The organism is Pseudomonas sp. RIT288, assembly GCF_000631985.1.
Classification (GTDB): Bacteria; Pseudomonadota; Gammaproteobacteria; order Pseudomonadales; family Pseudomonadaceae; genus Aquipseudomonas.
The window spans coordinates 286552-389863 of record NZ_JFYN01000041.1 but is presented as its reverse complement, the minus strand read 5'-3'; the positions used below and the strand labels follow the sequence as shown (position 1 = coordinate 389863).

Genomic DNA, 103312 nt, shown 5'->3' with positions numbered 1-103312 from the left:
CCAACTGACTGCCCCCATCCAACTGTAGGAGCGAGCCTGCTCGCGAAGACGGCCTGCCAGCCGACCAATCTCCAACTGACTGCCCCCATCCAATTGTAGGAGCGAGCCTGCCCGCGAAGGCGGCCTGACAGCCGACCAATCTCCAACTGACTGCCCCCATCCAATTGTAGGAGCGAGCCTGCCCGCGAAGGCGGCCTGACAGCCGACCAATCTCCAACTAACTGCCCCATTCCCACTGTAGGAGTGAGCCTGCTCGCGAAGACGGCCTGACAGCCGACCAATCTCCAACTAACTGCCCCCATTCCACTGTAGGAGCGAGCCTGCTCGCGAAGACGGCCTGCCAGCCGACCAATCTCCAACTGACTGCCCCCATCCAATTGTAGGAGCGAGCCTGCCCGCGAAGGCGGCCTGCCAGCCGACCAATCTCCAACTGACTGCCCCCATTCCACTGTAGGAGTGAGCCTGCTCGCGAAAGCGGTGGGGCAGGCACCATAAATATTGAATGCGCTGGCGCCTTCGCGAGCAGGCTCCCACGGGGGGATTGGTTGTGTTGGAGACTGCGAAATTTCGTGGTTATCCAGCACCCGACTCACCGCCAGCTCAGCCAGCATGATGCTCGCCGAGGCCAGTGATTCGCAGGCGTGAACCATCAGGCTTTCGTTGTCCATGTCGGGAGGACCTGGAACATGCTGCTGGGTTTGTGGAGTCTCACAGCAGCAGCGGAAGGTTTCAGGTAGTGGTCGAGAGCGCGTTCGGTGGCGTCGTGGGTTTTTTTGAATCGAGGGATTCGTAGGGGGAAGTGCTTTCCGCTTGGGGCGGATTGGGTGAAGGCTTAATCATGGCAAAGATCCTTTTGACGAAATGGAACTGCCACTTTTCGTTTTCCAGGCGAAGTGGGTGGCAGCTGTACGCAGGCTGGAAAAACCGGCAAAGGATCAAACCCGGCAGACCCGAAGGTCTCCCTCGTACAGCCGCCATAACTAAAACACCGGCGCTGAAAAAGCGCGGCATTATGTCATGTGCTTTGACCCTTCGGGTTTTCCAGACCCGGTCGCCGATGTTTCAGCAACCGAACCAGCCTATTCACCCCACTTCCGAGCGACGACCGTCAAATCACCGCTTCTGTAGGAGCTGCCGTAGGCTGCGATCTTTTGATTTTTAAACATCAAGGGCAAAAGATCGCAGCCTGCGGCAGCTCCTACAGGTTTGGCGATGTGTTGAAGATCAGTTGGCGACGCGGGCTCCGGCGAGGTTGCCGCTTAACTCGTAGGCGGCCAGTTCCGCCTGATGCGCCGCTAATATCTCCGGCAGTGACCCGCGCAAGTACTCGACCCAGGTCTTGATCTTCGCGTCCAGGTATTGCCGCGAGGGGTAGATCGCGTACAGGTTGAGTTCCTGCGAGCGGTAGTTCGGCATCATCCGCACCAGCGTGCCGTTGCGCAGGCCTTCGATGGCGGCGTAGACCGGCAGGACGCCGACGCCCATGCCGCTGATGATTGCGGCTTTCATCGCGTCGGCGGAGTTCACCAGGAACGGCGAGCTGTTGATGGTGACCATTTCCTGGCCGTCCGGGCCGTTGAAGGCCCATTTTTCCAGGGGGATCACCGGGCTGACGAGGCGCAGGCAGGCGTGGTTCAGCAGGTCGCTGGGTTTTTGCGCGCAGCCGTTGGCTTTCACATAGGCCGGGGAGGCGCAGACGATGCTGTAGGTGATGCCCAGGCGTTGCGAGACGAAGCCCGAGTCCGGCAGTTCGCTGGCCAGCACGATGGACACGTCGTAGCCCTCGTCGAGCAGGTCCGGCACGCGGTTGGCCATGGTCAGGTCGAAGGTCACGTCCGGGTGGGTCTTGCGGTAGCGGGCGATGGCGTCGATCACGAAGTGCTGGCCGATGCCGGTCATGGTGTGCACTTTCAACTGGCCGGCGGGGCGGGCGTGGGCTTGGCTGGCCTCGGCTTCGGCTTCTTCGACATAGGCCAGGATCTGCTCGCAGCGCAGCAGGTAGCGCTTGCCGGCCTCGGTCAGGGCGATGCGCCGGGTCGTGCGATTGAGCAGGCGGGTTTGCAGGTGGGCTTCCAGGTTGGAGACCGCGCGCGAGACGTTGGCCGTGGTGGTGTCGAGTTGCACGGCGGCGGCGGTGAAGCTGCCGGCTTCGGCCACACAACTGAAGGCGCGCATGTTTTGCAATGTGTCCATGGGGTGCTCTCAAGGGAGATGGCAAATTGTGACACGAAGTTTCAGGGTCTGAGACCCCCGACCAAGGGATTATCTCGTTAACGGTAACAAAGATTCACAGGAATCCCAGCTTATCGCCACCAAGGCGCCCACCTAGAATTGCGCCGTTCCCTGTAGGAGCTGCCGAAGGCTGCGATCTTTTGATTTTGTTTTAAGGGAATCAAGATCAAAAGATCGCAGCCTTCGGCAGCGCCTACAGAAGGGAACACGCCCCCGCCTTATCCTCTTTCAGGAATTCGCAGCTGTGCCGCGTCGCATCAACAGAGCGCTTTTGCCGCTCAGTGTTCTGGCTTTTACCCTGGGTCTCAGCGGCTGCATCTCAACGCAAGGAATTGCCCCGCATAGCAAGGCATTGGAAGCCGACGCACTGGCCACTGACGACGCCATCGCCCACGCCGCCCGTGACGCACACTGGCCCACCGCACAATGGTGGCAAGCCTATGGCGACCCGCAACTCAATCGCTGGATCGACCTCGCCGTGCAGGGCAGCCCGACCATAGCCATGGCCGCTGCGCGGGTGCGTCAGGCCAAGGCACTGGCCGGTGTCGCCGAGGCCGCCGAGTCGTTGCAGATCAATGGCGAGTCAACGCTAAAGCGTCACAACTGGCCGACCGACCAGTTCTACGGCCCGGGCGAGCTGGCCAACACCACCACCTGGGACAACAACGCCGCGCTGGGTTTCAGTTATGCCCTCGACCTCTGGGGCCGTGAAAGCAATGCCAGCGAACGCGCGGTGGATCTGGCGCACATGAGTGCCGCCGAAGCGCGGTTGGCACAGCTGGAATTGCAGAACAATATCGTGCGCGCCTACATCGAGCTGTCGCTGCATTACGCCCAGCGCGATATCGTCGCCGCGACCCTCAAGCAGCAACAGCAGATTCTCGATCTGGCGCAGAAACGTCTGAATGGCGGCATCGGCACGCACTTCGAAGTCAGTCAGGCCGAAACGCCGTTGCCGGAAACCCATCGGCAACTGGATGCGCTGGACGAAGAAATCGCCCTCAGCCGTAACCAGATCGCCGCGCTGGCCGGTAAAGGCCCGGGCGCCGGCGCGCAGTTGCAGCGGCCGACTTTGACGCTGGGTGCTGCGTTGAAACTGCCGTCGGCACTGCCCGCCGAGTTGCTCGGTCAGCGCCCGGACGTGGTTGCCAGTCGCTGGCAAGTGGCGGCGCAGGCACGCGGCATCGACGTGGCGCACGCCGGGTTTTATCCCAACGTCGATCTGGTCGGCAGCCTCGGCTACATGGCCACCGGCGGCGGGGCGCTGGAGTTTTTGACTGGCAAGAAGCTCAACTACAACGTTGGCCCGGCGATCTCGCTGCCGATCTTCGACGGGGGGCGTTTGCGCAGCGAACTGGGTGAAGCGTCCGCCGGGTATGACATCGCCGTGGCGCATTACAACCAGACGCTGGTCAATGCACTGAAGAACATCTCCGACCAGTTGATCCGCCGCGAGTCGATGGACAAGCAGCAAGCCTTCGCCGCCGAGTCGGTGGCCACCGCGCAGAAGACCTACGACATTGCGATGATCGCCTATCAGCGTGGCCTCACCGATTACCTCAACGTGCTCAATGCGCAGACCTTGCTGTTCAAGCAACAGCAGGTGCAGCAGCAGGTGCAGGCGGCGCGCTTGAGTGCGCATGCCGAGCTGGTGACGGCGCTGGGTGGCGGCCTCGGGGCAGGCAATGACGTGCCCACTGCCGAACAAACAGCAGCCCCGAAAACCCCGGCCCTCCTGCGGTGAACACAGTCCCGACGGTATGCGCAAACCTGTGGCGAGGGAGCTTGCTCCCGCTGGGCTGCGCAGCAGCCCCAAAAATCTTGTGAGCGCTGTGCACTCAAGCGGGAGCAAGCTCCCTCGCCACAGGAATTGCGTGATCCACAGACTTTCTCTTCATTTATTGAGCAAGACCAAATGACTCCCTTGCCCGCACCTCTACGCTGGCTCTACTCCCTGGAATGGCGTCGGGGTTTGTTTGACTGGGCGCGCAGCGATGGCGTGACCTGGGTGTATATCTTCAAGGTATTGCTCGCCGCGTTCCTCACGTTGTGGCTGGCGATGCGCCTGGAGTTGCCGCAACCGCGTACGGCGATGATCACCGTGTTCATCGTCATGCAGCCGCAGAGCGGCCATGTGTTCGCCAAGAGTTTCTATCGTTTCCTTGGCACCCTGGCCGGGTCGGCGATGATGGTCACGCTGATCTCGCTGTTCGCGCAGAACACTGAGTTGTTCCTCGGATCGCTGGCGATCTGGGTCGGCATCTGCTCGGCCGGTGCGGCGCGTTGCCGTAACTTCCGCGCCTACGGTTTTGTCCTCGCCGGCTACACCGCCGCGATGGTCGGTCTGCCGGCGCTGGCGCATCCGGACGGTGCGTTCATGGCCGCCGTCTGGCGGGTGCTGGAGATCTCGCTGGGGATTCTCTGCTCGACGGTGGTCAGCGCCGCGATCCTGCCGCAAACCGCCAGCGCAGCAATGCGCAACGCGCTGTATCAGCGCTTCGGGGTGTTCGCGTTGTTCGTCACCGACGGCCTGCGCGGACGCAGCAAAGCCGACGCCTTCGAGACCAACAACGTGCGTTTCATCGCCGAAGCCGTGGGCCTGGAAGGATTGCGCAGCGTCACCGTGTTCGAAGACCCGCACATGCGCCGGCGCAACGGTCGCCTCAGCCGTTTGAACAGCGAGTTCATGGGCATTACCACGCGCTTCAACGCTCTGCATCAGTTGCTCGAACGCTTGCGCGTGAATGACGAAGAACACGTGGTGGCTGCGATCAGGCCGGGCCTGCAGGATCTGGCAGAAGTGCTCGACGGCTTCAGTGGCCGCGCTCTGACCAGCCCGGACGCCGCTCGCCTGGCGACGGCACTGGCAAGCTACAAGGGGGGCCTGCCGACGCGGGTGCGCAGTCTGCGTGCAGCCTTTCAGGAGACTGACCCCAGCGATGCCGAGCAACTGGATTTCCACACTGCATACGAGCTGCTCTATCGCTTCGTCGACGACCTGCACAGTTATGCACAGACCCACGCTTCGCTGGCCGATCACCGCCACGAGCGTGAGCGCTGGGACGAGCCGTTCACCCCGCAAACCAACTGGTGGGCCGCTGCGGCGTCGGGGATTCGCGCCTCGTTTATCCTGATTGTGCTCGGTAGTTACTGGGTCGCCACCGCGTGGCCGAGCGGCGCAACCATGACCCTGATTGCCGCCGCGACCGTGGGCCTGTCCGCCGCCACGCCGAACCCGAAACGCATGGCGTTCCAGATGGCCTGCGGGACTTTCCTCGGGGCGCTGATCGGCTTCGTCGAGATGTTTTTCATCTTCCCGTGGATCGATGGTTTTCCGCTGCTGTGCGTGATGCTTGCGCCAGTGATCGTGCTCGGCTCGTTTCTCTCTTCGCGACCGCAATACGCAGGTGTGGGCCTGGGGTTGTTGATCTTCTTCAGCACCGGTTCGGTGCCGGACAACCTGACCATCTACAACCCCTACACCTTCATCAACGACTACATCGCCATGGTCATGGGCATGCTGGTGTGTGCCGCTGCCGGCGCGATCATTCTGCCGCCGAACAGCCGCTGGTTGTGGAAGCGCCTGGAGCAGGATCTGCGCGAGCAAGTGGTCTATGCGATCAGCGGCAAACTCAAAGGCCTGGCATCGAGTTTCGAGAGTCGTACCCGCGACCTGCTGCATCAGGCATACGGCCTCGCTGCCGGTCAGCCGACGGTGCAGAAGAACCTGTTGCGCTGGATGTTCGTGGTGCTCGAAGTCGGCCACGCGATCATCGAGTTGCGCAAGGAACAGGCGATCCTCCCGGTGCACCCGGCGTATGCCGAATCGCAGCCGTGGCGGCAGGCGATCCGCGTGATGGGCCGGGCGCTGGTGCGGCTGTTTCTGCAACCGAACCCGAGCAATCTGGAGCGCGCACTGGTGGCGGTAGATCACGCGATCAGTCGGGTCGCCGCGACTGACGAGCCCTTCGCGCCGCACTTCGATACCTCCGCGTTACGCCGGGTGAAAAGCTATCTGCACTTCATCCGCACCTCGTTGCTCGACCCGCAATCACCACTTGCTGCCTATGCCGTTGCCAAGCCCGAAGGACTTGCCCATGCCTCGTGAAATTGCCTTCCACGGCGTGTACATGCCGACCATGACCCTGATGTTTTTTATCGCTGCGGCGCTCGCCTGGGCCTTGGACCGGTTCCTCTCGGGGTTCGACCTGTACCGCTTTTTCTGGCACCCGGCGTTGCTGCGCCTGAGCCTGTTTACCTGTCTGTTCGGCGCGATGGCGCTGACTGTTTACCGTTGATTCTCTACCTCTGAAGAAGGCCCTGATGAAAAAGTTTTTCAGCCTGCTCGCGACCCTGCTGGTGCTGGCCCTGGCGCTATGGATCGGCCGCACGTTGTGGGAGCACTACATGAACACCCCGTGGACCCGCGACGGTCGGGTGCGGGCGGACATCATCAACGTCGCCGCCGACGTTACCGGGGAAGTGGTCGACGTACCGGTGCGCGACAACCAGTTGGTGAAGAAGGGCGACCTGCTGATGCAGATCGACCCTGAACACTACCGTCTCGCCGTGAAGCAGGCGCAGTCGCTGGTGGCGTCGCGCAAGGCGACCTGGGAGATGCGCAAGGTCAACGCGCACCGCCGCGCCGACCTCGACAATCTGGTGGTCTCCAAGGAAAACCGCGACGACGCCAGCAACATCGCCGACGCCGCGCAGGCCGACTATCAACACGCGCAAGCACAACTGGAAGCGGCCGAACTTAACCTCAAACGCACCGAAGTGCGCGCGGCAGTCGACGGCTACGTCACCAACCTCAACGTGCATCGCGGTGACTACGCGCGCATCGGCGAAGCGAAAATGGCCGTGGTCGACATGAACTCGTTCTGGGTCTACGGCTTCTTCGAAGAGACCAAATTGCCACACGTGCGTGTAGGCGATAAGGCCGACATGCAACTGATGAGCGGCGAAGTGTTGAAGGGCCACGTGGAGAGCATTTCTCGCGGCATCTACGACCGCGACAACCCGGAAAGCCGTGAGCTGATCGCCGACGTGAACCCGACGTTCAACTGGGTACGCCTGGCACAGCGGGTGCCGGTGCGCATTCACATCGATGAAGTGCCGGAGGGGGTGTTGTTGGCCGCGGGGATTACTTGCACGGTGGTGGTTAAGCAAGACGCTGTCGAGTAACCCTGTGGCGAGGGAGCAAGCTCCCTCGCCACAATGGGATTCCATCAGCCTTGGCAAAACGTCTCCTGCAAATGCCGCCACAGCACCCGCCCGGCCTCGCTCTTTTCAAACACCACCGTCGACTGGCGATCGGTGCGCAACCCGCTCGCATCGCTCTGTTGCTCGCGATAACTCAGCGTTGCGCCATTCGCATGCAATGCAATCCCGCGCAGCTCACTGAGCTCGATCCTGAACCCGGGCTTCTTCCCGCCTGCCGCTTGAAACAGCATGCGCAAGGCTTCGAAATCCAGTACCCGGCCCAGCGGCGTGACCATGGAAAAGTCCGCCGAGAACCGGCCCAGCAAGCGTGCAAGTTCGGCCGAATCCTGTTCGACGGCAAACCAGCGTTCGATGACCAGGTGGGCCTGGATCACTTCATCAAAATATTCGTTGTAGTCAATCATGTGGATTTTTCCTGCAGGGGAGGTGTGCTCAGCAGCGCGAGCACTTTGGAGGCGTCGAAGCGCAGCACGGCGATCATCGGCAGCAATGTGAGCAAGGCCGCCGCGAAAAAGCAGTATTGGAAACCGTGGCCGCCCAGTGCGCCCAACAGCGAGCTGAGCAGCGCCGCGCCGAAGCAGAAACCGAGCTGGCGATTGATGTTCCACAAGGCGCTGGAGTGGCCCATTTTTTCCGGTGCGATGCCGACAAACGCCAGGCTCTGCGCGGTCACGCTGCACAGGCTGCCGCCCAGTCCCATCAGGGCGTAGGCGATGATCAGCGGCGTGGCGGCGGGCTGCTCGATGCGCATCAGCAGGACAATCCCCAGGCACTGCAAAAGCATCCCGGCGATCAGTAACGGTTTGGGGCCGATGCGGTTGAAACTGCGTTTGCCAAGCATGATCGCCCCCCCCGATGCGGCCGCCCAGGACAGCATCAGCGCACCGGTCTGCGCCGCGCCGAAACCGAGGTCGTGCAGGTACAACACGGCAATCATGTTGGTGCCGGTAAACACCCCGGGCACGAACAGGTAGATCAACATCGCCAGGCGCAGCGACGGGCTCTTGATCAGTTGCAGGTCGAGCACCGCGTCGGGTTTGTGCCAGCCATCACGCAGGTACAGCCATAAGGTGATGGCGCCGAGCAGCAGAACGCCGCCCGCCAGATTTCGGGTCGCGGGCGCACTTGCCAGACTCACGGCAATCAGCAACAGACTCAGGGCTGTCACCGCCAGCAGCAACCCGCGTACATCCAGTGTCGGGCGTTCAGTGCCGGGTTGATCCGCTTGCAACCACAGCAGACCCAGGCCGAACGCGAGCAGCGCCAGTGGCATGTTCAGGTAGAAAATCCAGCGCCATGACAACGCCTCGACGATCAAGCCTCCCGCCGCCGGCGACAGGGCCGGGACCATCAGCGCGACCATCAGCACCACACCGGTCAGGTGCGCGCGTTGCGTCGCAGGATATTGCCGATAAGCCAGGGCCTGACCGATCGGCAGCAACAACCCACCGCCGAGCCCTTGCAGCAGGCGCCAGCCAATCAGGCCTTCAATCGACCCGGCCTGCGCCACCAGACCGGAAGCGATACCGAACAGCAGCAACGAGCCAAGAATCAACTGGCGCTCGCCCAGCCGCGCCGACAGCCACACGCTCAGCGGAATGACCAGCGTCAGTCCGAGCATGTAGGCATTGGTGATCCACGCCAATTGCGTCACCGAGGCCTGTAATTCCCGGGCGATGTCCGGGTAGGCAATGCTCGCGGCGAACATGTTCAGCAGGTCGAGGGCGAACCCGAACAGATACACCAGCGCAACTTTCGAGCGATAGGTCATGGCCGCTTCCCTGTGATGAGACGCGCAGGGTAGTGCGCTTCAGGCGTTAGGAAAACGCTGGTTTGCCTGCTAGTTTGTCAAAATGATTTTGACAGAGGGCGCACTGGATATGGTCAGCCTGGACCGTTTTGACACCTTCAAAGCCGTGGTCGAGGCCGGGTCGCTGACGGCCGCCGCCGATACCTTGGGCCAGACCCGCGCGGTGGTGAGCTTCAATCTCAAGCGCCTGGAAGAAGAGCTGGGCGTCACCTTGCTCACGCGCAACACCCGACAACTGGCCCTGACCGATGCCGGCGAGCGGTTCTATCGGCGCTGCCTGCGCACCCTCGACGAAGCGCGACTGGCGATCGAAGAAGCGCGCTCCGAGCATTCGCAACTCAAGGGCACGTTGCGCATCACCACCACCGTGGAATTTGCCCTGGCCCAGGTGGTGCCGGCGCTGGAGGTGTTTCGTCAGCAACAGCCGCAATTGAACATTCACTTGTCGACGTCCTCGACCCACGCCGATCTGATCTCCGAACGCTTCGACATGGCGATTCGTCTGGGCCGCATGCACGACTCCAATCTGCGCGCGGTGCAGTTGTCGACGTTCGAAGTGTTTGCGGTGGCGGCGCCGCAGCTGGTCGAGCGCTTTGCGCCGGTTGCCACGCTGGCGAGTTTGGAATCGATGCCGACGCTGGGCCATGGCCGCGTCCCGGGAATGACCGTGACCGACCCGCCCGGCCGTGAGCATGTCTACCAGCCAAAACCAGGGACCACCGCCATCGTCGCCGACAACTCGGCGACGCTCAGGGCGTTTGCGCTGACCGGGCAAGGCGTGGCGATTTTGCCGCAGTGGCTGATTCAGGAGGATCTGGAGGCGGGGCGATTGGTGCGGTTGCTGGCCGATCACCGCTTCGCTGCGCAAGGTGTTTATGCGCTGTATCCGGATACCCGGCATCTGCCGCTCAAGGTGCGGGCGTTTATTGATTTCATGAAGGGGTGGGGCTGAGGACCAGACTCGCGCCAATGTGAATCCGACATTCCACAGGGTAAGACTGGCGCAGTGAGCGCCGGTTTGGATTCACCTTCGGGGGCTTACGGCGGAAATTACTTGCCCGTTCGGGCAGACGCAGGGTGCGGTGGATAATTGAAATACCCAGTCGCTGCAATCGCGAGCAGGTTCAGTGCCGGCGCGTGCCTGCTCGCGCTACGGACGATCAATAGAACTTGTTGACCACTAGCAGACCGGACTCGATGAGTTCGTCAACCGACAATGCATCATCCTCCATGAGGCTGACGATCCGCTGGTCATTCGCGATTTTGGCGCCAGGTAATTTCAGTTCCGGTTGGCAACAGCGCTCGGGCGGTCAGTTTCGGCAGGGTGTCGTTGAGGGGCGCTTCTTGAGTGGAGCAGCCCGCCAGCCAGGTGAGCAATGCAAAAGGCAGTACGTTGAGAACTTTCAAAAGTTGTTCCTGATCTGAATTGAAGCGTACGAGCAGGGCTGGCGTCAGGCAGGCAAACAAGCAGCGACGTTTCCGGAAGGAAAGGTCGGGGGAGGGGGCGCAGTGTTCAGCAATTCCCTTGCTTTAGTGCATGCGCCAGCGATTCCATGCGCTATCCGGTTTGCTTGAAACATCGGGTGCTTCAAGTCTGGCGCATTTTACGTTGATCGGCTGATTTGGCAATTTCACCGAAGTGAATCAAAGCTGGCCGCGCAAGCCGAACCGCCTCATCAATGTCGACTCCAGCAACCCCTTGGGCAACAACGTCGCCAGCAACGGCAACGCCCTGCTGCCATTACCAATTCGGATCAATCTTGGCGGCGTGCCTTGCTGCACAGCCTTGAGCAATTCAGCCGCAAACTCACTGGCCGGCGTCGGTTTGTCCTGCGAAGCCTTGGCCCGCGCGCGAATTCCCTCACGCAACGGAAACCATGGTGACTGCTCGTTGATCAGTTGCTCGGCTTCGTGCCCGGCATTCTTGGCGAAGCTCGACTGAATTGCTCCCGGTTGCACTTCCATCACGCGAATGCCGAACGGCGCCAGCTCCATGCGCAACGCATCGCTCAGCGCATGCACCGCGGCTTTCGAAGCACAGTAGGCGCCAGCGAACGGCGTCACCAGAACTCCTGAGACACTGCCGATGTTCACCACCAGCCCCTTGGCCCGGCGCAGCATCGGGAACAGTGCACGAGTCACGCCGACAATCGAGAACACGTTGGTCTCGAACTGGCGCTGCATGGCCGGCACGCCGCCATCGAGCAGCGGGCCCATGGCGCCATATCCGGCGTTGTTGATCAGCACGTCGAGGCCGCCGTGTTGCTGGTTGATGCGCTCAGCGAGTTGTTCCAGCGCCACGCTGTCATTGACGTTCAGGGCGATTGCGGTGAACCCGGCAGCGGCGAGTGCCGCAACATCATCAGGCTTGCGCGCACTGGTCCAGACTTCGTAACCGGCGGCTTTGAACGCATCGGCGAGGGCGCGGCCAATGCCGCTGGAACAACCGGTAATCAACGCAACGGGCATGGCGCATTCCTTGTGCAAAAAAGTGGGGGAGGGGATCAGTCGGAAAAACTGCCCTGCAAGCGCTCGGCGCGAAATTCCAGGGTTTGCGGACGATAACCGGGGCGCAGCGGTGGCATGGGCAAGCAGTCTTCCCAGTTGCCGCCGGCCTGCAGTTCGCCGGGGCCACGATAACGCGGCGCGGTGTATTGGTTATCGGCCAGATTGACCGTGTCACCGGGCGCGTAGGCTGCGATGCGCCAGCGCAGCTCGGTCAGTGGCACGTCGTTGCCGTTTTTCATTTTCAGTTGCAGCGGCCGATCCGCCGGGCACTGTTCAGGCGCATAGACAATGCGCATCTCCAGACGCGCCAGTTGCTTGAGCTCGCGGTTGTCCAGCCACACCACCCAGACCGCGACCAATCCCAGACCAACGGCGGCTGCGACTGACACCGGCACAGCCTTGGCCGGATAGCGCAGCAACAGGATCAGCCAGGTGATGACCAGCAAAACACCGATGAACATGTTTGAACGCTCCTTGAACTCATGAGCACCATCCTACCGAAGGGGCGCGGGAATGGATATTCGCCAGGCAAAGCATCACACCATTGGTCGGAACTGTAATTTCTGACAGTAGGCATCCGGACTGTCGAGCAGTTTGATGTCTTCGCAGGGACGAAGTGGTGCTGTCATAAACACAGGGTAGGAGACAGATGGGAGTTCATCACAACACTCCGACGCTTTCGGCGAACGACCCTCGTGGGCTTTCAATTCGCACGGTTGACTATTGGCGCGATGATGGCGTCAGCGCCACTCAAAGCCGCATCCGCCGTACATTGCGCGACGTGGTCGGGCGTTCCGTTGTGCAGTGGGACCCGCGTTTGTGGGCACTGCAAATGTCCGACCCACTGACCCCGGCCAACCTGACCATGGTGTACTCGTTGAATAGCCAAGTGTTGCGCTCGGACAGCGTCGACGCTGGTACGCGGGTCGCGTTTTACGGTCTCGGTGCACAAGTGCTGCTTGACTGGGACAGCCTTGGAACCCGTCGTGAAGTGGAATATGACGTGTTGCTGCGACCGGTGGCGGTATTCGAAGAGGGTGTAGCGACGCCCCGAAGGTGCGTCGAGCGTTACAGATATGGCCAGCTCGGTGCCGGCGACGCGAGCAAAAATCAGCTCGGCCAATTAATACGTCATGACGATCCGGCGGGCAGCGTGTTGTTTGAAACCTTTGCGATCACCGGCCAATGCAGCGAAAACATTCGCCACTTTACCCTGGATCCCGCCTCCCCCGATTGGCCCGAGCGGATTGAAGACCGTGCACGGTTGCTTGAACCGGGCGAGGGTGCCACTAGCCGATGGCGCTTCGGCCCGCTTGCTCAAGTGCTCGAACAAGTCGACGCGCGAGATAACAGGCAGGGGGTTGAACTGACCGTCGACGGTCGCTTGCGTGCGGCACGTTTGCAGTTGAAGCTCCAGCCCGATAACCGGCCCACGGTCAGCGACATTCGTTACAACGCGGATGGCCAGGTCGAGCATGAGTTGGCGGGCAACGGCGTTCGTTCCTCGCTGACCTATCAGCCGCAGAGCGGTCGTCTCATCAGCCGCCGCACAACTGACGCCAGCGGCAATCTGCTGCAGCATCTGGTTTACACCTATGACCGGATGGGCAATGTGTTGAGCATCGAAGACGCGGCCCAGCCCATCCGTTACTTCGCCAATCAGCGTATTGACCCGATCAGCCGTTTCACCTACGACAGCCTCTATCAATTGAGTGAGGCCAGCGGTAGGGAAGCGGGGGCGAGTAACCAGGGGCCGACGTCGGTGAGTCGCGCTGATCCAGCGGCGTTCAGCAATTACCGGCAAACCTGTCGTTACGATGCCGGCGGCAATTTGCTCGAGTTGACGCATGTCGGCGCTCAAGCGCAAGGACGCCAATTCAAGACTGCCCGCTACAGCAATCGCGGCCTGCCGTGGCGCAATGGCGTGCCGCCGACTGAAGCGCAAATCGCAGCGGCTTATGACGCTCGTGGCAATTTGCTGGAGCTGGATCAAGGGCGATTTGCGCAGTGGGATCTGCGCAATCAGCTGCACCTGGTCAGCCCGGTGGAGCGCGCGAGCGAATCTGACGATCAGGAAACTTATCTGTACGCCGCCGGAGGACAACGTGTGCGCAAGATTCGGGCGTTGCAGACTAATGCGCGCACGGTGCTCAACGAGGTGCGCTACCTGCCGGGACTGGAGTTGCGTATCGACAGCGCTGGCGAGGTATTGCAGGTGGTTTCGGTACAGACCGGGCTTAACAGTGTTCATGTCATGCATTGGGAAGAACCGCCGCCGAGCGGCAATGACAGCTATCGGTACCATTTCTCCGATCACCTCGGGTCGACCAGTCTGGAACTGGGCGCAGACGCCCGGATCATCAGTCAGGAAACCTACTATCCATTCGGCGAGACGGCGTGGAGCAGTGAGTCCGAGGTCGGCTACCGTACGGTGCGTTATTCCGGCAAGGAACGTGATGCTACCGGGCTGTACTACTACGGTTATCGGTATTACATCCCGCGGTTGCAGCGCTGGATGAATCCGGACCCGGCGGGGGCAATTGATGGTTTGAATCTGTACAGGATGGTTCGTAATAATCCGATGAATTTGACCGACCCGAGCGGACTGAACGCAAAAGATAGAAGAGGCATTGTCGCGAGAATGTCTTCAGTTTTTTCACAAAACAGTCAACCTCAAACCTCCCTGCCTGCACGCCCTCCCATTCCTCCCAAACCTGTTGCCTTGAGGGCAGGATTTGCGGCGGCTCCAAAGTTACCACGTCGACCCTTTTCTCCCCCGGTTCCTGCAGCAGTGCCGGTGATTGCTCAGCCATTCCAGCCAGCCTCTACTCCGGTTGTCTGGCCCTCGAATTCAGGGGCGGCGGGTCCACTTCCGTCTTATGCCGCAGGCTCGATGACCATAGGGATGCATACGTTGCTTGTCGGTCAGAACAAGGGCGTTGTGGTTATGCGAGGTGACGATCGCGCACCCGAACAGATTCGTGCTGCGGGTGGTTTTTTCCCCAGGGACAATCGTGGCGCTCAAATCAAAGAAGAGTTCCGGCAAGCAGCGATTTCCAAGGGAATAAACACGCTCGCCAATGAGCACGTAAGAAGTCCGGTTCCCGGATTCATATCCACAGGTATGGACGAGGATTCCGGCGGATACGGTGATACGCGTAACTATCTTTATCGAATGGAAATTCCTGGGCTCCAGGAGCGTGAGGTCAATCAGCAAACATTAGGACTCGCAACGCCTCCCAAATCCATTCCCAAGGGCAGACTGGGTACAAGGATCTTGATGAGCGACGATACGCTGAACAACTCGGGTTTCGTGGCCATGATTCCGCCAATGACAGTGGAAATGACCTTCATTACACCGATCCCGAATGAGTACATTATTGCTTTCAGATCAGCGCGCAGTCACCAGTGGCAGCTGTTTCATTGAGGAAGATCAGCTAGTAAAAAAGCCCCCGCCCAACCCACTGCGGATAGGGGACGCAGCGGGCTGGACGGGGGCTTCTCATTGCCGGGTGATCACTGCGCGATGGTTTTCACCGACACGCCGCGTTCGATCGGGGTGGAGCGACCGTAGATATCTTCGAAGCGTTCGATATCGTCTTCACCCAAGTACGAACCTGACTGGACTTCGATGATTTCCAGCGGGATCTTGCCCGGGTTGCGCAGGCGGTGCACCGAGGCGATCGGAATGTAGGTCGACTGGTTCTCGCAGAGCAGGAACACGTTGTCATCGCAGGTCACCTCGGCAGTGCCGCTGACCACGATCCAGTGCTCGGCGCGGTGGTGGTGCATCTGCAGCGACAGGCACGCGCCCGGCTTCACCGAGATGTGCTTGACCTGGAAGCGGCCGCCCATGTCCACCGAGTCGTAGGAACCCCACGGACGGTAGACCTCGCAGTGGTTCTGGGTTTCGCTGCGACCCTGCTCGTTGAGGGTGTTGACCATCTGCTTGACGCCCTGAACCTTGTCCTTGTGGGCGATCATCATGGCGTCCTTGGTTTCGACCACGACGATGTTTTCCAGACCGATCACCGACACCAGTTTGCCGTTGCCGTGGATCATGCAGTTCTTGCTGTCCTGGATCACCACGTCGCCCTTGCTGACGTTGCCGTTGGCGTCCTTCTCGTTGACTTCCCACAGCGACGACCAGCAACCGACATCGCTCCAGCCGGCGCTCAGCGGCACCACGCAGGCGCGCTGGGTTTTTTCCATCACCGAGTAGTCGATGGAGTTGTCCGGGCAGCAGGCGAAAGTGGCTTCGTCCAGCGTGACGGTGTCGGCGTCCTGCTGGCTGCGCTCGAGGGTCAGCAGGCAGGTGTCGTAGATGTCCGGATCGTGCTTTTTCAGCTCTTCGAGGAAGCGGCTGGCGCGGAACAGGAACATGCCGCTGTTCCAGTAGTAACCACCGGACTCGACGTATTCGGTGGCGCGTTTGACGTCGGGTTTTTCGACGAAGTGCGAAACGCGGCTGACGCCTTCGGGCAGCAGCGAGTCGCCGGTGGATTTGATGTAGCCGTAGCCGGTTTCCGGTTTGGTCGCCGGCACGCCGAACAGCACCATCTCGCCGTTTTCGGCGGCGACGGTGGCCAGGGCGAGGGCGCGTTGCAGGGCTTTCTGGTCTTCCAGCACGTGGTCGGCCGGCAGCACCAGCATCAGTTCGTCACGCCCTTCGTTGACCAGCATCATCGCGGTCAGCGCTACGGCTGGCGCGGTGTTGCGGCCGAACGGTTCCATCAGAATGCGCTGGCATTCGAGGTTACGGTTGGCCAACTGCTCGTTGACGATGAAGCGGTGATCCTTGTTGCAGACCACGATCGGCGTGTCCATGCCTTCGAACACCAGACGTTCCAGGGTTTGCTGGAACAGTGTGTGTTCACCGGTCAGGGCCAGGAATTGTTTAGGGAATTGCTTGCGCGAAAGCGGCCAAAGACGTGAACCGCTACCACCTGACAAGATCACCGGAATCATGTTGTTTACTCCATAAAAATCGATTGGTTAGAGGCACGAACGTTGTGTCGTTTCACTCTTGTTTTTGTCTCGTATCCAGAGACCGCCGCGATTCCCTGTAGGAGCTGCCGAAGGCTGCGATCTTTTGGCGTCTTTAATGACGCCGAAGATCAAAAGATCGCAGCGTGCCGCAGCTCCTACAGAGATCAGCGTCTCTGCGGGAAATTTGTTAGCGCGTCGACACCGGGCGTTTCACCCAGACTGGCGACAGGTTGCTGCCGTTGCCGGTGACGTACAGCACGGCTGCTTCACCGCGCTCCAGGGCGACCGGTTTCACGTCGCCGACCTTCTTGTCGCCCTCGTACAGCGCGAGGCTCACTTTCACCGGGTTGATTTCACGCTCGCCACGGCCCTTGGCGGCCACGTTCGGCACCACGTCGGTCTTGCCGTCGGCGGTCTTCAGGGTCAGCGGCTTGTCGCTGAGGTTCTGCACGCGCACCAGGGATTTCTGCTTGTTCTTGAACGGCGGTTCTTCGATCAGTTGCGGCGCGCCGGATGCGTTGTTGACCAGGGTGTAGTAGTGGTCACCGGCAAGTTTGACCGGCAGGGTCTGGCTGCCGACTTTGGCGCTGTAGTCACCGCCCGGCATGAAGCTGAAGTCGCTGCTGGCCAGCGGCGCGACGTCGCTCAGATTAGTGCTGCCGACGGTGGCGCTGACTTCGGCGTTGCTGGCGTTATAGATACGCACGAAGGTCGAGCCTTTCGGTGCAGTCGGGCCGTACAGCGCGGCGTCACCACCGGCGAAAGCCTGGACCGACAGCACGCTGAGGCCAGCGACCAGTGCAAAGCTTTTAGCGAGACGACGAGGAGTAGTCGTGAAAGTCATGGTGTTACCTCTCTTTCAGTTTTGCGCCCGATCGGGCGTCTCGGATTTAGTGTTGATGGCTACGTTTTGTTGGCGAGCACCGGCTTGTTTGAGCTCTGCGACCCACTGTGGGTCGGCGTCGCCGATTTCGTTGTTCACAGGCAGATATCGTTCAGGAAACTCCCAGATCAGCACCTGTGGCGGGCTGTTCTTGAAGTCATCGCTTTTCAGGTAGCTGAGCATCGGCAGGATCGGGCCGTGGCCGTCTTCGGCGTAGTTCACGACGTCGCTGTGCAGCGCTTGTTTCAGCGCACCGACGAAGTTCCAGTTGGGGTTGGCGCTGTAGCTGGTGCCGATCAGTGCGACCGGTACTTCGCTGTTGGCGAACAGCGCGTCGTCACCGGCAGGTTGCTCGGCGGCGGCCACGGTGTTGCGCTTCTGCAGCGGCTCTTGTGCTGGCATCAGGTTTTCGAACAGCGGATCCAGCGGCAGGAACAGACGCAGGTCGCCCTTGTGCGTGACCTTCTCCGCTGGCGTGGTGACAAAGCGCTGCGGCTCGCCGCTGAGCGGGAACTTGTCGGCGATGGTTTTCGCCAGGGTGTTGGCCGCGATCTCGGCGCCTTCAGGCGTCCAGTGGGTGTCGGTGCGCAGGAACACTTGCTGACCGTTCTGCTTGGCTTTTTGCAGCGGGCCGAGCAGGTCCGGGGCGAGGATCTTGTCCGCCGCGACACGGGCGTGGAAATCCTGATAGAGGTTGGCGTGGATGCTCGCCGGTTTCACTTCACCCAAGTGTTCCGGGTACAGGCGTACCTTGGCCGGCACGATCGCCATCACCAGTTTCACGCCTTTCTCTTTCAGGGTCTGGCGCACGCCTTCGACCAGCGCGTAGTTGCCTTGCAGGTTCAGTTCTTCGTTGACGATCGGGTTGAATTCCTCGTCGCTGTACAGCCACTGATCGCGACCGAGCACTACGCCCGGACGCCCTTCGTTGAACAGTTTGAAATCCAGCGCCGCCCAGAGGTTGGTGCCCAGGCGCTTGATCGGAAACTGGTCGTCATAGTGGGTTTCCACGGCTTTGGTCCAGCGACCATTGAGCACGGTCGCATCAGCGTTGGTGCTGAAGCCGAAGAAGCTGCGCACCGACCACAGACCGAGCACCAGCAGGGTCAGCAGAAACAGCGCGATGTAGAAGATGCGTAATGAGCGGGTCATGTCAGATCCCTCAGAACTGGAAGTAAAGGAACGGCGAGAAGCTTTGCGCCGAGAGTTTGAGAATCGAGGCGATGAACAGCAGCAGGATCAGCCCGCGCATCACGTAGCGTGACCAGTCCGCCGTCCAGTAGGCCGGTTGCACCTGGGCTTCGACGCCGACGGTGTAACCAGGTTCGTGGATGCTCGCCGGGTTTTCGCCAGGGGCTGCCTTGATCATGCCCGGGGTCGCGGTGGCAGGGCCGTTGGCCTCGACGTTGACTTCAGGTTTGCTCTTCACTGGAGGCTGGTTGGTGTACAGATCACGCAGGCCGAAGAACGCCAGCGTTGCGTACGCCACCACCAGGGTTGCCACTTGCAGGCCGGTGAGGCTGGCGCGGTTGAGTTCCGACAGCGACCAGTCACTGAAGCTGAACATCGCGCCGTACATGCGCCCCGCGACGTGCAGGTTTTCGGCACGGAAGATCACCCAGCCCATGACCACCAGCAGGAAGGTCAGCGCCCAGCGGATCGGGTTGAGGCTGCGCGGCGAGGTGTTGATGCCGAGCATTTTTTCGATCGCCAGCCACATGCCGTGCCAGGCGCCCCAGACGATGTAAGTGATGTTCGCGCCGTGCCACAGGCCACCGAGGAGCATGGTCAGGAACAGGTTGCGATAGGTCATCAGCGTGCCTTTACGGTTACCGCCGAGGGTTATGTACAGGTAGTCACGCAGCCAGGTCGACAGGCTGATGTGCCAGCGGCGCCAGAACTCGGTGATCGACTGGCTGATGTACGGCTGCTTGAAGTTTTCCATGAAGCGGAAACCCATCATCAGGCCCAGGCCGATGGCCATGTCGCTGTAACCGGAGAAGTCGAAATACAGCTGCGCGGTGTACGCCAGTGCGCCGAGCCAGGCATCACCCGTAGTCGGGTTTTGCAGGGCGAAGCAGTGGTCGGCCACTACCGCGAGGGTGTCGGCGATGAACACCTTCTTGATGAAACCCTGCATGAACCGCGTGCAACCTTCGGAGAACTTGTCGAGGGTGTGCGTGCGGTTATTGAACTGGTCGGCGAGGTCGCGAAAGCGCAGGACCGGGCCGGCAATCAGGTGCGGGAAGATCGCCACGAACGCTGCGAAGTCGATCAGGTTGCGGGTGGCCGGGGTGTCGCCGCGATACACGTCGATGATGTAGCTGATCGATTCGAAGATGTAGAACGAGATGCCGATCGGCAGCAGCACGTGGGTCAGGATGAACGGTTCCAGACCGAACGAGGTCATGATCGCGTTGATGCTGTCCACGCCGAAGTTGGCGTATTTGAAGTAGCCGAGGATGCACAGGTCGACCGCGACACCGAGCAGCAGCCAGCGCTGTGCCGGTTTGGTGCGCACGCCGGCGGCACCGACTTTCAGGCCGATCCAGTAGTTCCACAGGGTGACGCCGGCGAACAGCGCCAGGAAGTCCACCCGCCACCACGCGTAGAACACGTAGCTGGCGATCAGCAGCAACAGGTTGCGATAGCGTTGCCCGCTCAAGTAGTACAAGCCGAGAAAGATCGGCAAGAACAGAAACAGGAACACGTTGGATGAAAATACCATCCCGATCTCTCCATGTTTGAACCAACAGTCAAGGGCCAAAGCCCCCCCAAACCCCCCATGAAAAACCGGAGGGCTAACTCAAATCTCGTTGCCCCCTGTAGGAGCTGCCGAAGGCTGCGATCTTTTGATCTTGTCTTTTGAAAATCAGAGTCAAAAGATCGCAGCGTGCCGCAGCTCCTACAGGGTTTTGCGTTTTGATCTTACGAACCCTTGTTGCCCTTCTCGTGCGACGGGTCGTAGACCTTGGTCAGGTCGCCGCCCAGGCGGAAGGTCTTGAACGGTTGCATGCCGTGCTTCTTCTCGATCACGTCCGGCGGGCAGGTGTAGAGGGTGCAGAACGGTTCGAGCCAGGCGAACTTCATGTCCTCTTTCAGGTCGGTCATGTCCTGCTCTTTGCCGTTCTTCTTCTCGAACTGATCCGGGTCTTTCACCCCGGCCAGCACCCGGTCACCCAGACGCTTGAGCGCGCTGTTGTTTTCCTGACGCAGATCGACACCGTTGACCTGGGCAAAACTGGCGATCATCGCCAGTGGTGGCAGGGCGTAGTTGTGATAGGCGAGTGCGCGTTGCTGGCGCTTGAGTTCGTTGGGCAGGAAGCCGTCGGCATCGACTTGATTGACGCCAACCTTGTATTCCTTCACCGCCCAATCGAACAGGTCGCGACGGTTGGTGGCGACGGCGGTGGCCATCACCGACCAGGCAGCCCAGTACGAGTGGTTGTTGGTTTTTTCCAGCGGCAGGTTGTCCCAGTCGCTGACCACCTGATCGGCCATCTTGCTGAACCACGCTTCGATCTGCTGCGCTTCTTGCTGATGCGTGGCCAGCGGATGCGAGTCGGAGAACTTCAGGCGGATGTACGAAGACGCCATGCTGCCCAGCGCCCATTTGCGCATCGACTTGCCGGTGTGGTTGAAGTCTTTCGACATCAACGCATCGGCCTTGGCCCACGCGGTCAGCCAGTTCAGCGTGCAGTCGAGCTGCTCCGGACGACCGTCGCGCATGAACTGCATGACGCGTTTGGCGGTGCCACGCTCCAGGGTGGTGATGTCCTTGGTGGTGTCGCGGAAGGCTTTTTCCGACTGCACGTTCAGGGTCGCGCGGGCTTTGTCCGAGCCTTCGTATTTGCTGCGAAATTGCAGCGGCCCGGTGTACGGCGCCGGCATCGCATCGCAGCCTTCGCTCTTGTCGCCGCTCTTGAATTTATCCACAGGCGCGAAGTAACCCTGCGGCGGGCGCAGTGGCGCGGCGGCCTGAGTGGCCCCGGCGAACATCGCCAGGGTCAGCAGGGATGGTGCAAGCAAGTGTTTGATCGTTCGATTTCGCATAGCAGACCTCATTGCCCGAGCTGAGCGGTTTGTGGCCCAGCGCCCGGGAATACGTTGCGTTTGCAGATTTTCGCTTCGACTTTTTGCGGCGCGGTACCCGCTTCCGGGCCCTGGACTTCGACTGCCAGCAGATTTTGCGAGGCCCAGTCTTCGTCCGTGCGCAGCTCAAAGGCGAAACGACCGTCGGTGTCGGAGGTTTCCGGTTTCTCGATCTTGATGTCCTCGTGGCGACCGTTCATGTACCAGAGGGTGGCTTGCAGGGTTTTCACCGAGGTGTCGGCGAAGCGGATGTCGACCTGATGGCTGCTGTTCTGCAGGTTCAGGTTTTTGCTGTTGACCAGCAGTTCCTGTTTGCCGCCAGGCTTGAGCGTGGTGCTGGCGGACATTTGTGCGTCTTTGCCTTCGCAGCCGTTGTCGAGAAGGGACATCATCTGGCGATAGATGGTTTCCTGGTCGAGGCGGTACAGCGGCGAGAATTCCCAGATCAGAATCTTCGGCGGAGTTTTCTGGAATTCGTCGCTACCGAGGTACTGCAGCATCGAACCTTCGAGGCCGCCGCCAGGGAACGCGACGTTGAGAATGTCAGCGCCGATCGCCTCTTCGAGGAAGCCGGCGAAGTTGTAGTTCTTGCCGCTGTGCGAGGTGCCCACGAGGGTGATCTGCGGGTTACCGGAATCACCGAACAGGTCGCCGTCACCGGCCTCGCCTTTCGGCTCGGTGGTGAACTGGTCCATGTACTGGATCGCGTAACTGGTGCCGCACAGCTGGCCGGCCATGTTGTGCAGGGTGCCGGTCTTGCCCATGCGCCCGGTGCGTTTGGTCTCGAATTCACGCTTGGGAATGTCGGCGAACGCCGGGATCTGCTTGACCTTCTCGGCGACGATTTTCGCCGTGCGCTGAGCGCCGTATGGGGTCCAGTGCTGGTCGCCGCGGAAGTAGAAATCGTGGGCGGGCAGGGTGTCCGGCAGCGATTCGTTGGTCAGCGGCGACAGGTCCGGCACCACGTAACCCATCTGCGCGAAACGCCCGAGCATGGTCTTGTAGTTGCCCAGCGCTTTCTCGTAATCGAACGCGGCTTTCTCCTGCGGGTTGAGCTTGTTGCGGTTCACCAGACCACGGGTCGGCTGATAGACGATCACCAGTTCGACGCCTTTGGCCTTGAACGCATCGTGCAGCTGTTGCAGGCGTTTGTAGCCGGCCGGGGTGGTGTTGAACTCGGTGCGCAAATCTTCCTGGGTACGGAACAGCCAGTCGCCCTGCGCCTGCACCAGCGTGGTGAAGTTCTGCTGATAACGCGTGGTGTAGTTCTTCGCATCGTGCGCGGCCGGGCACAGATTGCAGCACGGTTCAGCGCTGAATTTTGGCGGTGTGGCGCCCGCCGCTTCATCGGCGCGAGCAGCATTGCTGGCCGCCAGAATGCCCACGGTCAGGGCCGACAGGCTGAGTAATTTGATCAAGTGTGGGTGCATAAAATTATCCTCAGTCCTGCATTTCGGTCTGGCGTTCGACAGGGTCGATCAGCACGGCTTTCTGCTGGCGCACCAGCAAGTCGAGAATTTCATCCTGGCGCTCGCCAAGGATGCCGTTGAAGCTGATGCCGCTGGATTTGGTCGGCGCCAGCATCGATACGCGGTACAGCTCGACGCTCAACGGCGAATCGATCGACAGCGGGCCGCTGCCGTTGGCCGCCAGTTCACCGCCAACCACGATCAGCGAGACTTGCGCGTCGAACGGGTCGAGCTTGATGTCACGGTCGGTGTCGGTCAGGTCCTTGATGTGGCCGTAGACGCCGGTCAGGCCGTTGGCCATGGCGACGTTTTCGTAGAGGCGGATGTTCACGCTGTTACGAATGCGGATGCCGTGGCGCTTGTTGCTGATGACCTTGTTGCCCCACAGCAGGTTGTCGGCGGACTCGTAGAGCGTGATGCCGTCCGTGTGGTTCTTGTAGATCTCGTTGTAGGCAATGATGTTGTTGACGCTGTTACGGTCGATCACCAGGCCCGAGAGGTGGTTGTCGTAGCTCTTGTTGTTGAAGATGAAGCTGTCGTTGACCTCACGGGAAATAATGATCCCGTGCTTCTTCTTCGTGCCGTACACAGTGTTCTCGGCAATGATCAGACCGTGGGAACGGTCGTGCGGGTCGATGCCGTAAACGATGTTGTCCTTGTAGGTGTTGCCCTTGACCACGAAGTCGCGGGTCTCGTAGCAGTAGAAGCCGTACCACATGTCGGAGAACTCGGAGCCGACGATCCAGCCGGTCGGCTCGGGACGCTTGAGCACTTTGGCCATGTTCGGCGTGTACTGGGAAATACTCACCCCGTACGACTTACTGTTGGCGTAGCCGAAGCTGGCCATCTTGCTGTTGACGATGTAAGTCTCGGTGCCGCCCCAGGCCAGCAGGAACGGACGGAATTCCTTCGGCGAACGGAAGGTTGCCGGGCCGTTGTCCTTCTCGCGCCAGCCAGTGACTTTGGTGTCACGCACGAACAGCTGGCCGTCGTTGACCAGGAACGAACCGGCCTCTTGCGACAGGCGCAATTCCTGGGTCTGGCCGTCGATTTCGAGGATGCCTTTACGGCCCACAACGATCGGCAGCTTCGACAGGTACACGCCCGGCGAGGTCTCGCTGAAGTACTGCTTGGGCAGCTTCTGCGCCAGATCCTTGAGGTTCATGTAACCGTCGTCGACGAAGATCGCCTGCGGGATGCCGTGCTGACGCACCACCCATTCGGCCATCTTGTTGTCGCCGCCGATGAAGTCCTTCAGGGCGTCTTCCTGCATCATCCGGCGCACGCTGACTTTGCCTGCTTTGCTACGGACGATTTTCGCGGCAGCAGCCTCGGCGGTGAAGCCGGACAGGTCGGGCAGTTTCGGCTTGGCCAGTTCCAGCGCCTCGGTTGGCGCGCTGCTGACGGTGTAGGTCTTGGCTTGTTGCAGCTCTTTGGCGGTGGTCACCGGCTTGCCTTGTTGAGGCACAGCCGGCTCCACCGTGGCGAACGCGCCAGCGGAGGCCAGCAGCATGGCGCCGGCCAACAGGCTGAGCGAGCCTTTCCTTGCGTGGTGCATGTCGGGCACTCCCTTGGCGGTTTGCATCAGAAGCGCCAGATCACGTCGATGAACGCGCGGTGCATGTACGAATCGACCTGGCTGCCATAGGCATCACCGGGCTTGAATACACCGCCACGGAAGCGCACCAGCGCCGACGGCTCGTCGATCGACTGGCTCAGGGCTGCCGGCAACAGGCCTTGCTTGAAGTACTTGGTCACCACCAGGTCCATCTCCTGACCCAGGTCCTTGTTGCCATCCTGCAGCGGCAGCGAGGTGCTGGAGAGGATCGCGCCGGTGACGTCGTCGGTGTTGTTCTCCACGGCGTTGATGCCGTTGCTGCCCACCGGCTTGTTGCCGTCCACGCGCCAGAACTTGTGGTAGATCAGGCTGGCGTCGTACTGGTCGTTGAGCATCCACGAACCGAACAGGGTGGCGGTCTGCATGTTGTTCATTTCGCCACGGAACGCTTCGCCGAAACGGTGCACGCGCGAGCGGGTACCGGTGTAGTTGGAGCGGTTGCTCTCCAGACCGTTCTGCTGGTAATCGGCGCTGGCGCGGGCATAGGCCGCACCGACCTGCCACTGCGGATCGAGGCGCAGACGCACGCCAAGGTCGGTGGCCCAGCCGTTGATGTCATCGCTGCGTTTGGCTTGCGCAGGACGGCTGCCATCAGCGTTCAGCGGGTTGACCGAATCGAGGTCGCCGCTCATGCCGGTGATGCTGCCCCAGTAGTTGACGGTGTTGGTGTTGCGCCAGTTGTAGGCATCGCTGTCGGCAGTCAGACCGAGCCAGCTGATGTCGCCGTTCTGGGTTTTGTCGAGGGTGTCGCGGGGCACGCCCGGTTCGGCGTAATCGAGCTTGCCGTCATCGTGGGTGTGGTGGCCGCGAATGCCGACCCAGTTACCCGGTGTCCACTGGTAGGCGGCATCGGCGTAGGCGTGCAGGCGATCCTTGTCTTTGGGCGCCAGCTCTTTGAGGTCGGTGCGGTATTCGCTGAAGCGTTCGGCGACACCGACGTTGGCCCGTAACAGGGTGGTGTCGAAGGTCCAGTTCAGCGCTTCGATGTTGGTGTCGCGCCATTGCCCGTCGTCATTGCGCAGACGCTGGCGACCGAACTTGAGCATCTCGCCGGGGTACGGCGTCAGGCCGCTGTAGCCGACCCAGAATTCGCGCATCGCCAGGTAATTCTTCTTGGTTTTGCGGTCGCTGCTGTCGGTGGTTTGTTCACCGTCGGACTGCTGCAGGGTGTCGGTCTCGATGATGTCGGTCGAGGTCACGGCCTGACCCATGGCGTAGGCACTCCACGCGCCGCTTTCGCCGTAGACCCACGGACGCAGGTCCAGGCCCACACCGTTGACGTCGCCGCCGCTGGCGGTGCCGAGGTCGCGGTCGTCTTCGGACTGGCCGGTGATTTTCACTTCCAGGCCGAAGTTCTTGGTTTCAGTGATCGCGGCCAGTGTCGGGCAAGACCAGATCAGCGCGAACGTGAGGCCAATGCCGGCCTTCACAAAGGGATTCAACTTCATAGGGATTCCTCGCCGTCTTCTTCTTGCAGGGCGTGCAGTTGCAGCGTGTTCTGGTTCAGGGCGCCACGGCTGGCCTGTTCCTGTTGCAGCAGGCGCTGGGCTTCGGCCAGACGCTCGGGCGGCAACTGCGCTGCGAGGGTGGTCGCCAGTTCATCGGCTTGCGGGGTGTTCTGCGCCTTGGCCAATTGGCTGAATACGTAGGCGTTGAGCGGGTCAGGCTTGGTGCCCTTGCCTTGGGAAAACAGTTGAGCGATGGCGAAATCGGCGCTGTTCTGGCCGTTGCGCGCAGCGGTCAGCAGGTGGTCGAGAGCCTTCTGCGGATAAACCTTGCCCAGGTAACCACGGCGATAGATCTGGCCGAGGTAGTAGTCGGCGGCGACTTCGCGGCCGACGGCTTTCTGGAAGTGTTCTTCGGCGACTTTGGCGTCGGCCGGCACCAGTTTGCCTTCGTAGTAGAGCTTGCCCAGCAACAGTTCGGCGCGCGGCTGGTCGGCGGCGCGGCCGTTGTCCAGGTACTTCATCATCTGATCGACGTCGCCCAGTTCCGGGAAGTCGTAGAGCAGCTGCGCGAGGGTCACCCACGACGCCGGGTAGCCCGGTGCGATCGGTTCGAGCAGCGATTGCGCGGTTTTTTCGTCGGTCTTGCCCAGAGTCGAATCGGCCAGTACGCGGGCTACGGAATCGACGCGCTGCGCAGTGACGCTGCCACGGCTGTAACCGGCCTGCATCTGCTTGATCAGCTCGGCTTGTTGTTCAGGCTGGGCTCGTTTCTGATAGACCGTGGCCAGTTCGACGTAGCAGATGTCGGTGGTGTTGAGCGCGGCTTTGCAGATCTTTTCCACGTCATCCAGATGCTGGTCGTAAGTGCCCTGAGTGCGGTACAGCAGCACTTGGGCCAGACCGGCTTCCGGGTAGCCGGATTTGCGCCACTGATCGATCTGCTGCTGAGCGTTGATATTCGGGAAGCTGTGCGGGTATTGCAGGTACAGCATCGCCAGCGGGATCAACGTATTGCCTTCGCCATTGGCGGCGGCTTTTTTCAGCAGGCTTTCGGCTTCGTGGTGCTCGGCTTCGGTAGAGCCCGGCTTGGCCACTAGCAGGCGACCGAGACGGGCCTGAGCGCGCGGCGAAACACTGGCGGCGGCACGGTAGGTCGCCTCGGCCTGTTTGATCTGCTCAGGGTCGCGGCTGTCGACCTGGATATCGGCAAGACCGACTTGCGCCTCGCTGTAACCCAGATCCGCCAGCGCGCGGTAGTTCTGCGCGGCGGTGGCAGTATCGCCACGCTTGAGCGCTTCGTTGGCCAGGCGTTGGTCGGGCAGGCCGGCGCAACCGGCCAGACTCACCGCCAATGCAACTGCGCATACCGTTCCCATGTAGGAGTGAGCCTGCTCGCGAAGCAGTCGACTCGATACATCAGACAAACCGTGCTGACCCTTTCGCGAGCAGGCTCGCTCCCACAGGGTCGGCGGTGTGTTCAAGACAGGAGTAGTCACAGGCATGTCCTCGACTTAAAGACCGGCGGCCATGGCTTTGTCGATCAGCCAGTTCAGGTTCGGACCACGGTCGCTGTTCACTTCCACCGGGCGGCCGGCGAAGCTGCTGTCCAGTGGTTCGTCCGGCTGGATCTGCACGCGGATGTCGGAGGACAGGTCGGCGCTTTTCAGGCTGGTGCTGCTGACGATCTTGCCGGTGCGGGTCTGGTCTTCGCCGGCGATCTGGAAGCTCACTGGCGTCCCCGGACGCACGTCGCCGAACTGGCGATAGGAGAAGCGCGCATCGACGGTGGCCTGGGTGTTGCGTGGTACCAGGGTGAAGATCACGTCGCCCTTGCTCGCGTACTGACCGTCAGCCACCAGTTGCTGGGCCACGGTGCAATCGCAAGGCGAGGTCAGGGTGCCGGTCATCTGCTTGCCGAACAGTTCTTCAACCTTGGCCGGTTGCAACTGGTCTTCGTCGAGATGGCCCTTGAGCACGTCGAGCATGCTGGTGCTGAAGGTCGCCAGCGGAGCGCCTTTGGCGGCGACGCCATCGGACTTGACCAGGCTCTGCACGGTGCCGTCACGCGGCATGGTGATGTTCATCCCCGGCACGCTGACCAGACCTGCTTGCGCATGGCTGACGAAGTACATGCCGTACACCGACTTGAACACGAAACCGAACGCGACCAGACCGATGGCGAAAATGCCGGCGCTGAAAGTCACGGCTTTCAGACGCCCGAACGGGGTCATGCCGCTGCCGCCGTCCTTGACCTTGCGCGCCTTGGTGAAGTTGTCGCGCTGCAGGGTCGCCAGCACTTCACCCATGCTGACGATGTCGCCGGCCAGGTGCGAAGTGATCAGGTGACGCAGGGTCGAGATGTCCTGCGGTTCCAGGTTCTGGAACTGGCAACCGACGCGGCCGGTCTGGCGATCGTAGGAGCGCACTTGCAGTTCGACGTCCATGGCCAGGCCGAGGTTGTCGATGACGAACTGCAGGCGCGCCTTGTACACGTCGCCGGTCTTGAGCGGCAGTTGCCCGGCGTTGAACGCCAGACCACCGGCGGACAGGTCGAGGACCCGCGCTTCGACCGGCGTCCGGTCTGGGCCGAAGAAACGCAGTTTGGCCGGAATTTTCACTCGGGCGTGCTGGCGCTGGGCTTCGGATTCATGCACTACGTTGGCGTTGACGGCGGTATTCATGGGGGCGATTTCCTTGTTAATTCAATAGGGGCAGGTCAGACCATCATCAGCAGCACGGCGACGAAAATGCTGCCGGCGGAGAAGGTCATGGTCCGAGACGACCAGGTGTTGAACCAACGTTGAAAGCTGGCGAGATCACGGGTCAGGGAAGTGGGTTGGCGCGTCCAGGATTGCTGGTCGAGGCGGAAGAACACGTAGATCTTCACCAGCGCACCGACGATCTGGTTGTAATACAGAATCACGGGATAGGCCGGGCCGATCCGGTGACCGGAGCACGACAGCAACAGGGTCAGAATCAGGCGGGTGATACCGATCCACAGCAGGTAGGCGAGGATGAACGCGCCGCCGTACTTGAAGCTGGCGATGAGGGCCACGGTCAGGCCCAGCAGCGAGGTCCACATCGACACGCGCTGGTCGAACAGCACCACCGAGGTGAAGGCGCCGAGGCGTTTCACACCCAGGCCCAGCGCTCGCGAGTTCTGGCGCAGGTTGTTGCCGTACCAGCGGAACATCAGCTTGCGGCTGGCCTTGATGAAGCTCTTTTCCGGCGGATGCTCAACGGTGTTGATCGCGGCGTCCGGCACGTAAAAGGTGTCGTAACCCAGGCGCATCAGGCTGAACCAGCTCGACTTGTCGTCGCCGGTGAGGAACTTGAAACGGCCCAGGCGCCAGTGTTGCAGCGAGTCGCTTTCGACGTCGGCGATGAATTCCGGATCGGTCACCACGGTGGCACGGAACACCGACATGCGCCCGGTCATGGTCAGCACGCGCTTGGACAGGGCCATCGAGCACATGTTGATGTGACGCTGGGCGAAACGCAGCTTGTGCCATTCGCTCATGATGTAGCCGCCGCGCACTTCGCAGAACTCGTTGGTGGTCAGGCCACCGACGTTGCCGAACAGCTGGAACCACGGCACGGTCTTGCGCACGGTGCCTTCGCCGAGCACGGTGTCGCCGTCGATCACGGCCACCACGGCGCGGTCGTCCGGCAGGTGACGGGAGATCGCGCGGAAACCGTAGGCCAGGCCATCGCGTTTGCCGGTGCCGGGAATGCGCACGAAGTCGAGCTTCACCCGGTCTGGCGGATTCATCCGCGCCCATAGCGCTTTGACCAGCAGCTCATCGGACATTTCGACGATCGAGCAGACCACGGTGGTCGGCAGTTCGCAGTCGATGGCTTCGCGGATCACCGAGCTGTAGACCTGCGCGGTGGTCAGCGCGTCGATACGGAAACTGGTGACCATCAGAAACACATGCGACGGGTCCGCCGCTTTACCCAGCTTGCGCACTTTGCGGCGCAGGTGCGGGTAAACGATGTAGAGAAAAATCATGCCGCGCACAAAGTGCGTTGCACCCATCGAGTAGCGCCAGATACCCACGGCGCCAATCAGGAAAATGAAGTCCTTCGACTCGGAGTCGAATGTGGACGCGGGCAGCATCAAGGCCAGGCCCATTAACAAACTGAGGTAAAACAGCCAACCGGCGGCCTGAAATAGGCCGTGCTTTAGCCTGTGCATAATCTGCATCCGTCTCTATCTCGGGCGAGCCCGATGGGGTTAAGGCAGGCTTACAAAAACTGCGATGTCACACGCAATTCGGGCGAACCCTGTAGGTGCTGCCGAAGGCTGCGATCTGTTGATCTTTACGGGTTCACTCAGAACTCAAGCGAGCCGGGTAAAGATCGCAGCCTCGTTTCACTCGTCAGCTCCTACAGGGGGCATCGGATTCGGGCGAACCCTGTGTAGGAGCTGCCGAAGGCTGCGATCTGTTGATCTTTACGGGTTCACTCAGGACTCAAGTGGTCCCGGTAAAGATCGCAGCCTTCGGCAGCTCCTGCATTTGGGTTCACGGAGGTGTTGCGCGGCGTCGCGGATGCGGCGCCGTGCAACGTCTGCCTTACCAGCAGATACCTTCAGTGCGAGTACCTGGGTTGGTGGCTTTGGCCATGAAACCGACCAGGTCGATGACCTGTTTGCCCTGCGGTGCTTCCTGGGCCAGCGCGCGGAATTTCTCGTCGCGGTTGCCGAGGATGATCACGTCGGAGTTGTCGATCACCGAATCGAAGTCCGAGTTGAGCAGGGACGACACGTGCGGGATCTTCGACTCGATGTAATCCTTGTTCGCGCCGTGAACACGGGCGTACTCGACGTTGCTGTCGTAGATGCTCAGGTCGTAACCCTTGCCGATCAGCATCTCGGCCAGTTCCACCAGCGGACTTTCGCGCAGGTCGTCGGTACCGGCCTTGAAGCTCAGGCCGAGCAGGGCGACTTTGCGTTTGTCGTGGCTTTCAACGATGTCGAAAGCGTTCTGCACTTGCGATTCGTTGCTGCGCATCAGCGAGTTGAGCAGCGGCGCTTCGACGTCCAGCGAACCGGCGCGGTAGGTCAGGGCACGCACGTCTTTCGGCAGGCACGAACCGCCGAAGGCGAAGCCCGGGCGCATGTAGTACTGGGACAGGTTGAGGGTCTTGTCCTGGCAGACCACATCCATCACTTCACGGCCATCGACGCCGACCGCTTTGGCGATGTTGCCGATCTCGTTGGCGAAGGTCACTTTGGTCGCGTGCCAGACGTTGCAGGTGTACTTGATCATCTCGGCAACTGCGATGTCCTTGCGGATGATCGGCGCGTCGAGTTCTTCGTACAGCGATTGCAGAACGTCGCCCGAGGCTTTGTCGAACTCGCCGATGACGGTCATCGGTGGCAGGTCGTAGTCCTTGATCGCGGTGGATTCACGCAGGAATTCCGGGTTGACCGCGACGCCGAAATCGACGCCGGCCTTCTTGCCCGAGCAGTCTTCGAGAATCGGGATCACCACGTTGGCGACGGTGCCCGGCAGCACGGTGCTGCGAACCACGATGGTGTGGCGGGTGGTTTTTTCACGCAGCACGAAACCGATCTCGCGGCACACGGCCTCGATGTAGTTCAGTTCCAGGTCGCCGTTCTTCTTGCTCGGCGTACCGACGCAGATCATCGACAGGTCGGTGTCACGAATCGCCTCGGCGAAGTTGGTCGTACCGCGCAGACGACCGGTCTCGATGCCCTGAGCCAGAAGTTCGCCCAGACCCGGTTCAACAATCGGCGACTTGCCGGCGTTGATCATATCGATCTTGTCTTTGGCAACATCGACGCCAACCACGTCATGGCCCCGTGCAGACAGGCAACCGGCACATACTGCGCCAACGTAACCCAAACCAAATATGCTGATGCGCATCGCAATTACCTCTGTGTTTTATCAAGCCGTTAGATGGCCGGAGTTAATGGTGTTCAGCGGTCATAGTGCACTCGAAAGTGCGGCAAACAGGCGCCACAATGCCGTGTGCAGGCATACTAAGTTCCGAGTGTCTAAATAAGTGCACTCAAGATGTGCGCAACTAGGCCTGGTTGTTATGACTTGCCCTGTTATGCAGCGGATCTTCTTGCCGGAAGACTCTTGTGCATGTGTTCAGTCCACCTGATGTCGGGCGAAAGGCCCGTAGATCAAGCGGTTGGGTGCTCAGGCGAGCACAATTACAGGGGCGCAGCCTTGGCCTTGTAGAGGATGTTTATGGTGCGTATCACCTATCCATCGTTAGTTGATCAGATGAGTGAACCATCTAGGCAAGTTGCTATGACAACTTGGTTACATGGTTCTCCGCTCTGCGTAAGTTATCTCGTACAAACTCGGCGAGAATCGTTACCGGTGGTATGAGCTATGCATTTGGACATAGTTCCTACCCGCTCATCGCGAAAGCTGAAATTTTTTGAAATATTGCCAAAGATGGCACTGGTCTCAATTTGATAGCACTTTCGATTTGGGCCTTTATTAATCGGCGCGTAATCGAGCTAGATAGTTTTGTGCCACTACCGTAAAAAAATTTACGTGCCACTACTGAAAAAAAGTGCGGCTGTCGAGTGAAACTAAAATTAGAATTGCGAGGGACGATTCTATGGCGCCAATAAAACGGCGAAATGTCGCGAGGGATTTTTGACGTCGTGCGAGCTGCACGACTCTTAATAGACAGAGTCGTGCAATGGGCATGCTTTATTCCGGGGCGTGGTCGCGCAGAAATACCAGATTGTCCGGTTTCGACTGCTCGGCGCTGTAGCGATAACCCTGCACATCGAACTGTTTGAGCAGGGCGGGATCGTTGATTTTTTCCTGAATCACGAAACGGCTCATCAGGCCACGGGCCTTCTTCGCATAGAAGCTGATGATCTTGTACTGACCGTTCTTCAGGTCCTTGAAGTCGGTGTTGATGATCCGCGCGTCAAGGGCGTTGCGTTTGACCGCCGAGAAGTACTCATTGGACGCCAGGTTCAGCAGCACGTCGTCACCTTGCTCGGCCAGCGCTTCGTTGAGCCATTCGCTGATGCGGGTGCCCCAGAACGCGTACAGATCCTTGCCACGGGCGTTGGCCAGTTTGGTGCCCATTTCCAGACGATACGGTTGCATCAGGTCCAGTGGACGCAACAGGCCATAGAGACCGGACAGCATGCGCAGGTGCTTTTGCGCATAGTCGAACTGGGCTTCGCTGAACGATTGCGCATCGAGGCCGGTGTACACGTCACCCTTGAACGCGAGCAGCGCCTGCTTGGCGTTTTCCGGGGTGAAGGCGGGCGTCCAGCTGCCGAAACGCGCGGCGTTGAGGCCGCCGATCTTGTCGGACACGTGCATCAGTTCGCTGATCTGTGCCGGGCTCAATTCGCGCAGTTGCCGGATCAGTTCCTGGGAATGGTCCAGGTATTGCGGCTGGGTAAAGCGCTGGGTCGCCGGCGGTGTTTCGTAATCGAGGGTCTTGGCGGGGGAAATCACCATCAGCATGAAGTCGTCTCCTTTAATCGTGGGGGCGATTCTAGGGGGTTGGCCGAGTTGACTCCAGCTATGAGCGTGATAGGTGATCGATGGTGTCATGGAAAAGATCGCAGCCTTCGGCAGCTCCTACAGGTTACGGTCGACTGTTGAATGCCTTTGCAGGAGCTGCCGAAGGCTGCGATCTTTTGATCTTTCTTTTTGATTGTCCTGCGATCACCCGCGATATAGTGCCGCGCGGGTTTTGTTATGGAGACACCCCTTTGCGCATTGTTCTTTTATTCACCGCGTGGCTGTTGAGTTGCGGGGCCATGGCGGCGCCGGGCGATGTGGCGACGCTGGATCGCAGCACCTGGCCGGAGCAACTGAGCAGCCCGACGCTGTTCGACGTCGCCTCGCGCGCGGAAATCCTCATGTTCGCCCGTGGCCTGCTCGGCACCGAGGCGCTGGACGAGGCCGCGCTGGCCCAGCGCCTTGGTCTGCGCACGGTCAACGTCGACGCGATCAGCAGCCTGCGCCAGCGGCTCTGGGAACGGCTGTTGGCCAACTACAACTTCGCCCAGCAGAGCTGCGATCAGGATGCCTCGTTCTGCTTCCTCGTCGAGGATCTGCAAACCCTGCGCGAGCAGGCCGCCAAGTTCGTGGTCAGCGACGACAGCTATTACACCAAGTGGACCGAGCCGAGCCGCTTGTTTCATCTGCAGTACCTGGACGAGCTGATGCGCAAGGCTGCGCTGTCGCCGCAAACCAGCAGCGAAATCGATCGTTTTGGCGACTACGAGCGCAGCGGCGAAGAGATGCACGATCGGCTGTTTCTGCTGAGTTTCGACAGCGCCGCCAATCTGCAGCCGGACAACACCGACTGGATTGCCGATTACCTGCGCAAATCCAACCTCAGCGGTACGTTCTTTGTGTTGGGCAAGGATGTGCAGGCGCGACTGGCGGATCGCTCGGCAAGCAACCTGCAATCGGAGTTCTCGAAACAGTGTGTGGGCGTGCAGGGTTGGGAGTTCCGTTCCCACAGCTATTGGCAGGACTGGCAGGACTCGGTGCGCCGCAGCGCCGATCTGGTGAAGAACAAGTTGCCGGAAAACTACGTGCCGCTGTTTCGTCCGCCCGAGGGTCAGCGCCGCAGTGATGCCGGCAGCTTCTTGCGCAATCAGGGCCTGCAAGTGGCGCTGTGGGACATCGACGCACAGGACGGCGCCGGCAAGCTCAAGGGCGCACAGAGCGCGCAGCGAGTGCTGACCCTGATGCTGTTGTGGCGCCACGGGGTGATCAATTTCAACATGAAACAGGATGCGGTGAAGACCGCGTTGCCGTGGCTGATCACGCAAACTGCGCAAAGCGGCATCGGCTTTGAGGACTGTCAGGACGGGTTTCGCTGACAAACGGCAAAAGCCCGGAAACATTGGGCTTGGGGCGATTTTTTTAGAAGATTCGATGCAGGCGGACTTCCGACTTTAGCGGGGTCTGGACGGTCCGCCAAGGGCTTTTCGTCACTCTGCAAAATAAACTTAAAAAAACCGTCAAAGTGCTTTTTTATGTCATGGGTTTTGGAGTATTACGAAGACAGACCGCCGAAACCTGCAACACAGGTGGCGTCTTCCAAGACTCCTTTTGTGTGCAGTTCATCCAGGCCCTCGTGGATGAATTCGGCAGTCACTTCGAGGCGCAGCACCGCCCAGGTATTGCGTCGAATGGCTCCCACAAAGGTGACCGAGTATGGATGATCACGGACGTAGCCCTTCTTCCAACCAGCCAATCCTTTATGTACTCGATACCAACGTATTGATTCACGATCCAAATGCCCTGCTGAATTTCGAAGAACACCACGTCGCGATCCCGATGACCGTGCTCGAAGAGCTGGACAAGCTCAAGAGCGGCCATCACAGCGTTGCTGCCGAATGCCGCCAGGCGATCCGGCTGATCGACAAGACCCTGGGCGATGCCTCCCCCGAAGACGTCGAACTGGGTGTGCCGATTCAGCGCGGCAAGGGCGGCCCAAAGGGCTTGCTGTCAATTCTGATGAGCAAACAGGCCGAGTCGAACCTGATTCTGCCCGAGCATCTGAACGACAACAAAATCATCAACCAACTGATCGACCTGCACACCCGTGATCCGAAGAAGGCCGTGGTGCTGGTCACCAAAGACATCAACATGCGCCTCAAGGCGCGCGCCTGCGGGATCGATGCCGAGGACTACAGCACCGACCAGTTGGTCGATGACGTGTCCCTGCTGCCCAACGGCTACCACAACATGACCGGCTCCTTCTGGGACCGCGTCAGCAAGGTCGAAACCCGTCAGGATCACGGCCGCACCTGGCATCAGGTGCAGTTGATCGACAACCTGCCGGCGGTGCACATCAACGAGTTCATCATTGACGAACAAGGCTTTGTCGGCTGGATCAAGGAAATCCAGGAAGACAAACTACTGATCCTCGACCTGCATCAGGAACCGCTGCTGCATCAGGAAGCCTGGGGCCTCAAGCCACGGGACATCTACCAGAGCCTGGCGCTGTATGCGCTGCTGGATCCGGACATTCACCTGGTCAACCTGTCGGGTGCGGCGGGTTCGGGTAAAACCATTCTGGCACTGGCCGCAGCGATCGAGCAGACCATGGTCAGCAAGCGTTATCGCCGGATCATCGCAACGCGCAGCGTGCAGGGCCTGGACCAGGAAATCGGCTTCCTGCCCGGCACCGAAGCGGAAAAAATGGAGCCTTGGCTGGGCGCCATCACCGACAACCTCGAAGCCTTGCACATGGATGACGAAAACACCCATGGCAGCGTCGATTACATCCTCAGCAAAGTGCCGTTGCAGTTCAAATCGCTCAACTACATTCGCGGTCGCAGCTTCCAGCAGAGCCTGATCCTGATCGACGAATGCCAGAACCTCACGCCGCACCAGATGAAAACCATCATCACCCGGGCCGGCGCCGGTTCCAAAGTGGTGTGCCTGGGCAACCTGGCACAGATCGACACCCCTTACCTGTCCGCGACCAGTTCCGGGCTGACCTACCTGACCGAACGCTTCAAGGATTTCCCCAACGGGGTGCACATCACCCTGCAAGGGGTGCCACGCTCGATCCTGGCCGAATACGCCGAATCGCATCTGTAACCCTTCCAACAAAATCGGGCGGCCCAAAAGCCGCCCGGTTTTTTATTGATAAATGCATATCCCCTGTGGGAGCGAGCCTGCTCGCGAATGCGGTGTATCAGTCGACATCTATAGTGAATCTGAATCCGCTTTCGCGAGCAGGCTCGCTCCCACAGGGTGCAACGGTGAATTCATAATCAGTGATGCGGAAATTTGACCCACAGGTTTACAATCCACGCTCCTGATCAGGAGTAATCCCGTGCTGACTCATCTCGATTCCCAAGGTCGCGCCAACATGGTCGACGTCACCGAAAAAGCCGTGACGTTCCGTGAGGCGACGGCCCAAGCGCTGGTGCGCATGCTGCCCGAAACCCTGCAGATGATCGTCAGCGGCGGCCATCCCAAGGGCGACGTGTTTGCCGTGGCGCGCATTGCCGGCATTCAGGCGGCGAAGAAAACCAGCGATCTGATTCCGCTGTGCCATCCTCTGATGCTGACCGGGGTCAAGGTCGAACTCATCGCTGAAGGCGACGACAGCGTGCGCATCGTCGCCCGTTGCAAGCTGTCCGGGCAGACCGGCGTGGAGATGGAAGCACTGACCGCTGCCAGCGTCGCGGCGCTGACCATCTACGACATGTGCAAAGCGGTGGATCGCGGCATGGTCATCGAAAGCGTGCGCCTGCTGGAGAAGGTCGGCGGCAAGAGCGGGCATTTCCAGGCGGAGCAGCCATGAAGCTGACGGTTAAATTCTTTGCTCGTTATCGTGAAGCGCTGGGCGTGGATTCGGTCGAGGTCGAGGGTCGTTTCGATACCGTCGAAGACGTGCGCGCATTGCTCGCGCAACGCGATGGCGCCGAAGTGCTGAGCGAGCAGAACCTGATGTGCGCGCGCAATGAAGACCTGTGCCAGCTCGACGAGCCGGTGAGCGATGGCGACGAAGTGGCGTTTTTCCCCACCGTGACCGGAGGCTGAGCCATGGCGATTCGGGTGCAATCCACGGCGTTCGATCCCGGCGCTGAAGTCAACGTGATGCACGCGGCGAATGTCGGTGTCGGCGCGGTGGTGAGTTTTGTCGGTTATGTGCGCGACTTCAATGACGGGTTGGATGTGGCGGGGATGTTCCTCGAACATTATCCGGGCATGACCGAAAAAGCCCTCGGCAAGATCGCCGTCGAGGCCGAGCAACGCTGGCCGCTGCTGAAGCTCGAAGTGCTGCACCGTATCGGCGCGCTGGAGCCGGGCGAGCCGATCGTGTTTGTCGGTGCGGCCAGCGCCCATCGCCAGGCGGCGTTCGACGCCTGCGCCTTTGTCATGGACTACCTGAAAACCCGTGCGCCGTTCTGGAAGAAAGAGAACACCAGCGACGGCCCGCGCTGGGTCGAAGGGCGTGACAGTGATCACGCCGCCGCAGATCGCTGGAAGAAATAATCTCTGCGTTGTCAGCAAAAAGATCGCAGCCTTCGACAGCGCCTACATTGGGTCGGCGTTCCCCTGTAGGCGCTGCCGAAGGCTGCGATCTTTTTGCTTTTCCCACCGATTGACGGCTTGTACATAAAAGTCCAGTATGGATTTACAAGTACAAAAAACCGTTCCAGCTCTTTTTCTTCTGTCTTGCCAAACCAACAACGACCCGCGAGAGAACGAACATGAAGAAACTCCCCCTGATCACCGGTCTGGCCCTGAGCCTGTTGGCGTGCACCAGCTCGTTTGCCGCCGAGAAGACCCTGCGCATCGGCATCGAGGCCGCTTATCCACCGTTTGCGTCGAAAACCGACAAGGGCGAAATCGTCGGTTTCGACTACGACATCGGCAACGCCCTGTGCGCGCAGATGAAGGTCAAGTGCGTGTGGGTCGAGGGTGAGTTCGATGGCCTGATTCCTTCGTTGAAAGTGAAGAAAATCGACATGGCTTTGTCGTCGATGACCATCAACGAAGACCGCAAGAAGTCGGTGGATTTCACCCACAAGTACTACTTCACGTCGTCGCGACTGGTGATGAAAGAAGGCGCTACGGTCGATGACCAGTATGCCAGCCTCAAGGGCAAGACCGTCGGCGTGCAGCGCGCCACCACCACCGATCGTTATGCCACCGAGGTGTTCGAACCGAAGGGCATCAACGTCAAGCGCTACGGCAACAACGAAGAAATTTACATGGACCTGGCGGCCGGGCGGCTCGACGCGATTTTCGCCGACACCATTCCACTGAACGATTTCCTGTCGATGCCACGCGGCAAGGGCTATGCGTTTGTCGGGCCGGAGCTGAAGGATCCGAAGTACGTGGGCGAGGGCGCGGGGATTGCGGTGCGCAAGGGCAATACCGAGCTGGTCAGCGAGTTGAACACGGCCATCGACGGGATTCGTGCGAGTGGCGAGTATCAGAAGATTTCCGAGAAGTATTTCAAGTCCGACATCTACGGCGACTGATAGAAAAGATCGTCCGATCGCGGCCCGAGCCTGCGGCAGCTCCTACATGGGAATGAGTTCTCCTGTAGGAGCTGCCGCAGGCTCGGGCCGCGATCGGACGATCTTTTGATCTTCAGCCCTTCAATTCCTTCAAATGCTTGTACACCGTCGCCCGCCCCATGTTCAGCACATTGGCCACATAGTTCGAGGCGCTCTTGCCCTTGAACGCGCCTTCGGCGTGCAGCGCCAGCACCAGTTCGCGCTTGTGATCGCGGGTCAGCAGATTCAGGCTCAGCTGCCGCTCGCGCAGCCAGGCGTGGAGGAAGGTGTTGATGCGTTCCTGCCAGTCATCGCGAAACAGTGAATCCGGCTGCGGGATCAGTTTGCTCGGCGACAGGAACAGATCCAGCGCAGCCTTGGCATTCTCGAACAACGAAATATTCAGGTTGATGCACAGCACCGCCAGCGGCCGCTCTTCGCTGTCGCGCAGCACGGTGCTCAGGCTGCGTATCTTCTGGCCGTCCCAATTGAGCTTTTCGTACGGGCCGATGTTGCGCTCACTGACCTCCTCGCTGAGCATGTCTTCAAGCGATGAATCGTCGCCGATCTCGCGCTTGGACAGGTTGTTGGCGATGTAGTCGACCTTCTGTGTACGCAGGTCGTGCAGCACCACTTCGGCGTGGGGAAAGAACAGCGTGGCGATGGCGTCGGCGATGGCACGGAAGTTATCCAGTGCCGAATCGAATTCGGGGGCGGTCATGATTGTGGAGCTCCAGGCAGCGTCAGCGCCCCCGTGCACGGAGGCGCTGCGAGTGTGCCGCAATCCGTTGGGCGCGTCATCCGCAGGGGCCATCAGCGCAGCCGTGAAGGGGAGAGCATGGCGCTGCTCAGGCCGAACTGTTGCAGCGGCTCGGGCAGCGGCTGACCACGCGCCAATGCCGCGCTGGCCTGGCCCATGGCCGGTGAAGTCTGAATGCCGTAACCGCCCTGGGCCGCGACCCAGAACAGCCCCTGCACCTGCGGATCGAAACCGCTGAGCAGATCACCGTCGGCGACGAAGCTGCGCAGTCCGGCCCAGGTGCGGGTCGGGCGGCGGATGGTCAGGGTCGTGGCTTCTTCGATCTGGTAGATGCCCATGGCGATGTCCAGCTCTTCCGGCTGCACGTCGTGCGGTTCGACCGGGTCGGCGTTGGCTGGCGAGCCGAGGAACATCCCGGCGTCGGGCTTCATGTAGAACGATTCGTCGAGGCTGACCAGCATCGGCCAGTGATGAATGTCCACGCCCTCGGGCCCGGCGAAAATGAACGCCGCGCGACGTTTCGGTTGCAGGCCCAGCGCTTGGGCGCCAGCCAGCGCGCCGATCTGGTCGGCCCAGGCGCCGGCGGCGTTGATGATGATCGGGGCGCTGAAGGCCTGGCCGTTGGTTTGCACCTGCCAGAGGCCATCGGCATCGCGCGTCAGGCCCAGCACCTCGCAATCGGTGAGCACCTCGCCGTTGTTGCGGCGGATACCGCGCAGGTAGCCCTGATGCAGGGCGTCGGTGTCGATGTCGCTGGCGGTCGGGTCGTAGATCGCGCCGTGGACTTTTTCCCGGCGCAGGATCGGCAGACGGGCGCAGGCTTCGTCGGCGCTGAGCAGCTGCATCTCTGGCACCGTGGCTTTGGCGCTGAGGTACTGGTTGTTCAGTTCGGCGGCGTCACCGCTGAAGTCCACGGTCATTTCGCCGCGCGGCGTCAGCAAAGGATGCTCGCAGAAACCGCTCGGCGGATGGTCGAAAAACTCACGGCTGGCCAGCGTCAGCGCCCGCACCTGCGGCGTGCCGTAGGCCGCGGTGTAGAGCGCCGCGGAACGTCCGGTGGAGTGATAGGCCGGGTGCGATTCACGTTCGAGCACGATCACTTTGGCGTGGGGCGACAGCCAGAAACCGGTGGAAGCGCCGGCAATCCCGCCGCCGATGATGATGAAATCTGCCTGGCTCATGAAAATCTCCTGAGTCATTGAGGATCTCTGTAGGAGCTGACGAGTGAAACGAGGCTGCGATCTTTTGATTTTCAAAAGACAAGATCAAAAGATCGCAGCCTCGTTTCACTCGTCAGCTCCTACAGGGGATCGAGGTGTCAGTGCTTGAGGTGATAAACCGCATTCGCCAGGGCAATGTCTTCCAGGCCCAGACCGATTGAGCGGAAAAATACGTGACGGTCGTAATCGGGGCGCGGCAGTTTCTCGCTGAGCAGGTCGGCGAGGTCACCAACGATCAAATCCTTGCTCCAGCCATGCTGTTCGGTCGCGATCAACATCTCACCCGCCGAACCCGGCGTGGTCAGACGATAGTCACAGAACACCTGCATGTCGCCCAGAGTCTGTGGCGGTACTTCATGGGCGCGTGGCGCGTTGGTGCTGATTGAGGTGATCAGTGCCGGTTTGCTCAGAGTGGCCGGGTCGATCACCGGGCCGGCGGACGAGGTGCAGAGCATGATCACGTCAGCCTCGACGAGGGCGGCTTCGCGGCTGTCGGCAATGTTCACCCCGGGGTAGATCTCTCTCAGCAGCGCCCCGGTTTCAGCGTCTTCAGACAGGCTCGGTGAATACACGCTGATGCTCTGCCAGTCGCGCAGACCTTTCACGTAATGCAGATGCGCCTGGGCAACCTTGCCGCTGCCGATGATCGCCAGTCGTGTGGCATTCAGCGGGGCGAGGGCATCGACCGCAACGGCGGTGGTCGCAGCGGTACGCGCGGTGGTGAGCTCGCCGGCATCGCACAGCAGCAGCGGCTGGCCGGTTTTCATCGACATCAATAGTGTCCACGCTGTCACCAGTGCACCTTGCTCGCGCACGATATACGGCGAGGTTTTCACGCCGTACACACCGTCCTCGGCCAGCACCCCCAGATAATTGATGAAATCGCCGGCGCCCTGCGGAAACTCCACCAGCTGCTGCGCCGGTTGCACGGCGTGGCCGGCGGCGAGGTCGCGAAACAGTTTGCGCAGGATTTGCGGCACGTCGATGCGCGCCAGCAGCTCGCGGGCCTGGATGTGGTCGATCACGTAGGGTGTACTGGACATGTCAGGCTCCACGGGCTGGATATAAACTAATTTGTCTATTATGGACTTTTAGTTGTCTATCGCAAGCACCTGTTGAAAACGCCGGGCAAAAAAAAGCGCAGTCCGTTGCCGGCTGCGCTTTTGGCGTGACGGGTTGCTTACTGCGGCTGCGGACGCTTGCGTTCCACTGCGCGCAGCAGGTGCGTCGGCGGTGTCTCACAGCTGATCTTGCGACCGAGCTTCTCTTCGATCGACGGCAACTGATAGGAGTCGTCCTCGCCGGCGAAGCTGATCGATACACCGTCAGCGCCCGCGCGACCGGTACGGCCGATGCGGTGCACGTAGTCGTCCGGGACTTCCGGCAGGGTGAAGTTGATCACATGGCTGATACCGTCGATGTGGATGCCGCGACCGGCGACATCGGTGGCCACCAGCACGCGGATCTTGCCTTCGCGGAAGCCTTCAAGGGTCTTGATGCGCTTGTGCTGCGGCACGTCGCCGGACAGTTGCGCGGCGTTGATGCCGTCACGCACCAGGCGCTCTTCGATGCGGCGCACTTCGTCCTTGCGGTTGGCGAAGACGATCACGCGTTCCCAGCCATTGTCGTTGACCAGGTTGAACAGCAGTTTGTATTTATCCGCAGCAGCCACCGCATAGATGTGCTGCTCGACGTTTTCGTTGGCCACGTTGGTGATTTCGATTTCGACGATTGCCGGATCGGTGGTCCATTGCTTGGCCAGGTTCATCACGTCTTCGGTGAAGGTCGCGGAGAACAGCAGGGTCTGACGCTCGGACTTCGGCGGAGTCTGGCGAATGATCTGCCGCACTTGCGGGATGAAGCCCATGTCGAGCATGCGGTCGGCTTCGTCCAGCACCATCACTTCGACCATGTCCAGGTGCACGTCGCCGCGCTGGTTGAAGTCGAGCAGACGGCCCGGAGTGGCGACGAGGATGTCGCAGTGGCGCGCTTCGAGGTGTTTGAGCTGCTTGTCGAAGTCCATGCCGCCAACGAACGTCATCACGTTGAGGCCGGTGTACTTGGTCAGGTCAGCGGCGTCCTTGGCGATCTGCACCACCAGCTCGCGGGTCGGAGCGATGATCAGCGCACGGGGTTCGCCCATGTAGCGTTCTTTCGGCGGCGGAGTCTGCAGCAGCTGAGTGATGATCGAGATCAGGAACGCGGCGGTCTTGCCGGTACCGGTCTGCGCACGGCCGATGGCGTCTTTGCCGGCGAGGGTGAAGCCCAGCACCTGCGCCTGGATCGGCGTGCAATATGGGAAGCCCAGGTCCTGGATGGCGTGCATCAGTTCTGGAGCGAGTTTGAAATCGTGAAAGCGGGTTTTGCCTTCCTGGGGTTCGACGACGAAATCTTCGAGCTTCCAGGGAATGACCGGTGCCTTGGGTTTCGGTTCGCGGCGCGGCCGGGGTGGTTTCGGCGCTTCGGCGCGGACCGGTTCGGCGGCGATAGCCGGTTGCGACTCGGGCACGGGTGTCGCTACCGGAGCCGGACGTTCAGCCTTGGGCGCATCGCTGCGAGGGCCGGGGGCGTGCGACGGCGCACTGGGGACTGGCGCGAGCTGCTCAGCCTCGCTTTTACCGAACATTTTCTTGAGTGCTTTGAGCACGGTCATCTCATCAATTGGTTAAGGAATGTACGCCGGCCAGTGTAATGCAAGAAACGGGCGCGGCGTAGTGGGATGATCAAAGGGGCGTTCGCGCTGAAACGATCAACGCAGGCGTTCGTCCAGCCAGACGCCGATGTCACGAATTTCTTCGGGTAACACTTCGTGCTCCATTGGGTATTCCTGCCATGTCACGGTGACACCATGCTTCACCAAATGCTCATAGGCACTGCGCCCCATCGAGTTCTGCACCACGCCGTCGAACTGGCCGTGCAGGCACAGCGCGGGAATACGCTGCTGGCTGGCTGAAAGCTCCATCTCGTCAGTGAAGGTCGGGGCATAGGTGGACAGGGCAAGTACGCCACCCAACGGACCTTGCCACTTTATATAAGCGGTGTGCAGAACGACGGCGCCCCCCTGGGAAAACCCGGCGAGAAAGATCCGCGAAGCGTCTATTCCGCTGGCGCGCTCCGTTTCAATCAATTCAATGATGCGATTCGCCGACACTTCCAACTGCTCACGGTCAATCGACCGCGCCGGGCTCATGGCCTTTATGTCGTACCAGCTCGGCATCGCGTAACCGCCGTTGATGGTGACGGGCAGGGTCGGCGCTTGCGGCAATACGAAGCGCGTACTCAGCAGGCTTTCCTGCAGCGCTTCAGCCACTGGCAGGAAGTCATAGCGATCCGCGCCGAGGCCGTGCAGCCAGATCACGCAGGCGTCTGCGGGCTTTACGGGTTGAAGAATCAGGGGCTCGGTCATGGCTGCTCCAAAAATGTGCGGGCGCTCTCAATAAGTGCGTGATTGAGGTGCGCGTCCGGTCGATCCGTTAAGAAGATGTCGCAAGGCTACAAGTTTTGCTATTGACCTGTCGCGCAACCGCTTCAGCAAGCGGTGTGGTACGGGCTTTGCTATGGAGGATTCTGTACGAAGCGTCCTACGCCTTGCGGTAACACTATCAGTGTACGTCTTGCGACGGGATTGCAAAGAATCCGGTGATGGATGTTCGCCAATGGCCGCTACGGGCAAAGCGAACGTGAAAGGGCTACAGCCCGTTCGGCCGATTGGTGAGAAGTGAGTTGTCCATGATGTGGATTTTCTCCTACTAGACTCATAGCGAAGGTCTTACGTCGGTTGACCCCAAAAAAAGCCAACACGGGTCAACAACGCCTCAAAAGGGTGCGACAGGACTCAAGCTCCGACACAACAAGAGCAAAACTGGAGGTTTGAATGAAGATGTTGAAATCCACTCTGGCGGTCGTGACTGCAGCAGCAGTACTCGGCGTCAGCGGGTTCGCTCAGGCGGGTGCAACCCTGGATGCCGTGCAGAAGAAAGGTTTCGTGCAGTGTGGCGTGAGCGACGGTCTGCCGGGCTTCTCGGTACCGGACGCAACCGGCAAGATCCTCGGGATCGACGCTGACGTCTGCCGCGCTGTGGCCGCTGCCGTGTTCGGCGACGCGACCAAGGTCAAATTCAGTCAGCTGAACGCCAAGGAGCGCTTCACCGCGCTGCAATCGGGCGAGATCGACATCCTGTCGCGCAACACCACCATGACCAGCTCCCGTGACGCGGGCATGGGCCTGAAATTCCCGGGCTTCATTACCTACTACGACGGCATCGGCTTCCTGGTGAACAACAAGCTGGGCGTGAAGAGTGCCAAAGAGCTGGACGGTGCAACCATCTGCATCCAGGCCGGTACCACCACCGAGCTGAACGTTTCCGACTACTTCCGCGGCAACGGTCTGAAATACACTCCGATCACTTTCGACACCTCCGATGAAAGCGCCAAGTCGCTGGAATCCGGTCGTTGCGACGTACTGACCTCCGACAAGTCCCAGCTGTTTGCCCAGCGTTCCAAGCTGGCATCGCCGAAGGACTACGTGGTTCTGCCGGAGACCATTTCCAAAGAACCGCTGGGCCCGGTCGTGCGTAATGGCGACGACGAGTGGCTGGCCATCGTGCGCTGGGTTGGCTACGCGCTGCTCAACGCTGAAGAAGCCGGTATCACTTCGAAGAACGTCGAAGCCGAAGCCAAGTCGACCAAGAACCCGGACGTCGCCCGTATGCTCGGCGCTGACGGCGAGTACGGCAAAGACCTGAAACTGCCGAAGGACTGGGTTGTGCAGATCGTCAAACAAGTCGGCAACTACGGCGAAATCTTCGAGAAAAACCTCGGCAAGAGCACCCCGCTGGAAATCGACCGCGGCTTGAACGCCCTGTGGAACAACGGCGGCATTCAGTACGCACCACCAGTGCGCTAATGGTTCTATCGCCCGGCGGGCCAACCGCCGGGTGATGTTCTTGTTCCATTTTTTCCGGGGCACTTCATGCAAAATTCAATCGGCGCACCAAAGCAGAGGCTCAGCCTCAGCGATCCGCGAGTGCGTGCGTGGCTGTTTCAGATCATCACCGTCGTGGCGGTGGTCGCCATGGGCTGGTATCTGTTCGACAACACCCAGACCAACCTGCAGCACCGGGGCATCACCTCCGGTTTCGACTTTCTGGAGCGCAGTGCCGGGTTCGGCATCGCTCAACACCTGATCTCTTACACCGAAGCGGACAGTTACGCTCGGGTGTTCGTGATCGGCCTGCTCAACACCCTGTTGGTGACCATCATCGGCGTGATCCTGGCGACTCTGCTGGGCTTCATCATCGGTGTGGCGCGGCTGTCGCCGAACTGGATCATCAGCAAACTGGCGACCGTGTATGTGGAAGTGTTCCGCAACATTCCGCCGCTGCTGCAGATCCTGTTCTGGTACTTCGCGGTGTTCCTGACCATGCCGGGACCGCGCAACAGCCACAACTTCGGCGACACCTTTTTCGTCAGCAGCCGTGGCCTGAACATGCCGGCCGCGCTGGCGGCTGATGGTTTCTGGGCGTTCGTGATCAGCATCGTGGTGGCGATCGTCGGCATCGTGCTGATGACTCGCTGGGCCAACAAGCGCTTTGAAGAAACCGGCGTACCGTTCCACAAGTTCTGGACCGGGCTGGCGATTCTGCTGGTGATCCCGACCTTGTGCGCACTGATCTTCGGCGCGCCTCTGCACTGGGAGATGCCCGAACTCAAAGGTTTCAACTTCGTCGGCGGCTGGGTGTTGATCCCGGAACTGCTCGCGTTGACCCTGGCGTTGACCGTGTACACCGCAGCGTTCATCGCGGAAATCGTCCGCTCGGGGATCAAGTCGGTCAGCCATGGCCAGACCGAAGCGGCGCGTTCGCTCGGCCTGCGCAACGGCCCGACCCTGCGCAAGGTGATCATTCCGCAAGCCCTGCGGGTGATCATTCCGCCACTGACCAGCCAATACCTGAACCTGGCGAAGAACTCGTCGCTGGCCGCCGGTATCGGTTATCCGGAAATGGTTTCGCTGTTCGCCGGCACCGTGCTCAACCAGACCGGTCAGGCGATCGAAGTCATTGCCATCACCATGAGCGTGTACCTGGCGATCAGTATCAGCATTTCCCTGCTGATGAACTGGTACAACAAGCGCATTGCGCTGATCGAGCGGTGAGGAAACGCGCATGACAACCCATACTTTCAAACCCGACATGCCACCGCCGGCCAAGGTTTTCGGCCCGATGGCATGGATACGCGCGAACATGTTCTCCAGCTGGCTCAACACCCTGCTGACCCTGTTTGCATTCTATCTGATCTACCTGGTGATACCACCGATCCTCAGCTGGGCGATTCTTGATGCCAACTGGGTCGGCACCACCCGCGGCGACTGCACCAAGGACGGCGCCTGCTGGGTGTTCATTCAGCAGCGTTTCGGCCAGTTCATGTACGGCTATTATCCGACCGGCCTGCGCTGGCGCGTCGACCTGACCGTGTGGCTGGCGGTGATCGGCGTGGCGCCACTGTTCATCTCGCGCTTCCCGCGTAAAGCGGTGTACGGCCTGAGCTTCCTGGTGGTCTACCCGATCGTCGCCTGGTGCCTGCTGCACGGTGGCGTGTTCGGCCTCGACGCCGTGGCGACCAGCCAGTGGGGCGGTCTGATGCTGACCCTGGTCATCGCCACCGTGGGTATCGCCGGCGCCTTGCCGCTGGGGATCATTCTGGCGCTGGGCCGTCGCTCGAACATGCCGGCGATTCGTGTTGTCTGCGTGACCTTCATCGAGTTCTGGCGCGGCGTGCCGTTGATCACGGTGCTGTTCATGTCCTCGGTGATGCTGCCGCTGTTCCTGCCCGAAGGCATGAACTTCGACAAACTGCTGCGGGCGCTGATCGGGGTGATCCTGTTCCAGTCGGCCTACGTCGCCGAAGTGGTGCGCGGCGGTCTGCAAGCGATCCCCAAAGGTCAGTACGAAGCGGCTGCGGCGATGGGCCTCGGTTACTGGCGTGCGATGGGCCTGGTGATTCTGCCGCAAGCCCTGAAGCTGGTGATTCCGGGCATCGTCAACACCTTCATTGCGCTGTTCAAGGACACTAGCCTGGTGATCATCATCGGCCTGTTCGACCTGCTCAACAGCGTCAAGCAAGCCGCTGCCGACCCGAAATGGCTGGGCATGGCCACCGAAGGCTACGTGTTCGCCGCCCTGGTGTTCTGGATTTTCTGTTTTGGTATGTCGCGCTATTCCATGCATCTGGAACGCAAGCTCGACACTGGCCACAAGCGTTAGGAGTTCTCTGTAAATGAGCGAAGCAATCAAAAAGCCTGTCGGCCCTGAAGGCATTATTCAGATGCAGGGTGTGAACAAGTGGTACGGCCAGTTCCACGTGCTGAAAGACATCAACCTCAACGTCAAGCAAGGCGAGCGTATCGTCCTGTGTGGCCCGTCGGGTTCCGGCAAATCGACCACCATCCGCTGCCTCAACCGTCTGGAAGAACACCAGCAGGGCCGCATCGTTGTCGACGGCGTGGAGCTGACCAACGATCTCAAGCAGATCGAAGCGATCCGCCGCGAAGTCGGCATGGTGTTCCAGCACTTCAACCTGTTCCCGCACCTGACCATCCTGCAGAACTGCACGCTGGCGCCGATGTGGGTACGCAAGATGCCCAAGCGCAAGGCCGAGGAAATCGCCATGCATTATCTGGAGCGCGTACGCATTCCGGAGCAGGCGCATAAATTCCCGGGGCAACTGTCCGGCGGTCAGCAACAGCGCGTGGCGATTGCTCGCGCGCTGTGCATGAAACCGAAAATCATGCTGTTCGACGAACCGACCTCGGCGCTCGACCCGGAGATGGTGAAAGAGGTGCTGGACACCATGATTGGCCTCGCCGAAGACGGCATGACCATGCTCTGCGTGACCCATGAAATGGGCTTCGCCCGCACCGTGGCCAACCGCGTGATCTTCATGGACAAGGGCGAAATCGTCGAACAGGCGGCGCCGAACGACTTCTTCGACAACCCGCAAAATGACCGCACCAAGTTGTTCCTGAGCCAGATCCTGCATTGATTGCCTGAGAAGCTCGCCTGACAAAAAGCCCTGCCGGTATGCCGACAGGGCTTTTTTCATGGGGGCGAATCAGCCCGCATTTGTTTTGAGTTCAAGTGCCAGGTGCACGGCAGGCAGCGCGTTGAGTCGGCCGTGCCCGTAGTAGTGACTGTGGCCGTTTTCGTCGTACTGGCCGCGCGGCCCGTCATCGGGGTGGCCGATCTTGTCGCAGCAATCGGCAAGTATCTGGCGTACCGCAGAGCGATCAAGCTCGGGATTGACGCCGAGCACCAGCGCAGCGATGCCCGCGGCGCCGGGGCAGGCGCTGGAGGTACCGCTGAAGGTGTCGGTGTAGGCCGGCAATGTGGCGGCGGCAAACTTTGCGCTCAAATCAGTGGTGCGGATCCCCCGGGTCTGCGGGATCGAGGTTGCAGGCTTGAACTTCGGGTCGGGGTGTTGCTGATCTCCGCTGGGAAAGCAGCACCAGAGTGACTTGCCATAATCACTGTAGGCACTGCGCCGGTTCTGATCGTTGCAGGCACCTACCGCAATGACATGGGGGTGGCTGGAATAGCCATCGTTATCGGCGCACTCGTTACCGTTTCCCGCGCCAAAGAAGATCACACAGCCTTTGCCATTGCGGCCCTTGGTGGCGGCGTATTCGATTGCCAGCCGTGTGCTGGCGGCCAGAGGAAACACTTGCGTGTGACGCGGGTCCGCCGGGTCGGCCCAATGCCCTTCAGCCGGCCCCCAGCTGCAGGAAATGACGTCGGCTCCCTGGTCGGCAGCCCAGAAAAAGGCGTCGGCCTCCGCGCGGGCTCCCAAGGGTTTGGTGAGTTTCAACGGCATCAGGCTGGCTTTGGGGGCGACACCGCTGGCGCCGTCCCCTCCATTGGCGCAAGCCACCCCGGCAGCGGCTGTACCGTGGCGTTCCAGGGCGTTCAGTGGGCGCGGGCCCCCTTTGGCGTTACGTCGGTCAAAGTTCTTTGCACCGACAACTTTGCCTTCTCCGGAAAATTCGGGATGGTCAATGTCAAACGCGTCATCGATGACTGCGATGACGATGCCTTCGCCCTGCGCGAGTTCATGTGCGGCTTCGACGTTGGCGCTGGCATCGATTTCAACCTGATAGGTCACGGTGGTTTTCTTCAGGTGCCACTGATTGGCATGGATCGCTCGGCGTTGACCCTGGCGCAGCAGCTCCGGGTGGCAGTACTCGATCTCGTCGCGTTCCAGCCATTTACTCGTGAGGGTGCAGATATCGATGCCATGGGTGGCGGGGTGATGGACAAAAAAGGCATTTTTTGCATACGGCACTTGTTGCTTGATCATCAGGCCCAGCTCTTCAAGCATGACCATGCACTCAGTGGCTTTCAGTGAGTCGATGAACTTCAAAAAGATATTTTCGGTATAGAGCACCGGCTCCTGAGTGACGGGGTCCACCAGCACGCTGCCCGCGAAGCGCACGTCGGGCAATTCGCGTAACAGCGCCTTGCGTTGCGATGCGTCCGAGTGCCCAGGCAGTTTGAAAATCTGCACATCAGCGTCCTCGACATGCAACAACAGCTCGCAACCTTCCAGCGCTGCGTGAGCAGATTCGCAGCAAAGCGTTTGGGCCAACTGCGTTCCAGCTTGGCTGCGGACTGCGAGCAATTGGCGATTTTTCTGCAGAACAAAAGGGCGGTCGTGCTGCTTGCCGAAATTGACTTCTACCATGAGCGGTGCATCTTCCTTTGGATAATGACGGGGCAAAACGCCCCTGGATCAATGTCCAAAGTCTGCAGTCCAGCGTCTGCAAGTGATGTCGGCAGTATTCCTGCGGACTGTGGGAAATCACTTCGCCTGTCAGCGGTTTTTACAACTCGACGAGTAGGATTGATGTCCCGGTTGTTCCTTCCTGCGTGGGGTTGTGTGCGACACCGCAGCTGACTAAGATGTCAGGAAATTCATCCTATGATTGGATGAAAAGGCGAATTTCATGACAGACATCTCACCTTTGATCAAGCGATCCCTGGTCGATCAGGCCCTGGATCAGTTGCGCCAGCGCATCAGCGATGGCGTGTGGCAGGTCGGCGAACGGCTGCCGACCGAGCCTGAGTTGTGCGCCGAACTGGGCATCAGCCGCAACACCGTGCGCGAAGCCATGCGCGTGCTGGCGTTTTCCGGGTTGATCGAAATCCGTCAGGGCGACGGCAGTTATCTGCGCGCAGTAGTCGATCCGATGGACACGCTCAAGGCGTTGTCCCGTTGCTCGCTGGAGCAGGCGCGCGAGACCCGGCACATCCTCGAAGTTGAGGCGATTGGCCTGGCCGCGTTGCGCCGCACCGATGAAGACCTGCTCGCGCTGCGCGAAGCACTCGGCACCAGCGGCAGCCACTACCACGGCGATCTCGACACTTACATTGCCTGCGATCTGGTGTTTCACCGCCGTCTGGTGGACGCCGCGCATAACCCGACCCTCAGCGAGTTGTATCGCTATTTCTCCAGCATCGTCGGCGCGCAATTGCGCCAGACGCTGAACATCGTCCCGCGCCGTCAGGAAGTGTTCGACCTGCACATCGAGTTGCTCGATGCCGTCGAACAACGCGACCCGGAACGGGCCAAAGCCATATCGAGGCAGTTGATCAATGAACCTTGAAAGCGAGAAAAACCTCTCAACCCCCAAGCGCACTGCAGAACTCGAAGAGCTGCTGATCGACGCCGAGGCCGACGACGAGCAAGTGCAGCAAAGCCATCCGCTGGTGCGCCGGCCGTGGCTGTTGCTGCTGGGGCTGATTCTGGTCGCACTGAACCTGCGCCCGGCGCTGTCGAGCATGGCGCCGCTGCTCAGTGAAGTGTCGAAAAGCCTTGGCCTGTCTGCCGCTCAGGCCGGTCTGCTGACCACGCTGCCGGTGTTGTGCCTCGGTTTGTTCGCGCCGCTGGCGCCGATTCTGGCGCGGCGTTTCGGCGCCGAACGGGTGGTGCTCGGCATTCTGCTGACCCTGGCCGGCGGGATCATTGTGCGCAGCAATTTCGGTGAGATCGGCCTGTTCGCCGGCAGCGTCCTCGGTGGCGCGAGCATCGGCATCATCGGCGTGCTGCTGCCGGGTATTGTCAAACGCGACTTCGCCAGACACGCCGGAACCATGACCGGCGTCTACACCATGGCGCTGTGCCTGGGCGCGGCAATGGCAGCGGGTTCGACCGTGCCGTTGAGCGAGCACTTCGACCACAGCTGGGCGCTGGGGCTGGGCTTCTGGGTAATCCCGGCGCTGGTGGCGGCGCTGTTCTGGCTGCCGCAGGTCGGGCAGAAACACGGCGCGCACAACGTCGCCTATCGGGTGAAAGGTCTGCTGCGCGATCCGCTGGCCTGGCAAGTGACCTTGTACATGGGCCTGCAATCGTCGCTGGCGTACATCGTGTTCGGCTGGTTGCCGTCGATTCTGATCGGTCGTGGGCTGACCCCGACTCAGGCCGGTCTGGTGCTGTCCGGTTCGGTGATCATCCAGCTCGCCAGCTCCCTCGCGGCGCCGTGGCTGGCGACCCGCGGCAAGGATCAGCGTCTGGCAATCGTGGTGGTGATGGCGCTGACCCTCGGTGGTCTGTTCGGTTGCCTGTATGCGCCGATTGAAGGGCTGTGGGGCTGGGCGATTCTGCTGGGTCTGGGGCAGGGCGGTACGTTCAGTCTGGCGTTGACCTTGATCGTGCTGCGCTCGCGGGATTCGCATGTGGCGGCCAACCTGTCGAGCATGTCCCAGGGCTTCGGTTACACCCTGGCGTCGATGGGACCGTTCGCGGTCGGCGTGGTGCATGACTGGACCGGCGGCTGGAATGCCGTGGGCTGGATCTTCGGCATCATTGGCACCGGTGCGATCATTGCCGGGCTGGGTGCGGGTCGAGCGCTGTACGTGCAAGTGCAGAGCGAAAAGATCTGACACCTGTAGGCGCTGCGGCACGCTGCGATCTTTTGATCTTTAAGACTTTCAAGATCAACATCAAAAGATCGCAGCGTGCCGCAGCTCCTACGGGATTTGTGTACTTCGGGTATTCGGTGCACGAATGCCGATAGTGTTTCTTCGATTTGCAGCTTATCGTGCTGGCATTCTGTCCATTTCCCGGAGTTTGCCCATGAGCGAAGCCCACGCCGCGTTGATCACCCGCTTTTACCAGGCCTTTCAGCGCCTTGACGCCGAGGCCATGGCCGCGTGCTACACCGACGATGTGGTGTTCAGCGATCAGGCCTTCGGCGAGTTGCGCGGGCGCGATGCCGGAGACATGTGGCGCATGCTCACCACTCGGGCCAAGGACTTCTCCCTGACCTTCGACAATGTCCGCGCCGACGAGCGCAGCGGCGGTGCGCACTGGGTGGCGACTTACCTGTTCAGCCAGACCGGCAACGTGGTGATCAACGATATTCAGGCGCGCTTCGTGTTCCGCGACGGCAAGATCTGCGAGCACCACGACCACTTCGACCTCTGGCGCTGGTCGCGTCAGGCCTTGGGTTTCAAAGGCCTGCTGTTGGGCTGGACGCCGCTGGTGCGCAACGCCGTCCGTGCGCAGGCGTTGAAAGGGCTGAAGGCATTTCAGGCCGGTCGCTGATAAGATCGCGGCCTGTTTCCTAAACACCTTGATCCCGAAGTGACCAGCCTTAGCGAAAAAACCGTTGATGTTGTCGAGCCAGTGAGCAAGTCCTGGTTCGTTTACCTCGTGCGCGCGGCCAACGGTTCGCTGTACTGCGGGATCAGCGACGACCCGGTGCGCCGTTTCGCCAAGCATCAGAGCGGCAAGGGCGCGCGCTTTTTCCTGTCCAGCCCGGCGATGGCGCTGGTCTACACCGAGCGTTGTCGCGACAAGAGCGACGCGTTGCGTCAGGAACGCTTGATCAAGAAGCTGCGCAAGAGCGCCAAGGAATGCCTGGTCGCGTCTTATCAATCTGACTGATCGGTTCCCATCAGGCAGATCTGTAGGCTGCCAATCAAATGCACGCTAAGCTGCCGACTCACTTTCTGTGCGGCGGAGCCGAGCATGTCCGAGTTGATTCTGCATCATTACCCGACCTCTCCATTTGCCGAAAAGGCTCGTCTGCTGTTGGGCTTCAAAGGCTTGTCGTGGCGCTCGGTGCACATTTCGCCGGTGATGCCCAAGCCGGATCTGACCGCGCTGACTGGTGGCTACCGCAAGACCCCGGTATTGCAGATCGGCGCGGACATCTATTGCGACACTTCGTTGATCGCCCGTCGTCTGGAGCAGGAAAAAGCCCTGCCGGCGTTTTTCCCGCAAGGTCAGGAAATGACCAGCGCCAGCTTCGCCGCATGGGCCGATTCGGTGGTGTTCCAGCACGCGGTCAGTCTGGTGTTCCAGCCGGAATCGGTCGCGGTGCGTTTCGGCAAGTTGCCGCCGGAAGCGATCAAGGCGTTCATTGCTGACCGTGCCGGTCTGTTCAGTGGCGGCAGCGCCACGCGGCTGGCGGCCGAGCAGGCCAAGCACCAATGGCCAACGATCATGGCGCGCCTCGAGCAGCAGTTGCAGCGCGAGCAGGGCGACTTTCTGTTCGGCGAGCCATCGATTGCCGACTTCGCCCTGGCGCATCCGCTGTGGTTCCTCAAGGCGACGCACGTCACTGCACCGCTGGTGGACGAATATCCGGCCGTGACGGCGTGGCTGGGACGCGTGTTGGGTTTTGGTCATGGTGCCGCGAGCGAAATGACTGCCGAGGAGGCGCTGGAAGTCGCGCGCAGTTCGACACCAGCGGCGCTGCCGGATGAGCAGTTTGTCGATCCGAACGGCTTCAAAGCGGGGCAGCAGGTGGCGATTGCCGCGACAGATTACGGGGTTGATCCGGTGGTGGGCGAGTTGCTGTTTGCTGGCCGCGAAGAGCTGATCCTGCGTCGCGAAGATCCGCGTGGCGGTGTGGTGCATGTGCACTTCCCGCGCTTCGGTTTCCGCATCGAAGCCAAGTAACGGTTACACACAACATCCTGTGGCGAGGGAGCTTGCTCCCGCTCGACTGCGCAGCAGTCGTAAACCTGCGAACGTGTTCTCGCCCGGAAAAGCGGGGGCTGCTTCGCAGCCCAGCGGGAGCAAGCTCCCTCGCCACAGGTGTGTGTGTGTTATTTCAGGGCGGCGAGAATTTCGTCCGGGTCAAACCCACGAATCAAAGTCCCGTTAACATCAATCAACGGAATCCCGCGCCCACCCAGTGCCTCATACGTCTTGCGCGCCTCGGCGTCCTTCTCGATGTCGAATTCCTTGAAAGGAATCCCCTTGCTGTCGAGAAAACGCTTGGTCTGCTTGCAGTAGCCGCACCAGTCGGTGGCATACAGCACGACATCGGCGTTGGCGCGAACCTGCTCAGAGACCATCTGCGACGGGTTGAACACCCGCTCGACCTTGCCCCAGTTCTGATAGACCACGACCCCAGCAGAACCAGCGCAACCTTCTTCAGCACGTTGCCCAGCATCAGTTGCGGCGCTTGAGCTGATCGGTGAGCGAGGTCGGCAGGCCCTTGATGATCAGGGTGCCAGCCTCTTCGTCGTACTCGATCTTCGAGCCCAGCAGGTGCGCTTCAAAGCTGATCGACAGACCCTCGGCGCGGCCGGTGAAACGGCGGAACTGGTTGAGGGTGCGTTTGTCTGCCGGAATCTCCGGCGACAGGCCGTAATCCTTGTTGCGAATGTGATCGTAGAAGGCTTTCGGGCGCTCTTCGTCGATCAGCTCCGACAGCTCTTCCAGGCCCATAGGCTCGCCGAGCTTGGCCTGGCTGCTGGCGTAATCGACCAGGGTCTTGGTTTTCTCGCGAGCAGAGTCTTCCGGCAGGTCTTCGCTCTCGACGAAGTCGCTGAAGGCCTTGAGCAGGGTGCGGGTCTCGCCCGGGCCGTCGACGCCTTCCTGGCAACCGATGAAGTCGCGGAAGTACTCCGAAACCTTCTTGCCGTTCTTGCCCTTGATGAACGAGATGTACTGCTTGGACTGTTTGTTGTTCTGCCACTCGGAGACGTTGATCCGCGCCGCCAGGTGCAGTTGGCCGAGGTCGAGGTGACGCGATGGGGTCACGTCCAACTCATCGGTCACCGCCACGCCTTCACTGTGGTGCAGCAGGGCGATCGCCAGATAGTCGGTCATGCCCTGCTGATAGTGGGCGAACAGCACGTGGCCGCCGACCGACAGGTTCGACTCTTCCATCAGCTTTTGCAGATGCTCCACCGCAACCTTGCTGAACGCGGCGAAGTCCTTGCCGCCCTCCATGTATTCCTTCAGCCAGCCGCTGAACGGGAACGCACCGGATTCCGGATGGAACAGGCCCCAGGCTTTGCCCTGTTTGGCGTTATAGCTCTCGTTGAGGTCGGCGAGCATGTTCTCGATGGCCGCGGACTCAGCCAGTTCGGAGTCACGGGCGTGCAGAACTGCGGGCGTGCCGTCGGGTTTTTTGTCGATCAGGTGGACGATGCAATGACGGATCGGCATGGGCTTCTCGGCTGGTGGAAGGGAGGAGGGCACGCTCCCCCGAAAAAGCGCCCAGTGTACCGCAATCTCCATTCGAGGCTCTCTGTAGAAGCTGCCGAAGGCTCGGGCCGCGATCGGACGATCTTTTGACTTTGATTTTCAAAAACAAGATCAAAAGATCGTCCGATCGCGGCCCGAGCCTTCGGCAGCTCCTACATGAATGGGGATGACTGGAAAATTGTGGCCCGTGGCAGCGTAATCAGGGGGTTGAGGGCTGAAACCGGGGCAAGCGCCCGTCCTTATGCAGTTTTTTACCGATTTAGAGCAATAAAGCTGACCAAATGGGTAGCTAGAGGCGGATATTTCCCCGTCTCTGTGCTAGTTTTGCCCGGTCTTACGCGAAGTCACTGCGTTAAGCGTGCAATCAGCATTTGTCAGGTCGAACCAAACCCTGATTTCGGCATCTATAACCCGACTCGTCGTGGTTATCGCCGAGGGTGCCAGATCCAGAAGATCGGGCTCGATGGCTGACACTGCACTCTGCAATCCATATGAATTTGATAGGGAAGGAACACTACATGGCTCTTACTAAAGACCAACTGATCGCCGACATCGCTGAAGCTATCGACGCGCCGAAAACCACCGCGCGTAACGCTCTGGACCAACTGGGCCAAATCGTTGCCGATCAGCTGGAAAACGGCGGCGAAATCACCTTGCCAGGTATCGGCAAGCTGAAAGTGACCGAGCGTCCTGCCCGCACTGGCCGTAACCCTTCGACTGGCGCTGCCATCGAAATCCCTGCCAAGAAAGTGATCAAGCTGGTTGTGGCCAAAGGCCTGACCGACGCTGTGAACAAGTAAGACGCAGCGATAAAAAAACCGTGCACCGGAGTGATCCGGGCACGGTTTTTTTGTGCCTGCGATTTGGCGAGGAGCTACGCCACTCTGTAGGAGCTGTCGAGTGAAACGAGGCTGCGATCCTTTGATCTTGTTTTTCAAGCAGGATCAAAAGATCGTCCGATCGCGGCCCGAACGTGCCGCAGCTCCTACAGGTTCGCCGCGCGGGCGTCAGCGCGTCCAGCGCTCGCGCCGCCAGATCTGCTGCTCGGACTTGGTCTGGAAGGTCCACGCCACAAAGCGGCTCTGTTTCTGCCCTTGCGACATTTCCACCACCTGGCTTTCGAGCACGCCGGCCTTTTTCAGGGCGGTTTCGATGGCGGGCAGGTTCGAGGCTTTCGACACCAGGGTGCTGAACCACAGCACCTTGTGCTGGAAGTTCGCGCTTTCGGCGATCAGTTGGGTCACGAAACGTGCTTCGCCACCTTCACACCACAGCTCGGCGGACTGGCCACCGAAGTTCAGCACCGGCAGTTTGCGTTTCGGATCGGCTTTGCCCAGTGCGCGCCATTTGCGCTCGCTGCCCTTGGTCGCCTCTTCCATCGAGGCGTGGAACGGCGGGTTGCACATGGTCAGGTCAAAGCGCTCGCCCGGCTCGAGCAAGCCGATCAGGATGTGCTTGCGGTTTTCCTGCTGGCGCAGCTGGATTACCTTGTTCAGCCCGTTGGACTGGACGATGGCTCGGGCGGCAGCCACGGCGGTCGGGTCGATTTCCGAACCGAGGAAGTGCCAGCGGTATTCGCTGTTGCCGATCAGCGGATAAACGCAGTTGGCGCCCATGCCGATGTCCAGCACGTTGACGATCGCGCCGCGCGGCACCTTGCCATCGTTCATGCTGGCCAGCAGGTCGGCAAGGAAATGCACGTAATCGGCACGGCCCGGGACCGGTGGGCACAGGTAGTCCGCCGGGATGTCCCAATGTTCGATGCCGTAGAAGGACTTGAGCAGCGCCCGGTTGAACACACGCACCGCGTCGGGGCTGGCGAAGTCGATGCTTTCCTTGCCGTACGGGTTGGTGATCACGAACTTCGCCAGTTCCGGCGTGGTCTTGATCAGCGCCGGGAAGTCGTAGCGACCCTGGTGGCGATTGCGCGGGTGCAGGCTGGCCTTTTCACGCGGCTCGACGGCTTTGGTCGGGGTCGCGGCATCAGGCTTCTTGCGCGCAGGTTTGGGTGTGCGGGGGGCGTTCATGGGTGTGATCGATTCGGGTATGGCTGAAAGTGGCGGGTATTGTCCCACATCCAGCGACTATGAACCCCATTCCCTGCGGCAGCTCCTACAGGGGATTGGTATTCTGGAATGAAAAAGGGAGGCCACTTGGCCTCCCTTTTTCATTGCGGCTTGCCCTTACAGGCTGGAAATCCGCGCGTGCTGCTCGGCCAGTTTGCCCAGGGCCTGTTCAGCCTCGGCCAGTTTGGCGCGTTCCTTCTCGATGACTTCGGCCGGGGCCTTGTCGACGAAACCGGCGTTCGACAGCTTGCCGCCCACCCGCTGGACTTCGCCCTGCAGACGCAGGATTTCCTTGTCCAGACGTGCCAGTTCGGCACCCTTGTCGATCAGGCCGGCCATCGGCACCAGCACTTCCATCTCACCCACCAGAGCGGTGGCGGACAGCGGTGCTTCTTCGCCGGCAGCGAGTACGGTGATCGATTCCAGACGCGCCAGCTTCTTCAGCAGCGCCTCGTTCTCGGTCAGACGACGCTGGTCTTCAGCGCTGACGTTCTTCAGGTAGATTGGCAGCGGTTTGCCCGGGCCGATGTTCATTTCGCCACGGATGTTACGCGTGCCAAGCATCAGGCCCTTGAGCCACTCGATGTCGTCTTCGGCCGCCGGATCGATGCGCTCCTCGTTGGCCACCGGCCAAGGTTGCAGCATGATCGTCTTGCCCTGAATGCCGGCCAGCGGCGCGATGCGCTGCCAGATTTCTTCAGTGATGAACGGCATGAACGGGTGTGCCAGACGCAGCGCCACTTCCAGCACGCGAACCAGCGTGCGACGGGTGCCGCGCTGACGCTCGACCGGAGCATTTTCGTCCCACAGCACTGGTTTGGACAGTTCCAGGTACCAGTCGCAGTACTGGTTCCAGATGAACTCGTACAGCGCTTGCGCGGCGAGGTCGAAACGGAACTGATCCAGTTGACGGGTCACTTCGGCTTCGGTGCGTTGCAGTTGCGAGATGATCCAGCGATCCGCCAGCGACAGCTCGTAGGCTTCGCCGTTCTGGCCGCAGTCTTCACCCTTGTCCAGAACATAGCGTGCGGCGTTCCAGATCTTGTTGCAGAAGTTGCGATAGCCTTCGACGCGGCCCATGTCGAACTTGATGTCGCGACCGGTGGACGCCAACGAACAGAAGGTGAAGCGCAGGGCGTCGGTGCCGTAACTGGCGATGCCGTCGGCGAACTCGTCGCGGGTCTGCTTCTCGATCTTCTTCGCCAGTTTTGGCTGCATCATGCCGGAGGTGCGCTTCTGCACCAGTGCTTCCAGCTCGATACCGTCGATGATGTCCAGCGGATCCAGGACGTTGCCCTTGGACTTGGACATCTTCTGGCCCTGGCCATCACGCACCAGACCGTGCACGTAAACGGTCTTGAACGGTACTTGCGGGGTGCCGTCCTCGTTCTTGATCAGGTGCATCGTCAGCATGATCATCCGGGCAACCCAGAAGAAAATGATGTCGAAGCCGGTGACCAGCACGTCGGTGGAGTGGAATTTCTTCAGGAATTCGGTCTTTTCCGGCCAGCCGAGGGTGGAGAACGTCCACAGACCCGAGCTGAACCAGGTGTCGAGCACGTCGTTGTCCTGTTGCAGTGCAACGTCCGGGCCGAGGTTGTGCTTGGCGCGCACTTCGGCTTCGTCGCGACCGACGTAGACCTTGCCCGACTCGTCGTACCAGGCCGGAATCCGGTGGCCCCACCACAGCTGACGGCTGATGCACCAGTCCTGGATGTCGCGCATCCACGAGAAGTACATGTTTTCGTATTGCTTGGGCACGAACTGGATACGGCCGTCTTCAACGGCAGCAATCGCCGGCTCGGCCAGAGGTTTGGTCGACACATACCACTGGTCGGTCAGCCACGGCTCGATGACGGTGCCGGAACGGTCGCCTTTCGGCACTTTCAGGTTGTGATCATCGACGCTGACCAGCAGGCCAGCGGCGTCGAACGCAGCGACGATCTGCTTGCGGGCTTCGAAACGCTCGAGACCGGCGTACTCGGCCGGGATCTTGCCGTCGATGCTGTCGTTCAGCGTGCCGTCGAGGTTGAACACCTGGGCTGCGGGCAGCACGTTGGCGTTCTTGTCGAAGATGTTCAGCAGCGGCAGGTTGTGGCGCTTGCCGACTTCGTAGTCGTTGAAATCGTGGGCCGGGGTGATTTTCACGCAGCCGGTGCCGAATTCAGGATCGCAGTAATCGTCGGCGATGATCGGGATGCGGCGGCCGACCAGTGGCAGCTCGACGAATTTGCCGATCAGGGCTTTGTAGCGCTCATCGTTCGGGTTAACCGCGACGGCGGAGTCGCCGAGCATGGTTTCCGGACGGGTGGTCGCGACGATCAGGAAATCGTTGCCTTCAGCGGTTTTCGCGCCGTCGGCCAGCGGGTACTTGAGGTTCCACAGGAAACCTTTCTCGTCGTGGTTTTCCACTTCGAGGTCGGAAATCGCCGTGTGCAGCTTGGTGTCCCAGTTGACCAGACGCTTGCCGCGGTAGATCAGGCCGTCTTCGTGCAGGCGTACGAAGGCTTCTTTAACCGCTTCCGAGAGACCGTCGTCCATGGTGAAGCGCTCGCGGCTCCAGTCCACGGACGAACCGAGGCGGCGGATCTGACGGCTGATGTTGCCGCCGGACTGATCCTTCCACTCCCAGACTTTCTCGAGGAATTTCTCGCGGCCCAGGTCGTGGCGGTTCTGGCCGGTGGCTTCCAGTTGACGCTCCACCAGCATCTGCGTGGCGATACCGGCGTGGTCGGTGCCCGGCTGCCACAGGGTGTTGCGACCCTGCATGCGGCGGAAACGGATCAGGGCGTCCATGATCGCGTTGTTGAAACCGTGACCCATGTGCAGGCTGCCGGTGACGTTCGGCGGCGGGATCATGATGGTGTAGGAATCGCCCGCGCCTTGCGGTGCGAAATAGTTCTCGGACTCCCAGGTGTTGTACCAGGAAGTTTCAATGGCGTGCGGCTGGTAGGTCTTATCCATGCGCGGCGGGACCCTATTGGCATTTATTCAGGAAAAGCCGGGAAGTATAGCGGGGCATGGGGCCGAGGGCGAGCGGGGGAGGACAGGCCGGAGAAAGCTTTCTGTAGGAGCTGCCGCAGGCTGCGATCTTTTGATGTTGCTTTTAAAAAACAAGATCAAAAGATCGCAGCCTGCGGCAGCTCCTACGGGAACGTTATTCGTACTGGCTGAGCAACCGTTCCATCCGCGCCTCGAGGCGGCGTTTGATTTCGGTTTCGATGTGCGGCGCGAAGTCGTCGATCACGTCCTGCATGATCAATTGCGCGGCGGCGCGCAGTTCGCTGTCCAGATGCAGCAGGGCGTCCGGGCCTTTGTCCACAGGTGCTACAGCAGGTGCCGGGGCCGGAACCGGTGGTGGTTCGAGGGTCGGCGGCGTGGCGTCGACGGACTCGAACAGCATCGGAATCTGTTCCTGTTCGCCATCCTCGACCGTGTCGGTCAGCAAGGGCGGTTGCAGGTTGTCATCGCCGAGCAACTGGCGGATCGATTCGAGATCGTCCAGCAGGTGTGCAGGCTTTTGCAGCGGTTTTGGAGTGTCCATCGGCGTACTCAGAGTCGCTGTAAACGGTGATCTTGCAGAGGATAGCCCTGTTCGCGGTAGAAACGGAAACTCTCCCGTGCCGCCGCGCGAATCGTCGGATCTTCCACCACCACTTCCGCCACGCGGGCGAATTTGCTGGCGAAGGCCGGTACTTTCAGGTCGAGGTTGACCAGCAAATCCTGATGCTCGCCGCAGTCCGCGCTCAGTCCCAGCACGATCAAGCCGTCTGGTTCGCTCTCGGCAGCGCCGTGCGGCACGAACGTTTCGCCCTTGAACGCCCACAGGCGTGCATCGAGATCGTCACGCTGAGCGGCATCGCTGCAATGCAGGTAGATGCGGTGACCCATGCGCCAGGCTTTCTCGGTGAGCTTGCAGGCAAAGTCCAGACGAGCCGAAGGATCGGCGCTGGGCAGGATATAGAAGTCGACTTTGGTCATTGCGGTTCCTGAGCCTTGAACGGCGTCACCGCAAAGTGACGCCGCCCAGGTTCATTGGTTTCAGGCTTTGGCGCGGTCCAGCAGGTATTGGGTCAGCAGCGGAACCGGACGGCCGGTGGCGCCCTTGTCCTTGCCGCCGCTGGTCCACGCGGTGCCCGCGATGTCCAGGTGCGCCCAGTTGAGGTTCTTGGTGAAGCGCGACAGGAAGCACGCGGCAGTGATGGTGCCGGCCTTCGGCCCGCCAATGTTGGCGATGTCGGCGAACGGGCTGTCCAGTTGTTCCTGGTATTCGTCGAACAGCGGCAGTTGCCAGGCGCGGTCGTCAGCGGCTTTACCGGCGCTGAGCAGTTGGCCGATCAGTTCGTCGTTGTTGCCCAGCAGGCCCGAAGTGTGGGCGCCCAGTGCAACCACACAGGCACCGGTCAGGGTGGCGATGTCGATCACCGCTTGCGGCTTGAAGCGCTCGGAGTAGGTCAGGGCGTCGCACAGCACCAGACGGCCTTCGGCGTCGGTGTTGAGGATTTCCACGGTCTGGCCGCTCATGGTGGTGACGATGTCGCCCGGACGTGAGGCGTTGCCGCTCGGCATGTTTTCCGCGCAAGCGAGGATGCACACCAGGTTGATCGGCAGCTTCAATTCAAGCACGGCACGCAGGGTGCCGAACACCGAGGCCGCGCCGCCCATGTCGTACTTCATTTCGTCCATGCCGGCGCCCGGCTTCAAGCTGATGCCGCCGGTGTCGAAGGTGATGCCTTTACCGACCAGCGCGTAAGGCTTCTCGGATTTCTTGCCACCGTTGTATTGCATGACAATCAGGCGCGGCGGCTGGGCGCTGCCTTGGCCGACGGCGTAGAACGAGCCCATGCCCAGGGATTTGATCTTCTTCTCGTCGAGGACTTCGACTTTCAGATCCTTGAACTCTTTGCCGAGGTTCTTTGCCTGTTCGCCGAGGAAGGTCGGGTGGCAGATGTTCGGCGGCAGGTTGCCCAGATTACGGGTGAAGGCCATGCCGTTGGCGATCGCGGTAGCGTGGGTCACGGCGCGCTGCACTTCGGCCTGAGCGGCTTTGATGGTCAGCAGGGTGATTTTCTTCAGGGCGCGCGGTTCGGCTTTCTGGCTCTTGAACTGGTCGAACGTGTATTCGCCGTCCACCAGGGTTTCGGTCAGCAGACGGGTCTTGCCGTAGCTGTCGCGGTTCTTGACGATGATTTCATCCAGGGCCAGCACGGCGTCGCTGCCGCCCAGACCTTTCAGGGTATTGAGGATGCCGGCAACGATTTTACGGAACGGACGGTCGCCCAGTTCTTCATCCTTGCCCACGCCGACCAGCAGCACGCGCTCGGCCTTGAGGTTCGGCAGGCTGTGCAGCAACAGGCTTTGACCGACCTTGCCGGCCAGATCGCCACGCTTGAGCACGGCGCTGATCGCGCCACCGCTCAGCTCGTCGACCTGTTTGGCGGCGACGCCGAGTTTGCGGCCTTCGCCGACGGCAACCACCAGGGTGGCGGTTTTCAACGTTTCTGGGCTAACGCTTTTTACAACCAGTTCCATGTCCGGATCCCTGAATGAATGGTCAACACACAGGCGTTCGACGGTGTCCGCAGTCGCCTGCTTATAGATAGAAGAGACGCAGGCCAGTGCCTGCGACAAAGGCGGCAGTTTGAACCTCGCTCCCTGCGCCTGACAACCCTCGGCGGCACGATCTTCAACCGATTACACGCTTGGGTGAGTGTGCGCAGTGACAGGCGCCCTCAATCACAGGATAATGCCGCATCTTTTTTCGACGGCTCTGCCTTGCGGGTCGCTCGAAACGTTTGCTTGTTTGGCCGCCTTAGCCTGACAACCCTGGAGTGTCTGGTTTGATCGTCTTCCGTTATCTGTCCCGTGAAGTGATGTTGACCCTGAGCGCCGTCAGCGCCGTGCTGCTGGTCATCATCATGAGCGGTCGCTTCATCAAATACCTTGCCCAGGCCGCTGCGGGCCAACTCGATCCGGGATCGCTGTTCCTGATCATGGGTTACCGTCTGCCGGGTTTCATGCAGCTGATCCTGCCGTTGGGCCTGTTTCTCGGGATCCTGCTGGCTTATGGCCGGTTGTACCTCGAAAGCGAAATGACCGTGCTCTCGGCCACCGGCATGAGTCAGCAGCGTCTGCTGCGCATGACCCTGTTCCCGGCGACGCTGGTGGCACTGGTGGTGGCGTGGCTGAGCCTGAGCCTGGCCCCGCAAGGCGCCAACCAGTTCCAGCTGCTGCTGAACAAGCAGGACGCCCTGACCGAGTTCGATACCCTCGAGCCTGGCCGTTTCCAGGCGTTGCGTGACGGTACCCGAGTGACCTACACCGAAAGCCTGACCGACGATCGCGTCAACCTCGGCGGCGTGTTCATCTCGCAGAAAAATCTCGGGGCCAATCAGAAGGACCGCGGGATTTCCGTACTGGTGGCCGAGAAGGGCCGTCAGGAAGTTCACTCGGACGGCAACCGCTACCTGATCCTGCACAACGGCTATCGCTATGACGGCAGCCCGGGGCAGGCCGATTACCGGGCGATCAAATACGATACCTACGGTGTATTGCTGCCAAAACCCGATGCCAGTGACGAAGTCACCGACCGTGACGCGATCCCGACCTCGACCCTGCTGGGCGCCGACGACGAGCGTTCCAGGGCTGAGCTGCAATGGCGGATTTCGCTGCCGTTGCTGGTGTTCATCGTGACCCTGATGGCGGTGCCGCTGTCGCGGGTCAATCCGCGTCAGGGCCGTTTCCTGAAGCTGCTGCCGGCGATTCTTCTTTATATGGCTTACCTGACCATCCTGATTGCCGCCCGCGGCGCCCTCGAAAAAGGCAAGATCCCGCCGGCTCTCGGCCTGTGGTGGGTGCACGGGATCTTCCTGGCCATTGGTCTTGGCCTGCTGTACTGGGAGCCGATGCGCCTGAAGCTGGCCAGCCGTCGCAGCGCTGCGCTGGAGGTGGCCCGTGGTTAAACTCGACCGCTACATCGGCAGCAGTGTGTTCATGGCGATCATCGCCGTGCTGGCGATCATTCTGGGTCTGGCGACCCTGTTTGCCTTCATCGACGAGATGAGCGACGTCAGCGATACCTACACGCTGACCGATGTGCTGAGCTTTGTCCTGCTCACCGCACCGCGTCGCCTGTATGAAATGCTGCCGATGGCCGCGCTGATCGGCTGCCTGATCGGCCTCGGCAGTCTGGCCAGCAGCAGCGAGCTGACGGTCATGCGCGCCGCGGGTGTGTCCATCGGGCGCATCGTCTGGGCGGTCATGAAGCCCATGCTGGTGCTGATGCTGGCCGGCGTGCTGATCGGCGAATACGTGGCACCGGCCACCGAAAGCATGGCCCAGGCCAATCGCTCGCTGGCGCAAGGCAGCGGCGACGCGCAGAGTGCCAAGCACGGCATGTGGCACCGTCAGGGTGAGGAGTTCATCCATATCAACGCCGTGCAACCCGACGGTCTGTTGTATGGCGTGACCCGCTATCACTTCGACAAAGAGCGTCACCTGCTCAGCTCCAGTTTTGCCAAGCGTGCGGAGTTCGACGGCAAGCGCTGGCTGCTCAGCGACGTGACCACCACGGTGTTCCACGAGCGCAGCACCGAAGTGCTGAATGCGCCGAGCGAGGAGTGGGACGTGTCGCTGAGTCCGCAATTGCTCAACACGGTAGTGATGGCGCCTGAGTCGCTGTCGATTTCCGGTCTGTGGGGCTATATCCACTATCTGGCGGACCAGGGCCTGAGCAATGGCCGTTACTGGCTGGCATTTTGGGTCAAGGTGTTGCAGCCGCTGGTGACCGCTGCGCTGGTACTGATGGCGATCTCCTTCATCTTCGGCCCGTTGCGCTCGGTGACTCTTGGTCAGCGGGTGTTCACCGGTGTGCTGGTGGGCTTCACCTTCCGCATTGTCCAGGATCTGCTCGGCCCATCGAGCCTGGTGTTCGGTTTCTCGCCGCTGTTCGCGGTGCTGGTGCCGGCCACGGTCTGTGCGCTGGCGGGTGTCTGGTTGCTGCGACGGGCCGGTTGATGGTCGCGTTGTTGCCAACGCTTTAACCGCGAAAACGCCTCGGTCGACAGATCGGGGCGTTTTCGTATGCAATCGGGGTGACAGGCGAACGTGACGCTTGCGCCGTGTATCAGGTACAATTCCCGGCTATTTTTCGGCGGGCCAAGCCTGCAGCCTTTTTGAGTGTTGATCCGTGAGTGATTTGAGTCATATCCGCAATTTCTCCATCATCGCCCACATTGACCATGGCAAGTCGACGCTGGCTGACCGTTTCATCCAGATGTGCGGTGGCCTGGCCGAGCGTGAAATGGAAGCCCAGGTACTGGATTCCATGGATCTGGAGCGCGAACGCGGGATCACCATCAAGGCCCATAGCGTTACCCTCTATTACAAAGCCAAAGATGGCGTCACCTACCAGCTGAACTTCATTGACACCCCGGGCCACGTCGACTTCACCTACGAAGTCAGCCGTTCCCTGGCCGCGTGTGAAGGGGCGTTGCTGGTGGTCGATGCCGGTCAGGGTGTTGAAGCCCAGTCCGTGGCCAACTGCTACACCGCCATCGAGCAAGGCCTCGAGGTCATGCCGGTGCTGAACAAGATCGACCTGCCACAGGCCGAGCCGGACCGCGTCAAGGACGAGATCGAGAAGATCATCGGCATCGACGCCACCGACGCCGTCACCTGCAGCGCCAAGACCGGCCTGGGTGTCGACGAAGTGCTCGAACGTCTGGTTGCGACCATTCCTGCGCCGACCGGCAACATCGAAGATCCGCTGCAGGCGTTGATCATCGACTCCTGGTTCGACAACTACCTGGGCGTTGTTTCCCTGGTGCGCGTGCGTCATGGCCGCGTGAAAAAGGGCGACAAGATCCTGGTGAAATCCACCGGCAAGATCCACCTGGTCGACAGCGTCGGTGTATTCAACCCGAAACACACTGCTACCGCTGACCTCAAGGCCGGCGAAGTGGGCTTCATCATCGCCAGCATCAAGGACATTCACGGTGCGCCGGTTGGTGACACCCTGACCCTGAGCTCGACTCCGGATGTCCCGGTTCTGCCCGGTTTCAAACGCATCCAGCCACAGGTTTATGCCGGTCTGTTCCCGGTCAGCTCCGACGACTTCGAGGACTTCCGCGAAGCGCTGCAGAAACTGACCCTGAACGACTCGTCGCTGCAGTACACCCCGGAAAGCTCCGACGCACTGGGCTTCGGCTTCCGTTGCGGGTTCCTCGGCATGCTGCACATGGAGATCATCCAGGAGCGCCTCGAGCGCGAATACGACCTGGACCTGATCACCACCGCGCCAACGGTAATTTTCGAGCTGGTGCTGAAAACCGGTGAAACGATTTACGTCGACAACCCATCCAAGCTTCCGGATGTGTCGGCCATCGAAGACATGCGCGAGCCGATCGTGCGGGCCAATATCCTGGTTCCGCAGGAGCACCTGGGCAACGTCATCACCCTGTGCATCGAGAAACGCGGCGTACAGGTCGACATGCTGTTCCTCGGCAATCAGGTACAAGTGACCTACGACCTGCCGATGAACGAAGTGGTCCTGGACTTCTTCGACCGTCTCAAATCCACCAGCCGCGGCTATGCTTCGCTGGATTACCATTTCGATCGTTACCAATCGGCTAATCTGGTGAAACTGGACGTGCTGATCAACGGTGACAAGGTCGACGCCCTGGCGTTGATCGTGCACCGTGACAATTCGCACTTCAAAGGTCGCCAGTTGACCGAGAAGATGAAAGAACTGATTCCTCGTCAGATGTTCGACGTGGCGATCCAGGCGGCCATTGGCGGTCAGATCGTTGCCCGGACAACCGTCAAGGCACTCAGAAAGAACGTATTGGCCAAATGCTACGGCGGTGACGTAAGCCGTAAGAAAAAGCTGCTTGAAAAGCAAAAGGCCGGTAAGAAACGCATGAAGCAGGTCGGCAACGTGGAAATTCCACAAGAAGCCTTCCTTGCCGTGCTCAGGTTGGAATAGTCAGGTCCTATGTCACTAAATTTCCCGCTGTTGCTGGTCATCGCCGTGTTCGTCTGCGGCCTGTTGGCGTTGCTCGATCTGCTGTTCCTGGCGCCGCGTCGGCGTGCTGCCATTGCCTCTTATCAAGGCAGTGTCAGCCAGCCCGAGCCCGTGGTGGTCGAGAAGCTGAACAAAGAGCCGTTGCTGGTTGAATACGGCAAGTCGTTCTTTCCGGTGCTGTTCATCGTGCTGGTGCTGCGTTCGTTCCTGGTGGAACCGTTCCAGATTCCGTCCGGCTCGATGAAACCGACCCTGGACGTTGGCGACTTCATTCTGGTGAACAAGTTTTCTTACGGGATCCGTCTGCCGGTGATCGACAAGAAAGTCATCGAAGTCGGTGATCCACAGCGTGGCGATGTGATGGTGTTCCGCTACCCGAGCGACCCGAACGTCAACTACATCAAGCGTGTAGTCGGCCTGCCGGGCGACACGGTGCGTTACACCGCTGACAAGCGTCTGTTGGTCAATGGCGAGTCGATTGCCGAGCAACTGGTCGGCTCCGAGCCGGGCACGCTGGGCAGCGCGGAGCTCTACAAGGAAAAACTCGGCGCTGCCGAGCACCTGATCCGCAAGGAAATGAGCCGCTACCGTGCGACCCCGGACCATACCTGGACCGTGCCGGCCGGCCATTACTTCATGATGGGCGACAACCGCGACAACTCCAACGACAGTCGCTACTGGGATGACCCGAACATTCCCAAGGATCTGCTGGGCATGGTTCCCGACCAGAATATCGTCGGCAAAGCCTTCGCTGTCTGGATGAGCTGGCCGGAACCGAAACTCAGCCACCTGCCGAATTTCTCGCGGGTTGGCCTGATCAAGTAATCAATCACGGCGCTGTTGACCACAGCGCCGAATGCATTTCTGGAGTCGACACAAATCGGCACCAGGGCATGAAGCCACGATATTCAGGACGTCATTTTTGAACACAGCGTTAATTGTCCCAGGCCTGCGCCGTAACCCGGCGATGGCAGTGGAATCCAGCCACGAACTCAGCGTGGGTAAACCGTGAGCGTTTCTCTAAGCCGTCTCGAGCGCCAGCTCGGTTACACCTTCAAGGATCAGGAGCTGATGCTGCTGGCCCTCACGCACCGCAGCTTTGCCGGGCGTAACAACGAACGCCTGGAATTCCTCGGCGATGCCATCCTCAACTTCGTCGCCGGCGAGGCGCTGTTCGATCGCTTCCCGCTGGCCCGCGAAGGCCAGTTGTCGCGTTTGCGCGCACGCCTGGTGAAGGGTGAGACACTGGCCGTGCTGGCCCGTGGTTTCGACCTGGGCGACTACCTGCGTCTGGGCTCGGGCGAACTGAAAAGCGGTGGCTTCCGTCGCGAATCGATCCTGGCCGATGCCCTCGAAGCGCTGATCGGTGCGATCTACCTGGATGCCGGCATGGACGTCGCTCGCGAGCGCGTACTGGCCTGGCTGGCCGGTGAGTTCGAAGGCCTGACGCTGGTCGACACCAACAAGGATCCCAAGACCCGCCTGCAGGAACACCTGCAATCGCGCGGTTGCGAACTGCCACGCTATGAAGTGGTGGATATCCAGGGTGAACCGCACTGCCGTACCTTCTTCGTCGAGTGCGAAGTGGTCTTATTGAATGAAAAAAGCCGAGGTCAGGGTGTGAGCCGCCGTATTGCCGAACAGGTAGCGGCCGCCGCAGCACTGATTGCCCTGGGCGTGGAGAATGGCAATGACTGATACAAACGCAACTCGCTGTGGCTACGTTGCCATCGTCGGCCGTCCCAACGTCGGCAAGTCGACGTTGCTCAACCACATCCTCGGCCAGAAGCTCGCGATCACCTCGCGCAAGCCGCAGACCACCCGCCACAACATGCTCGGGATCAAGACCGAGGGTGACGTGCAGGCGATCTACGTCGACACCCCCGGCATGCACAAGGGTGGCGAAAAGGCTCTGAACCGTTACATGAACAAAACCGCTTCGGCAGCATTGAAAGACGTCGACGTGGTGATCTTCGTGGTCGACCGCACCAAGTGGACCGAAGAGGACCAGATGGTCCTGGAGCGCGTGCAGTACGTGACCGGCCCGCTGATCGTCGCGCTGAACAAGACCGACCGCATCGAAGACAAGGCCGAGCTGATGCCGCACCTGTCGTGGTTGCAGGAACAGCTGCCGAACGCACAGATCATCCCGATTTCCGCGCAGCACGGGCACAACCTCGACGCGCTGGAAAAGGTCATCGCCGATCATCTGCCGGAGAACGATCACTTCTTCCCGGAAGACCAGATCACCGACCGTAGCAGCCGTTTCCTCGCTGCCGAACTGGTGCGCGAGAAAATCATGCGCCAAATGGGCGCCGAGCTGCCGTACCAGATCACCGTCGAGATCGAAGAGTTCAAGCAGCAGGGCAAGACCCTGCACATCCATGCGCTGATCCTCGTCGAACGTGACGGCCAGAAGAAGATCATCATTGGCGACAAGGGCGAGCGCATCAAACGCATCGGCACCGAAGCGCGCAAGGACATGGAGCTGCTGTTCGACTCCAAGATCATGCTCAACCTGTGGGTGAAGGTGAAGGGCGGCTGGTCTGACGACGAGCGTGCTTTGCGTTCGCTGGGTTACGGCGACCTGTAATCACCGTTCCAGAGAACACCGATACCCACTGTGGGAGCGAGCCTGCTCGCGAAGGGATGTAACATTCAGCATTGATGTTGACTGTCACTCCGCTTTCGCGAGCAGGCTCGCTCCCACATTTGGTTTTTGGGTGGTGTGTAAAAACTGCGTTTCTTCATCGAGAACTCCATGTCGCAAACCCCACCTCCCGCCCAACTCGCCTACGTCCTGCATTCGCGCGCCTACCGCGAAACCAGCGCGCTGGTCGACTTCCTCACGCCGCAAGGGCGGCTGCGGGCGGTATTGCGCAGTGCGCGGGGCAAGGCCGGGACACTGGCGCGACCGTTCGTGCCGCTGGAAGTCGAGTTTCGTGGCAAGGGTGAGTTGAAGAACGTCGGGCGCATGGAAAGTGCCGGCAATGCGACCTGGATGATCGGCGAGGCGCTGTTCAGCGGCCTCTACCTCAATGAATTGCTGATCCGTCTGCTACCCGCCGAAGACCCGCACCCGGCGGTGTTCGATCACTACGCAGCCACGCTGTTGGCGCTGGCCGAAGGTCGTCCGCTGGAGCCGTTGTTGCGCTCCTTCGAATGGCGTCTGCTGGACGATCTCGGTTACGGCTTCTCCCTGAATACCGATATCCACAGCGAACCGGTCGCGCCGGACGGTCTTTATCGTTTGCAAGTGGACGCTGGCCTTGAGCGCGTTTACCTGCTGCAACCTGGTCTGTTCAACGGTGTTGAATTGCTGGCCATGGCCGAAGCTGACTGGTCAGCCCCCGGCGCACTTTCAGCCGCCAAACGTCTGATGCGTCAAGCACTGGCAGTTCACTTGGGCGGTCGTCCGCTTGTCAGTCGCGAACTGTTTCGCAAGCCCTGATCACCCCGTATGCTGTGCGCCGAATCTCTAAATTCAGGAGCGCATCCGTGACCACCAGCAATCGCATTCTTCTTGGCGTGAACATCGACCACGTCGCCACCTTGCGTCAGGCCCGTGGCACACGCTACCCGGATCCGGTCAAGGCAGCGCTGGACGCGGAAGAGGCGGGCGCCGACGGCATCACCGTGCACCTGCGCGAAGACCGTCGGCACATTCAGGAGCGCGACGTGCTGTTGCTCAAGGACGTGCTGCAGACCCGCATGAACTTCGAAATGGGCGTTACCGAAGAAATGATGGTGTTCGCCGAGCGCATCCGTCCGGCGCACATCTGCCTCGTCCCGGAAACCCGTCAGGAGCTGACCACTGAAGGCGGTCTGGACGTAGCGGGGCAGGAGGAGCGAATCAAGGCAGCGGTCGAGCGTCTGTCGAAGATCGGCAGCGAAGTGTCGCTGTTCATCGATGCCGACGAGCGCCAGATCGCCGCGTCGAAACGCGTTGGTGCACCGGCGATCGAGTTGCACACAGGGCGTTACGCCGATGCCGAAACCCCGACTGAGGTCGCTGAAGAGTTGAAGCGTGTGGCGGACGGCGTGGCGTTTGGTCTGGCGCAGGGCCTGATCGTCAATGCCGGGCATGGCCTGCATTATCACAACGTCGAAGCGGTGGCGGCGATCAAGGGCATCAATGAACTGAACATCGGCCATGCGCTGGTGGCGCATGCGTTGTTCGTCGGGTTCAAGTCGGCAGTGTCCGAGATGAAAGCGCTGATTCTGGCGGCTGCGCTCAAAGGCTAAAGGTCAACGCATGACCCCTGTGGGAGCGAGCCTGCTCGCGAAAGCGGTGTATCAGTCAGCGATGATGTCGACTGACACGACGCCTTCGCGAGCAGGCTCGCTCCCACATTGGTTTTTGTGGTGTTTGTTAGAGCGGGGCAGGTTCTTGCGCGGGTTTTGACTTGTCGATCCCCGGTACATGCAGATTACCCTCGGCCACCTGATCGCCTTCAAGCTGCGGCTGGGTTACCCAGGTCAGGATGTCGTAGTAGCGACGGATGTTCGCCACGAAATGCACCGGCTCGCCGCCCCGGGCGTAGCCATAGCGGGTCTTGCTGTACCACTGCTTCTGCGACAGGCGCGGCAGCATCTTCTTCACGTCCAGCCACTTGTCCGGGTTCAGGCCTTCGCGGGACGCCAGTTTGCGTGCGTCATCGAGATGACCGCTGCCGACGTTGTACGCCGCCAGGGCAAACCAGGTGCGGTCCGGCTCCTGAATCGATTCGTCGAGCTGATCCTTCATGTAGGCCAGGTACTTCGCGCCGCCCATGATGCTCTGCTTGGGATCGAGTCGGTTCGACACGCCCATGGCCTGAGCGGTGTTCTGGGTCAGCATCATCAGACCGCGCACACCGGTTTTCGAAGTGACCGCCGGTTGCCACAGCGATTCCTGATAACCGATGGCCGCCAGCAGGCGCCAGTCGACTTTCTCTTTCTTGGCGTAGGTCTTGAAGTGCTGTTCGTATTTGGGCAGGCGCTGCTGCAAGTGCTGGGCGAAGGTGGTGGCGCCCATGTAGCCGAGGACATCGACGTGGCCGTAATACCGGTCTTTCAGGCGCTGCAGGGTGCCGTTTTTCTGCACCTTGTCGAGGTAGGCGTTGATCTCGTTGAGCAGGCTGTTGTCTTCGCCGGCGGCCACCGCCCAACTCTGGCTGCGCGCATCGCCGAGGTCGAAGGCCACGCGGATGTTGGTGAAGTACACCTGGTTCATTGCCACTTCGTTGGAGTCGACCAGCGTCAGGTCGATCTGGCCTTCATCGACCATGCGCAACAGGTCGACCACTTCAACGGCGTCGGATTCTTCGTATTCGATGCCCGGAAACTTCTTTTTCAGCTCCGCCAGTTGTTCGGCGTGGGTGCTGCCCTTGAGCACCATGATTTTCTTGCCGACCAGATCACCGGGATCGGTAGGGCGCGACTGGCCGTTGCGATAGATGATCTGCGGGGTGACTTCGAGGTAGGAGTGGGAGAAGCGCACCTGCTTCTTGCGATCCTCGCTGCTGACCAGCCCAGCCGCCGCCAGCACCGGGCCGTTCGGCTTGCCGATCTGGTTGAACAGATCGTCGAGGTTGTCGGCGGTCTCGATCTTCAGCTCGACCCCCAAATCGTCGGCAAAGCGCTTCACCAGCTCGTATTCGAAGCCGGTTTCACCGCTGCGATCCTGAAAGTAGGTGGCGGGGCTGTTACGGGTAATCACCCGCAGCACACCATCCTCCTTTACGCGCTCGAGTGTGTTGGGTTTATCAACACAGCCACCGAGCACCAGGAAGAGTCCGGTTGCGATCAGCCATTTGGCGTATCGCGGACGCAAAGCCGTTGGGAAAAACATCTGCGCAGTATACGCAAACGGCTGCGGGCGCCATATCTCGACAGTGAGCGGCTTGTCTGCTAGAGATCACAAAACCGCACGAAACCCCGCAGGAATGGGGCTGAAAGGCATTTTGTGACAGAAAAAATAAGCGCTGCTCGCGCACCCTCGGAATTTGACTTCAAAGGCAGAAACACAGATTGATATCCGAGTGCAACCGTGCGTAGCGTTTCGGGTGATGTTGAGGGCGGTTTAGGCTAGAATGCACGGCCTCAAAGCACACCCCTTCCCGAGGCTGTCCCGAAGATGTTGATCCTGCGCGGCGCTCCTGCCCTTTCTGCCTTTCGCCACAGCAAACTCCTTGAGCAACTGAGCCAGAAGGTTCCAGCTGTCAGTGGCCTGTATGCTGAATTCGCTCACTTCGCCGAAGTCACCGGCGTCCTGACCGGCGACGAACAGCAGGTGCTTGCGCGCCTTCTGAAGTACGGCCCAAGCGTTCCGGTACAAGAGCCGACCGGCCGTCTGTTTCTGGTGTTGCCGCGTTTCGGCACCATCTCGCCATGGTCGAGCAAGGCCAGCGACATCGCCCGCAACTGCGGCCTGAGCAAGATCCAGCGCCTGGAGCGCGGCATCGCGTTCTACGTGGCCGGCCAGTTCAGCGACGCCGAAGCCCAGCAAATCGCCGACGTGCTGCATGACCGCATGACCCAGATCGTTCTGGGCAATCTGGAGCAGGCCGCCGGTCTGTTCAGCCACGCCGAGCCGAAGCCGCTGACCGCGATCGACATCCTCGGTGGCGGCCGCGCCGCGCTGGAAAAAGCCAACACCGAACTGGGCCTGGCCCTGGCCGAAGACGAGATCGATTACCTGGTCAACGCCTTCAACGGTCTCAAGCGCAACCCGCACGACATCGAACTGATGATGTTCGCCCAGGCCAACTCCGAGCACTGCCGCCACAAGATCTTCAACGCCAGTTGGGATATTGATGGCGAGAGCCAGGAAAAAAGCCTGTTCGGCATGATCAAGAACACCTATCAGATGCACAACGAAGGCGTGCTGTCCGCTTATAAGGACAACGCCTCGGTGATCGTCGGCAACGTCGCCGGCCGCTTCTTCCCGGATCCGGAAACCCGCCAGTACGGCGCGGTGCAGGAGCCGGTGCACATCCTGATGAAAGTCGAAACCCACAACCACCCGACCGCGATCGCCCCGTTCCCGGGCGCGTCCACCGGTTCCGGTGGCGAGATCCGCGACGAAGGTGCAACCGGTCGTGGCGCCAAGCCAAAGGCCGGCCTGACCGGTTTCACCGTGTCCAACCTGCAGATCCCGGGCTTCGAACAGCCGTGGGAAGTGCCGTACGGCAAGCCTGAGCGTATCGTTACCGCGCTGGACATCATGATCGAAGGCCCGCTGGGCGGCGCCGCGTTCAACAACGAATTCGGTCGTCCGGCCCTGACCGGCTACTTCCGTACCTTCGAACAGTCGATCACTACTCCGCACGGTGATGAAGTTCGTGGTTACCACAAGCCGATCATGCTCGCGGGCGGCATGGGCAACATCCGTGAAGAGCACGTCAAGAAAGGCGAGATCCTGGTCGGCTCCAAGCTGATCGTGCTCGGCGGCCCGGCAATGCTGATCGGTCTGGGCGGCGGCGCCGCTTCCTCGATGGCCACCGGCACCAGCTCGGCGGACCTGGATTTCGCTTCCGTTCAGCGTGAAAACCCTGAAATGGAGCGTCGCTGCCAGGAAGTCATCGACCGTTGCTGGCAGCTGGGCGACAAGAACCCGATCAGCTTCATCCACGACGTGGGTGCGGGCGGTCTGTCCAACGCCTTCCCGGAACTGGTCAACGACGGCGACCGCGGTGGCCGTTTCGAACTGCGCAACATTCCCAACGACGAGCCGGGCATGGCCCCGCACGAAATCTGGTCCAACGAATCCCAGGAACGTTACGTTCTGGCGGTCGGCCCGGCCGATTTCGAGCGCTTCAAGGCGATCTGCGAACGTGAGCGTTGCCCGTTCGCCGTGGTCGGTGAAGCCACCGCTGAGCCGCAACTGACCGTGACCGACAGCCACTTCGGCAACAACCCGGTGGACATGCCACTGGAAGTGTTGCTGGGCAAGGCGCCGCGCATGCACCGTTCGGTGGTTCGCGAAGCCGAGCTGGGCGACGATTTCGATCCGTCGAACCTCGACATCAGTGAATCCATCGAGCGCGTCCTGCATCACCCGGCCGTGGCGAGCAAAAGCTTCCTGATCACCATTGGTGACCGCACCATCACCGGCCTTGTGGCCCGTGACCAGATGGTTGGCCCATGGCAGGTTCCGGTGGCCGACGTCGCCGTCACCGCCACCAGTTTCGACGTCTACACCGGTGAAGCGATGGCCATGGGCGAGCGGACTCCGCTGGCGCTGCTGGACGCTCCGGCGTCGGGCCGCATGGCCATCGGCGAAACCCTGACCAACATTGCCGCTTCGCGCATCAACAAGATCTCCGACATCAAACTGTCGGCGAACTGGATGTCCGCTGCCGGCCACCCGGGCGAAGACGCGCGTCTGTACGACACCGTGAAAGCGGTCGGCATGGAACTGTGCCCTGAGCTGGGCATCACCATTCCGGTCGGCAAGGACTCGATGTCCATGGCCACCCGCTGGAACGACAACGGCGAAGAAAAAACCGTGACCTCGCCGATGTCGCTGATCGTGACCGGTTTCGCCCCAGTGGCTGACATCCGTCAGACCCTGACCCCGGAACTGCGCATGGACAAGGGCACCACCGACCTGATCCTGATCGACCTCGGTCGCGGTCAGAACCGCATGGGCGCCTCGATCCTTGCCCAGGTTCACGGCAAGCTCGGCAAGCAGGCTCCGGACGTCGACGATGCCGAAGACCTCAAAGCCTTCTTCGCCGTGATCCAGGGCCTCAACGCCGACGGTCACCTGTTGGCTTACCACGACCGTTCCGACGGTGGTCTGCTGACCTCCGTGGTTGAAATGGCCTTCGCCGGCCACTGCGGTCTGAGCCTGAACCTGGACAGCGTTGCCGAAAACTCGGCAGAAATCGCCGCGATCCTGTTCAACGAAGAACTCGGTGCAGTGATTCAGGTTCGTCAGGACGCCACCCCGGACATCCTCGCGCAATTCAGCGCGGCCGGTCTGGGTGACTGCGTGTCGGTGATCGGTCAGCCGATCAACAACGGTCAGATCAACATCACCTTCAACGGTGACACTGTGTTCGAAGGCCAGCGTCGCCTGCTGCAACGTCAGTGGGCCGAGACCAGCTACCAGATCCAGCGTCTGCGTGACAACGCCGACTGTGCCGAGCAAGAGTTCGACGCGCTGCTGGAAGAAGACAACCCGGGCCTGAGCGTCAAGCTGAGCTACGACGTCAACCAGAACATCGCGGCGCCTTACATCAAGAAAGGCATTCGCCCACAGGTTGCCGTGCTGCGTGAGCAGGGCGTCAACGGTCAGGTGGAAATGGCCGCCGCCTTCGACCGCGCCGGTTTCAACGCGATCGACGTGCACATGAGCGACATTCTCGCCGGCCGCGTCGACCTGAACGAGTTCAAAGGCCTGGTGGCCTGCGGTGGTTTCTCCTACGGCGACGTCCTCGGTGCCGGTGAGGGCTGGGCCAAGTCGGCGCTCTTCAACAGTCGCGCCCGCGATGCGTTCCAGGGTTTCTTCGAGCGTAACGACAGCTTCACCCTCGGCGTGTGCAACGGTTGCCAGATGATGTCCAACCTGCACGAGCTGATCCCGGGCAGCGAGTTCTGGCCGCACTTCGTACGCAACCGCTCCGAGCAGTTCGAAGCGCGCGTGGCAATGGTGCAGATCCAGGAATCGAACTCGATCTTCCTGCAGGGCATGGCCGGTTCGCGTATGCCGATCGCCATCGCTCACGGTGAAGGTCATGCCGAGTTCTCCAGCGAAGAAGCCCTGCTGGAAGCCGATCTGTCGGGTTGCGTGGCGATGCGTTTCGTCGACAACCACGGCAAGGTCACCGAAGCCTACCCGGCCAACCCGAACGGTTCGCCGCGCGGGATCACCGGTCTCACCAGTCGCGACGGTCGCGTGACGATCATGATGCCGCACCCGGAGCGAGTGTTCCGCGCGGTGCAGAACTCGTGGCGTTCGGAAGACTGGACCGAGGATGCACCTTGGATGCGCATGTTCCGTAACGCGCGCGTCTGGGTGAACTAAGGCCTGTGTACAAGCTTGGGTTTTTTGTTCCTGACAGTCATGTCGAGGTGGTCAAGGACGCTGTATTCGCTGCCGGTGGTGGGCGGATCGGGGACTATGACCACTGTGCGTGGCAGGTGCTTGGCTTGGGTCAGTTTCGACCTCTGGACGGCAGTCAGCCGTTTATTGGTGAGGCGGGGCAGGTTGAGCGGGTTGAGGAATGGAAGGTTGAGCTTGTCGTTTGTGACGCGTTGATTCGTGATGTGGTGGCTGCTCTCAAGTTGAGCCACCCTTACGAGACGCCGGCTTATGAGGTGTGGCGGTTGGAGGATTTCTGATCTTTCTGCCGCTGGAACGAGAAACCCGCAGATGAGTGATTGTCTGCGGGTTTTTTGTTGCCTGCGATTTGCTTTTCTGTAGGAGTGAGCCTGCTCGCGATGGCGCCCTGACAGGCGACCATGCTCTGCCTGACTGTGTGAATATCCGATTCTTCGGGTGCTGCCGCTGGCGGTTTCGCCCTTACGGCGACTCACTTTTTTTACAAGCGCCTAAAAAAAGTAAGCAAAAAAACGCTTGCTCCTGCGTTCGGCCCGCTCGCTGGGGCTCGGGGTTCCTTCGCTGCGGGATTGATCCGGGCGCAGCGCCTCCGGTTTGCTTCGCTGCACCTCCTCTCGCTGTGTTTGGCTTCGCCAAACGGTCGCTGCGCTCCCACACCCGGATCAATCCCTGCACTCAGCCTTCCGATGTCGCCCGTGGATCAAGATCAAGATCAAGAGCTGCAGCCGAGCTAACGCTCATCCTGTTGAGTGGTGAGGAGCGAAGCGGGGCAGCGCCGTTTTTTCTTTTGCTTTTCTGTGGGAGCGAGCCTGCTCGCGAAGGCAATCTGACAGACAACCTGACTCTTGCAGATGCCCACAACCCCTGTGGGAGCCTGGCTTGCCAGCGATGGCGGCCTGACAGCCGACCAATCTCTAGCTGATGCAGTACTCACCTGTAGGAGCTGCCGAAGGCTGCGATCTTTTGATCTTGCCTTTGATTGTGGAAAGCCAAAGTCAAAAGATCGCAGCCTTCGGCAGCTCCTACAGTGGGATGTTTTGTGTTTAAAAATGTGTGGAATCAGAAGAACCTTCCCACAAGGTTTTCAGGTTGTCCCTCGGACGTCCGGTCTCTAGGCTTTGTCTGTCGCTGCCAATTCAGCGACCGGGAGGTGAGATACCCGATTTGGATCCCCAGACAAGTGCCCCCATAATTGTGGCCAGCTTTCGCTGTCAGCAATTCCTTATGGCGGCTATGTACGGGCGGACTTCGGTCCGGCCGGATTTGGGGTCCTTACCGGTAATCTCACTCCGTACATGGCTGCCACCTCTTCTCCGAGTGAGATCGGGAGCAAGTGGCCGCAACACTTAAAAAGGACTTGTTCGATGGACAAACTGATACCCGACCCACCCGCCGACGCCATCCGGGTTGAAGACCTGACGAAAGACCGCGAAGCCATCAAGCGCGCTGTCGATTTCTACTTCACCCCGCAACCCGCTCAGGCGCATCACCCCGGCACGATGTTCCTGGTCAACCCAAGCATCGACCCCGAAACCCTGCTAGCCCACGCCTACGAATCGTTGGCCTGCGCCAGTGCCATGGCCAGCAACTTCGCCAACGAACTCAGCGGCCTGCAACGCAGCACCGCACTGGCGATCCAGCAAATCGTCATGCTCGCCGAACTGGCGGTAAACCGCGCGCTGGACAGGGTCGATCCACAAGCCTGACCACCGCCAGGCTGGATACTTTGTAGGAGCTGCCGAAGGCTGCGATCTTTTGATTTTGTTTCTGATGGTGAGAAACCAAAGTCAAAAGATCGCAGCCTTCGGCAGCTCCTACAGTGGACGGTTCAGACCTTGGCGCTGACCTCCGTCCGGTTCACCAACGCCTCAATCGCCCCACTCAAACTCGCCGCTTTCTCACCAATCAACAAATGCCAGACCCCACCGTCCAACGGGCTGACACCCTGGCAACCCAGCGCTTTCAGCTGAGCCTCGGACAACGCTTTTCCATTGGCCAGTTGTAAACGAAGGCGCGTCAGGGCGATGCATTCCAGCTGCAGCACATTCTCGCTACCGCCCAATGCGGTCAGCCATTGTTGGGCTTCCGGTGCTGCGACCAATGCAGCTTTCGATTCCTCGACCACCACCGCAGGCGGAGCCACCAACGCACGACCCAGCGCCGGCATGGCGAGGCGGATTTCGTCGGCGATGCTGTCGGCCAATGGCCCGACCACCACCTGCAAGCTGCCGCCCTTGCCCGGGCGTACCACGGCCATCGCACCCAGTGCCTTCAAGTCAGCGTCGGAAGCCTTGTTGCGATCGACCATTTCCAGGCGCAGCCGCGTGGTGCAAGCGCCAACCGTCAGCAGGTTTTCAGCGCCGCCCAGTGCCTTGATGTAAGCACTGGCGCGCTCGTTTTCAGTCAGTACGGCTTTTTCACTGACAGCAACATCCTCCCGCCCCGGCGTCTTCAAATTGAAGCGACGGATACAGAAATCAAACACCGCGTAATACACCACGGCATAGGCCAGCCCGACCGGAATCACCAGCCAGCCATTGGTCGAACGCCCCCAACCCAGCACCATGTCGATGAAGCCGCCGGAGAAGGTGAAACCCAAGTGAATGTTCAGCGCATTGGTGATCGCCATCGACAACCCGGTCAGCAGCGCATGCAACAGATACAGCAGCGGGGCGAGGAACATGAAGGCGAATTCAATCGGTTCGGTCACCCCGGTCAAAAAAGACGTCAGGGCCATCGACAGAAAGATCCCGCCCATGACCTTGCGCCGCTCTGGCAACGCGTTGCGGTACATCGCCAGGCATGCGGCGGGCAGGCCGAAGATCATCATCGGGAACATGCCGGTCATGAACTGGCCGCCCTTCGGATCGCCGGCGAAATAGCGTGACAGGTCGCCGGTGACGAGTGCTCCGGTGGTCGGGTCGGTGAAGTTGCCGAACACGAACCACGCCATGTTGTTGAGGATGTGGTGCAGGCCGGTAACGATCAGCAGGCGGTTGAACACGCCGAAGACGAAGGCGCCGAAGCTGCCGCTTTCCATCATCAGGCTGCCGAAGCTGTTGATGCCGTGCTGAATCGGCGGCCAGATGTAGCCGAACACCACGCCCAGACCGACTGCGGCGAACCCGGTGACGATCGGCACGAAGCGCCGGCCGCCGAAGAACGCCAGATACTCCGGCAGCTTGATGTCCTTGAAGCGGTTGTACAGCGCGCCGGCCATCAGGCCGCTGACAATCCCGGCGAGCATGCCCATGTTGATGCTCGGGTCGAGCACCTTGAGCGTGGAGATCATCACCAGGTAACCGATCACCCCGGCCAGGCCTGCGGTGCCGTTGTTGTCCTTGGCGAATCCGACGGCGATGCCGATGGCGAAGATCATGGCCAGGTTGGCGAAGATCACTTGCCCGGCATCGTGGATGATCGCGATGTTCAGCAGGTCGGTGTCACCCAGACGCAGCAGCAGGCCGGCGATCGGCAGGATCGCGATCGGCAGCATCAACGCACGGCCGAGGCGTTGCAGGCCTTCGATGAAGAGTTGGTACATGGTGGTTCTCCCTGCTCTTTATAGAGAGCTTGTTGTTAGTGCAGAGGCCAATGCAGATGGCAGGCCTGACGTACCGCAGTGGCACTGTTCAGTTTCAACAGGTCGAGGCTGAGGCGTTGGCATTCGGCCTCGTGCAACTGGCGCACGCGATCCTTGATTTCACCGATCTGCACCGGGCTCACCGACAGTTCGGTCACGCCGAGGCCGATCAGCACCGGTGTCGCCAGTGGATCGGAGGCGAGAGCGCCGCAGACGCCGACCCAGCGTTTGTGCACCGCCGCGCCTGCGCAGGTCATGGCAATCAGCCGCAGCAGCGCCGGGTGCAGGGCATCGACGCGAGCGGCGAGGCCGGCGTGGTCGCGGTCCATGGCCAAGGTGTATTGCGACAGGTCGTTGGTGCCGACCGACAGGAAGTCGGCGTGTTCAGCCAGTTGCTCGGCCTGCAACGCAGCGGCGGGGACTTCGATCATCACGCCGATTTCCGGGCGCTGGCTGATGTTCAGTTCCAGGCACAGCGCATCGACCCGTTGGCGGATGTGCAGCAGTTCGTCGACTTCGGTGACCATCGGCAACAGGATCCGGCAACGGCGCAGCGGGCTGACTTGCAGCAGTGCGCGCAATTGCTGATCGAGGATTTCCGGGCGGGCCTGGGCCAGACGAATGCCACGCAAGCCCAAGACCGGATTGGCTTCAGCGGGCAGCGGCAGGTAGTCCAGTTGCTTGTCGCCGCCGACGTCGATGGTGCGGATGATCACCGAGTGCTCGCCCATGGCATCGAGTACGGCTTGATAGGCGGCGCGCTGCTCGTCGACGTCCGGCGCGGTCTGTCGCTCGACGAACAGAAACTCGGTGCGCAGCAGGCCGACGCCATCGGCGCCGTTGGCAAAGGCGTCTGCCGCTTCATGGCTGGACGCAACATTGGCGACCACTTCGATGGCCACGCCATTGCGGGTTTCGGCGGGCAGGTGGGCCTTGGCCTGTTGCGCATCGCGGCGTTGCTGACGGTCGATTTGCGCCTGTTGCACTTCGGCCAGGCGTTCGACGTTCGGCGTCAGTTCGAGGCGGCCGCCATCGGCATCCAGCACCACCGACTGACCTTGCGGCTGATCGAGCAACGCGGCGCCCAGTGCGACCAGGCAAGGCAGACCTTTGCCGCGCGCCAGAATCGCGACGTGCGAGGTCGCGCCGCCCTCGGCCATGCACAACCCGGCAACACCTTGCGCGCTGAGTTGCAGCAGATCCGACGGCGTCAGTTCATGCGCAGCGATAATGGCGCCGGCCGGCACGTCGTAATGCCAGGCTTCACCGAGCAGGGCGCGCAGCACCCGTTGCTTGAGGTCGCGCAGGTCGTTGGCGCGTTCGGTCAGCAGCGCGCTGCCGGTGTGTTGCAGCATCTCGCACTGCACATCGATCGATTGGCTCCACGCGTGGGTCGCCGCTGTGCCTTGGTCGATAGCATGCTGCGCGGCGTCGAGCAGGGCCGGGTCTTCGAGCAGTGCCAGATGCGCGGCGAAGATCGCTTCTTCGTCGGTGCTCTTGTGCTTTTTCGCTTGGGCGAGGGTATCGTTGATTTCGCCGCGAACCTGACTCAGCGCCGACTCAAGCACCTGTTGTTGCGCCAGCGGATCATGCTTGCCCGCATCCGCCGGCAGATTGATCGCGTTCAGGCGAAACAGCGGCCCGCCGACCAGTCCCGGCGCGGCGCACACACCCTGCAGCACGCCAGCTTCGGCCGGGCGCTTGCGCGGTGCGGCGCTGACCGGTGCTGCGGCGTGATGATCATCGGGCAGGGCGGTCGCCAACGCATTCAGCAATGCTTGCAGCGCAGCTTCGGCGTCTGGCCCCTGACAGCTGACCTGCACTTCATCCTGCTCGCCGATTGTCAGGCCCATCAGGCCGATCAGGCTGTTGCACGGCGCCGATTTGCCGGCGAAGTGCAGCTGCGACTGGCTCTTGAAGCCTTGCGCGGTCTGGCGAATCAGCGCGGCCGGGCGCGCATGCAAGCCGCCGCGATGCGCCACCAAGACCTGACCATGAACCTCTGGCCCGCCAACGGCTTCGGCGGTCGCCGCAGAGCTGCTGCGGGCAATAATGTGCAGCAACGGCTCGCCGACCTTCACCGCTTTGAGTGTGATCGGGCGCACCTGGAAATCCTGGCTGTTGGTCAGGATCAGCAGGCTGACCAGGCTTTTGCACTGCTGGCCGACCTTGTCCAGGTCGTAGCGCAACAACGGCTGGCCGTTGCTGACCCGCGTGCCTTCCTTGACCAGCATCAAGAAGCCTTCGCCGTTCAGTTCAACGGTGTCGAGGCCCAGATGCAGGAGGATTTCCGCGCCGTTGTCGGCGCGCACGGTCAGGGCATGGCCGGTGCGGGCGACGTGGATGATCACCCCGGCGCAGGGCGAATACAGGGTGTCATTCAGCGGGTCGATGGCAATGCCGTCACCCATCGCGCCGCTGGCGAACACCGCGTCCGGGACTTTGGCGAGCGTGAGCACCGGGCCGCTGAGCGGGGCGCTGAGGGTCAGCTCTTTATTGTTGTTGTGCATGGCTCGGTCTCATCAGTAATTTCGCTTTCCCCTGTAGGAGCTGCCGCAGGCTGCGATCTGTTGATCTTGTTTTTTTCAACGTCAAAATCAAAAGATCGCAGCCTGCGGCAGCTCCTACAGGGTTGTGCATCAATCAACGGTTTTCGCGTCCGCCGACAGGGTTGTGCAACGATCAGCAGGTTTCAGTGTGTACGGGTCACTTTGCTCAGGTGGCGCGGCTGATCCGGGTCCATGCCGCGGGCCACGGCCAGGCCGGCGGCCATCACGTAGAAACTCTGGATCGCCAGGATCGGATCGAGGGCCGGGTGCTCGGCGCGGCTCAGGGTCAGGTCGCGTTCGAGGATGTCGTCCGGCGCGGCCAGCAGCACGCGGGCACCGCGTTGACGCATCTCTGCCGCGAGACTGATCAGACCCGCCTGTTCGGCACCGCGCGGAGCGAACACCAGCAGCGGGTAGTGCTCGTCGATCAGCGCCATCGGGCCGTGACGGACTTCGGCACTGCTGAAGGCTTCGGCCTGGATCGCCGAGGTTTCCTTGAACTTCAGTGCGGCTTCCTGGGCGATGGCGAAACCGGCGCCACGGCCAATCACCATCAGGCGTTCACAGTCGCGCAAGGCGTCGATGGCTGCGCTCCAGTCCTGTTGCGCCGCTTCGCGCAGGCCTTCGGGCAGGGCGTTGTGCGCTTCCAGCAGTTCGCGGTCTTCTTTCCAGTGCGCGATCAGGCGGGCGCTGGCGCTGAGGGTGGCGATGAAACTCTTGGTCGCGGCGACGCTGCTTTCGGTGCCGGCGAGCAACGGCAGGCTGAATTCGCAGGCCGCTTCCAGTGGCGAATCGGCGGCGTTGACCATCGACACACTGAGGGCGCCACGCTTGCGCAGCAGACGCAGGCTGTTGACCAGATCCGGGCTCTGGCCCGATTGCGAGAACGCGAACGCGACCTGACCGCTGACCTTCAACGGCGCCTGCTGCATGGTCACCACCGACATCGGCAACGACGCCACCGGCACCCCCAGTTGCTGCATGGTCAGGTAGGCGAAGTAGCTCGCCGCGTGATCGGAACTGCCGCGCGCGACGGTCATTGCCACTTGTGGCGGCTGACGGCGCAGGCGCCCGGCGATCTCGATCATTGGCGGGTCGAGCTGCTGCAGTTGGGCTTGCACGGCCTCGAACGAGGACAGCGCCTCTTCAAGCATTTTTGAAGTCAATGTCTTCTCCTTCGACCATGACGGCGGTCAGTGTGAGTGAGCGATCCAGCCGCACGCAGTCGGCCCAGGCCCCCGGTTGCAGGCGCCCGCGTTCAGTGATGCCGAGGTAGTCGGCGGGAAATTGCGACAGACGCTGTGAGGCCTCGGCGATCGGCAATCCGATCTTCACCAGGTTGCGCAGGGCCTGATCCATGGTCAGGGTGCTGCCGGCCAGCGTGCCGTCGGGCAGGCGCACGCCGCCCAGGCATTTGGTCACGGTGTGGCTGCCGAGCTTGTATTCACCGTCGGGCATGCCGGCGGCGGCGGTCGAATCGGTGACGCAGTACAGGCACGGGATCGAACGCAGGGCCACGCGGATCGCGCCGGGGTGCACGTGCAGCAAGTCCGGAATCAGTTCGGCGAATTTGGCGTGGGCCAGCGCGGCGCCGACGATCCCCGGCTCACGGTGATGCAGCGGGCTCATGGCGTTGTACAAATGGGTGAAACTGGTGGCGCCGGCATCCAGGGCGGCGACGCCTTCCTCATAGCTGCCGAGGGTATGGCCGATCTGCATGCGGATGCCGCGGCTGCTCAGTTCACGAATCAACCCGTCGTGACCGGCGATTTCCGGGGCGATGGTGATCACCCGGATCGGCGCCAGCGCCAGGTATTCCTCGACCTCGGCCATCAACGCTGTGTGGGCGAAATTCGGTTGCGCGCCGAGTTTGCCGGGATTGATGTAAGGGCCTTCGAGATGCACACCGAGGACGCGGGCGGCACCTTGCGGACGCTGTTCGCAGAACTCGCCGAGCTCTTTCAGCACGCTGGAAATCTCGGCACTCGGCGCGGTCATGGTGGTGGCCAGCAGCGAGGTGGTGCCGAAACGCACGTGGGTGCGGGTGATGGTTTCGAAGGCGCTGGCGCCTTCCATGATGTCTTTGCCGCCACCGCCGTGCACGTGCAGGTCGATGAAGCCCGGCAGCAGATACGGCAGGTCATTGTCGGCCGGATCGCAGGGCACGCCTTCGATCGACACGACTTTGCCGTGTTCGTGGATCAGCCGGCCGCGAACCCAGCCGTGAGCGGTGAGGATGTTGTCTTCGGACATGTCGGTTCTCGCTTTGGGCCGCCTCAGCGGCGCAGCTCTTTATCTACGAAGCTCTGCAACAAAGTCGTAGTAGTCGTTGCGGCAATAGGTGTCGGTGACTTCGATCGGCGTGTTGTCCTCCAGATAGCCGACCCGGGTCATCAGCAGCATGGCGGTGCCGGGGGCGATGCCGACCAGCGCGGCGAACTCGTCCGAGGCGTTGATCGCCTGAATGTGCTGCAGGGCGCGGACGATCGGTTTGCCGATGCCATCGAGGTATTCGTAGAGCGAATCGCCGACCAATTGCGGCTTGGGCATGATCGAGGCGGGCAGGGTGCTCATCTCGATGGCCATCACGGTGTCGTCGGCCTTGCGCAGGCGTTTCATGCGCGCGACCTTGTCGTTCGGCGACAGGCTCAGGCGGATCAGTTCTTCGTGAGTCGGCAGGGTGATTTCGCGCTCCAGCCACTGCGAGCTGGGGACGAAACCCTTGAGGCGGAGCATTTCGCTGAAGCCCGAGAGGCGTGACAGCGGTTGTTCCAGACGGGGGGTGATGAAGGTGCCGGAACCTTGCAGGCGGCGGATCAGACCTTGATCGAGCAACACTTCCAGCGCCTTGCGCGCGGTGACCCGGGAGATACCCAGTTGCTCGCTGAGGTTGCGCTCGGACGGCATCGCCTGCTCGGCCTTCCACTGCCCGGAATGGATCGCCGATTCCAGATTACGCGCCAGCTGCAGGTACAGCGGCGTCGGCTGGGAGTCATCTGGGCGTAGGGCCTGGAGGTCGTTCATGTAGGTCATTTCCGACGCGAGTATAGGATTGTTGTGGCTCGCTTGTGGGGCGGAAATTAATACCACTTGAATACCATGTCAACGCAGTGAATTGGCGTGTAGCCCAATGAAATGGCGGGTTATAGCGGGTGTGGTTTCAAGTGGTATTAGTGGTGGGCTGTAAAATGCAAAAGATCGCAGCCTGCGGCAGCTCCTGCAGTGGGAAGTGGTATCAACCCTGTAGGAGCTGCCGCAGGCTGCGATCTTTTGATTTATTTTTTTGTGGGTGACCGGTGGTCGCTGATTAAGGGCGAATCTCGATCATCGTTCCGTCCGGCACCAGACCCCAGACTTCACGCATGTCCATGTTGCGCATGGCGATGCAGCCATCGGTCCAGTCCAGGGTGTGGAACAGGTCTTCCGGGGTTTCTTCCGAATCCGGTGTGCCGTGGATCATGATCATTCCGCCAGGCTCGACGCCTTCGCGGCGGGCACGGGCCGAATCGCTGATGTTCGGGTAAGAGATGTGCATCGCCAGATTGAATTTCTCGCTGACCTTGCGCCAGTCGATCCAATAGAAACCTTCGGGCGTGCGTTTGTCGCCTTCAATCAGTTTCGGACCTTTTTTTGCGCCCTTGCCCAGGGAAATTCGATAGGTCTTGATCGGCTTGCCGTCGGCGATCAATTGCAGTTGATGAGCCGATTTGAGCACCAGTATTTTTTCGATCATCGGCGTATTCGATGGCGTCACGGTGGTCACGAATGACGCTTGGGACACGGTGACGAACGACAGGCAAAACAGGGCAAGCAACCAGCGCATTGAAACGATTCCCCAAGAGTGACGCAAAGTTAAGTGTAGGAGCTGCCGCAGGCTGCGATCTTTTGATCTTTAGATTTTTTGAGTCAGCTAATGGCAGGCTGGACCAACGGCGGAATCGATTCCGAACGAACCGGATACGCCTCGACCCGACGATCCGCGAAGAAGCATTCTAAGGTACGCCCCACCGTGCGGAAAGCCAGCTCGTCCCACGGGATGTCGGCTTCGTCGAATAGTTGCACTTCGAGGCTCTCGGGCCCGGCGGCAAAGTCCAGATCGGCCAGTTCGGCGCGAAAGAACACGTGTACCTGGCTGATATGCGGCACGTCGATCAGCGTATAGATGCTCAGGTTGCGTACCCGGGCGCAGGCTTCCTCGGCGGTTTCGCGGATCGCGGCCTGCTCGATGGTTTCGCCGTTTTCCATGAAACCGGCAGGCAGTGTCCAGTAACCGAGCCGTGGTTCGATTGCGCGGCGGCAGAGCAGCACTTTACTGCCCCAGGTCGCGACGCAACCGGCAACGATATTGGGGTTTTGATAATGAATGGTCTGACAGCTGTCACAGACAAATCGCAGCCGCGAGTCGCCTTCGGGAATGCGCTGGGTCACCGGGTTGCCGCACTGGCTGCAAAATTTCATGCTGGGGTTCCTGAATGCTGCGCCTATCTTGGCGTGCAGCGGTGCCGGTCGGCAAGTTGTCGTTTCGCGACATGGCCCGGCGAGGGGCTTGGGCGGCTGCAATGATTGGTGCATGATGCAGGGTAAGGCACAGATCGAGAACACTCATGCTGGACGAGCTACTGCATAGGGTAAGCAACCACACACCGCGCACGCTGGAGACCGATAAACGTTTCCCCGAGGCCGCTGTTCTGGTGCCGATCACCCGCAGTGACGAACCCGAGCTGGTGCTGACCCTGCGCGCCAGCGGCCTCTCGACCCATGGCGGCGAAGTGGCTTTTCCCGGCGGACGCCGGGATCCGGAAGACCCCGACCTGATTTTCACCGCCCTGCGCGAAGCCGAAGAAGAAATCGGCCTGCCACCGGGGCTGGTCGAGGTCATCGGCCCGCTCAGCCCGCTGATCTCCCTGCATGGCATCAAGGTCACACCGTATGTCGGGGTGATCCCGGACTTTGTCGAATACCAGGCCAACGATGCCGAGATCGCAGCGGTATTCAACGTGCCGCTGGAATTCTTCCGCAAAGACCCGCGCGAACACACGCACCGTATCGATTACCAGGGCCGCAGCTGGTATGTGCCGAGTTATCGTTATGGCGAATTCAAGATCTGGGGTTTGACCGCTATCATGATTGTCGAGCTGATCAATCTGCTCTATGACGAACAGATCAGTCTGCATCACCCGCCCAAAAGCTATATCAATACCTGAAGCCATCGCTCGAATGGCCCGTTCGTGAGCCCTGAGGAAAACAAGATGAAATACCGCCTGGGCGACGCCCGCGTCGACACCCATCCACAGAGCTGGGTTGCACCCAATGCCGTGCTGGTGGGCAAGGTCAAACTCGAAGAGGGCGCCAACGTCTGGTTCAACGCCGTGCTGCGCGGTGACAACGAACTGATCCTGATCGGCAAGAACAGCAACGTCCAGGACGGCACGGTGATGCACACCGACATGGGCTATCCGCTGACCATCGGCACCGGGGTGACCATCGGTCACAACGCCATGCTGCATGGCTGCACCGTGGGTGACTACAGCCTGATCGGCATCAACGCGGTGATCCTCAACGGCGCGAAAATCGGCAAGAACTGCATCATCGGCGCCAATTCGCTGATCGGCGAAGGCAAGGAAATTCCCGATGGCTCGCTGGTGATGGGTTCGCCGGGCAAGGTCGTGCGTGAACTGACCGAGCCGCAGAAGAAGATGCTCGAGGCGAGCGCTGCGCACTATGTGCATAACTCGCAGCGCTATGCGCGTGATCTGGTCGAGCAGGAACAATGAGCACACCGGAAAGACCCGTTGCCTCGCCGTGCGTGAATATCTGCGCACTGGATGAAGACGATATTTGTACCGGTTGCCAGCGCACGGTCGCGGAGATCACGCGCTGGGGCCGGATGACCAATGACGAGCGGCGGGTGGTGCTCGGCTTGTGTCATGAGCGGGCGAAGGCGAGTGGGTTGGTGTGGATGATCGGGTCGACGCCAAACAAGTAACGAAGATCAAAAGATCGCAGCCTGCGGCAGCGCCTACAGGGATCGGTGTAGGCGCTGCCGCAGGCTGCGATCTTTTGATTCTGCTTTGGCTGAAGTAACCTGTGCGCCAATTTCCCAGGTCACCGCCATGATTTTCCTCATCGCCTACATCGGCAGCGTCGTGCTGATCAACTTCGCTTTCTCCACCGCGCCACACCTGGACATTATCTGGTCGGCCTGGGGCGGGTTGGTGTTCGTGTTGCGCGACATGGTGCAGACCCGTTTCGGTCACGGTGCCATCGTGGCGATGCTGGCGGCGCTGGTGTTGTCCTACGTCACCTCGGATCCTTCCATCGCCCTGGCCAGCGCCACGGCGTTCGCGATCTCCGAATGTATTGACTGGCTGGTGTTCAGCGTCACCAAACGGCCGTTGCGCGACCGCCTGTGGATCAGCTCGGCGCTGAGCATTCCGCTCGATACCTTCATCTTTTTCGGCATGATCGACCTGATGACGCCACCGGTGATCATCACCGCACTGGTCTCGAAGTTTGCCGGCGTCACTGCCGTTTGGCTGATCATGGCCTGGCGCGAGCGCAAACAGGCTGTCGCCAGCTGAGCCAAACCCTGCGGTTCATGTAAAATGCCGCGCTTTCTCCCCATGGAAAGCGCGTCTGGCGTTGCTTTCCTCGATGATCCGCTTCTTTGAGGACCTGAGATGACCCGTATCGGAACTCCATTGTCGCCGACCGCGACCCGCGTATTGCTGTGTGGCTGTGGTGAGTTGGGCAAGGAAGTGGTGATCGAGCTGCAACGCCTGGGCGTTGAAGTGATTGCCGTCGACCGTTACGCCAACGCGCCGGCCATGCAGGTTGCGCACCGCAGCCACGTGATCAACATGCTCGACGGCGCCGCCCTGCGTGCAGTGATCGAAGCCGAGAAGCCGCACTTCATCGTGCCGGAAATCGAAGCCATCGCCACCGCCACGCTGGTCGAGCTGGAAGCCGAAGGCTTCACCGTGATCCCGACGGCCCGCGCCGCGCAACTGACCATGAACCGCGAAGGCATCCGCCGTCTGGCCGCTGAAGAGCTGGACCTGCCAACGTCGCCGTACCACTTTGCCGACACCTTCGAGGACTACAGCAAAGCCGTGCAGGATCTGGGCTTCCCGTGCGTGGTCAAACCAGTCATGAGCTCGTCGGGCAAAGGCCAGAGCCTGCTACGCAGCGCCGATGACGTGCAGAAAGCCTGGGATTACGCGCAAGAGGGCGGTCGCGCCGGCAAAGGTCGGGTGATCATCGAAGGCTTCATCGATTTCGACTACGAAATCACCCTGCTGACCGTGCGCCACATCGGCGGCACCACGTTCTGCGCACCGGTTGGTCACCGTCAGGAGAAGGGCGACTATCAGGAATCCTGGCAGCCGCAGGCCATGAGCCCGATTGCCCTGGCTGAGTCCGAGCGCGTGGCCAAAGCCGTGACCGAGGCCCTGGGTGGTCGCGGGCTGTTCGGCGTCGAGCTGTTCATCAAGGGTGATCAGGTGTGGTTCAGCGAAGTTTCGCCACGCCCGCATGACACCGGTCTGGTGACCCTGATTTCTCAGGATCTGTCGCAGTTCGCCCTGCACGCCCGCGCCATTCTCGGTCTGCCGGTGCCGCTGATCCGTCAGTTCGGCCCATCCGCTTCGGCGGTGATTCTGGTGGAAGGGCAGTCGACCCAGACCGCGTTTGCCAACCTTGGCGCAGCGCTGAGCGAGCCGGATACGGCGTTGCGTCTGTTCGGCAAGCCTGAAGTCAACGGTCAGCGCCGCATGGGCGTGGCATTGGCGCGGGATGAGTCGATTGAGGCGGCTCGTGCGAAAGCGACCCGGGCTGCCCAGGCTGTCGTTGTAGAACTGTAAACCGAGGCGCCCCTATCGCGAGCAGGCTCACTCCTACAATTGGAATGCGTTCCCCTGTAGGAGCGAGCCTGCTCGCGAAGCTTTTGATCTTCTATCAGGCCACCTGATTCAGATCGTTATTGCGCGTTTCCTTCAGGCACAGCACAGCAATCAGGCTGAGCACCGCTGCCGCCGACACATACCCGCCGACATAACTCAAACCACCCATCGCCACCAGTTTCTGCGCAAAGAACGGAGCCGCCGAGGCGCCGACGATGCCGCCGAGGTTGTAGGCCGCCGATGCGCCGGTGTAGCGCACGTGCGTCGGAAACAGCTCCGGTAGCAGCGCGCCCATCGGGGCAAACGTCACGCCCATCAGGAACAGCTCGATGCACAGGAACAGCGCCACGCCCCAGGTCGAGCCCTGCGTCAGCAACGGCTCCATCAGGAACCCGGACAGAATCGCCAGCACACCGCCGACGATCAGCACCGGTTTGCGCCCGTAACGGTCACTCGCCCAGGCGGACAACGGTGTTGCCGCGGCCATGAACAGCACGGCAAAACACAGCAGTCCAAGGAACGTCTCACGGCTGTAGCCGAGGGTGGACACGCCGTAGCTCAGGGAAAACACCGTCGAGATGTAAAACAGCGCATAGCACACCACCATCGCCGCCGCGCCGAGCAGGGTGGGCGCCCAGTATTGGCTGAACAGCTCGACCAGCGGCACTTTTACCCGCTCCTGACGGGCAATGGCGTTGGCGAATACCGGCGTTTCGTGGAGTTTCAAGCGCACATACAGGCCGACCATCACCAGTGCCGCGCTGAGCAGAAACGGAATTCGCCAGCCCCAGCTGCGGAACTGCTCGTCATCGAGGGTCATGGCCAGGGTCAGGAACAGGCCATTGGCCGCGAGAAAGCCGATCGACGGCCCAAGCTGCGGGAACATGCCGAACCACGCCCGTTTGCCCTTGGGCGCATTCTCCGTGGCCAGCAACGCCGCGCCACCCCATTCACCGCCTAGCCCCAACCCCTGGCCAAAACGCAACACGCACAGCAGGATCGGGGCCCAGGCGCCGATGCTGTCGTAACCCGGCAGCACACCAATCAACGTGGTGCACACGCCCATCAGCAGCAGCGAGGCCACCAGCGTCGACTTGCGTCCGATGCGGTCGCCGAAGTGGCCGAACAATGCCGAGCCCAGCGGTCGGGCGAGGAAGGCGATGCCGAAGGTGAGAAACGCCGAGAGCATCTGCGCCGTGCCGGAGGTCTGCGGAAAGAATACCGGCCCGATCACCAGCGCGGCGGCTGTGGCGTAGACATAGAAGTCGTAAAACTCGATGGCGGTGCCGATGAAACTCGCCGTCGCCACGCGGGTGGCGGAGTTGGTCGGCTGGGCAGGCGCGGTGGCGCTGTAAGCGGTACTGGTTGTCATGCGGTGATCCCTGACAGTCATGGCTCCGTTGGAGCGAATTATTATGGTCGAACACCCAGGGATGTGGGATGAGGCGCGGTCGCTGTTTCAGGTAGGAACAGTCGCCGGGGTGTAGCGGAAATGGCCGAAACCGGTCTAGTGCGGGATAAGCACGCGGCTTGGCGGGGCTTGGGTAAGCCGAATCGATTATAGGAAGGGGGCTAACGAATGAACAAGAGCAAAGATCGCTGCTGTCGGGCTTTCTGTGGCGAGGGAGCTTGCTACCGCTCGGGCGCGAAGCGGCCGCATGAGTCGGTGGGTAAATCAAGAGCCAGGGCTGCTTCGCAACCCAGCGGGAGCAAGCTCCCTCGCCACAACAGCTCTTAGACCTTGGCAGGCACCGAGCTCGTATGCCAGATCAACACCTTGCTCACCCGGTTGTCCTCGGTCTCGAGAATCTCCAACCGATAACGCCCGATCTTCAAGCACACCGCGCTGTCCGGAATGGTCTCCAGCGCCTCGGTCACCAGACCGTTGAGGGTTTTCGGACCGTCGCTCGGCAAGTGCCAGCCCAGGCATTTGTTCAACTCGCGGATCGACGCGGTGCCATCGATCACCATGCGCCCGTCAGGTTGCGGATGGATGTGCGGGTTGTCGAGGCTGTGCTCGCTTTCGAATTCGCCGACGATTTCTTCGAGAATATCTTCCAGGGTAACGATGCCCAGCACTTCGCCGTACTCGTCCACCACCATGCCCAGGCGACGCTGCTGCTTGTGGAAGTTCAGCAGTTGCAGTTGCAGCGGCGTGCTTTCCGGGACGAAGTACGGTTCGTAGCTGGCGGCCAGCAGCGCTTCGCGGGTCAGATGGCCATCGTTGAGCAGATGGCGGATCTGCCGGGTGTTGAGCACCGCTTCGACCTGGTTGATGTCGCTGTGGAACACGGGCAGGCGTGTGCGTTTGTTCTGGCGCAGTTGTTCGATGATCGCTTCGATCGAGTCGTCGAGGTTGATGCCGTCGACATCGCTGCGTGGTACCAGAATGTCGTTGACCGTGATGTTGTCGAGCGCGTGGATCCCGGAAACCGGGTGGGTGTGAGACGGATGTTCCGGGTCGTCGTCAGGGTCGGCAGTTTCTTCGTCTTCACTTTTCTGCACCACCTGGGGTTTGCGCGCGAAGGGACGCAGCAGCAAACCGCTGATGCGGCTCAGCGGCCAGGCCAGCGGGTAAAGGATTTTCAGCGGTACGGCCAGCAGGTTATTACCAAACGACAGCACCGCATCCGGGTAGCGCTGGGCCACGGTGCGCGGAAAGTAATCGGCAAACACCAGCAATACGGCACCGGCGACGAGGCAGGCGGCCCACGGGCCGTTCTCTTCGCAAAGAAAGATTGCCAGCAATGTGGCAATGACCACCGCGAGGGCGCGGCACAGGGTGTTGCACAGGATCAGGCTGTCGAGCGGGAAGCTCAGCTTCGCCAGCGGTTTATCGCTGGCGCGCGAGGCGGTGCGTTGCGCGAGCAAGTGTTGCTGCGCGATTTCGACGGCGGTAAACAGCCCCGACCATAAAATCAGCAGGACAAATACCGCGAGCATCGGCCCTAAGGGCAAACCGTCCATTTATGCCGCCCGTCAGATGTGCAGGATGTATTCACGAACCAGTTTGCTGCCGAAATACGCCAACATCAGCAGGCAGAAACCGGCGAGGGTCCAGCGAATTGCCTTGTGGCCGCGCCAGCCGAGGCGATTGCGGCCCCACAGCAGCACGCTGAACACGATCCAGGCCAGGCACGCCAGCAAGGTCTTGTGCACCAGATGCTGGGCGAACAGGTTCTCGACGAACAGCCAGCCGGAGATCAGCGACAGCGACAGCAGCGTCCAGCCAGCCCAGAGGAAGCCGAACAACAGGCTTTCCATGGTTTGCAGCGGCGGGAAGTTCTTGATCAGGCCCGACGGGTGCTTGTGCTTGAGCTGGTGATCCTGCACCAGCAGCAACAAGGCCTGGAATACCGCGATGGTGAACATGCCGTAGGCGAGGATCGACAGCAGAATGTGGGCGAGGATGCCCGGCTCTTCGTCGATGATCTGCACCGTGCCGGCCGGGGCGAACTGCGCCAGCAGCACCGTCGCCGCGCCGAGCGGGAACAGCAGCACCAGGAGGTTTTCCACCGGGATCCGCGAGCAGGCCAGCAGCGTCAGGGCGATGACGGCCGCGGCGATCAGGCTGGCGGCGCTGAAGAAATCCAGGCCCAGGCCGATCGGCGTCAGCAGGTGAGTGAGCAGGCTGGCGCTGTGAGCGAGCACGGCGAGGATGCCGAGCGTAACCAGCAGGCGCTTGTTCGCCTTGGCGCCGGAGGCCAGGCGGGTGCCCTGATAAAGGGTCGCAGCGGCATAAAGAAGAGCGGCGGCGATGGTAGTCAGCAAACTGGGTGACAAGGGGAGCATAAATCCTGTTAGGCAGGCCCGAAAGGCGCTGAGTTTGGCATAGAACCGCCACACCACGAAAGTGCGAGGTGTCCGCCCGACGCAGTCTTCGCTATAATCCGCGACCTGCCCACGCCGCAGGCTCGCCGAGCACATGTTGAATCCGGTCTGGGCCGCCATTATCCCGGTCTACACAGGGCCTGAAAGGATCGCGCAATGTTTGAAAACTTAACCGACCGTCTCTCGCAGACGCTGCGCCATGTCACCGGCAAGGCGAAGCTGACTGAAGACAATATCAAAGACACCCTGCGCGAAGTGCGCATGGCGTTGCTCGAAGCCGACGTCGCCCTGCCGGTGGTCAAGGACTTCGTCAATTCGGTCAAGGAGCGCGCTGTCGGCACCGAGGTGTCGCGCAGCCTGACGCCGGGCCAGGCGTTCGTGAAGATCGTCCAGGCCGAACTCGAAAGCCTGATGGGCGCGGCCAACGAAGACTTGAACCTGAGCGCCGTGCCGCCCGCTGTCATTCTGATGGCCGGTCTGCAGGGTGCCGGTAAAACCACCACCGCCGGCAAACTCGCGCGCTTCCTTAAAGAGCGCAAGAAGAAGTCGGTGATGGTCGTGTCGGCGGACATCTACCGTCCGGCTGCTATCAAACAGCTGGAAACCCTGGCCAACGACATCGGCGTGACGTTCTTCCCGTCCGATCTGAGCCAGAAGCCGGTCGACATCGCCAACGCGGCTATTAAAGAAGCAAAACTGAAATTCATCGACGTGGTCATCGTCGACACCGCCGGTCGTCTGCACATCGACGAAGAGATGATGGGCGAGATCAAGGCGCTGCACGCCGCGATCAACCCGGTGGAAACCCTGTTTGTGGTTGACGCCATGACCGGTCAGGACGCCGCCAATACGGCCAAGGCCTTCGGTGATGCGCTGCCGCTGACCGGTGTGATCCTGACCAAGGTCGACGGCGACGCCCGTGGCGGTGCTGCACTTTCGGTCCGCGCAATCACCGGCAAGCCGATCAAGTTCATCGGTATGGGCGAGAAGAGCGAAGCGCTCGATCCGTTCCACCCTGAGCGTATCGCTTCGCGGATCCTCGGCATGGGCGACGTGCTCAGTCTGATCGAACAGGCTGAAGCGACCCTCGACAAGGACAAGGCCGACAAACTGGCCAAGAAGCTGAAGAAGGGCAAGGGCTTCGACCTCGAAGACTTCCGCGATCAGCTGCAACAGATGAAGAACATGGGCGGCCTCGGCGGGCTCATGGACAAGCTGCCGAGCATCGGCGGCGTCAACCTGTCGCAAATGGGCAATGCCCAGAACGCGGCAGAGAAGCAGTTCAAACAGATGGAAGCCATCATCAACTCCATGACCCCGGCCGAGCGCCGCGACCCTGAGCTGATCAGCGGTTCGCGCAAGCGCCGGATCGCCATGGGTTCCGGCACCCAGGTGCAGGACATCGGCCGCTTGATCAAGCAGCACAAGCAAATGCAGAAGATGATGAAGAAATTCACCGCCAAAGGCGGAATGGCGAAAATGATGCGCGGCATGGGCGGTATGTTGCCCGGCGGCGGCATGCCAAAAATGTGATACAGGACACCAAGACTTCGCCGGTCGTCGCACCGGCGCAGACCCTGCAAGGACGCAGGATCAACAGCAAACCCGCACTCGGCGGGAGCTGACTGGCCGTTTTCATCGACGGCTCTATATGCAAATCCGCACGGCATGCCATAGGCGCCGGAAAAAGTCATTTGCAAAAGTCCGGATATTCCTTAGAATATGCGGCCTTTCGGGCACCCATGCCCGCTGTGCATTTAGATTTGCAGCACCGACTACAGGAACGATGTTCACATGCTAACAATCCGTCTTGCCCTTGGCGGCTCCAAAAAGCGCCCGTTTTACCACCTGACCGTAACCGACTCGCGTAACCCGCGTGACGGCTCCCACAAAGAACAGGTTGGCTTCTTCAACCCTGTTGCCCGTGGTCAGGAAATCCGTCTGTCCGTGAACCAAGAGCGCGTAGCCTACTGGCTGAGCGTTGGTGCACAGCCTTCTGAGCGTGTAGCTCAGTTGCTGAAGGAATCTGCCAAGGCTGCAGCCTGAGCAGTATGAGCGCGACGCCAGAAAAAGCTGATGACCTGATCGTTGTCGGCAAGATTTTTTCGGTTCACGGCGTTCGCGGCGAGGTGAAGGTCTTTTCCTTTACCGATCCGATTGAAAACCTGTTGGACTACCGCAACTGGACGCTTCGGCGCGAAGGCGTGGTGAAACAGGTCGAGCTGGTCAGCGGCCGATCCACTCAAAAGGATCTGGTTGCCAAGCTCAAAGGCCTCGACGATCGCGATGAAGCCCGGCTTCTGAGCGGTTATGAGATTTGCATCTCGCGAAGCCTTTTGCCCAACCTGACAGGCGACGAGTACTACTGGTACCAGTTGCAGGGTCTGAGCGTCATCAACCAGGACGAGCAATTGTTCGGCAAGGTTGATCACCTGTTGGAGACCGGCGCGAACGATGTATTGGTGGTCAAGCCCTGCGCGGGCAGCCTGGATGATCGCGAGCGGTTGTTGCCCTACACAGAGCAATGCGTGCTGGCAATCGACCTGGAAGCAGGCGTGATGAGGGTGGAATGGGATGCGGACTTCTAAGCAATGGCCAGCCTGCGCGTAGACGTCATAACGTTGTTCCCCGAGATGTTCTCGGCCATCAGTGAGTACGGCATTACCAGTCGTGCGGTCAAACAGGGGCTGTTGCAGCTGACCTGTTGGAATCCGCGGGATTACACGACGGATCGGCATCACACTGTGGACGATCGCCCGTTTGGCGGTGGTCCGGGCATGGTGATGAAGATCAAGCCCCTGGAAGATGCTCTGGTTCAGGCCAAGGCAGCAGCCGGGGAGGCGGCGAAGGTGATTTACCTGTCCCCCCAAGGCCGTCAACTGACTCAGTCGGCGGTACGCGAGTTGGCAAAATCGGATGCATTGATCCTGATTGCCGGCCGCTATGAAGGCATTGACGAGCGCTTTATTGAGGCTCATGTCGATGAAGAGTGGTCGATTGGTGACTATGTACTGTCTGGCGGCGAGCTGCCGGCCATGGTCATGATCGATGCGGTTACACGACTGCTGCCCGGAGCTTTAGGGCATGCGGATTCCGCTGAGGAAGATTCCTTTACGGATGGTCTGCTGGATTGCCCGCACTACACCCGACCTGAGGTGTATGCGGATCAGCGTGTTCCCGACGTGTTGCTAAGTGGCAATCACGCGCATATCCGGCGTTGGCGTTTACAGCAGTCCCTTGGTCGGACCTATGAACGACGCGCCGATCTTCTGGAAAGCCGCTCGCTTTCTGGAGAAGAGAAGAAGCTGCTCGAGGAATACATCCGCGAGCGGGACGATAGTTAACAACGTATCGATGGTAGATCAGTTGATTTACCTTAGGAGCACAGCATGACCAACAAAATCATCCTTGCACTCGAAGCAGAGCAGATGACCAAAGAAATCCCTACCTTTGCCCCAGGCGACACCATTGTCGTTCAGGTGAAAGTGAAGGAAGGCGATCGTTCCCGTCTGCAAGCGTTCGAAGGCGTTGTAATCGCCAAGCGTAACCGCGGCGTGAACAGTGCGTTCACCGTTCGTAAAATCTCCAACGGTGTTGGCGTAGAACGTACTTTCCAGACCTACTCCCCGCAGATCGACAGCATGGCTGTCAAACGTCGCGGTGACGTACGTAAAGCCAAGCTGTACTACCTGCGCGACCTGTCGGGTAAAGCAGCTCGCATCAAGGAAAAACTGGCTTAAGTCCAGCTTCCGATGCAGAAAAAAGCAGCCTACGGGCTGCTTTTTTGTTGCCTGCAATAAACTGCCCCCACTATGTAGGAGCTGCCGAAGGCTGCGATCTTTTGATCTTGCTGTTTTCGGGAGCCCCTGATTTACGAGCAATAACCCATGACCACCCGCGACCAGGAAATCCAACGCCGCACCGAACTCTCGGTGACCCGCGTGACCAAAGCCGTCTTTCCGCCAACCACCAACCACCACAACACCCTGTTCGGCGGTACCGCGCTAGCGTGGATGGACGAAGTGTCATTCATCACCGCCACGCGCTTCTGCCGCCTGCCGCTGGTGACTGTTTCAACCGACCGCATCGACTTCAATCATGCGATCCCGGCCGGATCCATCGTCGAGCTGGTCGGGAAAGTGATCAAGGTCGGCAACACCAGTCTCAAGGTCGAGGTAGAGGTGTTCGTCGAGAGCATGAGCTGTGACGGGCGAGAGAAGGCGATCCACGGGCAGTTCAGCTTTGTGGCGATTGATGATGACAAGCGGCCGGTGCCGGTGCTGCCCGGATTTGCAGCCTGATCCGGAACCGAGTCGCGGCTATCGCGATCAGGCTCACTCCTACAGTGTCCGTGTCGTATATAAAAGGTGTGAACGACACGGACACTGTAGGAGTGAGCCTGCTCGCGATTCGACTTATCAGGCGCCGCTGGCCTCCGGCTGAATCAACGCCAGCAACGTCCACCCGGATCCCGGTTTCAAAACGGTCTCCGGCGTCACCACATGCACCCAGCCACTGTCATCGCGCATGAACAGCAGGGTCGCCCGATTGCCATGCAATGCCTGGTAATCCTCCCAACCGAACCCGTCGGTCAGCGTCGTGCTGTAAAGCTCGGCGCCGTTGCTGATCAGGCTGGCCAGCTTGGCATAGGTCAGCGCCTCGCTCCCCAGCTGATTGCCGCGATGTTCCAGGCTTGCCCGGTGCTTGTCGCTGCGACGACTTTCCTGACCACTGGCCAGGCCGAACAGGCGTTGATGACCAAAGTCGTGTCGAAAACGCATCGCCGCCAGGGTATTCAGCTCACCCGAGGGCGACAACGCCAATAGATGCCCCAGCCCGACCAGGTCCAGATGCGCATCGGCATGCTGCGAAGCCGGGTTGCCAAAGTACGTCGGCAACCCCTCCATGCGCGCCGCACGAATATTTTCCCAGCTCGAATCGGTCAACAGCACGCGGCTGCCCAGTTGTTGCAACGATTTGCCCAGCAGGCGCGCCGGGCCGTTGGCGCCGACGATCAGGAAGCCGCTCGGCGCCGGTTCGGCGACGTTCAGCAAGCGTGCCAGTGGCCGAGCGGTTGCACTTTGCAGCACCACAGTGCCGATGATCACCGCGAAGGTCAGGGGCACCAACAACAGCGCGCCTTCGTGTCCGGCCTGATCAAGGCGAATTGCGAAAATCGCCGACACCGCCGCCGCCACGATCCCGCGCGGGGCGATCCAGCACAGCAGGGCGCGTTCACGCCAGCTCAGGCTGGAACCTGCGGTGCTCAACAGTACGTTCAGCGGGCGCGCGACCAGTTGAATCACCAGCAGCAGAATCAGCACCAACGGCCCGAGGCCGATCAAGGCATGCAGATCCAGTCGCGCCGCCAGCAGGATGAACAGTCCGGAAATCAGCAGCACGCTGAGGTTTTCCTTGAAGTGCAGGATGTGCCGAACATCCACGCCCTTCATGTTCGCCAGCCACATGCCCATCAGTGTCACCGCGAGCAGGCCGGACTCATGCATCACCTGATTGGACGCAATGAAAATCCCCAGCACCGCCGCCAGCGAGGCGAGGTTGTGCAGGTATTCCGGCAACCATTGGCGACGGATGACGGTGCCCAGCACCCAGCCGCCGATAATCCCGAATACACTGCCGCAGACAATCACGCCGCCGAAGGTCAACAGACTCTGTTCGAGGCCGTTGCCCTCGGAGCGGGCGATGATGAAGCTGTAGACCACCACCGCGAGCAGGGCGCCGATCGGGTCAATGACGATGCCTTCCCAGCGCAGAATGTTGGCGATCGAGGCTTTCGGTCGCACCACTCGCAGCATCGGCACGATCACCGTCGGGCCGGTCACCAGCGTCAGGCTGCCGAACAGGATCGCCAGCAGCCAGTCGAAGCCGAGCAAGAAGTGGGTCGCGACGGCAATCACCACCCAGGTCGTGAGGGCGCCGAGGGTCACCAGCCGATGCACGACGCTGCCGATCTCGCGCCATTCCGACAGGTGCAAGGTCAGACTGCCCTCAAACAGGATCAACGCTACCGCCAGCGACACCAGCGGCATCAGCAACGGGCCGAACATTTCCTGCGGGTCGAGCCAGCCGAGTACCGGTCCGGCGAGAATCCCGGTCAGCAACAGAAACAGAATCGCCGGCAGCTTCAGGCGCCACGCCAGCCACTGGCAACCCAGCGCCGCGGCCCCAATCCCGCCAAATGCCAAGAGAATTTGCTGCTCGTTCATTGATGCTCCCTGTTCCTTGAATTAGCGGGCTATGAAAGACTAGCGGCCATTCCTACAGTTCACTCTACATTTGCGCACAGCCCAGGAGGTTGTGTGTCTTGAGCGCCCATGCCTGCCATCGACCATCCACTGATTGACCAATTCCTCGACGCCCTGTGGCTGGAAAAAGGCCTGTCCGACAACACCCGCGGCGCCTACCGCAGCGATCTGGCGCTGTTCAACGGCTGGCTGCAGGAGAAAAACCTGGAGCTGATCAATGCCGGTCGCGAGTTGATCCTCGATCACCTGTCCTGGCGCCTGGAGCAGAATTAC

The 103312-nt window shown here is 60.7% G+C and carries 88 protein-coding genes and 2 pseudogenes (1 of these 90 cut by a window edge); 45 read left to right on the top strand and 45 right to left on the bottom strand.

Going from position 1 to position 103312, the window contains the following annotated elements; translation table 11 throughout:
• Positions 1-554: 554 nt before the first annotated feature.
• Positions 555-840 (bottom strand): annotated as a pseudogene (locus tag BW33_RS30290) (DUF6124 family protein); the annotation flags it as partial.
• Positions 841-1224: 384 nt separating this feature from the next.
• Positions 1225-2193, bottom strand: a complete 969-nt coding sequence (locus BW33_RS23405; protein WP_047601478.1) for a LysR family transcriptional regulator — start codon at positions 2191-2193, stop codon at positions 1225-1227.
• Between the two features lie 283 nt (positions 2194-2476).
• On the opposite strand from BW33_RS23405, the gene BW33_RS23400 reads away from it, so the two are divergent.
• The 4 genes from BW33_RS23400 to BW33_RS23385 all read left to right on the top strand — a co-directional run bounded on the left by BW33_RS23400 (position 2477) and on the right by BW33_RS23385 (position 7419).
• Positions 2477-3976 carry an efflux transporter outer membrane subunit gene (locus BW33_RS23400; RefSeq protein ID WP_047601475.1) on the top strand — a complete coding sequence of 500 codons (1500 nt, stop codon included), beginning with the start codon at positions 2477-2479 and terminating at the stop codon, positions 3974-3976.
• A gap of 171 nt (positions 3977-4147) precedes the next feature.
• Complete coding sequence (locus tag BW33_RS23395; protein WP_047601472.1) at positions 4148-6340, top strand: FUSC family protein; 2193 nt, start codon at positions 4148-4150, stop codon at positions 6338-6340.
• On the top strand, positions 6330-6530 hold the full coding sequence (locus tag BW33_RS23390) for a DUF1656 domain-containing protein (protein WP_015096751.1): 201 nt from the start codon (positions 6330-6332) through the stop codon (positions 6528-6530). Before BW33_RS23395 ends, BW33_RS23390 begins: the two co-directional genes overlap by 11 nt.
• Before the next feature lie 25 nt (positions 6531-6555).
• Positions 6556-7419 carry an efflux RND transporter periplasmic adaptor subunit gene (locus BW33_RS23385; protein WP_047601469.1) on the top strand — a complete coding sequence of 288 codons (864 nt, stop codon included), beginning with the start codon at positions 6556-6558 and terminating at the stop codon, positions 7417-7419.
• 44 nt (positions 7420-7463) lie between these two features.
• Here the strand turns inward: BW33_RS23385 and BW33_RS23380 are convergent, their stop codons facing one another.
• Positions 7464-7862: a DUF4440 domain-containing protein gene (locus BW33_RS23380; protein WP_047601468.1), complete on the bottom strand. Its 399-nt coding sequence runs from the start codon at positions 7860-7862 to the stop codon at positions 7464-7466.
• Positions 7859-9229 carry an MFS transporter gene (locus tag BW33_RS23375; RefSeq protein WP_047601466.1) on the bottom strand — a complete coding sequence of 457 codons (1371 nt, stop codon included), beginning with the start codon at positions 9227-9229 and terminating at the stop codon, positions 7859-7861. Before BW33_RS23375 ends, BW33_RS23380 begins: the two co-directional genes overlap by 4 nt.
• Positions 9230-9338: 109 nt before the next feature.
• On the opposite strand from BW33_RS23375, the gene BW33_RS23370 reads away from it, so the two are divergent.
• On the top strand, positions 9339-10220 hold the full coding sequence (locus tag BW33_RS23370) for a LysR family transcriptional regulator (protein ID WP_047601464.1): 882 nt from the start codon (positions 9339-9341) through the stop codon (positions 10218-10220).
• 299 nt (positions 10221-10519) lie between these two features.
• Here the strand turns inward: BW33_RS23370 and BW33_RS29670 are convergent, their stop codons facing one another.
• The 3 genes from BW33_RS29670 to BW33_RS23355 form a co-directional block, all read right to left on the bottom strand.
• On the bottom strand, positions 10520-10675 hold the full coding sequence (locus tag BW33_RS29670; protein ID WP_177327521.1) for a hypothetical protein: 156 nt from the start codon (positions 10673-10675) through the stop codon (positions 10520-10522).
• A 237-nt stretch (positions 10676-10912) separates the two neighbouring features.
• Positions 10913-11737, bottom strand: a complete 825-nt coding sequence (locus BW33_RS23360) for an SDR family oxidoreductase (protein WP_047601461.1) — start codon at positions 11735-11737, stop codon at positions 10913-10915.
• A gap of 35 nt (positions 11738-11772) precedes the next feature.
• The gene (locus BW33_RS23355; protein WP_047601459.1) at positions 11773-12237 is read right to left on the bottom strand and encodes a hypothetical protein; all 465 of its coding nucleotides are present in this window, start codon (positions 12235-12237) and stop codon (positions 11773-11775) included.
• 188 nt (positions 12238-12425) lie between these two features.
• Here BW33_RS23355 and BW33_RS23350 point away from each other — a divergent pair, with 188 nt between their 5' ends.
• Positions 12426-15203, top strand: coding sequence for an RHS repeat domain-containing protein (locus tag BW33_RS23350; RefSeq protein WP_052032743.1), 2778 nt, complete (start codon positions 12426-12428; stop codon positions 15201-15203).
• Between the two features lie 89 nt (positions 15204-15292).
• On the opposite strand, the gene BW33_RS23345 is transcribed toward BW33_RS23350, so the two are convergent.
• The 13 genes from BW33_RS23345 to yaaA form a co-directional block, all read right to left on the bottom strand.
• A complete protein-coding gene (locus tag BW33_RS23345) occupies positions 15293-16744 on the bottom strand; it encodes a mannose-1-phosphate guanylyltransferase/mannose-6-phosphate isomerase (protein ID WP_003221833.1) in 1452 nt (483 codons plus the stop codon).
• Between the two features lie 208 nt (positions 16745-16952).
• Positions 16953-17609 (bottom strand): alginate O-acetyltransferase AlgF, encoded by a 657-nt coding sequence (locus BW33_RS23340; RefSeq protein WP_047601457.1) that lies wholly within the window; start codon positions 17607-17609, stop codon positions 16953-16955.
• Between the two features lie 15 nt (positions 17610-17624).
• The gene (locus BW33_RS23335) at positions 17625-18800 is read right to left on the bottom strand and encodes an alginate O-acetyltransferase (RefSeq protein WP_047601455.1); all 1176 of its coding nucleotides are present in this window, start codon (positions 18798-18800) and stop codon (positions 17625-17627) included.
• A gap of 10 nt (positions 18801-18810) precedes the next feature.
• Positions 18811-20376, bottom strand: a complete 1566-nt coding sequence (locus BW33_RS23330; RefSeq protein WP_007969546.1) for an MBOAT family O-acyltransferase — start codon at positions 20374-20376, stop codon at positions 18811-18813.
• 200 nt (positions 20377-20576) lie between these two features.
• Positions 20577-21701 (bottom strand): mannuronate-specific alginate lyase, encoded by a 1125-nt coding sequence (locus tag BW33_RS23325; RefSeq protein WP_047601453.1) that lies wholly within the window; start codon positions 21699-21701, stop codon positions 20577-20579.
• 8 nt (positions 21702-21709) lie between these two features.
• Complete coding sequence (locus tag BW33_RS23320) at positions 21710-23170, bottom strand: alginate O-acetyltransferase (RefSeq protein ID WP_047601451.1); 1461 nt, start codon at positions 23168-23170, stop codon at positions 21710-21712.
• 10 nt (positions 23171-23180) lie between these two features.
• Positions 23181-24767 carry a mannuronan 5-epimerase AlgG gene (gene algG, locus BW33_RS23315; RefSeq protein WP_047601500.1) on the bottom strand — a complete coding sequence of 529 codons (1587 nt, stop codon included), beginning with the start codon at positions 24765-24767 and terminating at the stop codon, positions 23181-23183.
• 26 nt (positions 24768-24793) lie between these two features.
• Positions 24794-26275 (bottom strand): alginate export family protein, encoded by a 1482-nt coding sequence (locus tag BW33_RS23310; RefSeq protein WP_047601447.1) that lies wholly within the window; start codon positions 26273-26275, stop codon positions 24794-24796.
• Positions 26272-27771, bottom strand: a complete 1500-nt coding sequence (algK, locus tag BW33_RS23305) for an alginate biosynthesis TPR repeat lipoprotein AlgK (RefSeq protein ID WP_177327520.1) — start codon at positions 27769-27771, stop codon at positions 26272-26274. Before algK ends, BW33_RS23310 begins: the two co-directional genes overlap by 4 nt.
• Before the next feature lie 15 nt (positions 27772-27786).
• Entirely contained in the window at positions 27787-28956 is a 1170-nt protein-coding gene (locus BW33_RS23300; protein ID WP_047601444.1) for an alginate biosynthesis protein Alg44, read from the bottom strand.
• 35 nt (positions 28957-28991) lie between these two features.
• Positions 28992-30473 carry a mannuronan synthase gene (alg8, locus tag BW33_RS23295; RefSeq protein ID WP_442965415.1) on the bottom strand — a complete coding sequence of 494 codons (1482 nt, stop codon included), beginning with the start codon at positions 30471-30473 and terminating at the stop codon, positions 28992-28994.
• Positions 30474-30852: 379 nt separating this feature from the next.
• The gene (locus BW33_RS23290) at positions 30853-32169 is read right to left on the bottom strand and encodes a nucleotide sugar dehydrogenase (protein ID WP_047601441.1); all 1317 of its coding nucleotides are present in this window, start codon (positions 32167-32169) and stop codon (positions 30853-30855) included.
• Positions 32170-32979: 810 nt separating this feature from the next.
• Entirely contained in the window at positions 32980-33759 is a 780-nt protein-coding gene (gene yaaA / locus BW33_RS23285; protein WP_047601440.1) for a peroxide stress protein YaaA, read from the bottom strand.
• A 299-nt stretch (positions 33760-34058) separates the two neighbouring features.
• Between yaaA and BW33_RS23280 the strand changes: the two genes are divergently transcribed.
• The 6 genes from BW33_RS23280 to BW33_RS23255 all read left to right on the top strand — a co-directional run bounded on the left by BW33_RS23280 (position 34059) and on the right by BW33_RS23255 (position 39269).
• Complete coding sequence (locus tag BW33_RS23280; RefSeq protein WP_442965416.1) at positions 34059-35135, top strand: polysaccharide deacetylase family protein; 1077 nt, start codon at positions 34059-34061, stop codon at positions 35133-35135.
• Between the two features lie 337 nt (positions 35136-35472).
• A complete protein-coding gene (locus BW33_RS23275) occupies positions 35473-36867 on the top strand; it encodes a PhoH family protein (protein WP_027610931.1) in 1395 nt (464 codons plus the stop codon).
• Positions 36868-37105: 238 nt separating this feature from the next.
• Entirely contained in the window at positions 37106-37579 is a 474-nt protein-coding gene (gene moaC / locus BW33_RS23270) for a cyclic pyranopterin monophosphate synthase MoaC (protein ID WP_047601435.1), read from the top strand.
• Positions 37576-37818 carry a molybdopterin converting factor subunit 1 gene (gene moaD, locus BW33_RS23265; RefSeq protein ID WP_047601433.1) on the top strand — a complete coding sequence of 81 codons (243 nt, stop codon included), beginning with the start codon at positions 37576-37578 and terminating at the stop codon, positions 37816-37818. Before moaC ends, moaD begins: the two co-directional genes overlap by 4 nt.
• Before the next feature lie 3 nt (positions 37819-37821).
• Positions 37822-38274, top strand: a complete 453-nt coding sequence (gene moaE / locus BW33_RS23260) for a molybdopterin synthase catalytic subunit MoaE (protein ID WP_047601432.1) — start codon at positions 37822-37824, stop codon at positions 38272-38274.
• Between the two features lie 218 nt (positions 38275-38492).
• Positions 38493-39269, top strand: coding sequence for an ABC transporter substrate-binding protein (locus BW33_RS23255; protein ID WP_047601431.1), 777 nt, complete (start codon positions 38493-38495; stop codon positions 39267-39269).
• A 112-nt stretch (positions 39270-39381) separates the two neighbouring features.
• Here the strand turns inward: BW33_RS23255 and BW33_RS23250 are convergent, their stop codons facing one another.
• From BW33_RS23250 to BW33_RS23230, 5 genes are all read right to left on the bottom strand, one after another.
• Positions 39382-40008, bottom strand: coding sequence for a helix-turn-helix transcriptional regulator (locus BW33_RS23250; protein ID WP_047601429.1), 627 nt, complete (start codon positions 40006-40008; stop codon positions 39382-39384).
• 92 nt (positions 40009-40100) lie between these two features.
• A complete protein-coding gene (locus BW33_RS23245) occupies positions 40101-41228 on the bottom strand; it encodes an NAD(P)/FAD-dependent oxidoreductase (protein ID WP_047601428.1) in 1128 nt (375 codons plus the stop codon).
• A gap of 137 nt (positions 41229-41365) precedes the next feature.
• Positions 41366-42310: an ornithine cyclodeaminase family protein gene (locus BW33_RS23240; RefSeq protein ID WP_047601427.1), complete on the bottom strand. Its 945-nt coding sequence runs from the start codon at positions 42308-42310 to the stop codon at positions 41366-41368.
• Positions 42311-42447: 137 nt separating this feature from the next.
• A complete protein-coding gene (gene rhlB / locus BW33_RS23235; protein ID WP_047601426.1) occupies positions 42448-43920 on the bottom strand; it encodes an ATP-dependent RNA helicase RhlB in 1473 nt (490 codons plus the stop codon).
• A gap of 96 nt (positions 43921-44016) precedes the next feature.
• Positions 44017-44673, bottom strand: coding sequence for an alpha/beta hydrolase (locus tag BW33_RS23230; protein WP_047601424.1), 657 nt, complete (start codon positions 44671-44673; stop codon positions 44017-44019).
• A 468-nt stretch (positions 44674-45141) separates the two neighbouring features.
• On the opposite strand from BW33_RS23230, the gene BW33_RS23225 reads away from it, so the two are divergent.
• From BW33_RS23225 to BW33_RS23210, 4 genes are all read left to right on the top strand, one after another.
• Positions 45142-46173 carry an amino acid ABC transporter substrate-binding protein gene (locus tag BW33_RS23225; RefSeq protein WP_047601422.1) on the top strand — a complete coding sequence of 344 codons (1032 nt, stop codon included), beginning with the start codon at positions 45142-45144 and terminating at the stop codon, positions 46171-46173.
• Positions 46174-46239: 66 nt separating this feature from the next.
• Complete coding sequence (locus BW33_RS23220; protein WP_047601421.1) at positions 46240-47421, top strand: amino acid ABC transporter permease; 1182 nt, start codon at positions 46240-46242, stop codon at positions 47419-47421.
• Positions 47422-47431: 10 nt separating this feature from the next.
• Positions 47432-48529, top strand: coding sequence for an amino acid ABC transporter permease (locus tag BW33_RS23215; RefSeq protein ID WP_047601419.1), 1098 nt, complete (start codon positions 47432-47434; stop codon positions 48527-48529).
• Positions 48530-48542: 13 nt separating this feature from the next.
• Positions 48543-49307 carry an amino acid ABC transporter ATP-binding protein gene (locus tag BW33_RS23210; protein ID WP_003221897.1) on the top strand — a complete coding sequence of 255 codons (765 nt, stop codon included), beginning with the start codon at positions 48543-48545 and terminating at the stop codon, positions 49305-49307.
• A 69-nt stretch (positions 49308-49376) separates the two neighbouring features.
• Here BW33_RS23210 and BW33_RS23205 read toward each other — a convergent pair whose 3' ends face one another.
• Positions 49377-51002, bottom strand: a complete 1626-nt coding sequence (locus BW33_RS23205) for a S8 family peptidase (RefSeq protein ID WP_047601418.1) — start codon at positions 51000-51002, stop codon at positions 49377-49379.
• Positions 51003-51264: 262 nt separating this feature from the next.
• Between BW33_RS23205 and BW33_RS23200 the strand changes: the two genes are divergently transcribed.
• From BW33_RS23200 to BW33_RS23180, 5 genes are all read left to right on the top strand, one after another.
• A complete protein-coding gene (locus BW33_RS23200) occupies positions 51265-51924 on the top strand; it encodes a FadR/GntR family transcriptional regulator (protein ID WP_047601498.1) in 660 nt (219 codons plus the stop codon).
• Complete coding sequence (locus tag BW33_RS23195; RefSeq protein WP_047601417.1) at positions 51914-53200, top strand: CynX/NimT family MFS transporter; 1287 nt, start codon at positions 51914-51916, stop codon at positions 53198-53200. Before BW33_RS23200 ends, BW33_RS23195 begins: the two co-directional genes overlap by 11 nt.
• A 193-nt stretch (positions 53201-53393) precedes the next feature.
• Positions 53394-53864, top strand: coding sequence for a nuclear transport factor 2 family protein (locus BW33_RS23190; RefSeq protein WP_047601415.1), 471 nt, complete (start codon positions 53394-53396; stop codon positions 53862-53864).
• A 39-nt stretch (positions 53865-53903) separates the two neighbouring features.
• A complete protein-coding gene (locus BW33_RS23185; protein WP_041064772.1) occupies positions 53904-54206 on the top strand; it encodes a GIY-YIG nuclease family protein in 303 nt (100 codons plus the stop codon).
• Positions 54207-54290: 84 nt separating this feature from the next.
• A complete protein-coding gene (locus tag BW33_RS23180; protein ID WP_047601411.1) occupies positions 54291-55226 on the top strand; it encodes a glutathione S-transferase family protein in 936 nt (311 codons plus the stop codon).
• A 149-nt stretch (positions 55227-55375) separates the two neighbouring features.
• On the opposite strand, the pseudogene BW33_RS23175 reads toward BW33_RS23180, so the two are convergent.
• Both BW33_RS23175 and yejK read right to left on the bottom strand, forming a co-directional pair.
• Positions 55376-55725 (bottom strand): annotated as a pseudogene (locus BW33_RS23175) (glutaredoxin family protein).
• Positions 55725-56729: a nucleoid-associated protein YejK gene (gene yejK, locus BW33_RS23170; RefSeq protein WP_027610948.1), complete on the bottom strand. Its 1005-nt coding sequence runs from the start codon at positions 56727-56729 to the stop codon at positions 55725-55727. Before yejK ends, BW33_RS23175 begins: the two are co-directional and overlap by 1 nt.
• 557 nt (positions 56730-57286) lie before the next feature.
• Here yejK and BW33_RS23165 point away from each other — a divergent pair.
• Positions 57287-57568, top strand: coding sequence for an HU family DNA-binding protein (locus tag BW33_RS23165; RefSeq protein WP_003221909.1), 282 nt, complete (start codon positions 57287-57289; stop codon positions 57566-57568).
• Between the two features lie 207 nt (positions 57569-57775).
• Here BW33_RS23165 and rlmF read toward each other — a convergent pair whose 3' ends face one another.
• From rlmF to BW33_RS23140, 5 genes are all read right to left on the bottom strand, one after another.
• The gene (rlmF, locus tag BW33_RS23160) at positions 57776-58795 is read right to left on the bottom strand and encodes a 23S rRNA (adenine(1618)-N(6))-methyltransferase RlmF (RefSeq protein WP_047601409.1); all 1020 of its coding nucleotides are present in this window, start codon (positions 58793-58795) and stop codon (positions 57776-57778) included.
• A 156-nt stretch (positions 58796-58951) separates the two neighbouring features.
• On the bottom strand, positions 58952-61798 hold the full coding sequence (locus BW33_RS23155) for a valine--tRNA ligase (RefSeq protein WP_007965170.1): 2847 nt from the start codon (positions 61796-61798) through the stop codon (positions 58952-58954).
• Between the two features lie 193 nt (positions 61799-61991).
• Positions 61992-62378, bottom strand: a complete 387-nt coding sequence (locus BW33_RS23150) for a hypothetical protein (RefSeq protein WP_047601408.1) — start codon at positions 62376-62378, stop codon at positions 61992-61994.
• An 8-nt stretch (positions 62379-62386) separates the two neighbouring features.
• A complete protein-coding gene (locus tag BW33_RS23145) occupies positions 62387-62815 on the bottom strand; it encodes a DNA polymerase III subunit chi (protein ID WP_047601406.1) in 429 nt (142 codons plus the stop codon).
• Between the two features lie 60 nt (positions 62816-62875).
• Positions 62876-64366, bottom strand: coding sequence for a leucyl aminopeptidase (locus BW33_RS23140; protein WP_047601405.1), 1491 nt, complete (start codon positions 64364-64366; stop codon positions 62876-62878).
• Positions 64367-64674: 308 nt separating this feature from the next.
• On the opposite strand from BW33_RS23140, the gene lptF reads away from it, so the two are divergent.
• The 8 genes from lptF to pdxJ all read left to right on the top strand — a co-directional run bounded on the left by lptF (position 64675) and on the right by pdxJ (position 73103).
• A complete protein-coding gene (lptF, locus tag BW33_RS23135) occupies positions 64675-65796 on the top strand; it encodes an LPS export ABC transporter permease LptF (RefSeq protein WP_047601404.1) in 1122 nt (373 codons plus the stop codon).
• Positions 65789-66850: an LPS export ABC transporter permease LptG gene (gene lptG, locus BW33_RS23130; protein WP_047601403.1), complete on the top strand. Its 1062-nt coding sequence runs from the start codon at positions 65789-65791 to the stop codon at positions 66848-66850. Before lptF ends, lptG begins: the two co-directional genes overlap by 8 nt.
• Positions 66851-67022: 172 nt before the next feature.
• Positions 67023-68819 (top strand): translation elongation factor 4, encoded by a 1797-nt coding sequence (gene lepA, locus BW33_RS23125; protein WP_003221926.1) that lies wholly within the window; start codon positions 67023-67025, stop codon positions 68817-68819.
• Positions 68820-68828: 9 nt separating this feature from the next.
• Entirely contained in the window at positions 68829-69683 is an 855-nt protein-coding gene (gene lepB, locus BW33_RS23120) for a signal peptidase I (protein WP_007965160.1), read from the top strand.
• A 183-nt stretch (positions 69684-69866) separates the two neighbouring features.
• Positions 69867-70556 carry a ribonuclease III gene (gene rnc / locus BW33_RS23115; RefSeq protein WP_024011703.1) on the top strand — a complete coding sequence of 230 codons (690 nt, stop codon included), beginning with the start codon at positions 69867-69869 and terminating at the stop codon, positions 70554-70556.
• Complete coding sequence (era, locus tag BW33_RS23110; protein ID WP_003221935.1) at positions 70549-71451, top strand: GTPase Era; 903 nt, start codon at positions 70549-70551, stop codon at positions 71449-71451. Before rnc ends, era begins: the two co-directional genes overlap by 8 nt.
• A 168-nt stretch (positions 71452-71619) precedes the next feature.
• Complete coding sequence (gene recO, locus BW33_RS23105; RefSeq protein ID WP_047601401.1) at positions 71620-72309, top strand: DNA repair protein RecO; 690 nt, start codon at positions 71620-71622, stop codon at positions 72307-72309.
• A 47-nt stretch (positions 72310-72356) separates the two neighbouring features.
• Positions 72357-73103, top strand: coding sequence for a pyridoxine 5'-phosphate synthase (gene pdxJ, locus BW33_RS23100; protein ID WP_047601399.1), 747 nt, complete (start codon positions 72357-72359; stop codon positions 73101-73103).
• Between the two features lie 127 nt (positions 73104-73230).
• On the opposite strand, the gene mltF is transcribed toward pdxJ, so the two are convergent.
• Positions 73231-74691 carry a membrane-bound lytic murein transglycosylase MltF gene (gene mltF / locus BW33_RS23095; protein ID WP_081794246.1) on the bottom strand — a complete coding sequence of 487 codons (1461 nt, stop codon included), beginning with the start codon at positions 74689-74691 and terminating at the stop codon, positions 73231-73233.
• Positions 74692-74976: 285 nt separating this feature from the next.
• Between mltF and purL the strand changes: the two genes are divergently transcribed.
• The 3 genes from purL to BW33_RS23080 all read left to right on the top strand — a co-directional run bounded on the left by purL (position 74977) and on the right by BW33_RS23080 (position 80615).
• Positions 74977-78873, top strand: a complete 3897-nt coding sequence (gene purL / locus BW33_RS23090) for a phosphoribosylformylglycinamidine synthase (protein WP_047601398.1) — start codon at positions 74977-74979, stop codon at positions 78871-78873.
• Positions 78874-78878: 5 nt separating this feature from the next.
• Positions 78879-79190, top strand: a complete 312-nt coding sequence (locus BW33_RS23085) for a Nif3-like dinuclear metal center hexameric protein (RefSeq protein WP_047601396.1) — start codon at positions 78879-78881, stop codon at positions 79188-79190.
• Positions 79191-80273: 1083 nt separating this feature from the next.
• Positions 80274-80615: a DUF6124 family protein gene (locus BW33_RS23080; protein WP_047601394.1), complete on the top strand. Its 342-nt coding sequence runs from the start codon at positions 80274-80276 to the stop codon at positions 80613-80615.
• Positions 80616-80737: 122 nt separating this feature from the next.
• Here the strand turns inward: BW33_RS23080 and nagE are convergent, their stop codons facing one another.
• The 7 genes from nagE to BW33_RS23045 all read right to left on the bottom strand — a co-directional run bounded on the left by nagE (position 80738) and on the right by BW33_RS23045 (position 89499).
• Positions 80738-82453 carry an N-acetylglucosamine-specific PTS transporter subunit IIBC gene (gene nagE, locus BW33_RS23075; RefSeq protein ID WP_047601393.1) on the bottom strand — a complete coding sequence of 572 codons (1716 nt, stop codon included), beginning with the start codon at positions 82451-82453 and terminating at the stop codon, positions 80738-80740.
• 35 nt (positions 82454-82488) lie between these two features.
• Complete coding sequence (ptsP, locus tag BW33_RS23070) at positions 82489-85002, bottom strand: phosphoenolpyruvate--protein phosphotransferase (RefSeq protein ID WP_047601392.1); 2514 nt, start codon at positions 85000-85002, stop codon at positions 82489-82491.
• A gap of 182 nt (positions 85003-85184) precedes the next feature.
• On the bottom strand, positions 85185-86207 hold the full coding sequence (locus BW33_RS23065) for an SIS domain-containing protein (protein WP_152546148.1): 1023 nt from the start codon (positions 86205-86207) through the stop codon (positions 85185-85187).
• Complete coding sequence (gene nagA / locus BW33_RS23060; RefSeq protein WP_047601387.1) at positions 86188-87294, bottom strand: N-acetylglucosamine-6-phosphate deacetylase; 1107 nt, start codon at positions 87292-87294, stop codon at positions 86188-86190. Before nagA ends, BW33_RS23065 begins: the two co-directional genes overlap by 20 nt.
• A gap of 39 nt (positions 87295-87333) precedes the next feature.
• A complete protein-coding gene (locus tag BW33_RS23055) occupies positions 87334-88065 on the bottom strand; it encodes a GntR family transcriptional regulator (protein WP_045122308.1) in 732 nt (243 codons plus the stop codon).
• Positions 88066-88348: 283 nt separating this feature from the next.
• On the bottom strand, positions 88349-88864 hold the full coding sequence (locus BW33_RS23050) for a L,D-transpeptidase family protein (RefSeq protein ID WP_027610965.1): 516 nt from the start codon (positions 88862-88864) through the stop codon (positions 88349-88351).
• An 83-nt stretch (positions 88865-88947) separates the two neighbouring features.
• Positions 88948-89499 (bottom strand): NUDIX hydrolase, encoded by a 552-nt coding sequence (locus BW33_RS23045; protein ID WP_007967805.1) that lies wholly within the window; start codon positions 89497-89499, stop codon positions 88948-88950.
• A 146-nt stretch (positions 89500-89645) separates the two neighbouring features.
• Here BW33_RS23045 and BW33_RS23040 point away from each other — a divergent pair, with 146 nt between their 5' ends.
• From BW33_RS23040 to purT, 5 genes are all read left to right on the top strand, one after another.
• Positions 89646-90245, top strand: a complete 600-nt coding sequence (locus BW33_RS23040) for a CoA pyrophosphatase (RefSeq protein ID WP_007967803.1) — start codon at positions 89646-89648, stop codon at positions 90243-90245.
• A gap of 45 nt (positions 90246-90290) precedes the next feature.
• A complete protein-coding gene (locus BW33_RS23035) occupies positions 90291-90815 on the top strand; it encodes a gamma carbonic anhydrase family protein (protein WP_047601386.1) in 525 nt (174 codons plus the stop codon).
• The gene (locus tag BW33_RS23030; protein ID WP_047601385.1) at positions 90812-91027 is read left to right on the top strand and encodes a DUF1289 domain-containing protein; all 216 of its coding nucleotides are present in this window, start codon (positions 90812-90814) and stop codon (positions 91025-91027) included. The genes BW33_RS23035 and BW33_RS23030 overlap by 4 nt, the downstream gene beginning before the upstream one ends.
• Before the next feature lie 127 nt (positions 91028-91154).
• A complete protein-coding gene (locus BW33_RS23025) occupies positions 91155-91622 on the top strand; it encodes a VUT family protein (protein ID WP_047601384.1) in 468 nt (155 codons plus the stop codon).
• Between the two features lie 99 nt (positions 91623-91721).
• On the top strand, positions 91722-92903 hold the full coding sequence (gene purT, locus BW33_RS23020) for a formate-dependent phosphoribosylglycinamide formyltransferase (RefSeq protein ID WP_003221968.1): 1182 nt from the start codon (positions 91722-91724) through the stop codon (positions 92901-92903).
• A 94-nt stretch (positions 92904-92997) separates the two neighbouring features.
• On the opposite strand, the gene BW33_RS23015 is transcribed toward purT, so the two are convergent.
• From BW33_RS23015 to BW33_RS23005, 3 genes are all read right to left on the bottom strand, one after another.
• Positions 92998-94314 (bottom strand): MFS transporter, encoded by a 1317-nt coding sequence (locus BW33_RS23015; protein ID WP_047601383.1) that lies wholly within the window; start codon positions 94312-94314, stop codon positions 92998-93000.
• Between the two features lie 362 nt (positions 94315-94676).
• Positions 94677-95909: a CNNM domain-containing protein gene (locus BW33_RS23010; protein ID WP_047601382.1), complete on the bottom strand. Its 1233-nt coding sequence runs from the start codon at positions 95907-95909 to the stop codon at positions 94677-94679.
• Between the two features lie 12 nt (positions 95910-95921).
• Positions 95922-96734 carry a cytochrome C assembly family protein gene (locus tag BW33_RS23005; RefSeq protein ID WP_027610969.1) on the bottom strand — a complete coding sequence of 271 codons (813 nt, stop codon included), beginning with the start codon at positions 96732-96734 and terminating at the stop codon, positions 95922-95924.
• Positions 96735-96929: 195 nt separating this feature from the next.
• On the opposite strand from BW33_RS23005, the gene ffh reads away from it, so the two are divergent.
• The 6 genes from ffh (at position 96930) to BW33_RS22975 (ending at position 101074) form a co-directional block, all read left to right on the top strand.
• On the top strand, positions 96930-98306 hold the full coding sequence (ffh, locus tag BW33_RS23000; RefSeq protein ID WP_007967791.1) for a signal recognition particle protein: 1377 nt from the start codon (positions 96930-96932) through the stop codon (positions 98304-98306).
• 261 nt (positions 98307-98567) lie between these two features.
• Positions 98568-98819, top strand: coding sequence for a 30S ribosomal protein S16 (rpsP, locus tag BW33_RS22995; protein ID WP_003185073.1), 252 nt, complete (start codon positions 98568-98570; stop codon positions 98817-98819).
• Positions 98820-98824: 5 nt separating this feature from the next.
• Positions 98825-99361 carry a ribosome maturation factor RimM gene (gene rimM, locus BW33_RS22990; protein WP_047601381.1) on the top strand — a complete coding sequence of 179 codons (537 nt, stop codon included), beginning with the start codon at positions 98825-98827 and terminating at the stop codon, positions 99359-99361.
• A 3-nt stretch (positions 99362-99364) separates the two neighbouring features.
• Positions 99365-100117, top strand: coding sequence for a tRNA (guanosine(37)-N1)-methyltransferase TrmD (gene trmD / locus BW33_RS22985; RefSeq protein ID WP_003221981.1), 753 nt, complete (start codon positions 99365-99367; stop codon positions 100115-100117).
• A 45-nt stretch (positions 100118-100162) separates the two neighbouring features.
• Positions 100163-100513: a 50S ribosomal protein L19 gene (gene rplS, locus BW33_RS22980; RefSeq protein ID WP_003175895.1), complete on the top strand. Its 351-nt coding sequence runs from the start codon at positions 100163-100165 to the stop codon at positions 100511-100513.
• Between the two features lie 147 nt (positions 100514-100660).
• Positions 100661-101074, top strand: coding sequence for an acyl-CoA thioesterase (locus BW33_RS22975; protein ID WP_007908981.1), 414 nt, complete (start codon positions 100661-100663; stop codon positions 101072-101074).
• A gap of 117 nt (positions 101075-101191) precedes the next feature.
• On the opposite strand, the gene BW33_RS22970 is transcribed toward BW33_RS22975, so the two are convergent.
• Entirely contained in the window at positions 101192-103000 is a 1809-nt protein-coding gene (locus BW33_RS22970) for a cation:proton antiporter (protein ID WP_047601379.1), read from the bottom strand.
• 108 nt (positions 103001-103108) lie between these two features.
• Between BW33_RS22970 and xerD the strand changes: the two genes are divergently transcribed.
• Positions 103109-103312, top strand: the start of a protein-coding gene (xerD, locus tag BW33_RS22965) for a site-specific tyrosine recombinase XerD (protein WP_003221987.1). The gene runs 693 nt beyond the window's last position; the window shows 204 of its 897 coding nt (coding positions 1-204); the start codon lies at positions 103109-103111; its stop codon lies off the right edge, out of view.

Excerpts from the sequence above, each read along its gene's own strand:
- BW33_RS23325 (WP_047601453.1), bottom strand. The coding sequence starts at position 21,701 with ATGCGAAATCGAACGATCAAACACTTGCTTGCACCATCCCTGCTGACC.
- rimM (WP_047601381.1), top strand. The coding sequence starts at position 98,825 with ATGAGCGCGACGCCAGAAAAAGCTGATGACCTGATCGTTGTCGGCAAG.
- BW33_RS23200 (WP_047601498.1), top strand. The coding sequence starts at position 51,265 with ATGACAGACATCTCACCTTTGATCAAGCGATCCCTGGTCGATCAGGCC.
- BW33_RS23010 (WP_047601382.1), bottom strand. The coding sequence starts at position 95,909 with ATGGACGGTTTGCCCTTAGGGCCGATGCTCGCGGTATTTGTCCTGCTG.
- nagA (WP_047601387.1), bottom strand. The coding sequence starts at position 87,294 with ATGTCCGAAGACAACATCCTCACCGCTCACGGCTGGGTTCGCGGCCGG.
- rpsP (WP_003185073.1), top strand. The coding sequence starts at position 98,568 with ATGCTAACAATCCGTCTTGCCCTTGGCGGCTCCAAAAAGCGCCCGTTT.
- BW33_RS23340 (WP_047601457.1), bottom strand. The coding sequence starts at position 17,609 with ATGACTTTCACGACTACTCCTCGTCGTCTCGCTAAAAGCTTTGCACTG.
- BW33_RS23375 (WP_047601466.1), bottom strand. The coding sequence starts at position 9,229 with ATGACCTATCGCTCGAAAGTTGCGCTGGTGTATCTGTTCGGGTTCGCC.
- BW33_RS23335 (WP_047601455.1), bottom strand. The coding sequence starts at position 18,800 with ATGACCCGCTCATTACGCATCTTCTACATCGCGCTGTTTCTGCTGACC.
- BW33_RS22970 (WP_047601379.1), bottom strand. The coding sequence starts at position 103,000 with ATGAACGAGCAGCAAATTCTCTTGGCATTTGGCGGGATTGGGGCCGCG.
- purT (WP_003221968.1), top strand. The coding sequence starts at position 91,722 with ATGACCCGTATCGGAACTCCATTGTCGCCGACCGCGACCCGCGTATTG.
- rhlB (WP_047601426.1), bottom strand. The coding sequence starts at position 43,920 with ATGACCGTGCTCAAAGCACTCAAGAAAATGTTCGGTAAAAGCGAGGCT.
- lepB (WP_007965160.1), top strand. The coding sequence starts at position 68,829 with ATGTCACTAAATTTCCCGCTGTTGCTGGTCATCGCCGTGTTCGTCTGC.
- BW33_RS23360 (WP_047601461.1), bottom strand. The coding sequence starts at position 11,737 with ATGCCCGTTGCGTTGATTACCGGTTGTTCCAGCGGCATTGGCCGCGCC.
- BW33_RS23190 (WP_047601415.1), top strand. The coding sequence starts at position 53,394 with ATGAGCGAAGCCCACGCCGCGTTGATCACCCGCTTTTACCAGGCCTTT.
- BW33_RS23050 (WP_027610965.1), bottom strand. The coding sequence starts at position 88,864 with ATGCGCTGGTTGCTTGCCCTGTTTTGCCTGTCGTTCGTCACCGTGTCC.
- BW33_RS23320 (WP_047601451.1), bottom strand. The coding sequence starts at position 23,170 with ATGCACCCACACTTGATCAAATTACTCAGCCTGTCGGCCCTGACCGTG.
- BW33_RS22975 (WP_007908981.1), top strand. The coding sequence starts at position 100,661 with ATGACCACCCGCGACCAGGAAATCCAACGCCGCACCGAACTCTCGGTG.
- BW33_RS23290 (WP_047601441.1), bottom strand. The coding sequence starts at position 32,169 with ATGCGCATCAGCATATTTGGTTTGGGTTACGTTGGCGCAGTATGTGCC.
- BW33_RS23395 (WP_047601472.1), top strand. The coding sequence starts at position 4,148 with ATGACTCCCTTGCCCGCACCTCTACGCTGGCTCTACTCCCTGGAATGG.
- ptsP (WP_047601392.1), bottom strand. The coding sequence starts at position 85,002 with ATGCACAACAACAATAAAGAGCTGACCCTCAGCGCCCCGCTCAGCGGC.
- BW33_RS23385 (WP_047601469.1), top strand. The coding sequence starts at position 6,556 with ATGAAAAAGTTTTTCAGCCTGCTCGCGACCCTGCTGGTGCTGGCCCTG.
- moaD (WP_047601433.1), top strand. The coding sequence starts at position 37,576 with ATGAAGCTGACGGTTAAATTCTTTGCTCGTTATCGTGAAGCGCTGGGC.
- yejK (WP_027610948.1), bottom strand. The coding sequence starts at position 56,729 with ATGCCGATCCGTCATTGCATCGTCCACCTGATCGACAAAAAACCCGAC.
- BW33_RS23025 (WP_047601384.1), top strand. The coding sequence starts at position 91,155 with ATGATTTTCCTCATCGCCTACATCGGCAGCGTCGTGCTGATCAACTTC.
- BW33_RS23045 (WP_007967805.1), bottom strand. The coding sequence starts at position 89,499 with ATGAAATTTTGCAGCCAGTGCGGCAACCCGGTGACCCAGCGCATTCCC.
- BW33_RS23150 (WP_047601408.1), bottom strand. The coding sequence starts at position 62,378 with ATGGACACTCCAAAACCGCTGCAAAAGCCTGCACACCTGCTGGACGAT.
- moaE (WP_047601432.1), top strand. The coding sequence starts at position 37,822 with ATGGCGATTCGGGTGCAATCCACGGCGTTCGATCCCGGCGCTGAAGTC.
- BW33_RS23355 (WP_047601459.1), bottom strand. The coding sequence starts at position 12,237 with ATGTTCATCGGTGTTTTGCTGGTCATCACCTGGCTGATCCTGTTGCTG.
- alg8 (WP_442965415.1), bottom strand. The coding sequence starts at position 30,473 with ATGCACAGGCTAAAGCACGGCCTATTTCAGGCCGCCGGTTGGCTGTTT.
- BW33_RS23015 (WP_047601383.1), bottom strand. The coding sequence starts at position 94,314 with ATGACAACCAGTACCGCTTACAGCGCCACCGCGCCTGCCCAGCCGACC.
- BW33_RS23255 (WP_047601431.1), top strand. The coding sequence starts at position 38,493 with ATGAAGAAACTCCCCCTGATCACCGGTCTGGCCCTGAGCCTGTTGGCG.
- BW33_RS23080 (WP_047601394.1), top strand. The coding sequence starts at position 80,274 with ATGGACAAACTGATACCCGACCCACCCGCCGACGCCATCCGGGTTGAA.
- BW33_RS23220 (WP_047601421.1), top strand. The coding sequence starts at position 46,240 with ATGCAAAATTCAATCGGCGCACCAAAGCAGAGGCTCAGCCTCAGCGAT.
- ffh (WP_007967791.1), top strand. The coding sequence starts at position 96,930 with ATGTTTGAAAACTTAACCGACCGTCTCTCGCAGACGCTGCGCCATGTC.
- mltF (WP_081794246.1), bottom strand. The coding sequence starts at position 74,691 with ATGTTTTTCCCAACGGCTTTGCGTCCGCGATACGCCAAATGGCTGATC.
- BW33_RS23300 (WP_047601444.1), bottom strand. The coding sequence starts at position 28,956 with ATGAATACCGCCGTCAACGCCAACGTAGTGCATGAATCCGAAGCCCAG.
- BW33_RS23195 (WP_047601417.1), top strand. The coding sequence starts at position 51,914 with ATGAACCTTGAAAGCGAGAAAAACCTCTCAACCCCCAAGCGCACTGCA.
- BW33_RS23205 (WP_047601418.1), bottom strand. The coding sequence starts at position 51,002 with ATGGTAGAAGTCAATTTCGGCAAGCAGCACGACCGCCCTTTTGTTCTG.
- BW33_RS23345 (WP_003221833.1), bottom strand. The coding sequence starts at position 16,744 with ATGATTCCGGTGATCTTGTCAGGTGGTAGCGGTTCACGTCTTTGGCCG.
- BW33_RS23380 (WP_047601468.1), bottom strand. The coding sequence starts at position 7,862 with ATGATTGACTACAACGAATATTTTGATGAAGTGATCCAGGCCCACCTG.
- BW33_RS23390 (WP_015096751.1), top strand. The coding sequence starts at position 6,330 with ATGCCTCGTGAAATTGCCTTCCACGGCGTGTACATGCCGACCATGACC.
- rplS (WP_003175895.1), top strand. The coding sequence starts at position 100,163 with ATGACCAACAAAATCATCCTTGCACTCGAAGCAGAGCAGATGACCAAA.
- BW33_RS23210 (WP_003221897.1), top strand. The coding sequence starts at position 48,543 with ATGAGCGAAGCAATCAAAAAGCCTGTCGGCCCTGAAGGCATTATTCAG.
- BW33_RS23035 (WP_047601386.1), top strand. The coding sequence starts at position 90,291 with ATGAAATACCGCCTGGGCGACGCCCGCGTCGACACCCATCCACAGAGC.
- BW33_RS23240 (WP_047601427.1), bottom strand. The coding sequence starts at position 42,310 with ATGTCCAGTACACCCTACGTGATCGACCACATCCAGGCCCGCGAGCTG.
- BW33_RS23225 (WP_047601422.1), top strand. The coding sequence starts at position 45,142 with ATGAAGATGTTGAAATCCACTCTGGCGGTCGTGACTGCAGCAGCAGTA.
- BW33_RS23330 (WP_007969546.1), bottom strand. The coding sequence starts at position 20,376 with ATGGTATTTTCATCCAACGTGTTCCTGTTTCTGTTCTTGCCGATCTTT.
- BW33_RS23165 (WP_003221909.1), top strand. The coding sequence starts at position 57,287 with ATGGCTCTTACTAAAGACCAACTGATCGCCGACATCGCTGAAGCTATC.
- BW33_RS23275 (WP_027610931.1), top strand. The coding sequence starts at position 35,473 with ATGGATGATCACGGACGTAGCCCTTCTTCCAACCAGCCAATCCTTTAT.
- BW33_RS23405 (WP_047601478.1), bottom strand. The coding sequence starts at position 2,193 with ATGGACACATTGCAAAACATGCGCGCCTTCAGTTGTGTGGCCGAAGCC.
- BW33_RS23030 (WP_047601385.1), top strand. The coding sequence starts at position 90,812 with ATGAGCACACCGGAAAGACCCGTTGCCTCGCCGTGCGTGAATATCTGC.
- recO (WP_047601401.1), top strand. The coding sequence starts at position 71,620 with ATGTCGCAAACCCCACCTCCCGCCCAACTCGCCTACGTCCTGCATTCG.
- BW33_RS23250 (WP_047601429.1), bottom strand. The coding sequence starts at position 40,008 with ATGACCGCCCCCGAATTCGATTCGGCACTGGATAACTTCCGTGCCATC.
- BW33_RS23005 (WP_027610969.1), bottom strand. The coding sequence starts at position 96,734 with ATGCTCCCCTTGTCACCCAGTTTGCTGACTACCATCGCCGCCGCTCTT.
- BW33_RS23040 (WP_007967803.1), top strand. The coding sequence starts at position 89,646 with ATGCTGGACGAGCTACTGCATAGGGTAAGCAACCACACACCGCGCACG.
- era (WP_003221935.1), top strand. The coding sequence starts at position 70,549 with ATGACTGATACAAACGCAACTCGCTGTGGCTACGTTGCCATCGTCGGC.
- BW33_RS23215 (WP_047601419.1), top strand. The coding sequence starts at position 47,432 with ATGACAACCCATACTTTCAAACCCGACATGCCACCGCCGGCCAAGGTT.
- algG (WP_047601500.1), bottom strand. The coding sequence starts at position 24,767 with ATGCACCACGCAAGGAAAGGCTCGCTCAGCCTGTTGGCCGGCGCCATG.
- rlmF (WP_047601409.1), bottom strand. The coding sequence starts at position 58,795 with ATGAACGCCCCCCGCACACCCAAACCTGCGCGCAAGAAGCCTGATGCC.
- BW33_RS23280 (WP_442965416.1), top strand. The coding sequence starts at position 34,059 with ATGGCGGCGCCGGGCGATGTGGCGACGCTGGATCGCAGCACCTGGCCG.
- BW33_RS23370 (WP_047601464.1), top strand. The coding sequence starts at position 9,339 with ATGGTCAGCCTGGACCGTTTTGACACCTTCAAAGCCGTGGTCGAGGCC.
- BW33_RS23350 (WP_052032743.1), top strand. The coding sequence starts at position 12,426 with ATGGGAGTTCATCACAACACTCCGACGCTTTCGGCGAACGACCCTCGT.
- BW33_RS23140 (WP_047601405.1), bottom strand. The coding sequence starts at position 64,366 with ATGGAACTGGTTGTAAAAAGCGTTAGCCCAGAAACGTTGAAAACCGCC.
- BW33_RS23310 (WP_047601447.1), bottom strand. The coding sequence starts at position 26,275 with ATGAAGTTGAATCCCTTTGTGAAGGCCGGCATTGGCCTCACGTTCGCG.
- BW33_RS23055 (WP_045122308.1), bottom strand. The coding sequence starts at position 88,065 with ATGAACGACCTCCAGGCCCTACGCCCAGATGACTCCCAGCCGACGCCG.
- BW33_RS23145 (WP_047601406.1), bottom strand. The coding sequence starts at position 62,815 with ATGACCAAAGTCGACTTCTATATCCTGCCCAGCGCCGATCCTTCGGCT.
- BW33_RS23180 (WP_047601411.1), top strand. The coding sequence starts at position 54,291 with ATGTCCGAGTTGATTCTGCATCATTACCCGACCTCTCCATTTGCCGAA.
- BW33_RS23230 (WP_047601424.1), bottom strand. The coding sequence starts at position 44,673 with ATGACCGAGCCCCTGATTCTTCAACCCGTAAAGCCCGCAGACGCCTGC.
- purL (WP_047601398.1), top strand. The coding sequence starts at position 74,977 with ATGTTGATCCTGCGCGGCGCTCCTGCCCTTTCTGCCTTTCGCCACAGC.
- trmD (WP_003221981.1), top strand. The coding sequence starts at position 99,365 with ATGGCCAGCCTGCGCGTAGACGTCATAACGTTGTTCCCCGAGATGTTC.
- BW33_RS23155 (WP_007965170.1), bottom strand. The coding sequence starts at position 61,798 with ATGGATAAGACCTACCAGCCGCACGCCATTGAAACTTCCTGGTACAAC.
- yaaA (WP_047601440.1), bottom strand. The coding sequence starts at position 33,759 with ATGCTGATGGTGATTTCCCCCGCCAAGACCCTCGATTACGAAACACCG.
- nagE (WP_047601393.1), bottom strand. The coding sequence starts at position 82,453 with ATGTACCAACTCTTCATCGAAGGCCTGCAACGCCTCGGCCGTGCGTTG.
- BW33_RS23245 (WP_047601428.1), bottom strand. The coding sequence starts at position 41,228 with ATGAGCCAGGCAGATTTCATCATCATCGGCGGCGGGATTGCCGGCGCT.